This window comes from Streptomyces sp. AHA2 (assembly GCF_036857595.1).
Taxonomy (GTDB): domain Bacteria; phylum Actinomycetota; class Actinomycetes; order Streptomycetales; family Streptomycetaceae; genus Streptomyces.
This window is the reverse complement of sequence record NZ_JAUQWJ010000002.1, coordinates 115,344-228,696: the sequence shown is the minus strand read 5'-3', so window position 1 is coordinate 228,696 and position 113,353 is coordinate 115,344. Positions and strand designations below refer to the sequence as shown.

General features: G+C 73.2%; 100 protein-coding genes, 3 tRNA genes and 2 pseudogenes (1 of these 105 running past the window's edge). 63 read left to right on the top strand and 42 right to left on the bottom strand.

All coding sequences use genetic code 11. The features are described 5' to 3' along the window. Positions 1 to 785, bottom strand: the 5' portion of a protein-coding gene (locus Q5694_RS04865) for an NADP-dependent oxidoreductase (protein WP_333930760.1). 238 nt of this gene lie to the left of the window's left edge; only the first 785 of its 1,023 coding nucleotides appear in the window; it begins with the start codon at positions 783 to 785; its stop codon lies off the left edge, out of view. 102 nt (positions 786 to 887) lie between these two features. Between Q5694_RS04865 and Q5694_RS04860 the strand changes: the two genes are divergently transcribed. Further along, positions 888 to 1,337 carry a MarR family winged helix-turn-helix transcriptional regulator gene (locus tag Q5694_RS04860; RefSeq protein ID WP_333930759.1) on the top strand — a complete coding sequence of 150 codons (450 nt, stop codon included), beginning with the start codon at positions 888 to 890 and terminating at the stop codon, positions 1,335 to 1,337. Positions 1,338 to 1,879: 542 nt separating this feature from the next. On the opposite strand, the gene Q5694_RS04855 is transcribed toward Q5694_RS04860, so the two are convergent. Beyond that, complete coding sequence (locus Q5694_RS04855) at positions 1,880 to 2,854, bottom strand: SCO2400 family protein (RefSeq protein WP_443040816.1); 975 nt, start codon at positions 2,852 to 2,854, stop codon at positions 1,880 to 1,882. Positions 2,855 to 3,100: 246 nt separating this feature from the next. On the opposite strand from Q5694_RS04855, the gene Q5694_RS04850 reads away from it, so the two are divergent. The 11 genes from Q5694_RS04850 (at position 3,101) to Q5694_RS04800 (ending at position 16,564) form a co-directional block, all read left to right on the top strand. Beyond that, the gene (locus tag Q5694_RS04850; protein WP_333930757.1) at positions 3,101 to 4,264 is read left to right on the top strand and encodes a mandelate racemase/muconate lactonizing enzyme family protein; all 1,164 of its coding nucleotides are present in this window, start codon (positions 3,101 to 3,103) and stop codon (positions 4,262 to 4,264) included. A 61-nt stretch (positions 4,265 to 4,325) separates the two neighbouring features. Further along, the gene (locus tag Q5694_RS04845; RefSeq protein WP_333930756.1) at positions 4,326 to 5,330 is read left to right on the top strand and encodes a zinc-dependent alcohol dehydrogenase; all 1,005 of its coding nucleotides are present in this window, start codon (positions 4,326 to 4,328) and stop codon (positions 5,328 to 5,330) included. A 165-nt stretch (positions 5,331 to 5,495) separates the two neighbouring features. Continuing rightward, a complete protein-coding gene (locus tag Q5694_RS04840; protein ID WP_333930755.1) occupies positions 5,496 to 6,464 on the top strand; it encodes a hypothetical protein in 969 nt (322 codons plus the stop codon). Positions 6,465 to 6,604: 140 nt separating this feature from the next. Next, complete coding sequence (gene chvE, locus Q5694_RS04835) at positions 6,605 to 7,717, top strand: multiple monosaccharide ABC transporter substrate-binding protein (protein ID WP_443040815.1); 1,113 nt, start codon at positions 6,605 to 6,607, stop codon at positions 7,715 to 7,717. A gap of 46 nt (positions 7,718 to 7,763) precedes the next feature. Continuing rightward, entirely contained in the window at positions 7,764 to 9,314 is a 1,551-nt protein-coding gene (mmsA, locus tag Q5694_RS04830) for a multiple monosaccharide ABC transporter ATP-binding protein (RefSeq protein WP_333930753.1), read from the top strand. After that, a complete protein-coding gene (gene mmsB / locus Q5694_RS04825) occupies positions 9,311 to 10,552 on the top strand; it encodes a multiple monosaccharide ABC transporter permease (protein WP_333930752.1) in 1,242 nt (413 codons plus the stop codon). Before mmsA ends, mmsB begins: the two co-directional genes overlap by 4 nt. Positions 10,553 to 10,607: 55 nt before the next feature. Continuing rightward, positions 10,608 to 11,756 (top strand): aldose epimerase family protein, encoded by a 1,149-nt coding sequence (locus Q5694_RS04820; RefSeq protein ID WP_333930751.1) that lies wholly within the window; start codon positions 10,608 to 10,610, stop codon positions 11,754 to 11,756. Between the two features lie 197 nt (positions 11,757 to 11,953). Further along, on the top strand, positions 11,954 to 13,777 hold the full coding sequence (locus tag Q5694_RS04815; RefSeq protein WP_333930750.1) for a pyridoxal phosphate-dependent aminotransferase: 1,824 nt from the start codon (positions 11,954 to 11,956) through the stop codon (positions 13,775 to 13,777). Positions 13,778 to 14,126: 349 nt separating this feature from the next. Further along, positions 14,127 to 14,798: a DUF4097 family beta strand repeat-containing protein gene (locus tag Q5694_RS04810; RefSeq protein WP_333930749.1), complete on the top strand. Its 672-nt coding sequence runs from the start codon at positions 14,127 to 14,129 to the stop codon at positions 14,796 to 14,798. Positions 14,799 to 14,810: 12 nt separating this feature from the next. Beyond that, positions 14,811 to 15,776, top strand: a complete 966-nt coding sequence (locus Q5694_RS04805; protein WP_333930748.1) for an ATP-binding cassette domain-containing protein — start codon at positions 14,811 to 14,813, stop codon at positions 15,774 to 15,776. Next, entirely contained in the window at positions 15,773 to 16,564 is a 792-nt protein-coding gene (locus Q5694_RS04800) for an ABC transporter permease (RefSeq protein WP_333930747.1), read from the top strand. The genes Q5694_RS04805 and Q5694_RS04800 overlap by 4 nt, the downstream gene beginning before the upstream one ends. Positions 16,565 to 16,737: 173 nt before the next feature. Here the strand turns inward: Q5694_RS04800 and Q5694_RS04795 are convergent, their stop codons facing one another. Continuing rightward, on the bottom strand, positions 16,738 to 17,394 hold the full coding sequence (locus tag Q5694_RS04795) for a DUF4360 domain-containing protein (protein ID WP_333930746.1): 657 nt from the start codon (positions 17,392 to 17,394) through the stop codon (positions 16,738 to 16,740). A 414-nt stretch (positions 17,395 to 17,808) separates the two neighbouring features. Then, a complete protein-coding gene (locus Q5694_RS04790) occupies positions 17,809 to 18,267 on the bottom strand; it encodes an RrF2 family transcriptional regulator (protein ID WP_333930745.1) in 459 nt (152 codons plus the stop codon). A 127-nt stretch (positions 18,268 to 18,394) separates the two neighbouring features. Between Q5694_RS04790 and Q5694_RS04785 the strand changes: the two genes are divergently transcribed. Beyond that, positions 18,395 to 21,280: a glycoside hydrolase family 35 protein gene (locus tag Q5694_RS04785; protein WP_333930744.1), complete on the top strand. Its 2,886-nt coding sequence runs from the start codon at positions 18,395 to 18,397 to the stop codon at positions 21,278 to 21,280. A gap of 39 nt (positions 21,281 to 21,319) precedes the next feature. Here Q5694_RS04785 and arfA read toward each other — a convergent pair whose 3' ends face one another. After that, positions 21,320 to 22,834, bottom strand: a complete 1,515-nt coding sequence (gene arfA, locus Q5694_RS04780; RefSeq protein WP_333930743.1) for an arabinosylfuranosidase ArfA — start codon at positions 22,832 to 22,834, stop codon at positions 21,320 to 21,322. 295 nt (positions 22,835 to 23,129) lie between these two features. Between arfA and Q5694_RS04775 the strand changes: the two genes are divergently transcribed. The 3 genes from Q5694_RS04775 (at position 23,130) to Q5694_RS04765 (ending at position 26,622) form a co-directional block, all read left to right on the top strand. Beyond that, positions 23,130 to 23,741 carry a toxin-antitoxin system, toxin component family protein gene (locus Q5694_RS04775; RefSeq protein WP_333930741.1) on the top strand — a complete coding sequence of 204 codons (612 nt, stop codon included), beginning with the start codon at positions 23,130 to 23,132 and terminating at the stop codon, positions 23,739 to 23,741. Beyond that, the gene (locus tag Q5694_RS04770) at positions 23,738 to 24,967 is read left to right on the top strand and encodes an MAB_1171c family putative transporter (RefSeq protein ID WP_333930739.1); all 1,230 of its coding nucleotides are present in this window, start codon (positions 23,738 to 23,740) and stop codon (positions 24,965 to 24,967) included. Before Q5694_RS04775 ends, Q5694_RS04770 begins: the two co-directional genes overlap by 4 nt. Positions 24,968 to 25,221: 254 nt before the next feature. After that, positions 25,222 to 26,622 carry an FAD-dependent monooxygenase gene (locus Q5694_RS04765; RefSeq protein ID WP_333930738.1) on the top strand — a complete coding sequence of 467 codons (1,401 nt, stop codon included), beginning with the start codon at positions 25,222 to 25,224 and terminating at the stop codon, positions 26,620 to 26,622. Positions 26,623 to 26,688: 66 nt separating this feature from the next. On the opposite strand, the gene Q5694_RS04760 is transcribed toward Q5694_RS04765, so the two are convergent. The 4 genes from Q5694_RS04760 to Q5694_RS04745 form a co-directional block, all read right to left on the bottom strand. Then, complete coding sequence (locus Q5694_RS04760) at positions 26,689 to 27,552, bottom strand: SMP-30/gluconolactonase/LRE family protein (RefSeq protein WP_333930737.1); 864 nt, start codon at positions 27,550 to 27,552, stop codon at positions 26,689 to 26,691. Next, positions 27,549 to 28,322: an IclR family transcriptional regulator gene (locus Q5694_RS04755; RefSeq protein ID WP_333930736.1), complete on the bottom strand. Its 774-nt coding sequence runs from the start codon at positions 28,320 to 28,322 to the stop codon at positions 27,549 to 27,551. Before Q5694_RS04755 ends, Q5694_RS04760 begins: the two co-directional genes overlap by 4 nt. Positions 28,323 to 28,477: 155 nt before the next feature. Beyond that, positions 28,478 to 29,722 carry a helix-turn-helix domain-containing protein gene (locus tag Q5694_RS04750; protein WP_333930735.1) on the bottom strand — a complete coding sequence of 415 codons (1,245 nt, stop codon included), beginning with the start codon at positions 29,720 to 29,722 and terminating at the stop codon, positions 28,478 to 28,480. Between the two features lie 3 nt (positions 29,723 to 29,725). Further along, a complete protein-coding gene (locus Q5694_RS04745; RefSeq protein ID WP_298572590.1) occupies positions 29,726 to 29,878 on the bottom strand; it encodes a hypothetical protein in 153 nt (50 codons plus the stop codon). Positions 29,879 to 30,091: 213 nt separating this feature from the next. On the opposite strand from Q5694_RS04745, the gene Q5694_RS04740 reads away from it, so the two are divergent. From Q5694_RS04740 to Q5694_RS04695, 10 genes are all read left to right on the top strand, one after another. Beyond that, positions 30,092 to 31,087: a DUF3068 domain-containing protein gene (locus Q5694_RS04740; RefSeq protein WP_333930734.1), complete on the top strand. Its 996-nt coding sequence runs from the start codon at positions 30,092 to 30,094 to the stop codon at positions 31,085 to 31,087. 239 nt (positions 31,088 to 31,326) lie between these two features. Then, positions 31,327 to 32,478, top strand: coding sequence for a glycosyltransferase family 4 protein (locus tag Q5694_RS04735; RefSeq protein WP_333930733.1), 1,152 nt, complete (start codon positions 31,327 to 31,329; stop codon positions 32,476 to 32,478). A gap of 155 nt (positions 32,479 to 32,633) precedes the next feature. Beyond that, positions 32,634 to 33,344: a class I SAM-dependent methyltransferase gene (locus tag Q5694_RS04730; RefSeq protein WP_333931292.1), complete on the top strand. Its 711-nt coding sequence runs from the start codon at positions 32,634 to 32,636 to the stop codon at positions 33,342 to 33,344. Next, the gene (locus Q5694_RS04725) at positions 33,341 to 37,513 is read left to right on the top strand and encodes an alpha-(1->3)-arabinofuranosyltransferase (protein ID WP_333930732.1); all 4,173 of its coding nucleotides are present in this window, start codon (positions 33,341 to 33,343) and stop codon (positions 37,511 to 37,513) included. The genes Q5694_RS04730 and Q5694_RS04725 overlap by 4 nt, the downstream gene beginning before the upstream one ends. Next, positions 37,510 to 38,757, top strand: coding sequence for a condensation protein (locus Q5694_RS04720; RefSeq protein WP_333930731.1), 1,248 nt, complete (start codon positions 37,510 to 37,512; stop codon positions 38,755 to 38,757). The genes Q5694_RS04725 and Q5694_RS04720 overlap by 4 nt, the downstream gene beginning before the upstream one ends. After that, positions 38,754 to 39,494 (top strand): class I SAM-dependent methyltransferase, encoded by a 741-nt coding sequence (locus tag Q5694_RS04715; protein WP_333930730.1) that lies wholly within the window; start codon positions 38,754 to 38,756, stop codon positions 39,492 to 39,494. Before Q5694_RS04720 ends, Q5694_RS04715 begins: the two co-directional genes overlap by 4 nt. 15 nt (positions 39,495 to 39,509) lie before the next feature. Continuing rightward, on the top strand, positions 39,510 to 40,415 hold the full coding sequence (locus Q5694_RS04710; RefSeq protein WP_333931291.1) for a hypothetical protein: 906 nt from the start codon (positions 39,510 to 39,512) through the stop codon (positions 40,413 to 40,415). Next, the gene (locus tag Q5694_RS04705; RefSeq protein ID WP_333930729.1) at positions 40,412 to 40,633 is read left to right on the top strand and encodes a Trm112 family protein; all 222 of its coding nucleotides are present in this window, start codon (positions 40,412 to 40,414) and stop codon (positions 40,631 to 40,633) included. The genes Q5694_RS04710 and Q5694_RS04705 overlap by 4 nt, the downstream gene beginning before the upstream one ends. After that, positions 40,630 to 41,457, top strand: a complete 828-nt coding sequence (locus Q5694_RS04700) for an FkbM family methyltransferase (protein ID WP_333930728.1) — start codon at positions 40,630 to 40,632, stop codon at positions 41,455 to 41,457. The genes Q5694_RS04705 and Q5694_RS04700 overlap by 4 nt, the downstream gene beginning before the upstream one ends. Further along, the gene (locus Q5694_RS04695; protein WP_333930727.1) at positions 41,423 to 42,031 is read left to right on the top strand and encodes a hypothetical protein; all 609 of its coding nucleotides are present in this window, start codon (positions 41,423 to 41,425) and stop codon (positions 42,029 to 42,031) included. Before Q5694_RS04700 ends, Q5694_RS04695 begins: the two co-directional genes overlap by 35 nt. A gap of 74 nt (positions 42,032 to 42,105) precedes the next feature. Here the strand turns inward: Q5694_RS04695 and Q5694_RS04690 are convergent, their stop codons facing one another. Continuing rightward, positions 42,106 to 42,996, bottom strand: a complete 891-nt coding sequence (locus Q5694_RS04690) for an ATP-grasp domain-containing protein (protein ID WP_333930726.1) — start codon at positions 42,994 to 42,996, stop codon at positions 42,106 to 42,108. Between the two features lie 276 nt (positions 42,997 to 43,272). Here Q5694_RS04690 and Q5694_RS04685 point away from each other — a divergent pair, with 276 nt between their 5' ends. From Q5694_RS04685 to uppS, 9 genes are all read left to right on the top strand, one after another. Further along, positions 43,273 to 44,718: an acyl-CoA synthetase gene (locus tag Q5694_RS04685; RefSeq protein ID WP_333930725.1), complete on the top strand. Its 1,446-nt coding sequence runs from the start codon at positions 43,273 to 43,275 to the stop codon at positions 44,716 to 44,718. Then, positions 44,711 to 46,051, top strand: coding sequence for a carboxyl transferase domain-containing protein (locus Q5694_RS04680; RefSeq protein ID WP_333930724.1), 1,341 nt, complete (start codon positions 44,711 to 44,713; stop codon positions 46,049 to 46,051). Before Q5694_RS04685 ends, Q5694_RS04680 begins: the two co-directional genes overlap by 8 nt. A 298-nt stretch (positions 46,052 to 46,349) precedes the next feature. Beyond that, complete coding sequence (locus Q5694_RS04675) at positions 46,350 to 47,387, top strand: rod shape-determining protein (protein ID WP_333930723.1); 1,038 nt, start codon at positions 46,350 to 46,352, stop codon at positions 47,385 to 47,387. Positions 47,388 to 47,658: 271 nt separating this feature from the next. After that, positions 47,659 to 48,354, top strand: coding sequence for an ANTAR domain-containing protein (locus Q5694_RS04670; RefSeq protein WP_333930722.1), 696 nt, complete (start codon positions 47,659 to 47,661; stop codon positions 48,352 to 48,354). Positions 48,355 to 48,454: 100 nt separating this feature from the next. Continuing rightward, entirely contained in the window at positions 48,455 to 49,657 is a 1,203-nt protein-coding gene (locus Q5694_RS04665; RefSeq protein ID WP_333930721.1) for a hypothetical protein, read from the top strand. A gap of 1 nt (position 49,658) precedes the next feature. Next, positions 49,659 to 50,228 carry a hemerythrin domain-containing protein gene (locus Q5694_RS04660; RefSeq protein WP_333930720.1) on the top strand — a complete coding sequence of 190 codons (570 nt, stop codon included), beginning with the start codon at positions 49,659 to 49,661 and terminating at the stop codon, positions 50,226 to 50,228. 211 nt (positions 50,229 to 50,439) lie between these two features. Next, positions 50,440 to 51,204: a cytochrome c oxidase assembly protein gene (locus Q5694_RS04655; RefSeq protein WP_333930719.1), complete on the top strand. Its 765-nt coding sequence runs from the start codon at positions 50,440 to 50,442 to the stop codon at positions 51,202 to 51,204. A gap of 10 nt (positions 51,205 to 51,214) precedes the next feature. Further along, the gene (locus Q5694_RS04650) at positions 51,215 to 51,352 is read left to right on the top strand and encodes a hypothetical protein (RefSeq protein ID WP_333930718.1); all 138 of its coding nucleotides are present in this window, start codon (positions 51,215 to 51,217) and stop codon (positions 51,350 to 51,352) included. Positions 51,353 to 51,514: 162 nt separating this feature from the next. Then, the gene (uppS, locus tag Q5694_RS04645; protein WP_333930717.1) at positions 51,515 to 53,275 is read left to right on the top strand and encodes a polyprenyl diphosphate synthase; all 1,761 of its coding nucleotides are present in this window, start codon (positions 51,515 to 51,517) and stop codon (positions 53,273 to 53,275) included. A gap of 94 nt (positions 53,276 to 53,369) precedes the next feature. Here the strand turns inward: uppS and Q5694_RS04640 are convergent. The 3 genes from Q5694_RS04640 to Q5694_RS04630 all read right to left on the bottom strand — a co-directional run bounded on the left by Q5694_RS04640 (position 53,370) and on the right by Q5694_RS04630 (position 53,786). Further along, positions 53,370 to 53,446 (bottom strand) — tRNA-Ile (locus Q5694_RS04640). A gap of 189 nt (positions 53,447 to 53,635) precedes the next feature. Next, positions 53,636 to 53,708: transfer RNA gene (locus Q5694_RS04635), tRNA-Asn, on the bottom strand. A gap of 5 nt (positions 53,709 to 53,713) precedes the next feature. Beyond that, positions 53,714 to 53,786 (bottom strand) — tRNA-Asn (locus Q5694_RS04630). Between the two features lie 159 nt (positions 53,787 to 53,945). Here Q5694_RS04630 and Q5694_RS04625 point away from each other — a divergent pair. The 4 genes from Q5694_RS04625 (at position 53,946) to Q5694_RS04610 (ending at position 59,658) form a co-directional block, all read left to right on the top strand. Beyond that, positions 53,946 to 54,251: a YtxH domain-containing protein gene (locus Q5694_RS04625; protein ID WP_333930716.1), complete on the top strand. Its 306-nt coding sequence runs from the start codon at positions 53,946 to 53,948 to the stop codon at positions 54,249 to 54,251. Between the two features lie 146 nt (positions 54,252 to 54,397). Next, a complete protein-coding gene (locus Q5694_RS04620) occupies positions 54,398 to 55,852 on the top strand; it encodes a xylulokinase (RefSeq protein WP_333930715.1) in 1,455 nt (484 codons plus the stop codon). A gap of 144 nt (positions 55,853 to 55,996) precedes the next feature. Next, positions 55,997 to 57,730, top strand: coding sequence for an ABC transporter ATP-binding protein (locus Q5694_RS04615; protein WP_333930714.1), 1,734 nt, complete (start codon positions 55,997 to 55,999; stop codon positions 57,728 to 57,730). Further along, on the top strand, positions 57,730 to 59,658 hold the full coding sequence (locus tag Q5694_RS04610; protein WP_333930713.1) for an ABC transporter ATP-binding protein: 1,929 nt from the start codon (positions 57,730 to 57,732) through the stop codon (positions 59,656 to 59,658). Before Q5694_RS04615 ends, Q5694_RS04610 begins: the two co-directional genes overlap by 1 nt. 70 nt (positions 59,659 to 59,728) lie before the next feature. Here the strand turns inward: Q5694_RS04610 and Q5694_RS04605 are convergent, their stop codons facing one another. The 5 genes from Q5694_RS04605 to Q5694_RS04585 form a co-directional block, all read right to left on the bottom strand. After that, entirely contained in the window at positions 59,729 to 61,036 is a 1,308-nt protein-coding gene (locus Q5694_RS04605) for an RNA polymerase sigma factor (protein WP_333930712.1), read from the bottom strand. Positions 61,037 to 61,205: 169 nt separating this feature from the next. Continuing rightward, positions 61,206 to 63,119 carry a DNA primase gene (gene dnaG / locus Q5694_RS04600; protein ID WP_333930711.1) on the bottom strand — a complete coding sequence of 638 codons (1,914 nt, stop codon included), beginning with the start codon at positions 63,117 to 63,119 and terminating at the stop codon, positions 61,206 to 61,208. 29 nt (positions 63,120 to 63,148) lie between these two features. Then, positions 63,149 to 64,414, bottom strand: a complete 1,266-nt coding sequence (locus tag Q5694_RS04595; protein WP_333930710.1) for an NAD(P)/FAD-dependent oxidoreductase — start codon at positions 64,412 to 64,414, stop codon at positions 63,149 to 63,151. Between the two features lie 134 nt (positions 64,415 to 64,548). Beyond that, positions 64,549 to 65,826 carry a deoxyguanosinetriphosphate triphosphohydrolase gene (locus Q5694_RS04590; RefSeq protein ID WP_333930709.1) on the bottom strand — a complete coding sequence of 426 codons (1,278 nt, stop codon included), beginning with the start codon at positions 65,824 to 65,826 and terminating at the stop codon, positions 64,549 to 64,551. Between the two features lie 141 nt (positions 65,827 to 65,967). Next, positions 65,968 to 66,732 (bottom strand): sirohydrochlorin chelatase, encoded by a 765-nt coding sequence (locus Q5694_RS04585; RefSeq protein ID WP_333930708.1) that lies wholly within the window; start codon positions 66,730 to 66,732, stop codon positions 65,968 to 65,970. A 216-nt stretch (positions 66,733 to 66,948) separates the two neighbouring features. On the opposite strand from Q5694_RS04585, the gene Q5694_RS04580 reads away from it, so the two are divergent. From Q5694_RS04580 to Q5694_RS04570, 3 genes are all read left to right on the top strand, one after another. After that, complete coding sequence (locus Q5694_RS04580; RefSeq protein WP_333930707.1) at positions 66,949 to 67,671, top strand: SanA/YdcF family protein; 723 nt, start codon at positions 66,949 to 66,951, stop codon at positions 67,669 to 67,671. A 106-nt stretch (positions 67,672 to 67,777) separates the two neighbouring features. After that, the gene (locus Q5694_RS04575; RefSeq protein WP_333930706.1) at positions 67,778 to 69,934 is read left to right on the top strand and encodes a molybdopterin oxidoreductase family protein; all 2,157 of its coding nucleotides are present in this window, start codon (positions 67,778 to 67,780) and stop codon (positions 69,932 to 69,934) included. Positions 69,935 to 69,987: 53 nt separating this feature from the next. Next, positions 69,988 to 70,404, top strand: a complete 417-nt coding sequence (locus tag Q5694_RS04570; protein ID WP_333930705.1) for a gamma-glutamylcyclotransferase family protein — start codon at positions 69,988 to 69,990, stop codon at positions 70,402 to 70,404. A gap of 280 nt (positions 70,405 to 70,684) precedes the next feature. Here the strand turns inward: Q5694_RS04570 and Q5694_RS04565 are convergent, their stop codons facing one another. Next, on the bottom strand, positions 70,685 to 71,299 hold the full coding sequence (locus Q5694_RS04565; protein ID WP_333930703.1) for an NADPH-dependent FMN reductase: 615 nt from the start codon (positions 71,297 to 71,299) through the stop codon (positions 70,685 to 70,687). Between the two features lie 269 nt (positions 71,300 to 71,568). Between Q5694_RS04565 and Q5694_RS04560 the strand changes: the two genes are divergently transcribed. Further along, a complete protein-coding gene (locus Q5694_RS04560; RefSeq protein WP_333930702.1) occupies positions 71,569 to 72,090 on the top strand; it encodes a hypothetical protein in 522 nt (173 codons plus the stop codon). A 127-nt stretch (positions 72,091 to 72,217) separates the two neighbouring features. After that, complete coding sequence (locus Q5694_RS04555) at positions 72,218 to 72,874, top strand: class F sortase (RefSeq protein WP_333930701.1); 657 nt, start codon at positions 72,218 to 72,220, stop codon at positions 72,872 to 72,874. Here Q5694_RS04555 and Q5694_RS04550 read toward each other — a convergent pair. Next, positions 72,812 to 73,204, bottom strand: coding sequence for a winged helix-turn-helix transcriptional regulator (locus Q5694_RS04550; RefSeq protein WP_333930700.1), 393 nt, complete (start codon positions 73,202 to 73,204; stop codon positions 72,812 to 72,814). The genes Q5694_RS04555 and Q5694_RS04550 overlap by 63 nt on opposite strands. 105 nt (positions 73,205 to 73,309) lie before the next feature. On the opposite strand from Q5694_RS04550, the gene Q5694_RS04545 reads away from it, so the two are divergent. Beyond that, complete coding sequence (locus Q5694_RS04545; RefSeq protein WP_333930699.1) at positions 73,310 to 74,209, top strand: NAD(P)-dependent oxidoreductase; 900 nt, start codon at positions 73,310 to 73,312, stop codon at positions 74,207 to 74,209. On the opposite strand, the gene Q5694_RS04540 is transcribed toward Q5694_RS04545, so the two are convergent. Further along, positions 74,206 to 74,988: a sulfite exporter TauE/SafE family protein gene (locus Q5694_RS04540; protein ID WP_333930697.1), complete on the bottom strand. Its 783-nt coding sequence runs from the start codon at positions 74,986 to 74,988 to the stop codon at positions 74,206 to 74,208. The genes Q5694_RS04545 and Q5694_RS04540 overlap by 4 nt on opposite strands. Before the next feature lie 159 nt (positions 74,989 to 75,147). On the opposite strand from Q5694_RS04540, the gene Q5694_RS04535 reads away from it, so the two are divergent. The 6 genes from Q5694_RS04535 (at position 75,148) to Q5694_RS04510 (ending at position 81,705) form a co-directional block, all read left to right on the top strand. Then, complete coding sequence (locus tag Q5694_RS04535; protein WP_333930696.1) at positions 75,148 to 76,365, top strand: NAD(P)/FAD-dependent oxidoreductase; 1,218 nt, start codon at positions 75,148 to 75,150, stop codon at positions 76,363 to 76,365. Next, positions 76,365 to 78,971, top strand: a complete 2,607-nt coding sequence (nirB, locus tag Q5694_RS04530) for a nitrite reductase large subunit NirB (protein WP_333930695.1) — start codon at positions 76,365 to 76,367, stop codon at positions 78,969 to 78,971. The genes Q5694_RS04535 and nirB overlap by 1 nt, the downstream gene beginning before the upstream one ends. Continuing rightward, positions 78,968 to 79,318 (top strand): nitrite reductase small subunit NirD, encoded by a 351-nt coding sequence (gene nirD / locus Q5694_RS04525; protein ID WP_333930694.1) that lies wholly within the window; start codon positions 78,968 to 78,970, stop codon positions 79,316 to 79,318. The genes nirB and nirD overlap by 4 nt, the downstream gene beginning before the upstream one ends. Positions 79,319 to 79,507: 189 nt before the next feature. Further along, on the top strand, positions 79,508 to 80,665 hold the full coding sequence (locus Q5694_RS04520) for an alkaline phosphatase PhoX (protein ID WP_333930693.1): 1,158 nt from the start codon (positions 79,508 to 79,510) through the stop codon (positions 80,663 to 80,665). 108 nt (positions 80,666 to 80,773) lie between these two features. Next, entirely contained in the window at positions 80,774 to 81,112 is a 339-nt protein-coding gene (locus Q5694_RS04515; RefSeq protein ID WP_333930692.1) for a hypothetical protein, read from the top strand. A 74-nt stretch (positions 81,113 to 81,186) separates the two neighbouring features. Then, positions 81,187 to 81,705, top strand: coding sequence for an NUDIX hydrolase (locus tag Q5694_RS04510; protein ID WP_333930691.1), 519 nt, complete (start codon positions 81,187 to 81,189; stop codon positions 81,703 to 81,705). Between the two features lie 203 nt (positions 81,706 to 81,908). On the opposite strand, the gene ppdK is transcribed toward Q5694_RS04510, so the two are convergent. Next, the gene (gene ppdK, locus Q5694_RS04505) at positions 81,909 to 84,656 is read right to left on the bottom strand and encodes a pyruvate, phosphate dikinase (RefSeq protein ID WP_443040814.1); all 2,748 of its coding nucleotides are present in this window, start codon (positions 84,654 to 84,656) and stop codon (positions 81,909 to 81,911) included. Positions 84,657 to 85,063: 407 nt separating this feature from the next. Then, positions 85,064 to 85,451: pseudogene (locus Q5694_RS04500) on the bottom strand (sugar kinase); the annotation flags it as partial. 338 nt (positions 85,452 to 85,789) lie between these two features. Between Q5694_RS04500 and Q5694_RS04495 the strand changes: the two are divergent. Next, the gene (locus Q5694_RS04495; protein WP_333930688.1) at positions 85,790 to 87,643 is read left to right on the top strand and encodes a CDP-alcohol phosphatidyltransferase; all 1,854 of its coding nucleotides are present in this window, start codon (positions 85,790 to 85,792) and stop codon (positions 87,641 to 87,643) included. Here the strand turns inward: Q5694_RS04495 and dusB are convergent, their stop codons facing one another. After that, the gene (gene dusB / locus Q5694_RS04490; RefSeq protein ID WP_333930687.1) at positions 87,644 to 88,777 is read right to left on the bottom strand and encodes a tRNA dihydrouridine synthase DusB; all 1,134 of its coding nucleotides are present in this window, start codon (positions 88,775 to 88,777) and stop codon (positions 87,644 to 87,646) included. A gap of 78 nt (positions 88,778 to 88,855) precedes the next feature. Here dusB and Q5694_RS04485 point away from each other — a divergent pair, with 78 nt between their 5' ends. Further along, entirely contained in the window at positions 88,856 to 90,307 is a 1,452-nt protein-coding gene (locus Q5694_RS04485) for an MFS transporter (RefSeq protein ID WP_333930686.1), read from the top strand. Between the two features lie 162 nt (positions 90,308 to 90,469). Continuing rightward, on the top strand, positions 90,470 to 90,676 hold the full coding sequence (locus Q5694_RS04480) for a hypothetical protein (RefSeq protein WP_333930685.1): 207 nt from the start codon (positions 90,470 to 90,472) through the stop codon (positions 90,674 to 90,676). A 21-nt stretch (positions 90,677 to 90,697) separates the two neighbouring features. Here the strand turns inward: Q5694_RS04480 and Q5694_RS04475 are convergent, their stop codons facing one another. From Q5694_RS04475 to Q5694_RS04455, 5 genes are all read right to left on the bottom strand, one after another. Beyond that, a complete protein-coding gene (locus Q5694_RS04475; RefSeq protein ID WP_333930684.1) occupies positions 90,698 to 91,564 on the bottom strand; it encodes a GNAT family N-acetyltransferase in 867 nt (288 codons plus the stop codon). Positions 91,565 to 91,651: 87 nt separating this feature from the next. Next, positions 91,652 to 92,239 carry a TetR/AcrR family transcriptional regulator gene (locus Q5694_RS04470; RefSeq protein WP_333930683.1) on the bottom strand — a complete coding sequence of 196 codons (588 nt, stop codon included), beginning with the start codon at positions 92,237 to 92,239 and terminating at the stop codon, positions 91,652 to 91,654. Positions 92,240 to 92,265: 26 nt separating this feature from the next. Next, positions 92,266 to 93,270 (bottom strand): aldo/keto reductase, encoded by a 1,005-nt coding sequence (locus Q5694_RS04465; RefSeq protein ID WP_333930682.1) that lies wholly within the window; start codon positions 93,268 to 93,270, stop codon positions 92,266 to 92,268. 60 nt (positions 93,271 to 93,330) lie between these two features. After that, positions 93,331 to 93,945 carry a LysE family translocator gene (locus Q5694_RS04460; RefSeq protein WP_333930681.1) on the bottom strand — a complete coding sequence of 205 codons (615 nt, stop codon included), beginning with the start codon at positions 93,943 to 93,945 and terminating at the stop codon, positions 93,331 to 93,333. A gap of 135 nt (positions 93,946 to 94,080) precedes the next feature. Beyond that, a complete protein-coding gene (locus Q5694_RS04455; RefSeq protein ID WP_333930680.1) occupies positions 94,081 to 95,463 on the bottom strand; it encodes a glycine--tRNA ligase in 1,383 nt (460 codons plus the stop codon). Between the two features lie 171 nt (positions 95,464 to 95,634). Between Q5694_RS04455 and Q5694_RS04450 the strand changes: the two genes are divergently transcribed. The 4 genes from Q5694_RS04450 to Q5694_RS04435 are packed head-to-tail and all read left to right on the top strand — an operon-like array spanning position 95,635 to position 98,780. Continuing rightward, on the top strand, positions 95,635 to 96,615 hold the full coding sequence (locus Q5694_RS04450; RefSeq protein WP_333930679.1) for a metal ABC transporter substrate-binding protein: 981 nt from the start codon (positions 95,635 to 95,637) through the stop codon (positions 96,613 to 96,615). A 20-nt stretch (positions 96,616 to 96,635) separates the two neighbouring features. Beyond that, entirely contained in the window at positions 96,636 to 97,403 is a 768-nt protein-coding gene (locus tag Q5694_RS04445) for a metal ABC transporter ATP-binding protein (RefSeq protein WP_333930678.1), read from the top strand. Then, entirely contained in the window at positions 97,403 to 98,305 is a 903-nt protein-coding gene (locus Q5694_RS04440) for a metal ABC transporter permease (protein ID WP_333930677.1), read from the top strand. The genes Q5694_RS04445 and Q5694_RS04440 overlap by 1 nt, the downstream gene beginning before the upstream one ends. A 58-nt stretch (positions 98,306 to 98,363) precedes the next feature. After that, positions 98,364 to 98,780, top strand: coding sequence for a Fur family transcriptional regulator (locus Q5694_RS04435; RefSeq protein ID WP_333930676.1), 417 nt, complete (start codon positions 98,364 to 98,366; stop codon positions 98,778 to 98,780). Positions 98,781 to 98,948: 168 nt separating this feature from the next. Here the strand turns inward: Q5694_RS04435 and Q5694_RS04430 are convergent, their stop codons facing one another. The 4 genes from Q5694_RS04430 to Q5694_RS04415 form a co-directional block, all read right to left on the bottom strand. Beyond that, complete coding sequence (locus tag Q5694_RS04430) at positions 98,949 to 99,779, bottom strand: isoprenyl transferase (protein ID WP_333930675.1); 831 nt, start codon at positions 99,777 to 99,779, stop codon at positions 98,949 to 98,951. A 31-nt stretch (positions 99,780 to 99,810) separates the two neighbouring features. Beyond that, positions 99,811 to 100,557, bottom strand: coding sequence for a DNA repair protein RecO (gene recO, locus Q5694_RS04425; protein ID WP_333930674.1), 747 nt, complete (start codon positions 100,555 to 100,557; stop codon positions 99,811 to 99,813). A 46-nt stretch (positions 100,558 to 100,603) separates the two neighbouring features. Beyond that, a complete protein-coding gene (locus Q5694_RS04420; protein WP_333930673.1) occupies positions 100,604 to 100,819 on the bottom strand; it encodes a hypothetical protein in 216 nt (71 codons plus the stop codon). A 343-nt stretch (positions 100,820 to 101,162) separates the two neighbouring features. Further along, positions 101,163 to 101,609 carry a phosphatase domain-containing protein gene (locus Q5694_RS04415; protein ID WP_333930672.1) on the bottom strand — a complete coding sequence of 149 codons (447 nt, stop codon included), beginning with the start codon at positions 101,607 to 101,609 and terminating at the stop codon, positions 101,163 to 101,165. Between the two features lie 325 nt (positions 101,610 to 101,934). Here Q5694_RS04415 and Q5694_RS04410 point away from each other — a divergent pair, with 325 nt between their 5' ends. Beyond that, the gene (locus Q5694_RS04410) at positions 101,935 to 102,867 is read left to right on the top strand and encodes a dihydrodipicolinate synthase family protein (RefSeq protein ID WP_333930671.1); all 933 of its coding nucleotides are present in this window, start codon (positions 101,935 to 101,937) and stop codon (positions 102,865 to 102,867) included. Between the two features lie 82 nt (positions 102,868 to 102,949). Here the strand turns inward: Q5694_RS04410 and Q5694_RS04405 are convergent. From Q5694_RS04405 to leuA, 4 genes and pseudogenes are all read right to left on the bottom strand, one after another. Beyond that, positions 102,950 to 103,069: pseudogene (locus Q5694_RS04405) on the bottom strand (DNA-binding response regulator); the annotation flags it as partial. Positions 103,070 to 103,113: 44 nt separating this feature from the next. Then, positions 103,114 to 103,383: a hypothetical protein gene (locus Q5694_RS04400; protein ID WP_443040826.1), complete on the bottom strand. Its 270-nt coding sequence runs from the start codon at positions 103,381 to 103,383 to the stop codon at positions 103,114 to 103,116. A gap of 77 nt (positions 103,384 to 103,460) precedes the next feature. Then, a complete protein-coding gene (locus Q5694_RS04395; RefSeq protein WP_333930670.1) occupies positions 103,461 to 104,159 on the bottom strand; it encodes a tellurite resistance TerB family protein in 699 nt (232 codons plus the stop codon). Positions 104,160 to 104,345: 186 nt separating this feature from the next. Then, positions 104,346 to 106,067, bottom strand: a complete 1,722-nt coding sequence (gene leuA / locus Q5694_RS04390) for a 2-isopropylmalate synthase (RefSeq protein ID WP_333930669.1) — start codon at positions 106,065 to 106,067, stop codon at positions 104,346 to 104,348. Positions 106,068 to 106,388: 321 nt separating this feature from the next. Here leuA and Q5694_RS04385 point away from each other — a divergent pair, with 321 nt between their 5' ends. The 4 genes from Q5694_RS04385 (at position 106,389) to Q5694_RS04370 (ending at position 109,734) form a co-directional block, all read left to right on the top strand. Beyond that, positions 106,389 to 107,450, top strand: coding sequence for a M4 family metallopeptidase (locus Q5694_RS04385; protein ID WP_333930668.1), 1,062 nt, complete (start codon positions 106,389 to 106,391; stop codon positions 107,448 to 107,450). 20 nt (positions 107,451 to 107,470) lie between these two features. Beyond that, complete coding sequence (locus tag Q5694_RS04380) at positions 107,471 to 107,737, top strand: protealysin inhibitor emfourin (protein ID WP_333930667.1); 267 nt, start codon at positions 107,471 to 107,473, stop codon at positions 107,735 to 107,737. A 58-nt stretch (positions 107,738 to 107,795) separates the two neighbouring features. Further along, a complete protein-coding gene (locus Q5694_RS04375) occupies positions 107,796 to 109,118 on the top strand; it encodes a GH1 family beta-glucosidase (protein ID WP_333930666.1) in 1,323 nt (440 codons plus the stop codon). Positions 109,119 to 109,272: 154 nt separating this feature from the next. Beyond that, positions 109,273 to 109,734, top strand: coding sequence for an ATP-binding protein (locus tag Q5694_RS04370; RefSeq protein WP_333930665.1), 462 nt, complete (start codon positions 109,273 to 109,275; stop codon positions 109,732 to 109,734). Between the two features lie 9 nt (positions 109,735 to 109,743). On the opposite strand, the gene era is transcribed toward Q5694_RS04370, so the two are convergent. The 5 genes from era to Q5694_RS04345 all read right to left on the bottom strand — a co-directional run bounded on the left by era (position 109,744) and on the right by Q5694_RS04345 (position 113,347). Beyond that, positions 109,744 to 110,697, bottom strand: a complete 954-nt coding sequence (gene era, locus Q5694_RS04365) for a GTPase Era (protein ID WP_333930664.1) — start codon at positions 110,695 to 110,697, stop codon at positions 109,744 to 109,746. Between the two features lie 96 nt (positions 110,698 to 110,793). Continuing rightward, positions 110,794 to 111,270: a hypothetical protein gene (locus tag Q5694_RS04360; protein ID WP_333930663.1), complete on the bottom strand. Its 477-nt coding sequence runs from the start codon at positions 111,268 to 111,270 to the stop codon at positions 110,794 to 110,796. 42 nt (positions 111,271 to 111,312) lie between these two features. Continuing rightward, positions 111,313 to 111,666, bottom strand: a complete 354-nt coding sequence (locus tag Q5694_RS04355; RefSeq protein WP_333930662.1) for a cytidine deaminase — start codon at positions 111,664 to 111,666, stop codon at positions 111,313 to 111,315. Positions 111,667 to 111,686: 20 nt separating this feature from the next. Continuing rightward, a complete protein-coding gene (locus tag Q5694_RS04350) occupies positions 111,687 to 112,046 on the bottom strand; it encodes an MmcQ/YjbR family DNA-binding protein (protein ID WP_333930661.1) in 360 nt (119 codons plus the stop codon). After that, entirely contained in the window at positions 112,043 to 113,347 is a 1,305-nt protein-coding gene (locus Q5694_RS04345; protein ID WP_333930660.1) for a hemolysin family protein, read from the bottom strand. The genes Q5694_RS04350 and Q5694_RS04345 overlap by 4 nt, the downstream gene beginning before the upstream one ends. Positions 113,348 to 113,353 lie beyond the last annotated feature (6 nt).

Below are 113,353 nucleotides of genomic sequence, written 5' to 3'. Positions count from 1 at the left end.
GGCTCGGTGTCGTTGTAGACGGAGATCATGCCGCAGACGGCGATCCGGCCGCCCTGGTTGAGCGAGCCGATCGCGGCCTCCAGGTGGTCGCCGCCGACGTTGTCGAAGTAGACGTCGATCCCGTCGGGGGCGGCGGCGCGCAGCTGCTCGCCCACCGGCCCGTCCTTGTAGTTGAAGGCGGCGTCGAAGCCGTACTCCTCGACCAGCAGCTTCACCTTCTCGGCGGACCCGGCGGAGCCGATGACCCGCGAGGCGCCCTTCAGCTTGGCGATCTGCCCGACCTGGCCGCCCACGGCCCCGGCGGCGCCGGAGACGAAGACGGCGTCGCCCTCCTTGAAGGCGGCCGTGCGCAGCAGACCCGCGTAGGCGGTGAGGCCGGTCATGCCCAGGACGCCCAGGTACGTCGACAGCGGCGCGGCGTCGGCGTCCACCTTCACGGCGTTCTTGGCGGCCACCACGGCGTACTCGCGCCAGCCGAAGAAGTGCAGCACGTGGTCGCCGACGGACAGGCCCTCGGCGTTCGAGGCCACGACCTCGCCCACCGCGCCGCCCTGCATGACCTTGCCCAGCTCGAACGGGGCGACGTACGACTTCGCGGCGCTCATCCGGCCGCGCATGTACGGGTCCACGGAGAGGTACGTGTTCCGGACGAGGACCTGGCCCTCACCGGGCTGCGGGACCTCCGCCTCGACCAGGGCGAAGTCCTCCGGCTTCGGCCAGCCGACGGGACGGCTCAGCAGGTGCCACTCGCGGCTGACGGCGGGGAGGGTGGGGGTGTCGGTCATGGTGCGCCTGTCCTCACGTGCGGGAAGCGAACGTTTCAGTACCTGAAACAACCATGCTCCTGAATATTTCAGCTTGTCAAACAAACGGGTACCCTGAGCGGCATGGCCTCCCCCACGTCGACCACCAGGAATCCCGCCGGCCGGCCCGACCCGCTCACCCTCGAGGTCGTCGAGCTGATCGGCGAGGTGGTGGCGCGCTTCCACGAGGACTACGAGTCGGCGGCGGCGGAGCACGCCCTGACGGGCGCGCAGGCGAGGTTGCTGAGCCTGCTGTGTCTGGAGCCGCTGCCGATGCGGCGGCTGGCGCGGCGACTGAAGTGCGAGCCGTCCAACGTCACCGGCATCGTGGACCGGCTGGAGGCGCGGGGCCTGGTGGAGCGGCGGCCGGATCCGTCGGACCGCCGGGTGAAGGTCGCGGCCGCGACGCCGGAGGGTCGGCGGGTGGCCAGGAGCCTGCGCGAGTCCCTGCGGTTCGCCCGTGAGCCCCTGGCGGGACTCTCCGAGGACGAGCGGGTCGCGTTGCGGAACGCGCTGCGGAGCATGCTGGGCTGAGCCCGGGCGGTCCCGCCGCGGCCCGCACCGGCGCGCCAGGAGGGCCTGGCGGGGAACCCGGACGCACCCGGGAGCCGGGGCCGGACGGCGGGAGTGCGAGCGCGCTGCGGGAGCCGGGGCGGAATTCGGGGCGGACGGCAGGCGGGCGCGTTCGGAGCCGGCCGGGCGGTGGGGAAGGCGCGCTCAGGAGCCGAGGCGGACAGCGGGGAGACAGGCCCGCCCAGGAGCCGGGTCGGCCAGCGCGGGGACGTGGGTCCGCCGGTTCCGACGCGGGCAGCGGAGGCGCGGGTCCCCCTCGGAACCGGCGCGGCGGCGGCGCGTGTGGGCGCGTGCGGGGGATGGGTCGGGCGACGGAAACGCGAGTCCGCCCGAGAGCCGGTCGGGCGGCGGGGGCGTGGGTCCGCCCGAGAGCCGGTCGGGCGGCGGGGGTGTGTGGCGCGTTCGGGGATACGTCGGGCAGCGGGGACGTGAGTCCGGCCGAGAGGCAGGGCGGGCGGCGGGGGTGTGTGACGCGTTCGGGGGGGTGGGGCGGGCGGTGGGTTCTACGTGCACCACCACAGGAACCGCTTGCACGGCCGTGACGGGGACGGTTCCGGCTTCGGAGCCTCGGTGGTCGGGTCCGACGACGGGGTCGGTGCCGGGGCGGGCGGGGCAGCCGTGTCGCCGGACGCCGGGCTGCCGGGGGCAGTACTGCCCGCCGGCCCCGTCTGGGCCTCCTTCGACGGCTCGCCGCCCGGGGACTTCGACGCCTCGTCCTTCGCGGACGGCGAGGGCGACGCCGAGCCCGACGGATCCACGGAAGGGGAGGCCGACGCGGCCGCGGCACCGGACGTGGCGTCCGGACCGCCCGTCTCCGCGCCCGCCCGCCCGACCTCCGCCGACGCGCCGCCGTCCGCCGACGCCCCGCCTGCGGCCGCCGGTCTCGGTGCCGAGTCCGGGGCGTCCATGCCCAGTTCGGCGAGGCTCAGCCCGCCCGCCGCGAGCACGAACCCGGCGACGACGAACAGGGTCCGGCGCCGCCGTCGCCGGTGCGCCGCGGCCTTCCGGTCCCGGCGGCTCGCACCGCCCGGGCCGTCCGCGCCGGATCCCGCTCCGCGCCCGCGCCGCCGGGCGGCCCGCCCGGAGGGACCTTGGGAGCCCTCGTCACCGCCCTGACCACCATGACCGCCGTCGCCGCCGTCCTCGTCGTACGCGTCACCGCCGTCCTCGTCGTACGCGCTGTCCCGGCCGTCGTCGTACCCGTCGGCGTGCTCCTCCACGTGGCCGTCGTACCGTCCGGCGGGCCCGCCGTCGTGCTCGCCGCCGCTCCCGGTGCGGACGCGGCCGTCGGCCGACATGCCCCGGGGAACGGGACGTCGGCCGTGAGACCCGTGCGCGCCTTCCCCGTGGGACGGAGTGAGGGCGTACGCCGTCCCGGGCCGCGGGTCGTGCCGCGGCAGCGCTTGGGCCGGGGCGCCGCATCCCGGGCAGGCCAGCGCGCCGTTGAGGTGCCGTCGGCACGGGTCGCAGTAGTCCATGACGCGGGAAGGTTAGATTCCGCGTGGGTCGTGTTCCTGGAAGCAGCCGTGAAGGTTCTGTGCGGACAGTCCCTCCCCGGGGTTTCGAATCTGTCGAAACCGTTATGCGCGCGACCCATTGACACCCCTGCCGGACCGTCCTTACTGTCACGCCAGCATTTCGAACGCGTGCCGAAATATCGAACACCACGGCACGCGGGGGAAACTGACGGAAACCGAGCCGACGAAGCAGCGAGGACAACCGCCGTGCGCATCACCGGAATCAGCACACACGTGGTCGGGACGCCGTGGCGCAACCTGACGTACGTCCAGGTGCACACCGACGAGGGGATCACCGGAGTCGGCGAGACCCGGATGCTGGGTCACACCGACGCCCTCCTCGGCTACCTGAGGGAGGCGGAGGCCAACCACATCCTCGGCTCGGACCCGTTCGCGGTCGAGGACCTCGTCAAGCGCATGAAGTACGGCGACTACGGCCGCGCGGGCGAGATCGTGATGTCCGGCATCGCGGTGATCGAGATGGCCTGCTGGGACATCAAGGGCAAGGCGCTGGGCGTCCCCGTCTGGCAGTTGCTGGGCGGCAGGGTCACCGACAAGGTCAAGGCGTACGCCAACGGCTGGTACACCACCGAGCGGACCCCGGAGGCGTACCACAAGGCCGCCCAGGGCGTGATGGAGCGCGGCTACCGGGCGCTCAAGATCGACCCTTTCGGCACCGGCCACTTCGAGCTGGACCACAAGGACACCCTGTACGCGGTCTCCCTGATCGAGGCGGTCCGGGACGCCATCGGCCCGGAGGCCGAGCTGATGCTGGAGATGCACGGCCGCTTCTCCCCGGCCACGGCCGTGCGCCTGGCCCGGGAGCTGGCGCCGTTCAACCCGGCGTGGCTGGAGGAGCCGGTGCCGCCGGAGAACCTCAAGGCGCTGGAGAAGGTCGCCGCCAAGGTCGACATGCCGGTCGCCACCGGTGAGCGCATCCACGACCGGATCGAGTTCCGTGAGCTGTTCGAGAGCCAGGCCGTCGACATCATCCAGCCGGACGTCGGCCACATCGGCGGGATCTGGGAGACCCGGAAGCTGGCCGCGACGGCGGAGACCCACTACATGCTGGTCGCCCCGCACAACGTGGGCGGCTCGGTGCTGACCGCCGCCTCCCTCCAGGTCGGCTTCACCTCCCCGAACTTCAAGATCCTGGAGCACTTCAACGACTTCGCGGACGCGGAGATCAAGAAGGTGGTCAAGGGCGCCCCGCAGGTGAACCCGGAGGACGGCTGCTTCCACCTCTCCCACGCCCCGGGTCTGGGCGTGGAGCTGGACGTGGACGCCGCCGCCGAGTTCCCGCAGCAGCAGGCCCGTTTCGACCTCTGGGCGGAGGGCTGGGAACAGCGCAAGCCGAAGGGCACCCTGTGACCGTCCCGCTCCCGGCGCCCCGGTGCCGGCCCCGGAGACCTGCGACGACCGGAGGAGCCACGTGAGCACCGCGGTAGTGATCGACGCCCCGGGCGAGCACCGCCTGGTCCCGCACGAGCCCCGGCGGCCCGCGGCCGGTGAGGCGCTGGTGCGGGTCCACGCCTGCGGGATCTGCGGCAGCGACCGCGAGGTCCACCAGGGCAACCGCCCCGAGGGTTATGTGCGCTATCCGCTCACCCCGGGCCACGAGTGGTCCGGGACGGTGGAGGCCGTGGGCGCGGACGTCCCCGCCTCCCTGGTCGGCCGCAAGGTGGTCGGGGAGGGCTTCCGCAACTGCCAGGTCTGCGACCGCTGCCACGCCGGGGAGACGACCCTGTGCTCGGCCGGGTACGAGGAGACCGGGTTCACGCAGCCGGGCGCGATGGCGGCGACCCTGACCCTCCCGGCGCGCCTGCTGCACGTGCTGCCGGACGACTGCGACCTCACGGCGGCGGCCCTGCTGGAGCCGGCGGCGTGCGTCGCGGCGGCCGCGCTCAAGGCCGGTGCCCGGCCCGGCGAGCGCGTGGCGGTGGTCGGCACCGGCACGCTCGGGATGTTCGCCGTGCAGTTCCTGGCGGCGACCTCGCCCGGGGAGCTGCTGGTGGTGGGCACCCGCCGGGACCGGGAGGCGCTGTCGCGGCAGTACGGGGCGACGGACTTCCGCGCCAAGGACCAGGACCTGCCGGACGACGTCGACGTGGTGATCGAGACGGCCGGGTCCGCGGACGCCGCCCGGATCTCCGCCGGCCTGCTGCGGCGCGGCGGCCGGCTGGTCCTGACCGGCATCCCGGCGTCCGGGGCCGACGGCCTGGACCCGACCGACCTCGTCGTACGGCAGCTGGAGGTGCACACCGTCTTCGGTGCGCCGCCGGACGCCTGGGCGCACACGGTGCGGGTGTTCGCAGCGGGGTTGCTCGACCCGCTGCCGCTGGTGACGCACGAGTTGCCGCTCGCCGAGTTCCCGCAGGCCATCGAGCTGGTCGGGGCCGGCGACCCGAAGGTGGGCAAGGTGCTGCTCCGCCCCTAGCCGTACGCCGGTACGGGGGCGACCTGACGGCCTCCGTACCGGCGTACACCAGCCGCGCGGCCGGGACCCGCCCGCCCTCGGCCCGGGGTCGCCGCATCCGGCGCCGGCGTGCCGTACCCAGAGCCGCGAACCTCGTCCGACATATCGAACACGAAGGACTCTCCTGTGACCGACGCTTCCGCCCCGGCCGCCCGCAGGCCCGGTGAGCAGGCGCTCACCGCACTGGGCCTGAACGCGCCCGCCCCCGACCCCGCCGACGCCTCGCCGCACACCTTCCCCGGCGGCGGCCGGTGGCGCACCGAGATCCCCTCGTGCGAGGGCCCGGAGGCGCTCGCGGTGGTACTGAAGGAGGCCTCCCGGCTGGACGTGCCGATCCACCGGATCAGCCAGGGCAGCGGCGTGTGGATGCTGACCGACGCCGAGATCACCGAGATGGTGGAGGCGACGGCCGAACGCGACATCGAACTCTGCCTGTTCACCGGCCCGCGCGGCACCTGGGACATCGGCGGGTCCACCCGCACCGACTCGCGCGGCGCCGGGCTGCGCGCCCGCGGCCACGACGCCGTGGCCGGCTGTGTCGAGGACGCGGTGCGGGCCACGGAGCTGGGCGTGAAGTGCCTGCTGGTCGCCGACGAGGGCGTGCTGTGGACGCTGCACCGGGCGCGGGTCGCCGGGATCCTCCCCGCCGACACCACGCTGAAGGTGAGCGCGCTCATCGGCCCCGTCAACCCGGCGGCGTACGCGGTCCACGAGCGGCTCGGAGCCGACTCGGTCAACGTGCCGAGCGATCTGACGCTGGATCACCTCACGGAGATCCGGCGGGTGTCGGCGGCCCCGATGGACATGTACATCGAGGCCCCCGACGACCTCGGCGGCTACGTCCGCATGTACGAGGTCGCCGAACTCATCAGGCGGGGCGCCCCGCTGTATCTGAAGTTCGGCCTGTCCAAGGCCCCCGGCATCTACCCGTACGGGCACCACATGCGGGAGCTGACGCTGGCCACGGCGAAGGAACGCGTGCGGCGCGGCCGGCTCGCCCTGGACCTCCTGGCCCGGCACGGCGCCGACGGCGACATGGCGCCCCTCGGCTCCCGACTGCCCGGCGCACTGCAACGGTTCGAAATCTCGTCATAACGTTCCGGAAACTGGCCTTACAAAAGACGACACAGCCGACCACAATCCCACACAAGTTTTCTCGGTCTTTCCGGCACGACCACCCCGGAGCGACTTCGCGCCCCAGACCGAGCCCTGCACACAGATCAAGGATGATGATCATGCGTAACCGCAGAGCCGCTCTCGCCGCCACAGCCGCAGCCGCGTCCCTCGCCCTGACCCTGTCCGCCTGCGGTCAGGACAGCGAGGGCGGCAGCGAGGAGAGCGGAGGGGACGCCAAGGGCGCCACCATCGGCATCGCGATGCCGACCAAGTCCTCCGAGCGCTGGATCGCCGACGGCAACAACGTCGTCAAGGACCTGGAGTCCAGGGGCTACAAGACCAAGCTGGTCTTCGGCGAGGACGACCCCGACCAGCAGGTCTCCCAGGTCGAGAACCTGATCACGCAGGGCGTCAAGGCGCTGATCATCGCGGCCATCGACAACAAGTCGATGAACAACGTGCTGCAGCAGGCCAAGGACGCGAACATCCCGGTCATCTCCTACGACCGCCTCATCCTCGGCACGAAGAACGTCGACTACTACGCCTCCTTCGACAACGAGAAGGTCGGCGAGCTGCAGGGCAGCTACATCGTGGAGAAGCTCGGCCTGAAGGACGGCTCGAAGAAGGGCCCCTTCAACATCGAGCTGTTCGCCGGCTCCAACGACGACAACAACACCCGCTACTTCTTCCAGGGCGCGATGAAGGTCCTGCAGCCCTACATAGACAAGAAGCAGCTCGTCGTCCGCTCCGGCCAGACCAAGCTCAACCAGGTCACCACCCTGCGCTGGGACGGCGGCACCGCCCAGAAGCGCATGGACGACATCCTCACCTCGGCCTACAAGAGCGAGCGCGTCGACGCCGTCCTGTCCCCCTACGACGGCATCTCCATCGGCATCCTGTCCGCCCTGAAGTCGGACGACTACGGCTCCAAGAGCAAGCCGCTGCCGGTCGTCACGGGCCAGGACGCCGAGGTCGCCTCGGTGAAGTCGATCATCGCCGACCAGCAGTCGATGACCGTCTACAAGGACACCCGCGAGCTGGCCAAGGTGTCCTCGAACATGGTCGACGCGCTGCTGAACGACAAGAAGCCCGAGGTCAACGACACCAAGACCTACGACAACGGCGCCAAGGTCGTCCCGGCCTACCTGCTGGAGCCGGTCGCCGTCGACAAGGGCAACTACCGGAAGGAGGTCGTCGACTCCGGCTACATCAAGGAGAGCGACCTCAAGTAGTCCCCGCCACCCACCGACGATTCACCACTGATTGGAAGGCACGACCATGGCGGGACCCGTCCTGGAAATGCGCTCGATCGTCAAGACCTTTCCCGGCGTCAAGGCGCTGTCGGACGTCACGCTGACCGTCCGGCAGGGCGAGGTCCACGCCATCTGCGGGGAGAACGGCGCCGGCAAGTCGACCCTGATGAAGGTCCTCTCCGGCGTCCATCCGCACGGCACCTACGAGGGCGACATCCTCTTCGAGGGAGAGGTCTGCCGGTTCAAGGACATCCGGGCCAGCGAGGAACGCGGCATCGTCATCATCCACCAGGAACTGGCCCTGGTGCCCTACCTCTCCCTCGCGGAGAACATCTTCCTCGGCAACGAGCACGCCACCCGCGGGATCATCAGCTGGACCGAGACCCTGCGGCACGCCACCGAACTGCTGCGCAGGGTGGGCCTGTCGGACCACCCGGACACCCGGGTCGCCGACATCGGCGTGGGCAAGCAGCAGCTCGTGGAGATCGCCAAGGCCCTGTCCAAGAAGGTGAAGCTGCTCATCCTGGACGAGCCGACCGCCGCCCTGAACGACGAGGACAGCGGCAAACTCCTCGACCTCATCCTGGAGTTGAAGAAGCAGGGCATCACCTCGATCATCATCTCCCACAAGCTCAACGAGATCCGCAAGGTCGCCGACTCGGTGACGATCCTGCGTGACGGCCGGACCATCGAGACGCTCGACGTGAAGGCGCCGGAGACCACCGAGGACCGGATCATCAGCGGCATGGTCGGCCGTGACCTGGAGCACCGCTTCCCGGAGCGGTCGCCGCACGAACCCGAGGAGGGCGCGGCACCGGCCCTGGAGATCCGGGGCTGGACCGTGCACCACCCGATCGACCAGCAGCGCAAGGTGTGCGACGACGTGTCGCTGCACGTGCGGCGCGGGGAGATCGTCGGGATCGCCGGCCTCATGGGCGCCGGGCGCACCGAACTCGCCATGAGCGTCTTCGGGCGGACCTACGGCCGCTACGCGGGCGGCACCGTCCTCAAGGACGGCGAGGAGATCCGCACCAAGACCGTCCCCGAGGCGGTCAGGCACGGCATCGCCTACGTCACCGAGGACCGCAAGCACTACGGCCTGAACCTCATCGACACCATCAACCGCAACATCTCGCTGAGCGCCCTGGGCAAGGTCGCCAGGCGCGGTGTGGTCGACGAGCACGAGGAGCGGCAGGTCGCCGAGGGCTTCCGCAAGTCCATGAACATCAAGGCGCCGACCGTCTTCGAGCCGGTCGGCAAGCTGTCCGGCGGCAACCAGCAGAAGGTCGTCCTCAGCAAGTGGATCTTCTCGGGTCCGGACGTGCTGATCCTGGACGAGCCGACGCGCGGTATCGACGTCGGGGCCAAGTACGAGATCTACACGGTCATCGACCAGCTGGCCGCCCAGGGCAAGGCGGTCGTCTTCATCTCCTCCGAGCTGCCCGAACTGCTCGGCATGTGCGACCGCATCTACACGATGGCCGCGGGGCGGCTGACGGGTGAGTTCTCGCGGGCCGAGGCCTCCCAGGAATCGCTGATGCGTCAGATGACGAAGGACAAAGAGGTATCCCGATGAGCACGGACGTGACCGCCAAGAGCCCGGCCCCCGCGCCGCCGGGCCGCGAAGGGGCCGCGGGCGACGGCCTGTTGCAGCTGGTGCTGGACGGCATGCGCCGCAACATGCGGCAGTACGGCATGCTGATCGCACTCGGCCTGATCGTGGTGCTGTTCGCCGTATGGACCGACGGCGACCTGCTGCTGCCGCGCAACGTCTCCAACCTGGTGCTGCAGAACAGCTACATCCTGATCCTGGCCATCGGCATGATGCTGGTGATCATCGCGGGCCACATCGACCTGTCCGTCGGCTCGCTGACGGCGTTCGTCGGCTCGATGGCCGCCGTCTTCATGGTCAAGCAGGACATGCCGTGGCCGCTCGCCGTGGTGCTGTGCCTGGCCGTGGGCGCGGTCGCGGGCGCCGTGCAGGGCTTCTTCATCGCATACGGCGGCATACCGTCGTTCATCGTGACCCTGGCGGGCATGCTGATCTTCCGCGGCCTCACGGAGATCTTCCTGGAGGGCCAGACGCTCGGCCCGTTCCCGGACGGGCTGCAGAAGGTCGCCAACGGCTTCCTGCCGGAGGTCGGCCCGGACACCAACTACCACAACCTCACGCTGCTGCTGGGCCTCGCGATGATCGCCTTCGTGATCTTCCAGGAGGTCCGCGACCGCAAGCGGCAGCAGGAGTTCGCCCTGGACGTCCCGCCGGCCAAGCTGTTCCTGCTGAAGCTGGCCGCGATCGGCGCCGCCATCCTCACCCTGACGATGCTGCTGGCCAGCTACAAGGGCGCCCCGATCGTGCTGCTGATCCTCGGCGTGCTGCTGGTCGGCTTCGGCTACGTCATGCGCAACGCGATCATCGGCCGCCACATCTACGCCATCGGCGGCAACCTCCCGGCGGCCAAGCTGTCGGGCGTGAAGGACAAGAAGGTCACCTTCCTGGTCTTCCTGAACATGGGCATGCTCGCGGCCCTGGCGGGTCTGGTCTTCGCCGCCCGCTTCAACGCGGCCTCTCCCAAGGCCGGCCTCAACTTCGAGCTGGAGGCGATCGCCGCCTCGTTCATCGGCGGCGCGTCGATGAGCGGCGGTGTCGGCACCGTCCTCGGCGCGATCATCGGCGGCCTGGTCCTGGGCGTGCTGAACAACGGCATGAATCTCGTCGGCATCGGCACCGACTGGCAGCAGGTCATCAAGGGCCTGGTGCTCCTCGCCGCCGTCGGGTTCGACGTGTGGAACAAGCGCAAGGTCGGTTCGTAAGTCAGATCGGGGCCCCGCCGCACGGCGGGGCCCTCTCCTCATACGGGAGCCGCACATGGAACTGAACAGACGCACGGTCGTCGCGGGAGCCGCGGCGGCGGGCATCACCGCCACCGCGCTCGGCGGCACGGCACACGCCACGGGAGGCAGGAAGCCGGTGAAGACGCTCTTCGGCAAGCTCGCCGACGGCACGAAGGTCCACCTCTGGTCGCTGGAGAACGGCGGCACCCGCCTGAAGGTCCTCTCCTACGGCGGCATCGTGCAGTCCCTGGAGATCCCCGACCGCCGCGGCCGGTACGCCAACGTCAGCGCCGGCTTCGACGACCTCGAGGACTACGTCGCCAAGAGCCCCTACTTCGGCGCCCTGATCGGCCGGTACGGCAACCGCATCGGACAGGGCAAGTTCACGCTCGACGGCAAGAACTACCAGCTCTCCGTCAACGACGGCGAGCAGAGCCTGCACGGCGGCGCCAAGGGCTTCGACAAGCGCGTCTGGGACGTCGAGCCGTTCGTGAAGGGCTCCGACGTCGGCCTGCACCTGTACTACACCTCCGTCGACGGCGAGATGGGCTACCCCGGCACGCTCAAGGCGAAGGTGACCTACACCCTCACCCGGCACGGCGACTGGCGCATCGACTACGAGGCCACCACTGACAAGGCCACGGTGGTCAACCTCACCAGCCACGTCTACTGGAACCTGGCCGGCGCGGGCAGCGGCACCATCGAGGACCACGAGCTGCGCATCGCCGCCTCCCGCTACACGCCCACCGACGCCGGACTGATCCCCACCGGCGAGCTGGCCGAGGTCGCGGGCACCCCCTTCGACTTCCGCACGGCCAAGCCGATCGGCCGGGACATCCGCACCGCGCACCCCCAGCTGATCACCGCCAAGGGCTTCGACCACAACTGGGTCCTCGACAAGGGCATCACCGCCCGGCCGGAGCACGTGGCCACCCTGCGCGACCCGTCCTCAGGGCGCACGCTGAGGATCGCCACGAACGAGCCGGGACTGCAGTTCTACTCCGGCAACTTCCTCGACGGCACGCTGACCGGCCCGAGGGGCCGCACCTACCGGCAGGGCGACGCGCTGTGCCTGGAGACGCAGCACTTCCCGGACTCGCCGAACAAGCCGAAGTTCCCCTCGACGGTCCTGCGCCCCGGCCAGGTCTACCGCACGACGACGGTCCACACCTTCGGCCGGTGAGGGGCGGGCAGCCTACCGGAACCTCCGGGGCGTCGGCGCCCGTTCACCACAGCCGCACCGATCCCGACCGGTTCCCGGACGTTTGAACGGCGTCCGTGCGGTCTCCGTATGAGAAGGCGGCCCGTGCTCCCCGCGCGGGCCGCCCTCGCACGCCGGGTCCGGCCGCCCCCGACGGACCCGCCTCACACGGAGGTTCCATGGCCGACAAGGTCACGTCGCTGTTCCGCAGCACCGCGGCGCACAGCCCCTCGATGGCGGCGCTGACACGCGAGGGCGGCGACGGAGCCGGGCCGGTGGACTTCTGCATCCCCTGCAACCCGTACTTCCCCACCCCGGCCATGTTCGAGGACATGGCCGCCAGGCTGCGCGACATCGTCACGTACTACCCGAGCAGCGCGGACACCATCACCGCCGAGCTGTGCAGCCTGCTGCAACTGCCGCCGCAGTGCGTGGCGATGGGCAACGGCTCGACCGAGCTGATCACCTGGCTCGACCACCTGCTGGTGCGCGAGTCCCTCGCCGTCCCCGTCCCCACGTTCGGCCGCTGGACCGACCAGCCCATGGAGACCGGCAAGCGGGTCGACATGTTCCCGCTCCAGGAGTCCGGCGGCTTCGCCCTCGACCTCGCCCAGTACGCCGAGTTCATCCGCGCCCGCGGCACCCGGGTCGCCGTCGTCTGCAACCCCAACAACCCCGACGGCGGCTTCCTGCACAAGCACTCCGTGGTGCAGTTCATGGACGCCATGGCCGACCTCGACCTGATCGTCGTCGACGAGTCGTTCCTGGAGTTCGCCGACGCAGAGGCCGAGCCGTCCGTCGTCCAGGAGGCGATGCTGCGGCCCAACGTGGTCGTCCTGCGCAGTCTCGGCAAGAACTTCGGCCTGCACGGCATCCGCTTCGGCTACCTCGTCGCCAATCCGGCGCTGGCCGGCCGGGTCCGCTCCATGCTGCCCAAGTGGAACCTCAACTCCTTCGCCGAGCACGTGGTGTTCATGCTGAAGGAGCACGGTGCCGAGTACGCGCAGAGCCTGCAGCAGGTGCGCCGGGACCGGCTGGACATGGCGTCCCAGCTCTCGTCGCTGCCGGGGCTGACCGTCTACCCCTCGCAGGGCAACTTCCTCTTCGTGCGCCTGCCCGTGGGCGCCGAGGGCACCGTGGTGCGCGACCGGATGCTCACCGAGCACCGGATCCTGGTCCGCGAGTGCGGCAACAAGATCGGTTCGTCCAGCCGCTTCCTGCGTCTCGTGGTGCGCCCCCAGGTGGACGTGCGTCGCCTGGTGTCCGGCCTGGAACAGGTGCTCTACGGGACGTCCAGGAGGGGAGCCGCCGTACCCGAGCCGGGCAACGGGACCGGCTACAGCTCGGGTACGGCGGCCGTGGACCGGCTGATGAGCGAGACGAACGGCTCCGGGATGCGGGGGCTCGCGGCCCAGGTCGCGGCAGCCGGGCCCGGCGCGCCGAGCGCGGCCGGCACCGGTGTGCCGCTCCCCGCCGCGGCGTCCGCCCTGCCGGCGGGCCACGACGGCGGAGCACCGGTGCCGGCCGCGCCCCAGCCGGTGGCCGCCCCCCAGCCCGTCCCCCTGCCGCAGCCCTCCCCCGTCCCCGTGCCGCAGCCCTCCCCCGTCCCCGTGCCGCAGCCCTCCCCCGTGTCCGTGCCGCAGCCCGCTCCTCTGCCCGCGCCGCAGCCCGTCCCCCAGCCGGTGCCGCAGCCCGCGGTGCAGCCGCAGCCCGGGCTGGTGCAGCCGCCCGCCCCCGCTGCCCCGCCGTTCCCCGCCCAGCCGCTCGTCCCGGCCCAACCCCTGGTCCCCGCACAGCCGTTGGCCCCGGCGGCGCAGGTTCCGGCCCCCGCGCCCGCGCCGATGCCCATGGCGACCGGCCCCACCCCGCCCGGCGTACCGGCCCGTGGTGGTCTCACCGCCGCCCAGGTCCGGGGCACGAACGGCCTGACGCCGGCCCCGGCCACCGGCTGGCCGGCGGCGCAGAACTGGCCCGACGCGGCCGGCATGGGCCAGGCCGGCTAGCCGCCCGCCCACTCCGCCGGCGGGCCGCGTGCCCGCCGGCCGGCTTCTCCTGTTCCCCCGCCCTCCCTCCGTCGTCCGGCGAGCCTCGCCCCGCCTCGGGGACGGACGCGGGGCCGCCCGCACGCACGGGCTCCTGCGCATGTTTCCGCCGCACCGGCCGCAGTAGCGTTCATCGTCACTCATTGCAACGAACCATGGCCGGGCGTTGCATTACTTTTCACAGCCGTTGCAACGATTTATACGTGCTGACCAGCCGTGATGACTGACGTATGCAACAAGCACGTTGCCACTCACGTGAATGCAACGTAGCGTTTCTCATGCCGGAAAGAGCGGTCGAAGGAGAGACGTCATGCAGCAGTTCCCCACCCCCAAGCCCGTCACCGCCGTCCTGGACGTCCCCGCCGGCCGCATCCGGTTCATCGCCGCCGACCGGGCCGACACCACCGTCGAGGTCCTGCCGGCCGACGCCTCCAAGAGCCGCGACGTGAAGGCCGCGGAGCAGATCGCCGTCTCCTACGCCGACGGCGTCCTGCGCGTCACGGCCCCCGCGCCGAAGAACCGGCTCCTCGGTTCCTCCGGGGCCGTCGAGGTGACCGTCCAGCTCCCCAGCGGTTCCCGCGTCGAGGCCAGGACGGCCGCCGGCGAACTGCGGGGCGTAGGGCGGCTCGGCGACGTGACCTTCGAGGGCTCCCTCGGACCGGTCAAGCTCGACGAGACCGCGGCCGCCCGGATCGGTGTCCAGGCCGGTGACATCTCGGTCGGACGCCTCGGCGGCCCCGCCGAGGTCAGCGTCCAGAAGGGCGACATCCGGATCGCCGAGGCCGTGCGGGGCGCGTTCACGCTGCGCACCCAGCACGGCGACATCTCGGTCGGCGCCGCCCCGGGCGTCTCGGCCTCCCTGGACGCCGGCACCACCTACGGCCGGATCCGCAACTCGCTGAAGAACGCCGACGGCGCCGCCGCCGGACTGACCATCCACGCCACCACCGCCTACGGCGACGTCACCGCCCGCAGCCTGTAGAGGAGACCACCCATGACCAACCCGGCGATCGCGGCGAACGGGCTGCGCAAGTCCTACGGCGACAAGACCGTGCTGGACGGCGTCGACTTCACCGTCCCCGAGGGGACGATCTTCTCCCTGCTCGGCCCGAACGGGGCCGGCAAGACCACCGCCGTCAAGATCCTCTCCACGCTCATCCGGGCCGACGGCGGCCAGGCCCGGGTCGCGGGCCACGACCTCGCCGGCGAGCCGCAGGCCGTCCGGGCCGCGATCGGCGTCACCGGCCAGTTCTCGGCCGTCGACGGTCTGATCACCGGCGAGGAGAACATGCTCCTCATGGCCGACCTGCACCACCTGCCCAAGGCCGAGGGGCGGCGGGTGGTGGCCGAGTTGCTGGAGCGCTTCGACCTCACCGAGGCCGCCCGCAAGCCGGCCTCCACCTACTCCGGCGGCATGAAGCGCCGCCTCGACATCGCGATGACCCTGGTCGGCTCACCGCGCGTGATCTTCCTCGACGAACCCACCACGGGCCTCGACCCCCGCTCCCGGCACACCATGTGGCAGATCATCCGGGAGCTGGTGTCCGGCGGCGTCACCGTCTTCCTCACCACCCAGTACCTGGAGGAGGCCGACGAACTGGCCGACCGCATCGCGGTCCTGCACGACGGCCGCATCGCGGCCGAGGGCACCGCCGAGGAGCTGAAGCGGATCGTCCCGGGCGGACACGTCCGCCTCCGCTTCACCCACCCGGGCACCTACCGGTCCGCCGCGGCGGCCCTGGGCGGGGCCGTCCAGGACGACGAGGCCCTGGCCCTGCAGATCCCCAGCGACGGCAGCCAGCGCGCGCTGCGCCTGATCCTCGACCGGCTCGACGCCGCCGGCGTCGAGGCCGACGAACTGACCGTGCACACCCCCGACCTCGACGACGTGTTCTTCGCCCTGACCGGCGACGCCCGCGTCCCGCACCAGACGAACCAGCCCGAGGAGGCTGCCCGATGAGTCCGCTCGCCCTCGCCGTCCGCGACTCCACCACGATGCTGCGCCGCAACCTCCTGCACGTACGGCGCTACCCCTCGCTCACGCTGAACCTGCTCCTGACGCCGATCATGCTCCTGCTGCTGTTCGTCTACATCTTCGGCGACACCATGAGCGCGGGCATCGGCGACGGGGGCCCGGACCGGTCCGTGTACATCGCCTACATCGTGCCCGGGGTGCTGCTGATGACCATCGGCAGCACCACGATCGGCACCGCCGTCTCCGTCTCCAACGACATGTCCGAGGGCATCATCGCCCGGTTCCGCACGATGGCCATCCACCGCGGCTCGGTGCTCGTCGGGCACGTCGTCGGCAGCGTGATCCAGGCGGTCGCCAGCGTGGTCCTCGTGGGCGCCGTGGGCGTGGCCATCGGCTTCCGCTCCACCGACGCCACGGTCCTGGAGTGGCTCGCGGCGTTCGGGCTGCTCGTGCTCTTCGCCCTGGCGTTCACCTGGATCGCGGTCGGCATGGGTCTGGTCAGTCCCAACGCCGAGGCCGCCAGCAACAACGCGATGCCGTTGATCCTGCTGCCGCTGCTGTCCAGCGCGTTCGTCCCGCTCGACTCGATGCCCGGCTGGTTCCGGCCGTTCGCCGAGTACCAGCCGTTCACCCCGGCCATCGAGACCCTGCGCGGGCTGCTGCTCGGCAGCGAGATCGGGAACAACGGCTGGCTCGCCGTCGGCTGGTGCGTGGCGCTGGCCGTCCTGGGTTACTTCTGGGCCGCGGCCAAGTTCGGCAACGACCCGAAGTAGCGGGCGCGACGACGCCAGGCACCGCACCCCCGCGAGGGCGGCGCGCACCGGCAACGGCCGGTGCGCGCCGCCCTCTGTGGCGTTCCTGACCTCCCCCGGGCGCACCCGGGCGCGCGGGGGCAGTTGATTCCGCGCGCCCGGTGTCCGGCGGAGTGCGCCGGCCCTTCAGACGGTCAGGACTTCTTCTCCGGGCACTCCTTCCACGCCATGTGGTAGACGGTGCTGATGTCCCCGTCGGTCGAGTCCATGGTCATGAAGCTGACCTTGTCGGCCGACTGCGTACCGGCGTTGACGCGGATCTCGGTGTTGATGTTGAAGTTGCGCTGCACCCCGCAGGGGGCCCAGACCAGTTGCGCCCAGTCCGTCTCGTCGGTGGCCTGCCAGTTGTCGTTGTAGGGGCCGTTGAAGGGGTGGTTGCGGTAGGCGGTGCTCGGCGAGCCCTGGAAGTAGTACGACGCCCGCTGGGTCGCGCTCGCGCCGCGCTGGAGTGCGGCGAAACCGCGGTAGTCCGCGCTGGCGATGGCGTACGTGAAGCCCGAGGGGACGTGGACGAGCAGGTTGAGCTGGCAGTTCTTGCGGAAGGCGGTCGGGTCGGAATCGCCTCCGGCCTGCGCGAGGTAGTCGCTGTAGGTCACCGTGAACGCCGTGTTGTCCTCGGAGACGGCCACCGCGGCGGTGCCCTGCGGGCAGCCGGAGCCGTTCACCGTGGCGACCTTGATGACGATCTTGTCCGGGGGCGGGTCGACGAACCCGGAGGAGGGCGGTTGCGCGGGAAGTGCGCTGGTGAGCAGCGCGGCGATCGCGCCGCTCAGGAGCAGGCCACCGGCCATGGTTCTCCCATCCGTTCGTGGGGGGTGGAATCGTGACGTGCGACTGGCTAAACATGCGCATGACAAACAGCGCTAGGCGCATGCGCCCCCGGTTGTGACCGTTCCGTGGAGGAGTCGTGAAGGCCGGGAGCGGTCGCATCGTACGCAGAGCCACGGGCACCGGCCAGGACGCCGTCCGGCCATTCACACTGGCGGAAAGGCCACCGGCCCGAGTGAGGCCCGGCGGCCGGCCACCGGGCGGAGGGCGGTCCCTTCGCCCGGCCCCGGCACGGACCGTGCCCGGGGGCGCATAAGGTGCGTTGCACACGTGCGTCGGAGTGTGCGGACCGCACACCGGCGCTGACGCCGTCGGAGCGAGGACATCCCGGGGACGGAATGAGGCTCACGCATCGCGCAGCGTACGGCCGCCGCCCCTCAGGGGTTCTCCCAGGCCGCCGGCTCCGCCGCCAGCCGCTGCACCGGCTCGGGCAGGGCCCCGGCCGCCAGGTCGGCGATCGTCACGCCCTCCAGGATCCGGCGCACGTTGGCCCGCAGGGCGATCCACAGCGGCAGCAGCGGCTCGGCGGTGCCCGAGTAGGCGAGGCCGGTCGGCCGTTCCCCGCGGACCGAGACGATCGGTCCGTCCACCGCCCGGATCACGTCCGCCACGCTGATCCGGTCCGCCTCGCGGGCCAGCCGGTAACCGCCGCCCCCGCCCCGGCGGCTGTCGACGACACCGCCGCGCCGCAGGTCTCCGAGGATCCCCTCGAGGAACTTGTGGGGAATGTCCTGCGCGGTGGCCACGGCCTCCGCCTTGACCGGCCCCTCATCCTGCCGGGCGGCCAGTTCCACGACCGCTCGTACCGCGTAGTCCGCACGTGCCGAGATCCTCATAGGACCATTGTCGCGGTCACCCTGTAGACATGGACGCACCACCGGCACCCGGGCCGCCGCCGGCGGCCCCGCGGCAGCCGCCCGACATCGGCACCACGCAAGGCACGGCACACCAGGAGGCGCTCCCTTGGAGCTCAGCAGGCGCACCTTTCACGCTCTCGCCGGCACGGCGGCGCTCGGCTTCGCGCTGACCGGCAGCGGGTCGCCGAGCTCCGCGCACCCCGGCCGGCCCGTGCGCACCGGCCCGCCGCCACCGGTGCCGGGCGCCGACGGCCGGCCGCACGACATCCGCTTCGACCGGCACTCGCTGGTGGTCGACGGCCGGCGACTGGTGCTCTGGGCGGGCGAGATGCACCCCTTCCGGCTGCCGAGCCCCTCCCTGTGGCGGGACGTGCTGCAGAAGATGCGCGCCCACGGCTACAACGCCGTCACCGCGTGCGTCGCCTGGAACGTCCACTCCCCCGCGCCCGGACGGTACGACTTCTCGGGCGTGCGCGACCTGGACCTGTTCCTGCGCACGGCCGCCGAGACCGGCCTGTACGTCGTGCTGCGGCCCGGCCCTCACATCGGCGCCGACGTCGACGCGGGCGGCTTCCCGGGCTGGCTGACCGCCACCGAGGGCCGGGCCCGGACCTCCGACCCCGCCTTCCTCCGGTACGCCGACGAATGGCTGACGGCCGTCAACGGCGTGGTCGCCGGGCACCTGTTCACGCGGGGCACGGGCACGGTCCTGCTGTACCGGCTCGAACAGGCCCCCGCGGCCGCCGACGACCCGTCCCGGCGCGCCTACCTGTCCCACCTGTACGAGAAGGTCCGCGCCGACGGCATCGACGTACCGCTGTTCCACACCACCGAGGAGGGCCGGCCGGCCGAGCCGGACGAAGTCGCTCCCGTCCGGGGGCACTTCGCGGGCGGCGGGGCCACGTCCCCCGGCCGCACCCCCAGGTTCCTGCCCGACGTCGGCGGGGGCCGTCCCGACGTGTGGGGCGGCTCCGCCCTCGGCGGCAAGGGATACGCCGAGGCCCGCCGGACCCGCGACGCGGCCTGGGAACGGCGCACCTACCTGTCCCACCTCGCCGACGGCGTCACTCTGCACAACGTCCGCATGACGTACGGCGGAACCTCCTGGGGCTGGCTGCCCGCACCGGCCGTGTACACCTCCTACGACTACGGCGCCGCCTTCGACGAGGCCCGCAACGCCACCCCCAAGCTCGCCTCGATGCACCAGATCGGGCAGTTGCTGCGGTCCGTGCCCGACCTCGCCCGGCTGGACCCGGGCCGGGAGGTCCGCGCCGCCGACGAGCGGATCGAGGTCCGCCACCTGACCAACCCGGACACCGGCGCCCACGTCTACGTCCTGCGCAACGACACCGACGAGCCGGTCACCTCCACGCTCCCGGACGCCGGGATCGACGTGCCGGTCACCGTCCCGGCCCGGGACGCCAAGCTCATCGCCGCCGGACTGCGGCTCGGCAGGCGGACGATGGTGCACTGCTCCGTGCAGCCCATGCTGAGCATGACCGCGGGGCGGCAGGACATCGCCGTGTTCGCCGGCCGCCGCGGCGACCTGGCACAGGTCGTGCTGGACTGCGCGGACGAGCCGACGCCCATGCGGCTGGACGCCGAGCCGGCCTGGGCGTACAACCTCGGCAAGCTGAACGTCTCCGCCCCGCTGGGCGCCGGCGGACTGAGCCGGGTGCGGGTCGAGGGTGACGGCGTCGACACCCCGATGCTGCTGCTCTTCGCGGACGACGCCACCGCCCTGCGGCTGTGGCCCCACGAGACACCGTCCGGCCCGCTGCTCGTCTACGGCCCGGCCCTGCTGCGTTCGGCCGTCCTGCGCGACTCCACGGTCCACCTCACCGGCGACACCATCGGCGCGACCGGCCTGGAGGTCTGGGGGCCGCGCGGCATCACCCACGTCACCTGGAACGGGCGGCCGGTGCCCACCCGCCTCTCCGCCTCCGGCAGCCTGCTCGCGCTGCGCCCGCTGCCGGGTGTGACCCGCCCGGTCCTGCCCGCCCTGACGGGCTGGCGGCGGCGCGCCGAGAACCCGGAGGCCGAACCCGGCTTCGACGACGCGGCCTGGGCGAAGGCCGACCGCACGACGTCCTTCAGCACCACGCCCGTACCCGACGGACAGCCCGTGCTGTTCGCCGACGACTACGGCTTCCACTACGGCGACGTCTGGTACCGGGGCGAGTGGACGGGCGGCGGCACCGCCGAGTCCGTGTCCCTGTCCTACAGCACCGGCACCCAGGGCCTGCTGATGGCCTGGCTGGACGGGGAGCCGCTGGGCACGCACCGCATGCCCGTGCCGGACGAGGGGCGCACCGGACAGGGCACGTGGACGGCGAAGGCCGTCTTCGCCCTGCCGGAGGACGTGCGCGAGCGGCTGCGCGACGAACCCCGGGCGCGGCACGTGCTGTCCGTGCTCGTGCGGCCGATGCAGCACGACACGGACGAGGGAGCGCGCGATACGCACAAGGCCGCGCGCGGGCTCACGGCCGTGACCTTCCGGGGCGCCTCCCCGGAGGTGACCTGGCGCATCCAGGGCGCCACCGTGCCCGACCCGGTGCGGGGCGCGGTGAACAACGGCGGCCTGTACGGGGAGCGGGAGGGCTGGCACCTGCCGGACCACGACGACCGGGACTGGGAGCGGGCCGGACCGCCGCGCGCGGACCGGCGGCAGGGCGTCACCTGGTACCGCACCCGCTTCCGGCTGGACGTCGACCCGGGCGTGGACGCCTCGGTCGGCCTGGTCCTCGACGACGACCCGGAACGGGCCTACCGCGTGCAGGTCTTCCTCAACGGCTGGAACCTGGGCCAGTACCTCAACGACGTGGGGCCGCAGCACACCTTCGTGCTGCCGAACGGGATTCTGCGCACACGTGGTGCCAACACGCTGGCGCTGGCGGTGCTGTCCGACGGGACCACTGCGTCCGGCCCGGGCCAGGTGCGGCTGACCCTGCTGGGCGCGGCGGCCGGAGGAGTGCCCGTCAAGCCGGTGTGACCGGCCCGCGCGCCGGGCACGGGCCGGGGCCGGCGGCCGTCACGCCAGCCGGATCACGTTCCAGGACAGCGGCTCCAGGACGGCGCCGAGCGTGCCGTCGCGCAACACCGTGCCGTCGACCGGGTGCGGGGCGACCCGCTCCGGGTCGTGGAGGGTGTTGCGCGCGTCGGGGTCCGCGTCGGCGAGGGCGCTGTGCTCGACCACCGACGACAGGCCGAGGGCACCCAGGGTGACCTCCAGCGGCAACGCCTCGGTCCGGCAGCGGTTGACGGCGAACACGGTGACCGACCCGTCCTCGCCGCGTACGGCCGTGGCGTGCAGCAGGTCGGTCTCGCCGTACTTGGCCGTCTCGTGGGTGGGTGAGTCCACCCGGACGTCGAGGACCTCGCCGCGGCCGTACCGCGACGCCTGGGCGAACGGGAAGAAGGTGGTCTGCCGCCAGGCCGGGCCGCCCGGCTCGGTCATGATCGGGGCGATGACGTTGACGAGCTGGGCGAGGCAGGCGACGGTGACGCGGTCCGCGTGCCGGAGCAGGGCGATGAGCAGCGAGCCGAACACGACCGCGTCCGTCACGCTGTAGTTGTCCTCCAGCAGACGCGGCGCCTCGGGCCAGTCGTCCTGCGCGAAGGCTTCGGCGCGCGCCTGCCACTCGGGCAGGTACCAGACGTTCCACTCGTCGAAGGAGAGGTTGATCCTCTTCTTCGACTTCAGCCGCGCGCCCACGTGGTCGGCGGTCGCGACCACGTTGTCGATGAAGGACTCCATGTCGACGGCGGAGGCGAGGAAGGAGTCGAGGTCGCCGTCCTCGGGCCAGTAGTAGGCGTGCAGGGACACGTGGTCGACGAGGTCGTACGTCTCCTCCAGGACCGTGGCCTCCCACGCGGCGAAGGTCGGCATGGACTGGTGGGAGGAACCGCAGGCCACCAGCTCGATGCCGGGGTCCTGCTGCCGCATGGCCCGGGCGGTCTCGGCGGCCAGGCGGCCGTACTCCCGGGCCGTCTTGTGGCCGGTCTGCCAGGGCCCGTCCATCTCGTTGCCCAGGCACCACAGGCGGATGCCGAAGGGGTCCTCGTCGCCGTGGGAGACGCGCAGGTCGGACAGGGCGGTGCCGCCGGCGTGGTTGGCGTACTCCTGCAGTTCCAGGGCCTCGGCGACACCGCGGGTGCCGAGGTTGACGGCCAGCATCGGCTCGGCCTGCGGGCCGATCTTGCGCAGGAAGTCGATGTACTCGGACAGGCCGAAGCGGTTGGTCTCGGTGGAGTGCCAGGCCAGGTCGAGGCGGCGGGGCCGGTCTCCGGCCGGGCCGACCGAGTCCTCCCACCGGTAGCCGGAGACGAAGTTGCCGCCCGGGTAGCGGACGGCGGTGACGCCGAGTTCGCGGACGAGGCCCAGGACGTCCCGGCGCAGGCCCTTGTCGTCGGCGGTGGGATGGCCGGGTTCGAAGACGCCGGTGTAGACGCAGCGGCCGAGGTGCTCCACGAAGGAGCCGAAGAGGCGGGGGTTCACTTCGCCGACGGTGAATGCGGGGTCCAGGGTGAAGCGGGCGGCTCGCATGGTCGCCTTTCGGGTCGGTGGGGTGACGCGGTCCGAGTCGGTGACGGGTACCGGTGTTCGAGATGTCGATCGGTGGTCGCTTTTCCGAACGGGACCGTAGGTTCGAAGCCCGTGCGCGTCAATGGGCCCCGCACGGCGCCGGCCGTCCTGCGGGCGCCCGCGACCGGGCCGCAGCGGGCGGGAACGGTCGCCGCCCGGTGCGCTTCGGGCGCCCGATCGCATGACGCGCACACTTTCGGGCGCGTAGTCTCGGACGGGCTGCCCAGCCGTCGGCCGGGGGTGAGAAGGGGGAGCGATGGACATCGCGGGCGCGCGGACGTTGGCCGCCCGAGTCACCGCCGCACTCGGGCGTTCCCGCAGGGGCTCCGCCATGCGCGGTCTGGCCGCCGAGCTCACCGCCGCGGTCCGGAGGAGACCTCAAGCCTCCACCGGCGTACGGGAGTTGTGCCGGGCGCTGTGCGAGGAGACGAGTGCGCGACGGGGCGGACGTCCCGTGCAACTGCGGTTCGAGCGTTTCCCGGACGAGATCGAAGTCACCGGTCTGTGGGTCGAGTTCCAGGACTTCGACCTGATCATCGTCGAGGAGCGGGCCGAGGCCGTGCAGCAACTGGTCATACTGGGCCACGAGTTGTGGCACCTGCACGCCGGGCACCGCCACCACCACGGGGTGGGCACGGCGGCCGCCCACGCGTTCGCCGACCGGCCCGGCTGGCAGGACGTCGCCCTGGCGGTGGCGGCCCGCAACGGCTCCCGGGAGCGGGACGAGGCGGAGGCCGACGTGTTCGGCCACCGGCTGGCGGCGGGGTGCCGGGCGCTGCTGCCCGGCGGGCGCGCCCCGGACGTGCCCCTCGAACCCGTGCAGCGGTCGCTGGGCTACCGGGGACCGCGGGGAGGTACGGCACGGTGACGACGGTGGCGCTGACGCCGGTCGAGTTCGTCAACCAGTTCTACCCGAACTTCTGGTGGATCCCCGCCGGGATCCTGGCCGCCGCCCTGGCCATCAAGCTGCCCAGCATCATCCGGCTCTGGAAGGACCCGCTGCTGCGCGCGGTCGGCGGGCTGCTGCTGCTCGCCTGCGCGGTGTTCGTGTTCGTGGCGCCGTCGACCATCGCCCGGGTCAACCGGCTGACCGGCGTGGCGAACTTCTCCGGCCCGTGGGTCTACTCGCTGCTCACCGCGTTCTGCGCCTTCTGCCTGCTGCTGATCATCACCTGGCGCAACGGCCTGGCCGACCGCTCCGACCGCACCCGGCGCGCGATGCGCGGGGTCGTGGTCGTGTACTCGTGCGTGATCGTCGCGATGTGGGTGCTGTTCGCCCTCGCGGACGTCCCGGAGGAGCGGCTGCGCGATCTCGACACGTACTACGCCAACACCCCGTACATGCGCGAGATGATCGTGCTCTACCTGCTCGCGCACACCGTGGCGGCGGTGGTGACCAACGGGCTGATCTGGAACTGGATCCGCACCGACGGGCTGGACTCGCTGCTGCGCTGGGGGCTGAAGTTCCTCGGTGTGGGCTACGCGGCGCAGTTGTTCTTCGACGCCGCCAAGATGACGGCCGTGGCGGCCCGTTGGACCGGGCGCGACCTGGACTGGCTGAGCACGGCCGTCGCCCCGCCGCTCGCCTGCCTGTCCGCCGTGCTGATAGCGGTCGGCTTCATCATCCCGCACGCCGGACAGTACCTCCACGGCCGCTGGCACGTCCGGCTCGCCCACCACGAACTGCGGCCGCTGTACCAGTTGATGAAGACGGTCGACGGTGACGGTGTCCCGTTCCTGCTGCGCGCCACACCGGAGTTGCGGCTGGTGCGCAGGGAGACGTTCATCCGCGACTGTCTGCTGCCGCTCGCCCGGTACATCGACGAGGACCGGCGCGAGAGGTACCACGAGGCCGCCCTCGCCCTCGGACACCCGCCGGACCGGGCCAAGGCGCTGGCCGCGACCGCGGCGATCCTGGACGCCGTCGACGCCAGGAGCCGGACCCAGGAGGACGACGGCGCCGGCGCGCGTGACACCACGGACCTGCTGCGCGAGATCGGCGCCGTGTCCCGGGCCCTGCGGCGCACGGAGGACCTCCGGGCGATCCGTGCCCGGGTGCCCGACCCCGCGGACGGCAGGTCGCTCACGGGCTGACGGCGTTCGGCGGGCCGGTGTCCGCCCCGCGCGCGGCCGGGACGGGCCGTGCGCGGCCGGATCGTCCGGCGGGACCTGCACCGGGGGATCGCGGATCCGATACGTGAAGGTACGGTGAGAGCCGTCCGGAACAGGAGCCTGCATGGCTCGAAACCGTTGCCTGCGACCGGCGTTGCGCGTCGCGCGGCTGTGGCCGGGCGCCGGGGAAGGCCCTCGGGGCGGGGGAGCCGTCATGGCTGAGTGCGAGGAGTCGCATGTCGCGTAGAGCTGTCGTCATCGGTGCGGGACTGGCCGGCATGCTGGCCGCGGCGGCCCTGTCCGCCGTCGCGGACGAGGTGGTCGTCCTCGACCGCGACGACCTGCCCGACGGGCCGGAGCACCGCAGGGGCCTGCCGCAGGGACGTCACGCGCACCTCCTCCTGGCGGGCGGCCTCGCCTCGATGGAGGACCTGGTGCCGGGCGTGAGCATGCGCAAGCACCTGCTCGCCGCGGGCGCGCACGAGATACCCCTCGGCTCGGGCATGGTCGTCCTCACCCCCGAGGGCTGGTTCCGCCGCTGGCGCCACCCCGGGCCGCGGATGCTGACCTGCACCCGGGCGCTGATCGACTGGGCGGTGCGAGCCGCGGTGCTGGACAACACGGGGGTGGTGATCCGCAAGGCACAGGTGCTGGAGCTGACCGGAACGCGGCAGCGGGTCACGGGGGTGCGCCTCTCCACCGCCGCCGGACAGGAGCGACTCCCGGCCGACTTCGTGGTCGACGCCGGCGGGCGGGGCTCACGGATCGTGACCTGGCTGGCGCGGCTGGGCATCGACGACGTGCGCGAGAAGACGGTGGACGCCGGTCTGGTCAACGCCACCCGCCTCTACCGCACGCCCGAGGGCGCCGAGCGGTTCCCGCTGACCATGGTGCAGGCCGATCCCTACCGGGGGCGGCCCGGCCGCAGCGGCATGGTGCTGCCGATCGAGGGCGGCCGCTGGATGGTGAGCCTCGCCGGGACACGCGGCGGCGGCGAACCGCCCTCCGACCCGGACGAGTTCCTCCGGTACACGCTGGACCTGCCCGATCCGGTCGTGGGCCGGCTGATCTCCGGCGCGGAGCCGCTCACCGACGTCCACGTCAGCCGCAGCACCAGCAACCACCGCCGGTACCTGGAGCAGGTCGGCTCCTGGCCCGAACGCCTCGTCGTCCTCGGCGACGCGCTGGCCACGTTCAACCCGGCTTACGGACAGGGCATGTCGGTGGCCGCGCTCGAAGCCCGGGAGCTGGAGCGGGAGCTGCGGCGGGCGGGCCTGGCGAGCCCCGGGCTCGCGCGGCGGGTGCAGCGGCGGGCGGCCCGGCCGGTCCAGGCCGCGTGGACGATGGCGGTGAGCCAGGACGTCTGGTTCCCCGGGACGCGAGGGGGTTCACCCGGCCTCGCCGACCGCCTGGTCACGGCGTACACCCGCCGCATGATCCGCACGGCGACCGGTTCGTACACCGCGGCGTCGGCGGTCTGGGACGTGATGAGCATGACGACCGGGCCGGAGCGGCTGCTGCGGCCCTCGACCGTCCTGGCGACGCTCAGCGGGCCGCCCCTGCCACCGGCGGCGGGCGCGCCCCTGACGGAGGAGGAACGGGCGATCCTGCGCCGGCTGGACCGGACGGGACGCTGAGCCCAGGGCGGGGAGGAACGTTACGGCGGCCCGGCCGCCGCCCCCCCGGTCCCGCCCGCCCCCCTCTCAGCCGGCGAACACCGGCTGCGGCAGGCCCCGGCCCGCGCCGGGCACCACGAACAGCGACCCCGCCAGGGCGGGCGGATCGGTGAGGCCGGTGCGCGCGGTCGTGACGTACAGGTCGCTCAGCGCGGCCCCGCCGAACGCGCAGGCGGTGACCAGCGGCACCGGCAGTTCGACCACCCGGTCCAGCCGCCCGTCCGGGGTGTAGCGCCGGACCGCCGAGCCCTGCCACAGCGCGACCCACACGCATCCGTCGGCGTCCACGGTCAGTCCGTCGGGGAAGCCGGCGCCCTCCTCGATCTCGGCGAGCGTCCGGCGTGCGGACACCCGCCCGTCCGCGTGGTCGAAGACGTCGACGCGCCGGGTGGGTGTGTCGATGTAGTACATGAGCCGCCCGTCGGGGCTCCACCCGGTGCCGTTGCTGACGGTGACGTCGTCCAGGACGGTCTCGGCCGAGCCGTCGCCGGTGACGCGGGACAGCGTCCCGCCACCCGGCGCCTCGTCGTAGCGCATGGTGCCGGCCCACAGGGAGCCGTCGGGCGCCACGGCGGCGTCGTTGGCCCGGCGGCCGGGGACGGGTTCGCGGCGCAGCCACCGGAAGCCGCCGTCGGTGTCGCCGTCCCCGGGGCCGAGGAGGCCGATCCCGTCACGCAGGTTCAGCACCAGCCCGCCGCCGGCGCGCGGCTTGACCGCGCCCACGTGCTGTTCGGTGCGGCGGGTCGTACGCCGCCCGGTGGCCGGGTCGTAGGTGTGCACGCGGCAGCCGAGGATGTCGATCCACAGCAGCCGGCCGGCCGCCGCGTCCCAGGTCGGGCCCTCGCCCAGCTCGGCCTCGGCGCGCACGGCGACCTCGTACGGAGTGCTCATGCCACGCTCCGGTGCCCGAGGTGCTCGGACAGCTCGGCGGCGCCCTTGGCTGCCAGCTGCTCCAGCTCGGTCCGGCGCTCCTCGCTCCAGCGGATCATCGGCACGGAGATCGACAGCGCGGCGACGACCTGCCCGGTGCGGTCGCGCACCGGCGCGGCCACGCAGGAGACGTCCGGGTTGGACTCGCGGCTCTCCACGGCGATGCCCCGCTCCCGGATCCCGGCCAGGGCCTCGCGCAGCGCCGCGGGGTCGGTGATGCTGTTGGGCGTCATCGCGACCAGCTCGGCGCCGTCGGGGATGCGCGCGGCGAGCTCCGCCTCGGGGAGGGAGGCCAGCAGCATCTTGCCGACGGACGTGCAGTGCGCGGGCAGGCGGCGGCCGGCCGCCGACACCATCCGCACGGCGTGCGTGGAGTCGACCTTGGCGATGTAGATGACGTCGGTGTCCTCGAGGATCGCCACGTGCACTGTCTCGTCGCAGGTCTCGGCGACGGACCGGGCGACCTGCTGTCCCTCGGCGGCCAGGTCGAGCTGTTCGGCGTAGCGGGCGCCGAGCTGGTACGGGCGCACGCCGAGCCGGTAGCGTCCCGGCTGGCCGGGCACGGGGACGATGTACTTGCGCGCGGCGAGCGTGGTCACCAGCTCGTGCACGGTGGTGCGCGGCAGCTGCAGCCTGCGCACGATGTCGGGGGCGGAGAGCGTCCCGTCCCCGTCGAGGAAGAGCTCCAGAATGTCGAGAGCCCGGGTCACTGCTGGTACGAGGCGTCCCACGACCGGCCCCCTCCCTGTTCATCAGCGCCCGCGTTCGAGATTTCAACAGGCGATCGGCATGACGAACACAGGCTAGCCATAGAGATGGGGCCGGGCAATGCCGGCCGACCGGGAGCGGATACATCAGCGGTCCGGGCGGCCGGCCCGGCCCCGTTTCACCGCCGTCCCCGGAAGGCGCCCAGTTCTCCTCTCAGGCGTTGGGCGCGCAGGACCAGTTCCAGTTCGAAGCGGCGGTCCGGGTCGTCTATCTCGTCGCCCCACAGCTCGCGGATCTGGCGCAGGCGGTAGCGGACCGTCTGGGGGTGGACGCCCAGGCGGGCCGCGACCTCGGGGGCGCCGCCGCGGGTCTCCAGCCAGGCCAGGAGCGTCTCGGCGAGGCGGCGGCCGTGGGTGGGGCCGCAGTGGGCCAGGGGGGCCAGGCAGCGCAGGGCCAGGTCGTCGATCAGCTCCTCCGGCTGGAGCAGGACCAGGGCCTCGGTGTGCTCCGTGCAGTGGAGGACCTCCCCGGAGGGGAGCAGGTCGCGTTCCATCAGGCGGACCGCCGCCTCCGCCCAGCGCAGCGACTTCGCGGCGTCGGCCAGCGGGACCGGCGGGCCGATCGCGCCGGACCAGCCGGCCAGGGCCCGCTGCAGCAGTTCATGCCGGCCGGCCGCGTCCGGCTCGGGGACGACCATGCGGGGCTGCTCGTACTCCATGTCGAGCAGGACGCCCTGGCCCACGGCGGGGGCCATCGCCTCCCGGGCCGGACGCAGCAGCACGCCCACCGAGACCTTCTCCGGCACGGGCCAGCCGATGCGGGCGGCCCGCTCGGTGAAGGCCTCGCTGGGATCGCCCCGGTGGTGCTCGGCCAGCAGGAGTTCCATGAGGCGGCGCTGCAGCCGCAGTCGTTCACCGGCCTGGCGGGCCGCCGCCTCGGCGTAACCGCGCACCGACTGGTCGACCAGGCCGTCGAGGTACTCGTAGCCGGCGTCGACGAGTTCGTACATCGCCGGGGGCGGGATCTGCACGCGCTGGCCGATGTCGGCGAAGCGGCGCCAGGCCATGCGGACGCCCATGCGGTAGATGGCCTGGAGGGAGTCCAGGGAGCGGCCGTTGAGGCCCTCGCCGCGGCCGAAGTCCTGGAAGACGCCGGGCGGGACGGTCGGGCGGCCCTCGGAGTGCTCCAGGTGCTGCACGAAGGCCTCGATGGCGCGGCGGATGCCGACCAGGGCCATCGGCTCGCCGGAGTCGTCGAGGACGACCGGCAGGTGCGGGTACTCGCGCTGGATCTCGCGGAGGATCTCCTCGGCGAGCCCGGGCGCCTCGGCCATGACGGTCGCGGCGAACCGGCGCACCTGGAGACGCGGTACGTCGTGCCAGGCCGAGCGGGTCGTGACGGTTCCGGTGCGGGCGGCCGTCATCGGTCAACTCCCCTGCCCGGCCCGCTCGTACGTGATCAGGGGCGTGTTCGGCTGGTCGGGGGTGGCTTCGAGCAGCGCGACCACGCCCAGCGCGGCCCCCACGGCGAGGGCGGCGGCGAGCGCCACGGTCAGCGCGGCAGCGAGCAGTCTGGACATCGCAGGGTCAGCCTCTCTGTCCCGGATTCGCCCGGACATCGTCCGGAGGTCGCCCACCCCGGCGCCCCGTCCCTGCTGTCGCGCCCAGTCTCGACAAGCATTGACACCCCGTCAAGAGCCGCCTACGGTTCCCGGCCCAGCCGCACGTGCGCTTCCCGCCGCCGTGCCGGTCCTCTCGTACGTCGAGCCGTCCCAAGCCACTGGAGTGCCCGGATGCGCCGTACAACCTCCCCGTTTTCCCTGGTCCTACTGGGTCTCGGCACGTTCCTGCTGGTGCTGGCGCCCTTGCTCGCCTGGTACGTGCAGCCGCGTGCCGCGGTCAACCCGATCGACATCGACACCACCGCCGTCTACACCGGCCGGGGCAGCGTCTTCGACACCGACCGGATCGAGACCGTTCCCGACCGGCGGATCACCGTGACCCAGCGGGTCCGGGGCGACGTCGAGGACAGCGAGCGCAGCGGCAACGCCGTGTGGGACGTGACGACCACCGTCGACACCGACAAGTCGCTGCCGGCCGCGGACCCGCACGACGCGCTGGACTTCGTGCCGCACCGCTGGGTGATGGACCGCAGGACCACCCGGCCCGTGCACTGCTGCGGGGAGAAGCCCCACATCGAGGGCGAGGCCTACCTGAAGTTCCCCTTCGACGTGCAGAAACGCTCCTACCAGTGGTGGGACAACACCCTCGGGGACACGGTCGTGCTGCGCTACCGCGGCACCGAGAAGGTGCAGGGCTACACGGGCTACAGGTTCACCGGCTCCGTGCCGCCGACCAGGACCGGCACCCGCATGGTGCCCGGCAGCCTCGTCGACCAGCCGCAGCGCCCCCAGGTGCTGGCGGAGGAGTGGTACTCCAACCACGGGTTCGTGCTGGTCGTCGACCAGGCCACCGGACGCGTGCTGTACGCGCAGACCGGGCCGCGCCGCACTCTGCGGGCGCCGGGCGGGACGAAGGACGCGGCGGTGCTGCTGGACAGCGAGAAGGTCGCCTTCACCCCCGCCACGCAGCGGGAGGCCGTACGGCAGGCGAAGCGCGACAGCGGGCAGCTCCGGCTCGTGGGGACCACCCTGCCGATCGGCGCCGGGATCGCCGGTCTGCTGCTCGCGGTGACGGGCGGTGTTCTGGTGGCGCGTGGGCGGAAGGAGCCGGAGCAGCCCGTTCCGTCCGATACGCCCCCTTCACCCCACCCCTCCCTCACAAAGTGATGTGACGTCAGCGTCGACAAGGGCGGAAATTGTCACGCCGGTGAGTAGCCGTGGCGAACGTCCGGGCGAAAACTGTCCAACCCCACCCCGAGCACAGACCGTCCACACTCCCCTCCTGAAAAGCGCTCAGGCCCCTCACAGGCCGACCCGACGTGACCCGCCCACCCCACCGACCCCACCACCATCCCCCACGTCTTCCCCACGCTGCGTTCCGCACCCCGAGACGAGTTGGAGCGTCCATGCCCCAGCACGTACCGTCCCAGCTGCGCACCGCGCCCTCCGGCGCGCCGCAGCCCCTTCCGGCGCTCCCCCCACAACCCCGCCGGATCGTCTTCCTCGCCCACCGCGACCTGGACAACCCCTCGGCCGGCGGCTCCGAGCTGCTGGTCGACCGGCTCGCGGACGGCCTGACCCGCCTGGGCCACCAGGTGACCCTGCTGTGCGGCGGCCCCGCCTCCTTCCGTGACTACCGGGTCGTGTCGGCGGGTGGTCCCTACGGCCACTACCTGCGCGCCCGTTCGGCCTTCGCCCGCCAGGTCGGTGCCTGCGACCTGCTGGTCGAGGTCTGCAACGGCATGCCGTACCTGGCCCCGCTGTGGCACCGCGGGCCGACGCTGACCCTGGTCAACCACGTCCACACCGACCTGTGGGCGATGCGCTTCGGCGGGCCGCTGGCCCCGGCGGCGCGCCTGGGCCGAAGACTCGAGCACTGGGCGCTGGCCGGGGCGCGGCAGCGCAACCTGCTGGTGGCGGTGTCGTCCTCCACGGCGCACGCCCTGCGGGCGATCGGGGTCGCGCGCGAGCGGATCCGGGTCGTGCACAACGGCGTCGAGGAGCCGGGGCCGGGGGCCGGGCGTTCGCCGGAGCCGCTGTTCGTCGCCGTCGGGCGCCTGGTCGAGTACAAGCGGATCGATCTGCTGCTGCGCCTGTGGGAACGGGTGCGGCCGGTGACCGGCGGCCGGCTGGTGATCGTGGGCGACGGTCCGGAGCGGGAGCGGCTCCAGCGGCTCGCCGGACCCGGTGTGGAGTTCACCGGGTACGTCTCCGAGGCCGAGAAGCACCGGCTGCTGTGCGCGGCCTGGCTGCTGCTGCACCCGTCCGCCGTGGAGGGCTGGGGTCTGGTGGTGACGGAGGCGGCGGCCCGGCAGACGCCGAGCGTGGCCTTCGACGTACCCGGCCTGAAGGACTCCGTGGTCGACGGCGAGACCGGCGTCCTCGCCCGGGGCGAGTCGTCGTTCGCCGCGGCCTGGTGTGCGCTGGCGCTGTCGGCGGAGCGGCGGGAACTGATGGGCAAGGCCGCCCGGGAGCGGGCCGCGCAGTTCCGGTGGGACCGGACGGTACGGCAGTTCCGGGTGGTGGCCGCGGAGGCGGTGCGGAGCTGGGCCCCGTGACGTCACCCCTGCGCCGCGTCGGTGACGTGGTGTCACGTGTGCGCGCCGGGCACGCCCGGCCGCGTCTGCGCGGCCCGGCCGCGCCGGACGCGGCCGGGCGCCCCACGGAGGCGACTGCGGGTCCGCCGGGCGCGGTCCCGTGGAAGGACCCCTCGCTGCGCCGCTCCCTCGCCCTCTTCCGCGCCTTCCTGCACGAGCAGGACGACCCGGCGGCCTGCTACTCGCTGCTCGCCCGGGACGCCGCCGACCAGGTCGAGGCGTACGACGGGCCCGTCGCCGGGCGGACCGTCGTCGACGTCGGCGGGGGCAGCGGCTACTTCACCGAGGAGTTCCGGCGGCGCGGGGCGCACGCGTTCCTCTTCGAGCCGGACGCGGCCGAACTGGGCGCGGAGCCGCCCGGCCCGGCCGTCGTCGCCGACGGGTACCTGCTGCCGCTGCGCGACGGCGTCGCGGACGTCACCTTCTCCTCCAACGTGCTGGAGCACGTCGCCGACCCGGGGACGTTCCTCAGCGAGCTGGCCCGGGTGACCCGGCCCGGCGGGCTGATCTACGTGTCGTTCACCAACTGGCTGTCGCCGTGGGGCGGGCACGAGTGGGCCCCCTGGCACTACCTGGGTGCCGAGCGGGCCCGGGCCCGCTACCTGCGCACGACCGGCAGGCCCGCCAAGCACACGCTCGGCGAGAACCTCTTCGCGGTGCACATCGGCTCCACCCTGCGGCAGGTGCGGGGCCGCGACGACGTCACGGTCGTCTCGGCGCGCTCCCGTTACTGGCCCTTCCTCGCGGAGGCCGTCGTCAAGGCGCCCGGGATCCGCGAGTTCGCCACCTGGAACCTCCTTCTCATTCTGCGGCGGTGTCCTACATGACGACCACGGTCCAGGCTCCTCCCCCGGCAGCCGTCCCCCGCACCGCGGCCGCGGCCGGCCCCCCGGAGGGCCCCCGGTCGCGGCGCTGGCTGCTGGGCTTCTGGGCCGTGGCGTTCGTGCTGTTCCTGGTGGTGCGGCCCGGCCGGCAGACCTTCGACACCAAGCTCGGGGTGACCACCGACCCGGGCCGGTTCTTCGGCGACCTCGGGCAGCTGTGGCACGACCGGGCCGGGTTCGGCGGCATCCAGGACCAGTACGTCGGCTACCTGTGGCCGATGCTGCCGTTCCACTGGCTGTGCGACCTGGTGCGGCTGCCGGTGTGGCTGGCCGAGCGGCTGTGGATGTCGCTGATCGTCTCGGTGGCGTTCTGGGGGGCGCTGCGGCTGGCCGAGCGGCTGCGGGTGGGCAGCGGGGCGTCCCGGCTGCTCGGGGCGGCCGCGTACGCGCTGTGGCCGGTGTTCACGACCGTCATCGGCTCGACGTCGGCCGCCGCGCTGCCCGGGGCGTTCCTGCCGTGGGTGCTGCTGCCGCTGGCGGACGAGCGGTACACGGCCCGGGTCGCGGCCCTGCGCTCGGCGCTGCTCGTGCCGTTCATGGGCGGGGTGAACGCGTCGGCGACGCTGGCCTCGCTGCTGCCCGCCGGGCTGTACCTGCTGTCCCGGCCGCCGGGGCCGCGCCGGCGCAGGCTGATCGCCTGGTGGGCCCCGGCGGTGATCGTGGTGACGGCCTGGTGGTGGGTGCCGCTGCTGCTGCTGGGCGTCTACGGCGAGAACTTCCTCCCCTACATAGAGACCGCGCGGACGACGACGGACACCATGTCGGCCACCGAGGCCCTGCGCGGGGCCGGCAACTGGGTGGCCTACCTGCACCTCGGTGAGGCCTGGCTGCCGGCCGGCTGGACCGTGGCCTCCTCCGTGCCGGTGATCCTGTGCTCGGCCCTGGCCGCCGGGCTCGGCCTGGCGGGACTCGCCCGGCGCGACATGCCCGAGCGGCGCTGGCTGGTGCTGACGGTGCTCGTGACGGCGCTGGTGCTGCTCGCCGGGTACGGCGGCGCGTTCGGGGCACCGTTCCACGGCGTGGCGCAGGACTGGCTGGACGGGTGGCTGTCGCCCTTCCGGAACATCTACAAGTTCCAGACCGGCCTGGCCCTGGCGCTCGTGCTGGGCCTGGCCCATCTGGTGGGGGTGGCCGCCGGGCAGCGCGGGGCCCGGCCCGTGCGCGGCCGGCGCCTGGCCCCGCTGGCCGCGGCCGTGCTGGTCCTGCCGGGGCTGCTGTGGCCGTACCTCAACGGCTCGATCCTCAACCCGGGTTCGTTCCCGAAGCTCCCCGCCTACTGGCAGGCCACGGCCGACTGGCTGGAGAAGTACTCCCCCGACTCGCGGGCCCTCGTGGTCCCGGCGACCGCCCACGGCGTGTACACGTGGGGCTCGCCCATCGACCAGCCGCTCGACGTCCTCGCCGAGTCGCGGTGGGCGCAGCGCGACTACGTCCCGTTCGGCACGCCGGGCAACCGGCGTGCGATGGACGCCGTCGAGCAGGCGCTGACGACCGGCGCCCAAGTGCCGGGCCTGGCCGACTACCTGACCCGGGCCGGGCTGTACTACGTCGTCGTGCGCAACGACCTCGACCCCGACCAGATCGGCTACGTGCCGACCGCGACCGTCAAACGCACCCTGGAACAGTCCGGGTACGAGCGGGTGACGGGGCTCGGCCCGGTCATGACCGGCGGCCGGATCGCGCGGGACGCGCCGCTCCAGGTCGAAGGGCTGTATCCGAGGCAGCGGGCCGTGGAGATCTACCGCCCGGCCGGCCCGGACGTGGTCCGGCCCGGGCAGGCCGGGCTCGCCCCGGTCGCCGGCACGGCCGTGGTGTCGGGCGGGCCGGAGGCGCTGCTGCCGCTGGCGCAGCGGCTGCGGGGGCGGGCCGCGGTCCTCACCGGCGACGGACACCCCGGGCTCGGGACCCCGGCCGTGCAGGTGGTGGGCGACGGGATGCGGCGGGCCGACACCCGCTTCGGGCTGGTCGGCGCGAACACCTCGTACACGTACACCCGCGACGAGCGCAACGCCCCCGGCGCCCTGCAGGACGCGGGCGAGGAGCCGCGCCAGATCCTGCCCGCCGAGGGCCTGCGGCACCAGACGGTGGCCGAACTGCGCGGTGCCCGCTCGGTGTCGGCGTCCTCGTACGGCAACTGGCTGTTCCACCTGCCGCAGTACGACCCGGTCAACGCCTTCGACGGTGACCCGGACACCGCGTGGGCGGAGGGCGCTCCGGACACCCCGGACGGGCAGTGGCTGCGCATCGGGTTCACCGGCCCCTACGCCATGCCGTCCTCCTTCCAGGTCACGCCGCTGCCGCAGGACAGCGTGCGGGCGGCGGCCACGAAGGTGCGGGTGGAGACCGCCAGGGGCGAGCGGACCAGCTTCCTGCGGCCGAACGGCGAGCCGCAGCGGATCAAGGCGCCCCGGGGCACGACGACGTGGATGAAGCTGACGATCGTGGACGCGGTGGAGCGCCGGCCCGGCCTGACCGGCGCGGGCTTCTCCGAGATCACGCTGCCGGACGTGCGGGTGACCCGGCTGCTGCGGCTGCCGGCCGACGCGGACCGGGCCCGCGCGGACGCCACCGTCGTCTCCCTGCACCGCGCCTCCGACCCGACGGGCCTGTCCCCCACCGGTACCGAGACGGGACTGCACCGCCGCTTCACCACCGCTCAGGCCGGCACGTACGAGGTCCGGGCGAGCGCGGTGCCCGTGCCGGGCGCGGCGCTGGACGAGCTGCTGTACGAGGTGGCGCCGGAGCAGCGGGCCCGGATCGTCGCCACCGCCGACTCCACGGCCCGTCTGGGCGCGGGGCTCGCGGCCCGCAACCTCACCGACGGGGATCTGACGACGGCGTGGATCGCGGGCGACCGGCCGACGATCCATCTGCGCTGGCCGGGCAAGCAGCCGGTCGGCGAGCTGGTCCTGGCCCCCGCGGGCGGCCTGTCCAGTCGCGCGTCGAAGGTGGAGATCAGCTCTCCCGACGGCGCAGCGATCGCCGGCGTCGACGAGAACGGCTGGGTCCGCTTCCCGGCCATCACCACCGACCGGCTGGACATCACGGTCACCGAGACGGCCCCGCTGACCCTGCACAACCCCGTCGCCGACGAGAAGCTGCGCCTGCCGGTGGGCCTCACCGAGGCGTACGTGCCGTCCCTCGACCAGTACCGCACCCCGCAGCCCGACGGCACCCGGGCCTTCTCCCTGCCGTGCGGCAAGGGCCCGGAGGTGGCGCTGGACGACGAGCTGTACCCGACCAGCGTCAAGGGCACCGTGCGGGACCTGGTGCAGCGGCGCGGGGTCCAGGTGACCCTCTGCCAGGAGGGACGCAGCCAGGCGGAGGTTCGGCTGGCGGCCGGCGAGCACCGGCTGGAGGGCGGCGCCGCCGGCCCGCTCGCGCTGACGGACGTGACCCTGACCCGAGGCACGGTCGACGAACCGGTATCCGCCGGGCGTGACCTGCGCGTCCGGGACTGGCTGGGCGACCGGCGCGAGGTGGCGGTCGGTTCCGGCGCGGCCTCGTACCTGACCACGTACGAGAACGCCAACGAGGGCTGGCGGGCCACGCTGAACGGCGAGGAACTGACCCCGGTCCGGCTGGACGGCTGGCAGCAGGGCTGGCGCGTCCCGGCCGGGGCGGGCGGCACGGTCGAGCTGTCCTACGAGCCGGCCACGACCTACGACATCGGGCTGATCGGCAGCGGCGTGGGCATCGCGGCCCTGCTGGGCCTGGCCCTGTGGCGCCGCCGCGAGCCCGCCCCCGACGCGCCCCGGCCCGCCGCGCCACCGCCCGGCCTGTGGCTCGGCACGGTGGCCCTGACGCTGGTCGGCGTGGTGATCGCCGGGTGGCTCGCGCTGCTGGTACCGGCCCTGGCGCTGCTCGCGGCGCGACGGCACGCGCTGCTGGTGCCGATCGCCTTCGCCGCCCTGGCGGGGGCGGGGGTCGCCGCGGCCTTCGGGGCCGGGGAACCGGTCGGCTCGGGCGCGGGGGCCTTCGGGCACCTGGCCCAACTGCTCGCTCTCATCGGCCTGTTCGCCGGTCTGGTGAGCGTGCGCGAGCGGCCGCCCGCCGAGGCGCCGACCCGGCCGCTGCCGAGGACGGGCCCGGAGGAGGGCGGAACCGCATGACGGCACCGGTGCGCATCCCGTTCCCGGTGGTGGACGAGATCTCCCGGCACTGCCTGCAGCAGGAGGAGCCGGAGACCGTCCACATCGAGGTCCACCTGCCGGGCCCTCTGGACGGGCCACGCCTGCGCAAGGCGTTCCTGGAGGCCCTGCACCGCCACCCCCGCGTCCTGATGCGGGAGGCACGCGGACCGTGGTACCGGGGCCGCTACGAGTGGGAGCTGACGCGCGAACCGGACACGGAGACGGTGACCTTCACCGCGCCCGGGCCGCACGCGCTGCGGGACGCACGGGCCCGGGCGCTGTCCGGGGCACCGCCGCTGTCACTGTCCCCGCCCGTCCGGCTCGAGGTGGTCGGCTCGGTACTGCTGCTGACCGTCAACCACACCGCCCTGGACGGCCCGGCCTGCCTGCGCGTGCTCGCGACGGCCGCGGAACTCTACGGCGGCAGGGACAACGCCCCCGCCGCGCCCCCGGTCCGCCCCGCCGAACCCCCGCGGGCCGTCCCCGCCACCCCGACCGGCCTCGCACCCCCGGCCCGGGTGGCCCCGGGCACACCCGACCCGTCCCCCGGCAACGGCCTGCTCGTGGCCGAACTGCCGCTGCCCCGACGCCCCAAGGGCTCGCCCTGGACCGTCAACGACCAGCTCATGGTCGCCACCGCCCTGACCGTCACCCACTGGAACCGGGAGCACGGGGCCCGGCCGCGCCCGCTGCGCATCACCATGCCCGTGGACGACCGCCCCCGCGACACCTCCATGCCGATCGGCAACGGCACCCGCCTGGTCGACGTGCCCTTCGCCCCGGGGGAAGCGGACGTCACCGCCATGCCGGCCCTGCTGCGGCGCACCGCGGAGCGCACCCGGGCCCTGAAGGCGCAGCCGCGCCCCCAGCTGGGTCACGGGGCCGCCCTGCTCACCGCCCCCTGGGCCCCGGTGGCCGCCCGGGCCGCCCTCACCCGGGCCCTGCGCCGGGCCGCCGCACCCTGGACGTCGACGACCCTGCTCAGCAACATCGGCCGCATCCCCTACCCCCTGGACTTCGGCGAGGACGCGGGCCGCGCCCACGCCGTCTGGTTCTCCGCGCCCGCCCGCATGCCCCGCGGCCTGACCGTGACCACCGCCTCCACGGCGGGCCGTCTCCACCTGGCGCTGCGCTGGTCGAGGGCGCTGCTCGGGGACGGCGACGGCGACCGGCTGCGCGAGCTGTTCGCGCACTACCTGCACACCACGGAGGTGACCGAGTGACGACGACCACCGGACCCCCGCCGCGCGAGCTGCGCGACTTCTACGAGAACCCCGCCGTCCCCGTGGCCTCCGGCACCCCGCGCAGCCTCCGCCAGGCGCGCATGCTGGCCAGGGCACTCGGCCCGGCCGCCACCCGGGGCGCGCGGACCGTGCTGGACATCGGCTGCGGCGACGGCACCGCCGCAGCCACCGCCGTCCCGCTCCTGCCCGGCCACCGCGTCATCGGCGTGGACTGGTCCCAGGACGCCCTGCGGCGCGCCCGCACCCGCATCCCGTACGCCGTGCGCGGGGAACTGACCGGCGGGGGGCTGCCGTTCGCGTCGGAGTCGGCGGACGCCGTGCTGTTCAGCGAGGTCGTCGAGCACCTCGTCGACCCGGACGCGGCGCTGGACGAGATCCGCCGGATCCTGCGCCCCGGCGGCCATCTGATGCTGTCCACCCCGAATCTGGCCGCCTGGTACAACCGGGCCCTGCTGCTGGCCGGGGTGCAGCCCGTCTTCTCGGAGGTCAGCCTGCGCCGCATCCACGGCCGCCCGGGCACGGAGGTCGTGGGACACCTGCGGCTGTACACCCCGCGTGCCCTGCGGGAGTTCGTGGCGGCCGGCGGGTTCGACGTCGTCCGGCTGGAGGGCGCCCCCTTCCACGGCGTGCCGCGCCCGCTGCGCCCGCTGGACCGGCTGGCGTGCCTGCGGCCGCAGCTCGCGTCGATCCTGCTGCTGCACGCGCGAAGGACGTAGCCCGTGTGGTGGGGAGTGGCCGCGGCCCTGCTGGCGAACACCCTGTACAGCCTGGGCTTCGTGCTGGAGAAGCGGGCGCTGACCTCGCTGCCGGAGGTGAGCATCCGCCGTCCGGCGCGGCTGCTGCGCCTGGTCCTCGGCAGCCCCCTGTGGATCGGCGGCTCCCTCGCGCTGGCCGCCGGGTTCGCCGCCCAGCTCGTCGTCTACCGCACCCTGCCGATCGCCGCCGCCCAGGGCATCTTCGTCTCGGGTCTGGTGCTGCTGGTGCTGCTGTCATCCCGGCTGCTCGGGGAGGAGACGAGCGGCCGGGAACGGTACGCGCTGGGCGGGATCCTGCTCGCGCTGCTGATGGTGGTGCTGTCGCTGCGGCAGGACACGGACACCGTCGGCCAGGACGCCCCCTACCCGCTGATCCTGCTGGTGTGCGTGCCGTCGCTGGCGGCCGGTGTGTGGCTGTACGGCTCCGCCGAGCGGCGCGCCCGCAACCGGCACCGGCGCCCCACCACCGGCGTCGAGTACGGCGTGGCCGTGGGTCTGCTCTACGGTGTCAGCTCCCTGGCCATCAAGGGGGTCTCCGGCCGGCTGACGGCGGACGGGGCCGGCGGCGCGGTCCTCGGTCTGCTCGGCTCCCCCTACCCGTATCTCCTGCTGTTCACCGGCGCGTTCGGCCTGGTGATGTCGCAGGCGGCGCTCCAGCGCTGCCGTGCCTCCCTGATCGTGCCGGTGTGCACCACCGTGACCAGCCTGTTCACGGCCGTGCTCGGCACCCTGTCGTTCGGTGAGGCCCTGCCGCACGAGCCGTTCCGGCTCGCCCTGCGCGTGGCCGGCACGGCCCTGGCGGTGGGCGTGCTGCTGACCATGCCGAAGCACGACTCCGCTCCCCGATCCCCAGAACCGGCCAAGGAGTTGGCATCACCGTGAAGCCCGACGACCCGCTGCTGAAGATCCTGGCCTGCCCGCTCGACAAGGGCCCGCTGCACCTGCTGCCCGCCCGGGCCGGGCAGCAGGAGGCGCTGTACAACCCGCGCCTGCACCGCCGCTACCCGGTCGTGGACGGCATCCCGCAGCTGCTGCCGTCCTCCGGCGAGCAGGTGCCGGACGACGAGCACGAGGTGCTGGTGAAGAGGATGGCGCCGTGACCGGCGTCGCGGCCCGGCTGGCGCCCTTGCTGCCCCCGCGCCTGGTGGCCGCGACGGCCCGGGCGCTGTACCCCCGGTTCGAACCGGAGCTGGCCCGGCTGGCGGACCTGTGCCCGCCGGGCTGCCGCACGGCGGTGGACGTCGGCGGCTGGTACGGGCCGTGGACGCACCGGCTGTCCGCCCGCGCCGAGCACGTCGTGACGATCGAGCCGGTGCCGCGGCTGGCCCGCCTGCTGACCGCCGCGGCCCCGCCGAACGTCCGCGTGATCCGGGCCGCGGCCTCCGACCGGCCGGGCATCGCCCGCCTGTGGCTGCCCGCGGACGACGCGGGCGACCGGGGGGTGTCCTCGCTGGTCCGGCGGGACATCCACGGCCGGGCCCTGGACGTGCCCTGCGTGACGCTGGACGAACTGGGCCTGCGGGACGTCGGATTCATCAAGATCGATGTGGACGGCAACGAGCCGGCGGTGCTGCGCGGGGCGACGGGCCTGCTGGCCCGCGACCGCCCGGCCCTGTTCGTGGAGCTGGAGGCGCGCATCCAGCCGATCGCGCCGGTGGTGACGTACCTGAACCTGCTGGGCTACGACGGCTGGGTGCTGCCCGGCGACACCTGGGTGCCGCTGGCCGCGTTCCCGCTGGAGGAGCACCAGGAGGCCGCCTCCTACGTGGTCTCCCACGGTCTGCTCCGCCGGGTCCTGCCCTCGTCCCTGCTGCGGGGGCCGCGGTACGTCAACTCCGTGCTGTTCCTGCCCGACGGCCGCCGCCCGGGTCCGGCCCCGGTGGGCGACGATGGGTCCCATGCCCTCCGGAACACACCCCGCTAGCCCCTTCACTCCGCTCGACTTCCAGCTGGTGCTGCTGCGCCGCATGGCCGACCACAATCCGGGCCTGGTGGAGGACGCCCGCCACGAGCTGGGCGTCTCCGTCGCGGACATGCGCGAGGCCAACAGGCGCTGGCAGGCGATGGTCCGCTCCCCGCGCTCCCGCGCGCACCTGTCCCTCGTCCGCCGGGTGCTGGGCGAGCCGGAGTCCCGGGCCGCCCGCCGGATCGGCGACCTCGACTGCGAGGCCCACCTGTGGCCCGTGCCGCTGTGGCCGTCCCTGCGCTTCGAGGTGCTGACCGCCCCGAACGGCGCGGTGTGGAACGAGTGGCTGGTCCGCGCCCCGGGCACGCCGGGGCCCGAACTGCGCACCCTCGACGATCTGACGCCCTGGTCGTGCACGGTCGACGAGGCGGCCCGGGCCTTCGCCCCGGCCCGTCCTTCGGAGGGCACGGCACCGACCCGCTGGGGCCTGGCGTTCACCGCCCCGGACGCCGGGGGCGTCCCGCGGCGGGTGGTCGCCGAGTTCACCTGGGGACTGCTCCAGCGGGTGGCCGTCGAGGGCACCCGGCCCTGAGGGGCACCGTCGCGGGGCGCGCACCACCGGGCCACCGGGAGCCGCGTCGGGCAGCGAACCGCGCGCCTCGGCGCTCACCCGGCGGCGGCGAGGACCGCCTCGACGACCCGGGGCACGGACTGCGGGTGCAGATCGAGGAACAGGTTCGGCTCGATCAGCTCCAGCTCCATCACGCACGGCTCCCCGTCCGGGCCGGTGACCAGGTCCACGCGCGCGTACAGCAGCTCGGCGCCGCCGGGCACGACGGCCAGGGCCCGCTCGGCGACGTCCAGTTCGGCGTCCGTCGGCCGCCAGGGCCGCAGATCGGGGTGGGCCACCTTGTCGGCGTCGTACGGTGTGCCCGGCGCGAGGACGGCGCCCTTGACGCTGGCGTGCAGCAGCCGGCCGCCGAAGAACTGCAGGGCCCGCTCGCCCTCGGCGTCGATGCCGGCCAGATACGGCTGCACCATCACGGTGAACCCCTCGGCGTGCATCCGCTCCACCTGCCGCAGGGCGGCGTCCCGCTCCCCGGCCGGGTAGCGGCCGGCGTACCGGGCGCCGGCCCCCGAGGAGGGCTTCACGACGAACTCGTGCCCGGTGGGCAGCTCGGCGGGGACTCCGGGCGCGAAGTACCGGGTGGGCACGGCGGGCACCCCCGCCTCGGCGAGCTGCCCGAGGTAGCGCTTGTCGGCGTTCCACCGCACGACCGCGGCCGGGTTGAGCAGCCGCGTCGCCTCCGCGCAGGCCTCCGCCCAGGCGGTGAACTCCGCGGCACGCCAGCTGTAGTCCCAGGTGGAGCGGATGAGGGCGAGGTCGAACCCCGCCCAGTCGGCCGACGGGTCGTCCCAGGCGACCGCCCGGGCCTCGGCCCCGCCCTCCCGCAGCGCCGCCACGAGCACCGGCAGGTCCCGGTCCTTGTGCTCCTCACCGCCGGGGTCGTAGGTGACGAGCGCGATGCGCGGGCTGCCGGCCACGGGCGACTCCATCCTCGTACGGGTGATCGATCCGCTTCCCGCCGCAGGCTAACAACCCCCGCCGCGCCCCGGCACCGCACGTGACCTTCCCGTCGGCGAAGCCCCGGCACCGGTGGTGGAACGCGGACTGCGGGGCCGCGGGTGTTTCCCCGGGCGGCCGTTGGTGTACGGAGGGATCGTGGGGATCGTCCTCCCGGCGGCGGGCCCGGTGGTGGGCCTGCGGGCCGGGGCGGGCCTCGCGAGCCCCGTCGCGACCGGCGGGCAACCGACAGCAAGGAGACGCCCAGCGTGACCCCTCTCTTCCCGGCCCTCACCCACGATCCGGCCGACCGGCCCGCCCTCCGGTTCGGCGAGCGGTCCCTGACCTACGCCCAGCTCGCCGCCGCGGCCGGAGCGCTGGCGGGCCGCATCGGCGGGGCCTCGCGGGTCGCCGTCCGGGCGACGCCGACGCTGGAGACGGCGGTCGCCGTCGTCGCCGCGCTGGTGGCCGGCGTACCGGCCGTGCCGCTCAACCCGAAGTCCGGCGACGGGGAGCTGGCGCACATCCTGTCCGACAGCACGCCCGGCCTGCTGCTCACGGCCCCGGACGACCGGCTTCCCACGCCCCTGCGGGAACTCACCCGCGTGGACGTCGACGTGCACGCCGCCGGCCCCGTCCCCGCCGACGACCACGACGGGGAGGACCCGGCCCTGATCGTCTACACCTCCGGCACGACCGGGCCGCCCAAGGGCGCCGTCCTGCCCCGCCGGGCGATCGCCGCCAGCCTGGACGCGCTCGCCGACGCCTGGCGGTGGACCGGCGAGGACGTCCTGGTGCACGCCCTGCCGCTGTTCCACGTGCACGGCCTGGTCCTGGGCGTCCTCGGCCCGCTGCGGCGCGGCGGCTCGGTGCGGCACCTGGGCCGGTTCAGCACGCAGGGCGTGACCCGGGAACTGAACGCGGGCGCCACCATGCTGTTCGGCGTGCCGACGATGTACCACCGCATCGCCGAGGCCGTGACCGGCGACCCGGAGCTGGTGAAGGCGCTGACCGGGGCGCGGTTGCTGGTCTCCGGGTCCGCCGCGCTGCCCGTGCACGACCACGGCCGGATCGCGACGGCGACCGGCCGCCGGGTGATCGAGCGGTACGGCATGACGGAGACGCTGATGAACACCGGCGCCCGCGCCGACGGCGAGGCCCGCCCGGGCACGGTCGGCGTGCCGCTGCCGGGCGTGGAGCTGCGACTGGTGGAGGAGGACGGCACGGAGATCACCGCGTACGACGGGCAGACCGTCGGCGAGATCCAGGTGCGCGGCCCGAACCTGTTCTCCGGGTACCTCAACCGCCCCGACGCGACCGCCGCCGCGTTCACCGCCGACGGCTTCTTCCGCACCGGCGACATGGCCGTGCGCGATCCCGACGGCTGTGTCCGGATCGTCGGCCGCAAGGCCACCGACCTGATCAAGAGCGGCGGTCACAAGATCGGAGCCGGTGAGATCGAGAACGCGCTCCTGGAACACCCGGGGGTGCGCGAGGCGGCCGTCACCGGGGAGCCCGACGCCGACCTCGGTGAGCGGATCGTGGCCTGGATCGTGCCGGCGGACCCCCAGTCACCGCCGTCCCTGGAGGAGTTGGCCGGCCACGTGGCCGAACGCCTGGCGCCGCACAAGCGGCCCCGGGTCGTCCGCCACCTCGACGCCCTGCCCCGCAACGACATGGGGAAGATCATGAAACGGGCCCTGACCGATGGCTGAGCGCCTGTCCGCCCGCGGTGTCCTGGCCGCCCTCGCCGACGACTCCACCTTCGACGAACTCCCCTCCCCGACCCGGCCGTTCCGGCCCGACGGCCCGCTCGGCTGGCCGGGCTACGACGCCTTGCGCGCACGTGCCGCCGGACGCACCGGCGAGGACGAGTCCGTGGTGTGCGGCACCGCCCGCGTGGGCGGCACCCGGGCCGTGCTGATCGCGTTCGAGTTCGGCTTCCTCGGCGGCTCCCTGGGCGAGCGCACCGGCGACCTGCTGGAGGCGGCGTACGCCTGCGCCCGCGAGCGGCGGCTGCCGGTCGTGCCGCTGGTCGCCACCGGCGGCAGCCGGATGCAGGAGGGCATGCTCGCGCTGACCCAGCTCCAGCGCGTGGCGCGCCAGTCGGCCCTCACCCGGGAGGCCGGCCTCGCGCAGGTCGCGGTGGTGCGCGACCCGACCACCGGGGGCGGCTGGGCCACTCTGGGCGCGGGCGCCGACGTGGTGCTCGCGCTGCCCGGCGCCCAGGTCGGCTTCGCCGGGTCCCGGGTGCGCCCGGCGGACGCGGACCCCTCGGCGTACACGGCCGAGGCGCAGCTGGCGGCCGGCACGGTGGACGCCGTGGTCCGGCCGCGAGAGCTGCGCGGGACGCTCGCGCGGTGGCTGCGGCTGCTGACGTGCCCGTCCCGGGTGCCCGCCCCGCCGCCCGGCGCGCTGGGCGAGACGGCCGGGCTGCCCGCCACGGGCTGGGACGCCGTCCGGCGCGCCCGCTCCCCCCGGCGCCCGCGGGCCGCCGCCTACCTGGACGCCTACTTCACGCACCGGGTCGCGATCAGCGGCGACCGCTGCGGCGGCACGGACCCGGACGGCATGCTGTGCGGCTTCGGCGAGCACGAGGGCCGCACCGTCGCCTACGCCGCGCAGACCGGGACCGCGACCCGCCCCGCCGGGTACCGCACGGCGGCCCGGCTGATCCGGCTGGCGGACCGGCTCGGCATCCCGGTGCTGACCCTCGTCGACACGCCGGGCGCGGCCAACGACGCCGAGGCGGAGCGGCAGGGCGCGGGCCCGGCGATCGCGGAGCTGTTCGGCGCGGTGACCGCCGCCCGCACCCCCGTGACCACGCTGGTCGTCGGCGAGGGCGGCTCCGGCGGCGCCCTCGCCCTGGCCGCGCCCGGCAACACCTGGGCCACGCCCGACAGCTACTTCTCGGTGATCGCCCCGGAACTCGCGGCGGCGATCCTGAAGCTCCCGCCGCGCGAGGTGGAGCCGACGGCGGACCGGCTCCGCATCCGCCCGCAGGACCTGGTGGAACTCGGGGTGATCCGCGGAACGGTCGGACCCTGAGCGGTCGGCAGGGCGAGCCCGGCGGGTGGGTCGGCGGCGGCCGGAGGTGACGGCGCGGCGCCACGGGAGCGGCGCGAGACCGCTCTGGCCTCCCTCGCTTCCCCGCTCAAGGCCGTCAGGTCACTGCGGCGGGGCCCGATACCCCCGTTCGGCGGCGCCCCGCCCGGCCCCCTCCGGAAGGCGCGCCGGTGCCCTCACCCGCACGATGCGAAAGAGGGACGCCGCTTGGCGGCCCGAAGTCCGGCGAGGCCCGCCACCTGGCGGCCCCCCACGGTCTGTGCTCTCGGGAGGACCTGCCATGACCGCCAGTCTGGAGCAGTTGCGACGCTGCCACTTCGCCGTCGACCTGGGAGCGGCCCGGACCCGCGTCTACGTCAAGGGCGCCGGTCTCGTCGTCGACCAGCCGTCCGCCGCCGCCGTGAACACGCGCACCGGGGCCCTGATCGCGGTCGGTGAGCTCGCTGAGCAGATGACGGGGCGCACCCCGCACTACATCCGGGTGGTCCGGCCCGTCTCCGGCGGCACCGTCGTCGACATCGAGATGGCCCAGCGCATGCTGCGCCACCTGCTCGGCGACAAGATGCGCCGCGCGCTGCGCCGCAAGCCGATCCTGCGGGCCGCGGCGTGCACCCCGCACGACGCCGACCCGCTCGCCCAGCGCGCCGCGATCGAGACGCTCGTCGGACTCGGCGCCCGCCGCGTGGAACTCGTCGACACGCTGATCGCCGCCGCCGTCGGCTGCGGACTGCCCGTGGAGCAGCCCGAGGCCACCATGATCATGGTGTGCGGGGCGGCGGCCACCCAGGTGGCGGTGCTGTCCCTCGGCGCGATCGTCACCGCCGAACGCATCCCGGTGGGCGGCGACGCCGTCGACAACGCGATCGTGCAGCACCTGCGCCACCGGCACGAGCTGATGCTGCCGAGCCAGTCGGTCCGGCCGCTGCAGCTGGCCCTGTCCGGCAACGGCCTGACCCCGCAGGGCCCGGCGTCCACGGAGATCCACGGCCGGGACGTCGCCACCGGTCTGGCCCGTTCGGTCCAGGTGGACACCGCCGCCGTGCGGGAGGCCATCCAGACGCCGCTCACCGCGATCCTCGACGGCATCGGGAAGGTCCTGCGGGCCTGCCCGCCCGACCTGGTCGCCGACCTGGCCGACCGGGGCATCATGATGGTCGGCGGCAGCGCCCTGCTGCCCGGCCTGGACCAGATGCTGCGGCAGGCGACCGGCATGCCGGTGCACATCGCGGAGCGGCCCGACGTCTGCGCCGTGCAGGGCCTCGGCGCGATGCTGGAGGGCCGGATCGAGCCGTTGGCCCTGGACCCGCTGGGCACCTGAGCCGAACCGCCCCGGCGCGCCTACCGGGCCCGCGACCGGGCCGCCCCGCGGCGCCCGCGTCCACCCCGCACCCCGCCGTGATCGCGGCGGGGTGCGCCGGCGCGCGCACCGACCGAGCCCGTACCCGCCCGGGCCGAGGTCATTCCCGGGGCCGTGTGTACACCGCCGCACGGCGGGCAGGCGCACCTGACATGGACGTCCACGGGGGCGAGTGACGTCGTGCAGTCCGGCCGGGACGGCCACGACCGACGAGGACCGACAAGGCGGTGACATGACCTCAGCGGCATCATCACACCTCACAGGAGGACTGAGCACCCTGGTCATCAGTGGCCGTGTGGACGCGGACCACGCCGTCCTGGCCCCCCGTGGCGAACTGGTCCACGGCTGCGCCGAAACGCTCGCGAAGGTCCTGGCCGACCTGCCGGCCGGTGTCACACGCGTCGACCTGGACATGGGGGACGTGCACTTCATGGACACCGCCGGGCTGCAGTTCCTGGAGGTGCTGAGGGAGTGCGCCGGGCAGCGGGCGCTGACCGTCACGGCCACGAACTGGAACGGCCAGCCGAGGCGGATCCTGGAGCTGGCGGGCCTGGACACCACCGACCCGGTGTCCGGCCGGACCGCCGCCCCCGCTGTCCCCGCTCCACCGCCCGTCCCCGCGGCCTCGGCGGTCGCCCTGGAGCGCGCCGAGCGCCTGCGGGTGCTCCAGACCGAGGTCGAGCAGCTCCGCCGGGCCATCGCCTCCCGCCCGGTCATCGACCAGGCGCGCGGCGTCCTGATGGCGACGCACGGCTGCACGTCCGACGAGGCGTGGCACGTCCTGCGCGAGACCTCCCAGCTGTCGAACACCAAGCTCCGCGACGTGGCGGCGGCGGTGACGGCGAGCGCGGACGGGGACGGCCCGCCGCCACCGCCCGGGCTCCGCACGGCCCTGCAGCGGGCCCTCGCGAGGCGCCGCCGGGACTGAGGCGGCGGCGCCCGACTCTCCCCCCGCCATGCCGGTTTCACGCCGGTGGGGCTCGGGTACCCGGCGGCGGCCCGCTCCGCCCTCCGGCGAGGAGAACCCCATGGGTTTCAACCCCCTCGAGCACCAAGGCATCCCTCTCGACCGCCAGCTGCGCAGCTGGCGCGAGCTGGACGTCGAACCGATCGACCCCGACCACGCCGATCCGTACACGCGCTGCCGGATCATCACGATGAACGGCATCGAGGTCGAGGCGATCCTCTTCAGTCACCAGTTCGCCCGCCGCTGTCCCGACCCCGAGGTCAAACGGCAGCTGGCGCAGGTCCGTTACATCGAGGCCCAGCAGCAGAAGGCCGTCAACTGGCTTCTGCCGGGCCTGTCGTCGGTCCTGGAGACGACCATCGCCTACGAGCAGGTGGCCGTCGACCTGACCGGCTGGGTGGCCCGCCACGAACCCGACCCGTACCTGAAGCAGGCCTACGAGTTCGGTGTCCTGGAGGACTTCGACCACCTGTACCGGTACGCCAACCTCTACGAGATGATCGAGCACCGCAAGGCGGAGTCGATCGTCGACGGGCTGACCGAGGTCATGCCGGGACGGCCCACGAAGTACCACCACCGCAACCCGGTCGACAACGTCCGTGAGCCGTACGACCGTTCCACCACCAACCCGCTGTCGAAGCTGCACGCGCTGACGATCATGTCGGCGGAGCAGCAGACCATGAACTTCTACATGAACGTCGGCCCCCAGTACATGGAGCCGATCGCCCGTCAGCTCTACCAGGAGATCGGCCTGATCGAGGAGGAGCACGTCACCCACTACGAGTCCCTGGTCGACCCGGGTGAGACGTGGTGGGAGCAGCTGGTCAACCACGAGTACAACGAGTGCTACCTCTACCACTCCTTCATGGAGCAGGAACCGGACCCGAAGGTGCGGGCCATCTGGGAGCTGCACCTGAACATGGAGCTGGAGCACCTGCGCATCGCCTGCGACCTGATGCGCCGTCACGACGGCCGGGAACCGGCGGAGATCCTCGCCCCCGAGCTGCCCAACGTCCTCACCTTCGAGGAGAACAAGACGTTCGTGCGCAACCTGCTCGACACGCAGATCGATCTGACCACGCTCGGCACCGGCTACGTCCGCGACGCCCACGAGCGGTTCGAGAAGCTGCAGGAGGGGATCCACGGCGGTGAGGAGCCGCCGAGCGAGCGGGTGATGGCCCAGCACGAGGAGATGTTCGGCCGGGAGTACCGCATGGAGACCGACGGCGAGCACCCCGACCCCGCGCTCCGGGAAGGCAGCTGACATGGCAGGGATCGCAGCGAGCGACGCCGACGTCGTGGCGATGCTGATGCGCCAGCACGGCGACATCCGCAACCTCTTCGACGAGGTGGAGCGGACCACCGGTGACGAGCGCCGTGCCGCGTTCCGCAACCTGGTCCAGCTCCTGGCCGTGCACGAGACGGCCGAGGAGGAGGTGGTGCACCCCTTCACCCGCTCGACCGGACCGGACGGCGAGAAGGTGGTGGAGGACCGGCTGCGGGAGGAACGGGAGGCCAAGGAACTGCTGTCCCGGCTGGACGGCATGGACACCGACGACCCGAAGTTCCTCACGGAACTCCTCACCCTGCGGCTGGACGTGATGGCCCACGCCCGTGCCGAGGAGCGCTACGAGTTCATCCACATCCGCCGCCGCGCCGACCCGGAGCGGCTGGCCTCCATGGCCTCGGCCGTGAAGGCCGCCGAGGCGATGGCCCCGACCCGCCCCCACCCCGGCACGGAGTCCGCGGCGAAGAACATGGCCCTCGGCCCCCTCGCGGCCGTGGTCGACCGCACGCGGGACGCCGTCCGCAAGGCCCTGGGCAAGGACGGGTGACCCACCCCCGCTCCCCCGCCGGTGGGGTGCCGCCGGGAGCCGGCCCCGTCGCCGCGTGCGCCGACGGGGCCGGCTCCCCCCGGCCGCCCCACCGGCACCGTCCGCACGACGGCTCCCCCGGCGGCACCCCCCTCCGGCCGTACGGCCGGAGCGGTGGCACCGGCCCGCCGCCCGGGTGCCGGGCCCGGCGTCCGGAACCCGGGGCCGTGCCATGACGACGCCGGCGCCGCTGCCCGTGTTCGTCGTGCTGTGCTGCGTGCTCTACACGGCGTGCGCGGCGCGGCTGCGCCGTCGCGGCGACCGCTGGCCGGTACGCCGTGACGCCGGTTTCTGGCTGGGCGGCGGGCTGCTGGTGGCGGCGTTCGCCGTGCCCTGGGGGGTGTGGCTGGCGCCGTTCACCGCACACATGGCCGCCCATCTGACCGCCGGCATGGTGGCGCCCGTCCCTCTGGTCCTCGCCCGGCCGGTCACCCTGGCCCTGCGCACCCTCCCGCCCCCGGGGCGGCGCGCCCTGGTCCGGTTCACCCGCTCCCGCCCCGTCGCCGCGCTGGTCCTCCCGCCGGTGGCCGCGGCCGTCGACATCGGCGGTCTGTGGCTCCTGTACCGGGCGCCCGTTCCCTCCGCCTGGCACCACAGCCCCCTGCTCACCCTGCACCTCTTCGCCGCGGGGGTCCTCTTCACGTTCGCGCTGCTCGCCGTGGACCCGATCCGCCACCGGCCGGGCCTCGCCGTGCGCGGCGGCACGCTGCTGGCGGCCGCCGCGGGCCACGCGGTCCTGGCCAAGAGCCTGTGGACGACGGGCCCGCCCGGCACCGCCCACACCCCGGCCGACCTGCACTCCGCCGCGCAGCTCATGTACTACGGCGGCGATGCCGTGGAGATCGTCCTGGCCCTGGTGCTGGCGTCCCAGTGGTACCGCGCACAGGGCCGATCGTTCCGGGCCCACCGGGGTACCCGGCAGGCCGCTACAGCGTAAGGAGTGACACATGAGCGAGCAGACCCCGTCCCAGGCCGAGGGCGACCGCGACGACGAGCAGGACACCACCTCGCCCCCCACCCCCACCCCGTCCCAGGCCGAGGGCGACCGGGACGAGCCGGGCACGGACGACGACAGCACCTCGTAGCAGACCATCGGGCGCACACGTGGAAGGGGACGACGAGATGGGTGAGCGCGCCGGGCGGCCGGTCCGTGAGCACGGGCCGGCCGCCGGCAGGGCGGGCCGCGGCGACGCGGCCCCGGCCCACCTGCACGGAACGCCGCACGGCGGGGACGTAGTGTCCTGGTTGTGAGCGATCTGCCTGCCGACCCGGCCCTGCGGGCGGCCTACCGACTGTGCCGACGCCGGACGAGGGACCAGGACCCGGCGGAGCACGCCCTGATCCAGCTGGCTCCCGCCCTCCTGCGCCCGTCCCTGTACGCCCTGTGGGCCGCCGCCAACGCGCTCGACGACCTGGGTGACGACCGCACCGCCCCCGCGGCGGAGCGGGCCACCCGGGTCGCGGCCTGGATCACCGCCCTGCACCGCGAACTGCCGACGGGCACCAGCGCGGACCCGATCCGCCGCGCCCTGGTCGACACCGCGCGGCGCTGGCGCCTGGACCTGACGGAGCTGCACGCCGCCATGACCCAGGTGCAGGACGACACCGGCGGCCGCCGGTTCGCCGACTGGGCCGAGTGGCGCACCTGGGGGCGGGACAACCTGCTGCCGTGGTTCGGCCAGGTGCGCACGATCTTCGACCGCGCGGGCGTGCCCGTCGCCCTCCGCCTGGACTCCCGGGAGGCCTACGAGGAGTTCCTCGACGGCGTCCGGCTCACCGACATCCTCACCGACCTGTCGGCCGACCTGGCCCAGGGCGATCTGCTGCTGCCCGACGAGGCACTCGACCGCCACCCCGGCTCGGCACAGGACCTGCGACGCCGCCGCTGGAGCCCCGCCGTCGCCGCCCTGGTGGCGGACCTCACCGCACTGGCCCGCCGCTGGGTGACGCAACCCGGTCTCACGCGCGGCATGCACCCCGGGCCGGCCACGGTCCTGGACACCATGGCGGCGCTGCTGCGCGCCCAGCTGGACGCCGTCGACGCGGCGGGCGCGTCGGTCCTGCGCACACCGCCGGGGCCGTCCCTGCGCACCCGGGTCCGCATCCTCGCCCCCGCCCGCACCCGGGCGGCGCTGGCCTGGACCCTGACCCCGCTCACGGCCCCGTCCCCGCACCGGCCCGACGATCATGGATCCGTCACACCCGCGCAGGCACCGCCCTCGACGGCCTTCCGCCGTCCGCCGCCGCACCCCACCGGCGAGCAGCCGCCGACCGTCCCGGCCGCGCACCTGCCGGCCCACGTGGCGGTGATCATGGACGGCAACGGCCGCTGGGCCCAGCAGCGCGGCCTGCCCCGGCACGAGGGCCACCGCGCGGGCGCCGCGGCCGTGCGGGAGATGGTCCACGGGGCGCTGGAGATCGGCGTGCGCCACCTGACGCTCTACACCTTCTCCACCGAGAACTGGAGCCGGGACCCGGAGGAGGTCGGGGCGATCCTCGGCCTGCTGCACGACGAGGTGGCCGACGACCCGTTCCGGGACCTGGACGTCCGGCTGCGCTGGCACGGCCGCGCCGGCCGCCTCCCTCCCGACCTGGTCGACCTGCTCCACCTGAGGGAGCGCACCACCCGCTCGCGCACCGGCCTGACCGTGACGATGTGCATCGACTACGGCGGCCGCGACGAGATCACCCGTACCGCCGCCGCCCTGGCCCGCCGGGCCAAGGCCGGTCATCTGGACCCGGACCTGATCTCCGAGGACGTGTTCGCCCGGCACCTGCCCCAGCCGGACATGCCGGACGTGGACCTGCTCTGGCGCACCGGCAGCGAGCAGCGCACCTCCAACTTCCTGCCCTGGCACGCGGCGTACGCCGAGCTGCACTTCACGCCGGAGCTGTGGCCCGACACCGACCGCCGCGACCTCTGGCAGGCCGTCGCCGCCTACACGCGTCGCCAGCGCCGTCTGGGGGCGACCCCGGCCGCGACGGGCCCGGCGGGGCACGCCGGCTGACGGGTCGTCGCGGGAACGACGAAGGGCGCCGCGTCGAAGCGGCGCCCTTTTTCGATCAGCTCCGGGGAAGAAACGGTTCTGCGCGGGTGGCGCGTGGTGGGGCGGGTGGGACTCGAACCCACGGCCGACGGATTATGAGTCCGCTGCTCTAACCGGCTGAGCTACCGCCCCATAGCGGCGTGTCGCGTACACGTGTGCGCGCCGTCTGCCGCAGCATAGCCGCTCATACGATCTCCTGCTTCGGATGGTCGGCTCCGCCACGGCCCTCGTGACCATGAGGACTGCACCGGGTGCCGCGCGGTTCCCGAAGATCGCAACGGACATGAAAAAGGACCCCTGCGAGGGGTCCTCGTCCATCTGCTCCCCCGACTGGACTCGAACCAGTAACCTGCCGGTTAACAGCCGGCTGCTCTGCCAATTGAGCTACGGAGGACCGAGCTCCCCGGACTGGACTCGAACCAGTAACCTGCCGGTTAACAGCCGGCTGCTCTGCCAATTGAGCTACCGAGGAAGGTCTCGTCTGCATCGAACGTACCTACCTGGGTATTCGCCAGGGGGCGCGCGCTCGCTGCGACACATACATTAGCGCAAGCAGGGGGGTGCTCCGCCAATCGGTACTCCCCGGCGTCCGCGCCGCACCGGAGAACCTCTGCAAAGAAGGGTGGCAGCCATGCGTTACCGGCTCACGTTCGTCGCCGGAGTCGTTCTGGGTTACGTGCTGGGCACGAGGGCCGGACGCGAGCGCTACGAACAGCTCAAGAAGTCGGCCCGGCAGTTCGCGCAGAACCCGGCCGTGCGGAACACCGCGGAGACGGCGGCCCACCAGGGCCGTGAGTTCGCGGGCAAGGCGTACCAGGCGGTCAGCGACAAGGTCGGCGACCGCGTGCCCGAGTCGGTGGCCGACCGGGTCCGCCACCTGCGCGACCGCGCCACCCACAACGGCGGCCAGGACGACTGGGGCACCAGCAACACCTGACCCCTCGATGCGGGGCGGGTCTGCGCCCCGAGAGGGGCGCGGGGAACTGCGCGAGCGACCACCGCGAAGCCCGCGCTCGAAACCCGGCGGCATCCCCACGGCGCCCACGGCCCGACCCCAGCGGAGCGTGCGGCAGAATTTCGGACATGGGGATAGTCGCCGGGTTGGACAGTTCGCCCGATTTCACTCGTATCGTCGTCTGTGACGCGGATACCGGAGCCGTGCTCAGGCAGGGATATGCACCGCATCCGGTGGAGAGCCCCGAGAGCGGCGGCCGGCCGTCCGACGTCGACCCGCAGGCCTGGCTGCTGTCGCTGGGCGAGGCCGCGGGCGGCGGGCTGCTGGAGGGCGTGCAGGCGATCGGCGTCTCGGCCCAGCAGAACGCCGTCGTGCCGCTGGACGCGCAGGGCAACACCGTGCGCCCGGCCCTGGTCGGGGGCGACAAGCGGACGCAGGTCGCCGCGGCCGACCTGGTCGACGCGCTCGGCGGGCGCGAGGCGTGGGCACAGGCGGTGGGCTGTGTGCCGCAGGCCGCGCAGCCGGTGACGAAGCTGCGCTGGCTGGCCCGGACCGAACCGGAGAACGCGCGGCGCACGGCCGTCCTGCTGCAGGCGCACGACTGGCTGGTGTGGCAGTTGCTGGGCCGGCCGGTCCGCAGGACCACCGACCGGGGCGGGGCGTCCGGCACCGGCTACTGGTCGGCGGCCACCGGTGCCTACCGGCCCGACCTCGTCGAGCTGGCGCTCGGGCACCAGGCGATGCTGCCGGAGGTGATCGGCCCGGCGGACGCCGCCGGGACGACGCCGGAGGGTCTGCTGATCTCCGTGGGGACCGGCGAGACGATGGCGGCGGCGTTCGGCCTCGGCATCGGTCTGGGGGACGCGGTCGTGTCGCTGGGCGCGTCCGGGTCCGTCATGGCCGTCCACCCCGAGGCGCTGGTCGACGGCTCCGGGATGATCACCGCGCTGGCGGACGCCACCGGCATGCACCTGCCGGTCGTCACCACCCTCAACGCCGTCCGGACGCTGCGCGGGACCGCCGAACTGCTCGGCCTGCCCGATCTGGAGAGCCTGTCCGACCTGGCGATGAAGTCGACGCCAGGCTCGCACGGGCTGGTGCTGCTGCCGTATCTGGAGGGCGAGCGGACGCCCAGCCTGCCGCACGTCGCGGGCACCCTGGCCGGGCTCAGGCGGGAGTCGATGAAGGCGGAGCACCTGGCGCGGGCCGCGTTCGAGGGCATGCTGTGCGGGCTCGCGGACGCGCTGGACGTGCTGCGGGCCCGGGGCGTGGAGGTGCGGCGGGTGTTCCTGCTCGGGCCGGCCGCGGAACTGCCCGCCGTGCAGGCCGCCGCGCCGATGCTGTTCGGGACGCAGGTCGTGGTGCCGCAGCCGGCGGACTACGCGGCGATCGGCGCCGCCCGCCAGGCGGCCTGGGCGCTCGGGGCGTCGCAGGGCACGCTCGACGTGCGCACCCCGCCGGCCTGGCAGGGCGCGGTCGCACAGGTGCTGGAACCCGGGGAGGAACTGGCCGTGGGGCAGGCGGTGCGGCAGCAGTTCGTCGCGGTGCGGGAGCAGACGCATCCGGGGGCGATGCGGCTGTAGCGGCCGAAGGTGAGAAGTCGGTGAGGGCGCGGCGTTCCGGACCGCTCGTCGGGCTAATTCGGTTGAGGTAACGCCCGGGGAGTGCCCGACGATAGGGGCCAGGGGCAACCACCCGCCCCCGTCGACCACTCCGAGAGAAGCAGCGTGCTCATACGACTCCTGCGGACCTGCCTCAGGCCCTACAAGAGACCCATCGCCCTGCTGGTGCTCCTGCAGTTCCTGCAGACCTGCGCCACGCTCTACCTGCCCACGCTGAACGCGGACATCATCGACCGGGGCGTCGTCCAGGGCGACACCGGCTACATCACGGCCTACGGCGCGCTGATGATCGGCATCTCCCTGGTCCAGGTCGTGTGCAACATCGGGGCCGTGTACTACGGCGCCCGTACCGCCTCCGCGCTGGGACGGGACGTGCGCGGGGCCGTCTTCGACCGGGTGCAGTCGTTCTCCGCGCGTGAGGTGGGTCACTTCGGGGCGCCGTCGCTGATCACCCGGACGACGAACGACGTCCAGCAGGTGCAGATGCTGGCACTGATGACGTTCACGCTGATGGTGTCGGCCCCGATCATGTGCGTCGGCGCCATCGTGCTGGCGCTCGGACTGGACGTGCCGCTGTCCGGGGTGCTGGTGGCGGTCGTGCCGGTGCTGGGCGTCTGCGTGACGCTGATCGTGCGGCGGCTGCGGCCGCTGTTCCGCGCCATGCAGGAGCGGCTGGACACCGTCAACCGGGTGCTGCGCGAGCAGATCGGCGGCAACCGCGTGATCCGGGCCTTCGTCCGCGACGAGTACGAGCAGCAGCGCTTCCGCGAGGCCAACACCGAACTCACCCGGTTCGCGCTGGGCACCGGCAACCTGCTCGCGCTGATGTTCCCGATCGTCATGACGGTGGTGAACCTGTCGTCGATCGCCGTGGTGTGGTTCGGCGCGCACCGCATCGACAGCGGCGGCATGCAGATCGGCGACCTGACCGCGTTCCTCGCCTATCTGATGCAGATCGTCATGTCGGTGATGATGGCCACCTTCATGTTCATGATGGTGCCGCGCGCGGAGGTGTGCGCCGAGCGCATCCAGGAGGTGCTCGACACCTCCTCCAGCGTGGTGCCGCCGTCGGCGCCGGTGCGCGAGCTGCGTCGGCACGGGCACCTGGAGATCCGCGGGGCCGGTTTCCGCTATCCGGGTGCCGAGGAGCCGGTGCTGCGTGGGGTCGACCTGGTGGCCCGGCCGGGTGAGACGACCGCCGTCATCGGCTCGACCGGCAGCGGCAAGTCGACGCTGCTCGGACTGGTCCCGCGGCTGTTCGACGCGACGGAGGGTCAGGTCCTCGTCGACGGGGTGGAGGTCGCGGAGATCGATCCGCAGCTGCTCGCGCGCACGGTCGGGCTGGTGCCGCAGAAGCCGTACCTGTTCGCGGGCACGGTGGCGACCAACCTGCGCTACGGGAACCCCGACGCCACCGACGAGGAGCTGTGGCACGCGCTGGAGGTGGCGCAGGGCAAGGAGTTCGTCGAGCGGCTGGAGGGCGGGCTCGACGCGCCGATCGCGCAGGGCGGCACGAACGTCTCCGGCGGGCAGCGGCAGCGGCTCGCCATCGCCCGCACGCTGGTGCAGCGGCCCGAGATCTACCTGTTCGACGACTCCTTCTCCGCGCTCGACTACGCCACGGACGCCGCTCTGCGGGCCGCGCTCGCGCGGGAGACCGCCGAGGCGACCGTGGTGATCGTCGCCCAGCGGGTGGCGACCATCCGGGACGCCGACCGGATCGTCGTGCTGGACGAGGGGCGGGTGGTCGGCACCGGCCGGCACCACGAGCTGATGGCGGACAACGAGACCTACCGGGAGATCGTGCTCTCCCAGCTGACGGAAGCGGAGGCGGCCTGATGGCGGGGCCCATGGGGCGGATGACGGCCGGGGGCGGCCCCGACCAGCGCTCGCTGGACTTCAGGGGATCGGGCAAACGGCTCGTCGCCCGGTTCCGGCCCGAGCGCGCGACCCTCTGCGTGCTGCTGGCCTGCGTGGTGCTCAGCGTCGGCCTCAACGTCGTCGGGCCGAAGATCCTCGGCAGGGCCACCGACCTGGTCTTCGCGGGCATCGTCGGGCGGGACATGCCCGAGGGGGCGAGCAGGGAACAGGTTCTGGAGCAGATGCGGCAGCGCGGGGACGGCGACGAGGCCGACATGCTGCGCGGCACCGACTTCACGCCGGGCGAGGGCATCGACTTCACGGCCGTCGGGCACGTCCTGCTGCTCGCGCTGGGCGTGTTCGCGGTGGCCGGGCTGCTGATGGCGGTGGCGACCCGGCTGGTGAACCGGGCCGTCAACCGCACGATGTTCCGGCTGCGCGAGGACGTGCAGACGAAGCTGTCACGGCTGCCGCTGTCGTACTTCGACAAGCGCCAGCGCGGTGAGGTCCTGTCCCGGGCGACGAACGACATCGACAACGTCGGGCAGACGCTGCAGCAGTCGATGGGCCAGCTCATCAACTCGGTGCTGACCGTCATCGGCGTGCTGGCGATGATGTTCTACGTCTCGTGGATCCTCGCGCTGGTCGCCCTGGTGACCGTACCGCTGTCGTTCGTCGTCGCCACGCGCGTGGGCAAGCGCTCCCAGCCGCACTTCGTGCAGCAGTGGCGCTCCACCGGCAAACTGAACGCCCACATCGAGGAGATGTACACCGGGCACACCCTGGTGAAGGTGTTCGGGCGGCAGGAGGAGTCGGCGCGGCAGTTCGCCGAGCAGAACGAGGCGCTGTACGAGGCCGGGTTCCGGGCGCAGTTCAACAGCGGGGTCATGCAGCCGCTGATGATGTTCGTGTCGAACCTCAACTACGTGCTGGTCGCGGTCGTCGGCGGGCTGCGGGTCGCCTCCGGCTCGCTGTCCATCGGTGACGTGCAGGCGTTCATCCAGTACTCGCGGCAGTTCTCCATGCCGCTGACGCAGGTGGCGTCGATGGCCAACCTGGTGCAGTCGGGGGTCGCCTCCGCGGAGCGGGTCTTCGAACTCCTCGACGCCGAGGAGCAGGCCGCCGACCCGGTGCCGGGCGTGCGGCCGGAGGAGCTGCGCGGGCGGGTGGCGCTGGAGCACGTGTCGTTCCGCTACGACCCCGACAAGCCGCTCATCGAGGACCTGTCGCTGACGGTCGAGCCCGGGCAGACGGTGGCCATCGTCGGCCCGACCGGCGCGGGCAAGACGACCCTGGTGAACCTGCTGATGCGGTTCTACGACGTCACCGGCGGCCGGATCACCCTCGACGGCGTGGACATCGCGCGGATGTCCCGGGACGAACTGCGGGCCGGCATCGGCATGGTGCTGCAGGACACCTGGCTGTTCGGCGGGACGATCGCGGAGAACATCGCCTACGGGGCGTCCCGGAAGGTGACCCGCGGCGAGATCGAGGAGGCGGCCCGGGCCGCGCACGCGGACCGGTTCGTCCGGACGCTGCCGGACGGGTACGACACCGTGATCGACGACGAGGGCTCGGGCGTCAGCGCGGGCGAGAAGCAGCTCATCACCATCGCGCGGGCGTTCCTGTCCGACCCGGTGATCCTGGTGCTCGACGAGGCGACGAGCTCGGTCGACACCCGGACCGAGGTGCTGATCCAGAAGGCCATGGCCAAACTGGCGCACGGGCGCACCTCGTTCGTCATCGCGCACCGGCTGTCGACGATCCGGGACGCGGACACGATCCTCGTCATGGAGAACGGCTCGATCGTGGAGCAGGGCGCGCACGGCGAGCTGCTGGCGGCCGGTGGAGCCTACGCGCGGTTGTACGAGGCGCAGTTCGCGCAGGCGGTGGCAGAGGTGGACTGAGTCGCGGTGCGGGGGCCGCGTGGGGTCGTGGGGGTGGCTGCGCCCGCCCCCACCGGCCCCGCGGGCGGCGTCAGTCCAGATAGCCCCTCAGCTGATCCGCGAACGCGTGATCCCGCAGCTTGTTCAGGGTCTTGGACTCGATCTGCCGTATCCGCTCCCTGGTCACGCCGAAGATGCGGCCGATCTCCTCCAGCGTGCGCGGGCGGCCGTCGGCCAGGCCGTACCGGAGCTGGACGACCTTGCGCTCCCGCTCCCCCAGGGTCGACAGGACGGCCTCCAGGTGCTCCTTGAGCAGCAGGAACGCCGCCGACTCCACCGGCGAGGCCGCGTCGCCGTCCTCGATGAGGTCGCCGAGGGCGACGTCGTCCTCCTCCCCCACGGGCGCGTGCAGCGACACCGGCTCCTGGGCCAGGCGCAGCACCTCGCCGACCCGCTCGGGCGGCAGCTCCAGCTGGGCCGCGACCTCCTCGGGCGTCGGCTCGTAGCCGCGCTCCTGGAGCAGGCGGCGCTGCACCCGCACGACCCGGTTGATGAGCTCCACGACGTGGACGGGGACGCGTATCGTGCGGGCCTGGTCGGCCAGGGCGCGGGACATGGCCTGGCGGATCCACCAGGTGGCGTACGTGGAGAACTTGTAGCCGCGGGCGTAGTCGAACTTCTCCACCGCGCGGATGAGGCCGAGGTTGCCCTCCTGGACGAGGTCCAGCATGGTCAGGCCGCGGCCGACGTAGCGCTTGGCGACGGAGACGACCAGGCGCAGATTGGCCTCGATGAGGCGGCGTTTGGCGACCCGGCCCATCACGACGAGCCGGTCGAGGTCCATGGCCAGCCGGCTGTCCAGGTCGGGGGTGAGCCGCAGCTTCTCCTCGGCGAACAGGCCGGCCTCGACGCGGCGGGCGAGTTCCACCTCCTCTGCGGCGGTCAGCAGGGGGACCCGGCCGATCTCCCGCAGGTACTGGCGGAACAGGTCCGACGAGGGGCCGCCGGTCTCCGTGCGCACGGGCGGCGGTTCCACGGCCTCGCTGGCCTCGGCCGTCTCGACGGCCTCCGCGGGCGGCTCCCCGGGCCCCGGCTCCGGTTCCGGTTCCGTCTCCGGGTGCTGTGCGGCACGGCTCTGCGCCGGGACCCCGGACAAGGCGGCCTCCGCGTCGGGCGCCGATGCGCGGGTGCGGCGGGCTGAGGCGGCGTCGGTCTGGGTGAGGGTCTGGGTCTGCACGCGGGCGACCTCCAGGATGATCGCTGCCAGGGGCTGCGGCAGCGGTACGTCGGGAGCGGAGTCGGCGGCCTCGCCGCTTTCCGTCCCGTACGCGATGGGCGGAACCGCGGGGGTCCACAACCCGTCGGTGACGGATCGGCCGCGCTCCGGGGACTCGGGCACCGCACCCCAGTGTGGGGTACGACACATCACCGCCACGAGGGGCGTGCGGTGACTTTTTGCTTCCGTTCCGTGACCGGGCGATCGCCCCCGGTGGGAAACCCGGGTGTCCCGCGCGTCCCGTGCGCGCGGGTGGCGGCGGTCCTCGGTTCCGGCCGGGGCCGGTGCCGCGTCAGAGGGCGGCGGCGCCGTGGGCTCGCAGGGTCTGGTCGTACTGCTGAAGGACCCACAGTTCGTTCTGCACGGCGGCCAGTTCGGCCGGGTCGCCGTGGGTGCCGAGGCGGGTGAGGCGGCCGGTGATGTCGCGGATGCGGCGCTCCACGGCGCGGCGGCGGACGGTGACCAGCTGGGCCCCGGCGTACGTCTCGTCGACGCCCTTCACGCCCCGGTGCAGCATGATCGCCTCGACGGCCAGCTCGGTGACCATCGCGCGGACCGCGTCGTCGGGGGCGGCCTCGCGGACCCTGACCAGGTAGCCCTGGGGGTCGGCGACGCCCGCTTCGGCGCCGCCCGCGTCCAGGATGGCCTGGCGCACGGCGGCGTAGGGCGGGGCGGTGAACTCGTCGACGCCGTAGGCGTCGAAGGCAGGGGAGACCAGCTCGGGCCGCTGCAGGGCGAGTTTGAGCAGTTCGCGCTCGGTGGCGTAGACGGGGTTGCGGAGGTTGAGCGCCGGGCCGCGGGGGGCGGCGGGCGCCTCGGCGGCGTACTGCTGGGATGCGTGCCGGTCGGGGGCGGGGCCCTTGCCGCCGCGCTCCCGGGCCCAGCGGGCCAGCTGCGCCACGCGCTTGACGACGAACTGGGTGTCGAGGATGCCGAGCATGCCGGCGAGCTGCACGGCGACCTCGTGCTGGGCACCGCTGTTCTTGATGCGGGCGACGATCGGGGCCGCCTCGTCGAGGGCGGCGGCGCGGCCGGCCGGGGTGTCGAGGTCGTAGCGGGCCACGATCTGGCGCAGGGCGAACTCGAAGAGGGGGGTGCGGGGTTCGACCAGGTCGGCGACGGCCTCGTCACCCTTGGCCAGGCGCAGGTCACAGGGGTCCATGCCGTCGGGGGCGATGGCGATGTAGGTCTCGGCGGCGAACTTCTGGTCGTCCTCGAAGGCGCGCAGGGCGGCCTTCTGTCCGGCGGCGTCGCCGTCGAAGGTGAAGATGACCCGCGCCGAGCCGTTGTCCATCAGCAGGCGGCGCAGGATCTTGATGTGGTCGCCGCCGAAGGCGGTGCCGCAGGTGGCGATGGCCGTGGTGACCCCGGCGAGGTGGCAGGCCATGACGTCCGTGTAGCCCTCGACGACGACCGCGCGGGAGGCCTTGGCGATGTCCTTCTTCGCGAGGTCGATGCCGTAGAGGACCTGGGACTTCTTGTAGATCGCCGTGTCGGGCGTGTTGAGGTACTTGGGGCCGTTGTCCGCCTCGTAGAGCTTGCGGGCGCCGAAGCCGACCACGTCGCCGCCGATGTCGCGGATGGGCCACATCAGCCGGCCGCGGAAGCGGTCGATGGGGCCGCGGCGGCCCTCCTGGGAGAGGCCGGAGAGCAGCAGCTCCTTGTCGGTGAACCCCTTGCCGCGCAGGTAACGCGTGAGGTGGTCCCAGCCCTGCGGGCTGTAGCCGACGCCGAAGTGGACGGCGGCGGCCTGGTCGAAGCCGCGCTCGGCGAGGAAGACCCGGCCGGTCTCGGCCTCGGGCGAGACGGCGAGCTGTTCCGCGTACCACTCGGCGGCGATCTTGTGCGCCTCGACCAGGCGGATCCGCTCGCCGCGCTGGTGGGAGGGGTTGTAGCCGCCCTCCTCGTAGCGCAGGGTGATGCCCGCCTGGCCGGCCAGGCGCTCGACCGCCTCCGAGAAGGAGAGGTGGTCGATCTTCATCACGAAGGTGATGGTGTCGCCGCCCTCCTGGCAGCCGAAGCAGTGGAACAGCCCCTTGGACGGGCTGACCTGGAAGGAGGGCGACTTCTCGTCGTGGAACGGGCACAGCCCCTTGAGGTTGCCGCCGCCCGCGTTGCGCAGCTGGAGGTACTCGGACACCACGGCGTCGATCGGGACCGCGTCCCGTACCGCCTTCACGTCCTCGTCGTTGATCCGTCCTGCCACGCGTGAATTCTACGGGGGCGCAGTGACACTCACGGTGCGAGGCTTTCGAGCGGAACGTGCGGATCCGCCAGATTGTCCGTGTTCACCTGGGCCCCGCTGCGGACCAGGCGCTGGATCTTGTCGGTGACGTTCCACACGTTCACGTTCATCCCGGCCAGCACCCGGCCGTCCTTCACCCAGAACGCGATGAACTCGCGCTTGCCGGCGTCGCCCCGCACGACCACCTGGTCGTAGCTGCCCGGCGGTGCCCAGCCGGAGTACTCCATGCCCAGGTCGTACTGGTCGGAGAAGAAGTAGGGCACCCGGTCGTACGTCACCTCCCGGCCCAGCATGGAGCGCGCGGCGGCCGGGCCGCCGTTGAGGGCGTTGGCCCAGTGCTCCACGCGCAGGCGCGTGTCGAACAGGGCGTGCGGGAAGGAGACCACGTCGCCGGCCGCGTACACGTCCGGGTCGGAGGTGCGCAGGCGCTCGTCGACGACGATGCCGCCGCCGAGGGCGGGGTCGGCGACCTCCAGGCCGGCCGCCTCCGCGAGGTGGGTGCGCGGGGCCGCGCCGATGGCCGCCAGGACGTCGTGCGCCGGGTGCTCCTCGCCGTCGTCGGTGCGGGCCGCGAGGACCATGCCGTCCTGGCCGGTGATCTCGGTCAGGCGGGCGCCGAAGTGGAAGCGGACGCCGCGGTCGCGGTGCAGCTCGGCGAAGAGCCCGCCCAGTTCCGGGCCGAGCACGCCGTGCAGGGGGGTCGGCCCGTGCTCGACGACGGTGACCTCCGCGCCGTACTCGCGGGCCGCCGCCGCGACCTCCAGGCCGATCCAGCCGGCCCCGGCGATCACGAGGTGGCCGTTGTCGCGGCCGAGGTTGGCCAGGACGTGCTTGAGGCGTTCGGCGTGGGCGAGGCGCCGCAGGTGGTGCACGCCCGCCAGGTCCGTGCCCGGGATGTCGAGGCGGCGGGGCTCCGCGCCGGTCGCCAGGAGCAGTTTGTCGTAGCGCACCGCTGTGCCGTCGTCGCCGAAGCGGACCGTCTTCGCCGTGCGGTCGATCGCGTCGACGGTCTGGCCGAGGTGCAGCTCGACGTCGTTCGCCGCGTACCAGGCCGGCTCGTGGACGAAGACGCTGTCGCGTTCCTCCTTGCCGAGGAGGTAGCCCTTGGACAGGGCCGGGCGCTCGTAGGGGTGGTCGCGTTCGTCGCAGATCAGTATCACGCGGCCGGTGAAGCCCTCCGCGCGGAGCGTCTCGGCCGCCTTCGCGCCGGCCAGTCCGCCTCCGACGATGACGAATGTCTGATCCGCGTCGACCACTTGATGCCTCCTCGTCAGGGTGTAGCCACTTGCGAGCGTCCCGCACGCAGCGTGATGCGGGAAGGGGGTGTGACCCGATCAGGCCACGCAGGGTCACCTTCGGCGGTGCTCGGGCCCCGTCCGTCGCGTCCGTCTCACGCGCGTCCCGTCAGCCGGGCGTGCAACGACCGGGCCGAGGTGTCGGTGAGGGAGGCGATCTGGTCGACGACGGCCCGCTTGCGGGCGCGGTCGTCGGGCGCCTGGTCGAACAGGGCCCGGAACTGCGGGTCCAGGCCGTCCGGTGCCCGCGCGGTGAGCGCCTCGGCGAGTTCGGCGACGACGATCCGCTGGTCGGCGCGCAGGCGTTCCTGCTCGGCGCGCTGCATCACGTAGAGGTCGGCGACGGCCTTGAGCACCGCGCACTCCATGCGCGTCCCGCGCGGGACGACGAGTTCGGCGGCGTACCGGGTGAGCCGTCCCGGTCCGTACCGGGCCCGGGTCGCGGCCTCGGCTGCGAGGCAGAAACGGCCGATGAGCTGGCTGGTGGCGTCCTTGAGGCGGGCCTGGGCGACGGCGGTGCCGTCGTAGCCGTGCGGCCACCACTCCTGGGCGAGGAGCCGGTCGAGGGCCTCGGCGAGTTCGGCCGGGTCGGTCCCCGGGGGCACGTAGCGGCCCAGGGCGACCCGGAAGACCTCGTGGCGTTCGGGGTCCGCCTGCAGGCAGTTGGGGTCGATGTGGCCGGCGTGCAGGCCGTCCTCGACGTCGTGCACCGAGTAGGCCACGTCGTCGGACCAGTCCATGACCTGCGCCTCGAAGCAGGTGCGGGTGCCGGGGGCGTCCTTGCGGAACCAGTCGAAGACGGGGCGGTCGTCCTCGTAGACGCCGAACTTGGGCGAGTGCGGGTCGGTGGGGTGGCCGCCGCGGGGCCAGGGGTACTTGGTGGCGGCGTCCAGGGCGGCCCGGGTGAGGTTGAGGCCGACGGATCCCTCCGGGGTGAACCGCTTGGGCTCGATGCGGGTGAGGAGCCTGAGGGACTGGGCGTTGCCCTCGAAGCCGCCGCAGTCCGCGGCGAATTCGTTCAGGGCCTGTTCGCCGTTGTGACCGAAGGGCGGGTGGCCGAGGTCGTGGGAGAGGCAGGCCGCTTCGACGAGGTCGGGGTCGCAGCCGAGGGCCGCGCCCAGCTCACGGCCGACCTGGGCGCACTCCAGGGAGTGGGTGAGGCGGGTGCGGGGGCTGGCGTCCCAGGCGGGTCCGAGCGTGCCGGGCGTGACCACCTGGGTCTTGCCGGCGAGGCGGCGCAGGGCGGCGGAGTGGAGGACCCGGGCGCGGTCGCGCTGGAAGGCCGTGCGGCCGGGGCGTTTGTCCGGTTCGGGAGCCCAGCGGTCGGCCGACGCCGGGTCGTAGGCCGGGGAGTTCTGTGTGGTGCCTGCCATGGGTCGACAGTACGGGCACGGGTGTGCCGTGCGCCGTCCCGTGTGACGAGTTCGGTGGTGTGGCGTGGGCGGGCCCGCCGTGGTGTGGCGTGCCCCGGCGGGGCAGCAGCGTGCCGGTGGCGTCCCGTCCCCCTCGGGGCGTCAGGCCGAGACCGGTTCGCGTGCCGCCGCCGGCCTCGCCAGGGTCTCGTCGTAGCGGTGGAGGAGGAGCCGGGCCATGGCGGGGTGGGCGCCCAGGGGGGCGGCCGCTATCCACGGTGCCTTCCCGGCGCACTCGGTGGCGAAGCGGCCCGGGGCCGTGAAACAGGAGGCGAGGGCGATGTGGCGGCGGCCCCCGGCCAGGAGGGTGCGGACGGCGTCCGGGACGGTGGGGGCCGCGGCCGAGGCGTAGGCCGGGACGACGGGCACGCCGAGGCGGGCCGCCAGGAGGTGGGCCGTGCGGGCGGTGTCCGCTTGCGCGTCCGGGTCGCGGGAGCCCGCCGCGGCGAGGACGACCGCGCTGGTGCGGCGGGGCGTCCCGCCCCAGCCGGCCTCCGTCAGGCGGTCCTGGAGGACGTCCGCCAGGAGGGGGTGGGGGCCCAGGGGCGGCGCGAGGCGGGTGCGGGCCCGGGAGGCGGCGGCCGCCGCGGGGATGTCGTGCTTGACGTGGTGTCCGCGGGCCAGGAGCAGCGGGACGACGACCGCCTCCCGGTCGCCGAGCGCGGCGAGCGTCCCGGGGAGCAGGGGGGCGTTCAGCTCGATGTGCCCGAGGTGCACCGGCACGTCGGGGCGCAGCGCCCGGACCCGGTCCAGGAGCGCGCTCACCGTGCGCAGCGCGCGGGGGTCGCGGCTGCCGTGGGCCACGGCCACGAGGGCGGGCGGGGCCGACCGGGCGGGCTGCGGGAGGGGGCTGGGCCTGCTGGACATGTCCCCATGGTCGCCGGGGCGTGTGTCCGTCCCGTTGCGCGGGGGTCACGGGGGTTTTCCGCCGTCTCACGCCCCGGGGCAGGGGCGCTGTGAGCCGCTGTCACCGGCGCTCTCGGACGGCGGCGTGAAGCTCGTCACGGCGGTGCGGGTGAACCGCGCGGTCCGGCGGGGCGTCCCTCAGGGTCGAGGGGCCGACATGGGGAGGGGGACCGTCCGATGCGTGCGGTGACGTTGCGCGGACCGCGGCTGCCGCGCACCCGGCGGGGGCGGCGGCAACTGGTGCAGGCCGTGATGGGAGGGTGCGTGCTCGCGCTGCTGCCCGCGACCTGGATGCACCTGGTGGCGGACGGACGGCTGCGGTCGGCGGCCGACGTCCCGCGCACCGATGTGGCCGTGGTGTTCGGGGCCGGGCTGTGGGACGGGGAGCCCTCCCCCTACCTCGCCCACCGGCTGGACGCGGCGGCCGGGCTGTACCGGGAGGGGCGGGTGCGGGTGGTGCTCGTCACCGGGGACAACAGCCGCGAGGACTACGACGAGCCGGACGCCATGCGCGCCTACCTGACCCGGCACGGCGTGCCCGACGGGCGGATCGTCAGCGACTACGCGGGCTTCGACACCTGGGACTCCTGCGTGCGCGCGAAGAGGATCTTCGGGGTGGACGAGGCGGTGCTGATCAGCCAGGGCTTCCACATCCGGCGCGCCGTGGCGCTGTGCCGCGCCGCGGGGGTGGAGTCCTACGGGGTCGGGGTGGACGCGGTGCACGACGCGACCTGGTACTACGGGGGCGCCCGGGAGATCCTCGCGGCCGGGAAGGCGGCCGTGGACGCGGCGTTCCGGCCGGACCCGCGCTTCCTTGGGCCCCGCGAGCCGGGAGTGGACCGGGCACTGGCCGCGGGCGACCCGCCGCGCGCCTCGGCACCGCGGGCGGGCGGGCGGTAGCGGGCCCGCGCCTCACGCGGGCCGGGCGGCGGCGGGGAGGTCGCCGTCCCGGCCGCGTAACAGGGACCCGTCCCGGGCGTAACACGGCCACGACACCCTGGTCGGCATGCAGAACACCGTGACGCCCACGCACTGCCCGTACTGCGCCCTGCAGTGCGGGATGAACCTCACGCCCGCGCCGGACGGAAGCGTCGAGGTGAGCGAGCGGACGGACTTCCCGGTGAACCGGGGCGCGCTGTGCGGCAAGGGCCGTACCGCGCCCGCGGTGCTCGCGCGGGACGTCCGGCTGACCTCGCCGCTGGTGCGCGGCGGCGACGGCACGCTGGTGCCGGCCTCGTGGGACGAGGCCCTGGACCGGATCGCGGCGGGCCTGCGCCGCACGCGGGCCGCGTACGGGCCGGACGCGGTCGGGGTGTTCGGCGGTGGCGGACTGACGAACGAGAAGGCGTACAGCCTCGGCAAGTTCGCACGGGTGGTGCTCGGCACCTCGCAGATCGACTACAACGGACGGTTCTGCATGTCGTCGGCGGCGGCGGCCGGCATCAGGGCGTTCGGGCTGGACCGCGGGCTGCCGTTCCCGCTGGAGGACATCCCGGAGGCGGGGTGCGTGATCCTCGTCGGGTCGAACCCGGCGGAGACCATGCCGCCCTCATTGCGGTACTTCACCGAGCTGAGGGAGAACGGCGGCACGCTGATCGTCGTCGACCCGCGGCGGACCAGGACGGCCGAGCAGGCGGATCTGCACCTGGCGCCGCGTCCGGGCACCGACCTCGCCCTCGCCCTGGGGCTGCTGCACCTGGTGATCGCCGAGGGCCGGGTCGACGAGGGGTACGTCGCCGGGCGGACCACGGGCTGGGAGGAGGCCCGGGCCGCCGCCATGGCGCACTGGCCCGAGTACGTGGAGCGGATCACGGGGGTGCCCGTCCCTCTACTGCGGGAGACCGTACGGCTGTTCTGCGAGCCGGAGTCGGCGATGGTGCTCACCGCCCGCGGGCCCGAGCAGCAGTCCAAGGGCACGGACACCGTGGGCGCCTGGATCAACCTGTGCCTGGCGACCGGCCGGCCGGGGCGCCCCCGGTCCGGCTACGGCTGTCTGACGGGGCAGGGCAACGGCCAGGGCGGGCGCGAACACGGGCAGAAGGCCGACCAGCTCCCGGGCTACCGCAAGCTGGACGATCCGGCGGCCCGGGCCCATGTCGCCGGGGTGTGGGGCGTGGACCCGGACAGCCTGCCGGGGCCGGGGCGCAGCGCCTACGAGCTGCTGGACGCGCTGGGCACCGACATCAGGTCGCTGCTGCTGATGGCGTCCAACCCGGTGGTGTCGGCGCCGCGGGCCGCACACGTGGAGGAGCGGATCCGGTCGCTGGACTTCCTGGCGGTCTGCGACGTGGTGCTGTCGGAGACGGCGGCGCTCGCGGACGTGGTGCTGCCGGTCACACAGTGGGCGGAGGAGACGGGCACGACGACCAACCTGGAGGGCCGGGTGCTGTTGCGCCGCCGGGCCGTCACCCCGCCGGAGGGCGTTCGCAGCGACCTGGAGGTCCTCGGCGAACTGGCCGCGCGGCTGGGCGTGGAGAAGGGATTCCCGGCGGATCCCGAGGAGGTCTTCGAGGAGCTGCGGCGGGCGAGCGCGGGCGGGCCCGCGGACTACTCGGGGATCACGTACCGCAGGCTGGCCGAGGAGAACGGGGTGTTCTGGCCCTGCCCGGCCGGACCGCCGGCACCGGACGAGGGCGACACGGTTGTGCTCGACGCGCCGCCACCGCCCGCCGTCCTTGCCGGGCAAGCGCCGGGCGTACACCCCGGCACTCCCCGGCTGTTCCTCGACCGCTTCGCCACCGCCGACGGCCGTGCCCGGTTCGTGCCCGTCTCGCACCGGGCGATCGCCGAGGAGCCCGACGAGGAGTACCCGCTGCTGCTCACCACCGGTCGGGTCGTGGCGCAGTACCAGTCCGGGGCGCAGACCCGGCGGGTGGCGGAGCTGAACGCCGCCGCGCCCGGGCCGTTCGTGGAGCTGCACCCGCGGGTGGCGGCGCGGCTCGGGGCGGCCGAGGGCGATCCGGTGGCGGTGGTGTCGCGGCGGGGCCGGGCGGTGGCGCCGGCGAGGATCACCGGCGCCATCCGCCCCGACACCGTCTTCATGCCCTTCCACTGGCCGGGCGAGGGCCGGGCGAACACCCTCACCAACCCCGCGCTCGATCCGACGTCGCGGATGCCGGAGTTCAAGGCGTGCGCGGTACGGCTGGAGACGGTCCGGCCCTAAGATCTGTCGGCCACCGCGGTCCGTGAAGGGGGCGAGGGTGCAGAATCGCGCCTGTGACCTTGCCCTTCTTCGTCTACGGCACCCTCCGCCCCGGGGAGGCCAACCACCGCCTCTTCCTGCACGGCCGCACCCGTTCCGAGGAGCCGGCCCGGCTGGAGGACACCGTGCTGTACGAAGGCCCGGGATATCCGTACGCGGTCGAGGAGCCGGGTGGCGGTGGGGTGCGCGGGGAGCTGGTGACCGCGCGCCCGGAGGCGTACGGGGCGCTGCTCGCGGAGCTGGACCGGCTGGAGGAGTACGTGCCGGGTGATCCGCGGAGCCTGTACGTGCGCGTGGAGCGGAAGGTCCTGCGCGACGCGGACGGGGCGGGCGTCCGGGCCTGGGTCTATGTGGCGGGGCAGGGGGTGGCCGCGAGGCTGCGGGCCGCCGGGCGGAGGGTCGAGGGCGGGGAGTGGCGAGGGCGGGGATAGGGGCGGAGGCGGGAGAAGGAGCGCGGGTGCAGGCCGTGGCAGCAGCAGGAGGAGCGCGCGCGAACTGCGGTGGCCGCAGGAGGAAGAGGAGTGCGCGCGAAAGGCGGTGGCCGCAGGAGGAGGAGGAGCACGCGCGAGATGCGGTGACCGCGGGAGGAGGAGCACGCGCGAGATGCGGTGACCGCGGGAGGAGGGCGCAGGGTGCCGGGTGCGGCTGCGGGCCGGTCGTGGCCGCTCGCGCGGTTTCCCCGCGCCCCCTGGCGGGGTGTTGCCGTACCGGTCAGGCCGCGTAGGGGCGTTGCGCTCTGGCCTCGCGCAACGCCAGTCCCCACCACACCAGTTGGTCCAGCATGGTCTTCGCCGCGGCGTCCGGGCCGGCGGGGTCGCGCAGGGCGCCCCGGTCGTCGAAGGACGCGCCGGCGTTGTGGAAGGACACGGTGTCGCGGACCGTCACGGCGTGCAGTTCGGCGAAGACCTGACGCAGGTGCTCCGCGGCACGCAGGCCCCCGGCCAGGCCGCCGTAGGAGACGAGGGCGACGGGTTTGGCCCGCCACTCGCCGTAGTGCCAGTCGACGAGGTTCTTCAGGCCCGCCGGGAAGGAGTGGTTGTACTCGGGGGTGAGGACCACGAAGGCCTCCGCCCGGGCCAGCTTCGGGGTGATGCCGGACAGGGCGGCCTGCGCCCCGGGGGTCGGTTCGAGGGACGTCGGCAGGGCGGCCTCGGCGACGTCGACGACCTCGGCGACCAGGTCGTCGCGGTCCCTCAGCCGGCCGAGGAGCCAGTCGGCGACCACGGGGCCGAAGCGGCCGTGGCGGTTGCTGCCGACGACGAGGGTCACCCGCAGCGGCTCGGTGGCGGCCGGACGGACGGCTGTGTGCACGGTGGTCGGGTTCATGCGCCACAGCCTGATACCTCAACCTTCGTCGAGGTCAAGCCCGGCGCCACCACGGCGGGTCACCCGTTCACCCCCGCACCGGGGGCATTTCCGCCTCCCGCCCGCCGAACGGGCTTGACCAGCCGAAACGCGCCTGACGGGCCGCCGGAGACAGGTGTACAGGACACCCGTTCACCCCAATTCTGACGCCCTCTCAGAAAGCGGGGTCGCCGGGCACGCCGTTACCTCGGAAGGGCAGGCGCCCGACCGAACCGCTCGAAGGAGCACCGATGCGACGTACCGCCCGTCCGCTGACCGGTACCGCGCTGGCCGTCGCCGCCGCGGCTCTGGCCGCCGCCCCCGCGTACGGCGCGCAGTCCGGTGAGCTGGAACTGTCGCCGGCGTCGGTGGTACCCGGCGGGCAGGTCACCGTGCGGACGGCGGCCTGCGGCGCGGGAGGCACGGCCACGGGTGACGCCGGCGCGGTCGGCGCCGGGGCCCTGCACCTGGCGGCGGGGCGGCACGGGCAGGACGCGACCGGGCGGTTCCGGGTGCCGCCGGGCGCGCAGCCCGGCACCTACGAGATCGTCGCGACGTGCGCCGGGAGCGGACGGCGGATCACCGGTGACCTGGTGGTCACGCTGACGCCAGCGCGCGAGCAGGTGCATCCGCGAGGAAGTGTCAAGACGGGGGTCGGTGGCGCTCTGGGCCCCGATCCCGTGCAGACCGCGGCCGGGGTGACGGCTCTCGCCGTCGCCGCCGCGGGCGGTACCTGGCTCCTGCATCGCCGGGCGAGAGGCGACGGGATCTGACGGACATCCTCCGCTGTCCGTCGCCGGTACCGCATGTCCCTCCCCCTCCGGGTCCGACGCCCCTCGCGGCCCGGAGGGGGCACGGGGCCGACTCCCCCGCCGCGCGGGGACCGAGGAAGGGGTGGGTATGCGCGGGTTCCCCCGGCCCGGCGGCCCCGTGAACGCCGTCCTGACGGCCGTGACGCTGTTCGCCCTGTGCTCCGGAGCCTGGCTGCTGCGCGAGGGCACCGCGCCGCAGGGCCCTCCCCAGCCCTCCGCGGCGCAGGCCGGGGCCGGGCGGGACCGCGGGGGCGGCCGGGAGGACCCGCGTACGGCCGTGCCGGCGCTGCCGCCCTCGCCGCCGAGGCGCATCCGCGTCCCGGCGATCGGGGTGGACGCCCCGCTGACCGGGCTCGCTCTGACGAGGACCGGCAGTCTCGACGTACCGCCCGCGACCCGCCCGGACCTCGCCGGCTGGTACGAGGCCGGCACCACGCCCGGGGAACGGGGCACCGCGATCGTGGCCGGCCACGTCGACAACGCCGACGGCCCCGCCGTCTTCTACCGCCTCGGCGCCCTGGCCAGGGGCAGCACGATCGAGGTGGACCGCCGGGACGGACGGGTGGCGGTGTTCACCGTGGACGCCGTCGAGGTGTACGACGCGCGGGACTTCCCCGACGAGAAGGTCTACGGCCCCGCCCGCCGCCCCGAACTGCGGGTCATCACCTGCGGCGGCGGCTGGTCACGCGGCACCGGGTACCGGGGGAACGTCGTCGTCTTCGCGCACCTCACCGGCAGCCGGTGAGCCGCCGAGGACGTGGGTCTTCCCCCACGCGCCCAGCGGCTCCAGGGCCGCGTTCAGGGAGAGACCCCGGGGGGTCAGCGAGTACTCCACGCGGGGCGGCACCTCGTCGTACGCCTCGCGGTGCACCAGTCCGTCGGCCTCCATCTCCCTGAGATGCGAGGCCAGCACCTTCTCGGTGATGCCCGGCAGTGCGCGGCGCAACTCCCCGAAGCGGCGGGGCCGTTCGTTCAGCGCCCAGAGGACCAGCACCTTCCACTTGCCGCCGATCACGTCCATCGCCGCGTCGATCCCGCACACGTACGCCCCCGGCCTGCGCCCCGCCGTCCCCATGCCCGATCCCTCCGCCCGCGCTGCCTGGACTCTTCCCCGGGAGTAACCACCCACTTCCAAGTGCGTACTTGAGCGGCCGCTCCCCTGACGACCAGGCTAAACGCCATGACCGATCACGCAGCCGACTCCCGTACCCCTCTCACCCTGCTGGGCACCGGCGCCATGGGCACCGCCCTGGGCCGCGCCTGGCTCGCCGCCGGGCATCCGGTGACCGTCTGGAACCGCACCCCCGCCCGGGCCGAGGCCCTGGCCGCCGAGGGCGCGGTGCTCGCGCCGAGCGCCGCCGCGGCGGTCGCGGCCGGCCGCCTGGTGATCGTCTGCCTGCTGGACGACGCCTCCGTCGGCGAGGCCCTGGACGGGGCCGACCTCACCGGGCGGGACCTGGTGAACCTCACCACCGGCACCCCTGGCGAGGCCCGTGCGCGCAGTGCCTGGGCCGGGGCGCGCGGCGCCCGGTTCCTGGACGGCGGGATCATGGCCGTGCCGCCGATGATCGGGGCGCCCCGGTCCGCCGCCTACGTCTTCTACAGCGGCTCCCCCGAGCTGTTCGAGGAGCACCGCGACACCCTGGCCGTCCCGGCCGGGACCCGCTACGTGGGAGCCGACCCGGGCTTCGCCGCGCTGCACGACGTGGCACTGCTGAGCGCGATGACGGGCATGTTCGCGGGCATCACCCACGCGTTCGCCCTGATCCGCCCCGAGGACGTGGCACCACGGGAGTTCGCGCCGCTGCTCGCGGACTGGCTGACCGCGATGGCCCCGGCCGTGCACCAGACGGCCGAGCAGCTGGAGAGCGGCGACTACACCAAGGGCGTGGTCTCCAACCTCGCCATGCAGGTCGCGGGCAACGCCACCCTGCTGCGCACGGCCGGGGAGCAGCGGGTCAGCCCGGAGCTGCTGACGCCGTTCATGGCGCTGATGGAACGGCGGCTGGCCCAGGGCCACGGCGACGAGGACGGCACGGGGACGATCGAGCTGCTGGACCTGCGGGGCGGTTCCGCCTAGGCGAGCCACTGCTCGTAGGCGAGGTTCGCCACCAGGGCGAAGACCACCGTCAGCAGGACGATGCGGACGAAGCCGCTGCCCTTCTTCAGGGCGGTGCGGGCGCCGAGGGTGCCGCCGGCCAGGTTGAACACGGCCATCAGGGCGGCCAGCTGCCACAGGACCGTGCCCTGCCAGGCGAAGGTGGCGAGGGCTCCGGCGTTGGTGCAGCAGTTGACGATCTTGGCCGTGGCGGAGGCGGTGACGAGGTCGAGGTGGAGGACCGCGGTGAGGGCCAGCACCAGGAAGGTGCCGGTGCCGGGGCCGATGAGTCCGTCGTAGAAGCCGATGCCCAGGCCCGCGAGGCCGATCGCCGCGAGGATGCGGCGGGGGCCGGCCGGGCGGGGCGCGGGGGCCGTGCCGAAGGCGGGCCGCAGGATCACGAAGGCGGCCACCCCGAGCAGCACCACCATGATCACCGGCTTGAGCACCTCGGTGCTCATCCCGGCCGCGAAGAAGGCCCCGGCGGAGGATCCGGCCAGGGCGGCCAGCCCGATGCGGATCGCCGTCCCGACGTCCACCGGGGCCCTGCGGGCGTAGGTGACCGCCGCGCCGGTGGTGCCCACGATGGCGACCGCCTTGTTGGTGCCCAGCGCGTACGCGGCGGGCGTGTGCGCCGGCAGTCCCAGCAGCAGTGCCGGAAGCAGCAGCAGGCCGCCCCCGCCGACCACGGCGTCGATCCACCCGGCGGCGAGGGCCGCGACGCAGAGCAGGACGACCATGGTCAGCGATATGTCGGGCACGACCGCGACCCTATGCGACGCCCCCGCGGCGCCTCACATCGACCGTCCCCGCACGTCAGGAACCCTCACACGCGCCGGGCGCCGCCGCTGAGGGCAGCGTTCCCGGGGGGAAACAGCGGGGATGCGGCCGGGTAACACCGGCACCGCACGCTCAGGGACATGACCTCGAACGAGCGTGTGGTGGTGATCGGCACCGGTCTCGCGGGCGTACGGCTCGCCCGGCGGCTCGGTGAGCTGGGCACGCCCGCACTGCTGATCGGCGAGGAGGAGCACCGGCCCTACAACCGGGTCCTGCTCGCGGAGGTGCTGGCCGGACGGTACGGCCCGGAGGTCATCGCCCTGCCGGCGCCCGGGGGCGTCCGGCGCGCCCGGGTCACCGGGATCGACCGCGGCCGGCGGACCGTCGTCTGCGCGGACGGGTCGGAGATCACCTACGGCCGGCTGGTGCTCGCCACCGGCTCCAACCCCGTCCTGCCGGCCCTGCGGGGACTGTTCACCGGCCGGGGCGACCTGCCCGAGGGCGTCCACGCGTTCCGGACCATGGACGACTGCCTGGGCCTGTCCAAGGCGGTCCGGCCCGGCGTGCGGGCGGTCGTCGTCGGCGGGGGCCTGCTGGGGGTCTCCGCGGCCCGGGCCCTGGCCCTGCGCGGTGCCCAGGTGGTACTCGCCCAGCAGTCCGAGCGGCTGATGGAGCGGCAGCTCGACCCGGCCGCATCCGCGCTGGTCCGGCGGCACCTGACCGGTCTCGGCGTCGAGGTCCACACCGAGTGCCGCGTGCGGGATGTGCGCTGTGTCGCCGGCGCGGTCCGCTCGGTGGAACTGGCCGACGGATACGCGCTCGACGCCGACCTGGTCGTCGTCGCCTGCGGTGTCCGCCCCCGGGTCGGTCTCGCACAGGCCGCCGGGCTCGACGTGCGGGAGGGCGTCGTCGTGGACGACGAACTGCGCACCTCCGACCCGTACATCCACGCGATCGGCGACTGCGCCCGGCACGACGGCGTCCTGTACGGGCTCGCCGCCCCGGCGCTCGAACAGGCCGACGTCCTGGCCGAGTCGCTGGCCGGCGACCGGGCCGCCCGCTACACCGGCACACGGTCCCTGACCCGGCTCACGCTGACCGGCCGGGGCGGCCCCTTCGACCTCGCCGCGTTCGGCGAGACCGACGCGCTCCCGGGCGACGACGTCGTCCAGCTCACCGACGCCACCCGCGGCACCTACCGCAAGGTCGTCGTCCGCGACGACCGCCTGGTCGGCGGGGTCCTCGTCGGCGAACTCGGCACCGTCGGCGCGCTCGCCCGCGCCTGGGAGGGAGCAGAGCCGCTCCCTGCCGACGGCGGCCCGCTGCTCCACCTGCTCACCAACGATGGAGGCTCCTGATGACGGCCACCCCGGGGGCGACCCCCACGATCGTGCTCGTCGGCCACGGCATGGTCGGCCAGCGCTTCCTCGAAGCGCTCGCCGAGCGCGGCCTGACCGCCACGCACCGCGTGGTGGTGCTCTGCGAGGAGCCCCGCCCGGCCTACGACCGCGTCCAGCTCACCTCGTACTTCTCCGGCCGCACGCCCGAGGAACTGTCCCTGACGGACGCGCGGTTCCTCGCCGATCACGGCATCGAGCTGCGCGTCGGCGACCCGGCGGTCTCCGTGGACCGCGAGGCCCGCACGGTCACCGCCCGGTCCGGTGCGGTCGTCGGCTACGACGTCCTCGTCCTGGCCACCGGCTCCTACCCGTTCGTGCCACCGGTCCCGGGCAGGGACGCCGAGGGCTGCTTCGTCTACCGCACGATCGAGGACCTGCTCGCGATCGAGGAGTACGCGAAGACCGCCACCACCGGTGCCGTGGTCGGCGGCGGCCTGCTCGGGCTGGAGGCCGCGGGTGCGCTGAAGGGCCTCGGACTGACCTCGCACATCGTGGAGTTCGCGCCGCGGCTGATGCCCGTCCAGGTCGACGAGGGCGGGGGCGCCGCGCTGCTGCGCACCATCGAGGGAATGGGCCTGAGCGTCCACACGGGCGTCGGCACACAGGAGATCGTCGTCGGCGAGGACGGCGCCGTGACCGGCATGAGGCTGTCCGACGGCTCGGAACTCGCCACCGATCTGGTGGTGTTCTCCGCCGGTGTCCGCCCCCGCGACCAGTTGGCCCGCGACTGCGGCCTGACGGTCGGCGAACGCGGCGGCATCACGGTGGACGAGCAGTGCCGTACGGTCCGCGACCCGCGCGTGTTCGCGATCGGCGAGTGCGCGCTGGCGGCGGACGGCCGGGTCTACGGGCTGGTGGCACCCGGCTACGAGCAGGCCGAGACGGCTGCGGCCACGATCGCCTCCGACGATGCCTCCTTCACCGGCGCGGACCTGTCCACCAAGCTGAAGCTGCTCGGGGTGGACGTGGCGTCCTTCGGCGACGCGCACGGCACCGCCGAGGACTGCCTGGACGTGGTGTACTCCGACTCCCGGGCGGGCCTGTACAAGAAGCTGGTGATCGGCCGCGACGGCACGCTGCTCGGCGGCATCCTGGTCGGCGACGCGGAGGCGTACGGCACGCTGAAGGCGTTCACCGGGTCCGTGCCGCCGGTCTCGCCGGAGTCGCTGGTGCTGCCCGCCGGGGCCGGGCGGTCCACCGCGCTCGGTCCGTCGGCGCTGCCGGACGAGGCGATCGTCTGCTCCTGCCACAACGTCTCCAAGGGCGCGATCCGCGGCGCGGTCACCGACCACCGCTGCACGACCGTGCCCGAGGTGAAGAAGTGCACCCGGGCCGGCACCGGCTGCGGCTCCTGCGTGAAGGTCCTCGGGCAGCTCGTCGACGCCGAGCTGGAGGCGAACGGCGTCGAGGTCGACAAGGGCCTGTGCGGCTGCTTCGCGCAGACCCGCGAAGAGCTGTACGAGATCGTCCTGGCCCTGCGGATCACCACCTACCGGGACCTGCTGGACCGCCACGGCCGCGAGGAGGCCCGGGGCGGCGACGGCTGCGAGGTCTGCAAACCGGCCGTCGCCTCGATCATCGCCTCCCTCGCCCCGGCGATCGGCGCGAGCGGCTACGTCCTGGACGGCGAGCAGGCCGCCCTGCAGGACACCAACGACCACTTCCTGGCCAACCTGCAGAAGAACGGCTCGTACTCCGTCGTGCCCCGCATCCCCGGCGGCGAGATCGCCCCGGAGAAGCTGATCGTCATCGGCGAGATCGCCCGCGACTTCGGGCTCTACACGAAGATCACCGGCGGCCAGCGCATCGACATGTTCGGCGCCCGCGTCGAGCAGCTCCCGCTGATCTGGGCCCGCCTGGTCGACGCCGGTTTCGAGTCCGGCCACGCCTACGGCAAGTCGCTGCGCACGGTGAAGTCCTGCGTGGGGCGGACCTGGTGCCGCTACGGCGTCCAGGACTCCGTGAGGATGGCGATCGACCTGGAGCTGCGCTACCGGGGACTGCGCTCCCCGCACAAGCTGAAGTCGGCCGTGTCGGGCTGCCAGCGCGAGTGCGCAGAGGCCCAGTCCAAGGACTTCGGCGTCATCGCCACGGCCAACGGCTGGAACCTCTACGTCGGCGGCAACGGCGGTGCCACGCCCCGCCACGCGGACCTGCTCGCACAGGACCTGTCGGACGCCGAACTGGTCCGCCTGATCGACCGGTTCCTGATGTTCTACATCCGCACGGCCGACCGGCTGGAGCGCACCTCGACCTGGCTGGAGCGGATCCCGGGCGGACTGGACCACGTGCGGGACGTCGTCGTGCACGACGCGCTCGGCATCTGCGGGGAGCTGGAGGAGCTGATGCGGGCGCATGTCGCGCACTACCGCGACGAGTGGGCCGAGACCGTCAACGACCCGGACAAGCTCGCCCGGTTCGTGTCCTTCGTCAACGCCCCGGACACCCCCGACCCCGTCGTCGCCTTCGTCCCGGAGCGCGACCAGATGAAGCCCGACCTGCCGCTGCTGTCCCTCGGCGTGCGCCCCGCCGACGACGTACTGGAAGGAAGCGCCCAGCGATGACCCTGGCACCCGAGACCACCGACCTGAAGGTCGAACTGGCCCTGGACGGCGACTGGTTCGCGGTCTGCGAGCTGAGCGCGCTGCTCCCGGGCCGCGGGGTGGCCGCCCTGCTGCCCGGCGGGCGCCAGGCCGCGCTGTTCCGCGACCGCTCCGGCGCGCTCTTCGCCATCGACAACCGCGACCCCTTCACGGGCGCGGCCGTCCTCTCCCGCGGCCTGACGGGCACCCACCGGGGCCGCCCGTTCGTGGCCTCGCCGCTGCTGAAGCAGCGCTTCGACCTGGTGTCGGGCCAGTGCCTGGACGACGAGACGGTCCGGGTGACGGCGTACGAGGTGCGCACCGCCTGACCCGCCGCCACCGGCACGCACGACACGGCGAACGGCCCGCGGCCGGGGGGCGATCCGCCTCCCGGCCGCCACGCGTTGTCCATGCTCCGTCAATCCGGCGCCCCTAGCGTTCCTCCCGCCCTCCCCTGCTCCCAGCACGACCCCGCCGTCGACCGGCGGCGGGGCGGTACGGCACTTGATGGAGTGAGAGTGGAACGTCGCAGTCTCCTGCGTGCGGCCGTCCTCGGCGGTACCTCGGCCGCGCTGGGCGGAACCCTGTGGCGCGGCGCCGCGCACGCCGCCCCCGCCCAGCCCGGCGCGGGCCCCTACGGCCCGCTCGGTTCCCCCGACGCCAACGGCATCAGGCTCCCGGCCGGCTTCACCAGCCGGGTCGTGGCCCGCTCCGGACAGCGGGTCGGCGGCACGTCCTACACCTGGCACAACGCCCCGGACGGCGGCGCCTGTTACGCCGACGGCACGGGCTGGATCTACGTCTCCAACTCCGAGATCAACCCCTCGGGCGGCGCGAGCGCGGTGGTGTTCTCCGCCACGGGCGCGATCACCGGCGCGTACCGGATCCTGTCCGGCACGCGGCAGAACTGCGCGGGCGGCAAAACTCCCTGGAACACCTGGCTGTCCTGCGAGGAGGTGGACCGGGGCTACGTCTACGAGACCGACCCGTGGGGTGTGAAACCGGCGGTGCGGCGGGACGCGATGGGCCGGTTCAAGCACGAGGCGGCGGCGGCCGACCCGGTCCGGCGGGTCGTCTACCTGACGGAGGACGTCACCGACGGCTGCTTCTACCGCTTCCGCCCGACGACGTGGGGGGACCTGTCCTCCGGCACGCTGGAGGTGCTGGTGGCGGGCAGCGGCACCAGCGGCCCCGTCGGCTGGGCCCGCGTGCCCGACCCGTCCGGCGCCACCGCCACCCGCAACCAGGTCTCCGGCGCCAAGCGCTTCAACGGCGGCGAGGGCTGCTACTACGCGAACGACACGTGCTGGTTCACCACCAAGGGCGACAACCGCGTCTGGCAGTACGACGCGGCCGCGCAGACCATCGAACTCGCCTACGACGACTCGCTGGTGACCGGCGGCACCGCCCCCCTGACGGGCGTCGACAACGTCACCGGCTCCGCCTCCGGCGACCTCTTCGTCGCCGAGGACGGCGGCACGATGGACATCTGCGTCATCACCCCGGCCGACGTGGTCGCCCCGTTCCTGCGCGTGGAGGGCCAGTCCGGCTCGGAGATCACGGGCCCGGCCTTCTCCCCCGACGGCACCCGCCTGTACTTCTCCAGCCAGCGCGGCACCACGGGCAGCTCCTCGGGCGGCATCACCTACGAGGTCCGGGGGCCGTTCCGGGTGTAGCCCCGGCACCCACCCTCACGCGACCATGACAAAACGGTCGCCTCGGCCCCAGCCGCGACCGCCCGGTCCCACGGTCGTCCCCTCCCGTCGCCCGCCCGGGGGACGACCGTGGCAGATCCGTACACCGGCCCGCACAACGGGCCGCACCCCGCACCGCCCGCACCGCAGCGGGGCGGACGTCCGCCGCGCTGGGCCCGTGGGCGCTATGTGCTGCCCGCCCTCGCCCTGGCCCTCTTCGTCGGCGTCGGCACAGGCGGGGGCGGCGCGGAGAGCGGCACCGACGCGGAGCCCGTGTCCGCGAAGCCGCGGCCGACCGTCACCGTCACGACGCCGGCGACCGCCACCGTCACCGCCCGCCCGGCGGCCGGCGGGGGCTCCGGCGGTGGTGACGAGGGCGACGGGACGGCTACGGGATCGCCCGCGACACCCGAGCCGGCCCGCCGGTGACCTTCGGCGGGTCCGGGCGTTCCTCCGTTCGGGCAGCTCGTCCGGGCTGCCGTGCCGACGGAAGGGACATCACCGTGGACACGACCGTGCCCGCCTCCGACGTACCGCTCGTCCTGCCGCGTGCGGAGTGGGTCAGGACGCTGCCGCAGAGCATCGTCGCCTCCTGCGTGCTGCTGCTCGACGCGCAGGACCGGATGCTGCTGCTGCGCTATGCCGCGGGCCAGCCGGGGGCGGGGATGTGGGGGCTGCCGGGCGGGATGCTGGACCCCGGCGAGGATCCCGTCACCGCGGCCTGCCGCGAGGTGCGCGAGGAGACCGGCCTCGCACTGGACGCGCCGCTCCGGCTGCTCGGCTACGACCACCGGTGCGACGTACTGGACACCGGCCCGGTGATCGACTTCTTCTTCTACGGCGGCCGGCTGCCGTCGCCGCTGTCCGTCCGCCGCAGTGCGGAGCACGACGACGACGGCCTGTTCGCTCCGGGCGACCTCGCCGGCGCGACCCTGTCGCCCGGACTTCCCGCCCTGACGGCCCTGCACACGGCGGCCCTGACCGGCACGGTGGTGTGCCTGCGGGAGAGCCGGCCCGTCTGACCGGCGCGGGGAGCGTGTGCCTGCCGCACACACTCCCCCGGACATGCCGGAAGAGCGGGGGCCGCACCTCCGCACAAAAGGTGCCGCCCCCGCTCCTCCCCGTGGTCCGGAGCCGCCGCGATCGGTGAGGGTCGGGGACCGTCGGCGACTCCGGGTCGGTGGTCGCCGGCCGGCGCTGGCCGCCGCCCTGGGACGGGACCCGGCTAGCGGTGGTCGCTGCCCTGGGACTGGACCGCGGCCCGGCCCGCCTCCAGGCGGGCGACCGGGATGCGGAACGGGGAGCAGGAGACGTAGTCCAGTCCGACCTCGTGGAAGAAGTGGACCGACTCCGGGTCGCCGCCGTGCTCGCCGCAGACGCCGAGCTTGAGGTCGGGCCGCGTCTCGCGGCCGGCCTTGGCGGCCAGCTTCACCAGCGAGCCGACGCCGTCCTTGTCGATCGTCTCGAACGGGGAGACGCCGAAGATGCCCTTCTCCAGGTACGCGGTGAAGAAGCTCGCCTCCACGTCGTCCCGGGAGAAGCCCCACACCGTCTGGGTCAGGTCGTTCGTGCCGAAGGAGAAGAACTCCGCGGCCTCGGCGATCTGACCGGCGGTCAGGGCGGCACGCGGCAGCTCGATCATCGTGCCGATGGACAGCTTCAGCTCGGCGCCGGAGGCCGCCTCGACCTCGGCGATGACCTTGTCGGCCTCCTCGCGCACGATCTCCAGCTCCTGCACCGTGCCCACGAGCGGGATCATGATCTCGGCGCGCGGGTCGCCCTTGGCGGCCTTGCGCTCGGCCGCCGCCTCGGCGATCGCCCGGACCTGCATGGTGAACAGGCCGGGGATGACCAGGCCGAGCCGGACACCGCGCAGACCCAGCATCGGGTTCTGCTCGTGCAGCCGGTGCACGGCCTGGAGCAGGCGCAGCTCGTTCTCGTGCGGCTCCTGGCGGGACTCCGCCAGGGCCACGCGGACCGACAGCTCCGTGATGTCGGGCAGGAACTCGTGCAGCGGCGGGTCGAGCAGGCGGACGGTGACCGGCAGGCCGTCCATCGACTCGAAGAGCTGCACGAAGTCCTGCTTCTGCAGCGGCAGCAGCTGCTTGAGGGACTCCTCGCGCTCGGCGTCGGTGTCGGCCAGGATCAGCCGCTCCACCAGCTCGCGCCGGTCGCCGAGGAACATGTGCTCGGTGCGGCACAGGCCGATGCCCTGGGCGCCGAAGCGGCGGGCGCGCAGCGCGTCCTCGGCGTTGTCGGCGTTGGCCCGCACGCGCAGCCGGCGCTTGCGGTCGGCGAAGGCCATCATGCGGTGGACGGCCTCGACCAGCTCGTCGGCGTCGTCGGCGCCCGGGTGCATCCGGCCCTCGAAGTACTCCACGACCGGCGACGGCACGACCGGCACCTCGCCGAGGTAGACCTTGCCCGTGGAGCCGTCGATGGAGACGACGTCGCCCTCCTCGACGACGTGCCCGCCCGGCACGGTCATCCGGCGGCGCTTGGTGTCGACCTCCAGCTCCTCGGCGCCGCAGACACAGGTCTTGCCCATGCCGCGGGCGACGACGGCCGCGTGGGAGGTCTTGCCGCCGCGCGAGGTGAGGATGCCCTCGGCGGCGATCATGCCGTCCAGGTCGTCGGGGTTGGTCTCGCGGCGGATCAGGATGACCTTCTCGCCGGAGCGGGACCACTTGACGGCCGTGTAGGAGTCGAAGACGGCCTTGCCGACCGCCGCGCCCGGGGAGGCCGCGATGCCGCGCCCGACCTGCTCGACCCTGGCGCTCTCGTCGAAGCGCGGGAACATCAGCTGCGCGAGCTGGGCGCCGTTGACGCGGGTGAGCGCCTCGGCCTCGTCGATCAGGCCCTGGTCCACCAGCTGGGTCGCGATGCGGAAGGCCGCGCCCGCGGTGCGCTTGCCGACGCGGGTCTGGAGCATCCACAGCACCCCGCGCTCGATGGTGAACTCGATGTCGCAGAGATCCTTGTAGTGGTTCTCCAGGGTCTCCATGATCTGCATGAGCTGGTCGTACGACTTCTTGTCGATCTTCTCCAGCTCCGCCAGCGGGACGGTGTTGCGGATGCCCGCCACCACGTCCTCGCCCTGCGCGTTCTGCAGGTAGTCGCCGTAGACGCCCTGGTGGCCGGAGGCGGGGTCGCGGGTGAAGGCGACGCCGGTGCCGGAGTCGGGGCCGAGGTTGCCGAAGACCATGGAGCAGACGTTGACGGCCGTGCCCAGGTCGTGCGGGATGCGCTCCTGGCGGCGGTAGAGCTTGGCCCGGTCGCCGTTCCAGGAGTCGAAGACCGCCTTGATGGCGAGGTCCATCTGCTCGCGCGGGTCCTGCGGGAAGTCCCGGCCGGCCTCGCTCTTGACGATCTTCTTGAACTTGGTGACGAGCTTCTTGAGGTCGGCGGCCTCCAGCTCGGTGTCGTCCGTGACCTTCTTGGCCGCCTTCGCCGCCTCCAGCGCGTCCTCGAACAGCTCGCCGTCGACACCCAGGACGGTCTTGCCGAACATCTGGATGAGGCGGCGGTAGGAGTCCCACGCGAAGCGCTCGTCGCCGGCCTGCCGCGCCAGGCCCTGCACGGACTTGTCGGACAGGCCGATGTTGAGGACGGTGTCCATCATGCCGGGCATGGAGAACTTGGCGCCCGAGCGCACCGACACCAGCAGCGGGTCGTCGGCCTGCCCGAGCTTCTTGCCCATGCGGGCCTCGAGGGCGTCGAGGTGGGCACTGACCTCGTCACGCAGTGCCGCGGGCTCCTCGCCGCTCTCCAGGTAGGTCTTGCAGGCCTCGGTGGTGATCGTGAAGCCGGGGGGAACCGGCAGTCCGAGGTTGGTCATCTCGGCGAGGTTCGCGCCCTTGCCACCGAGGAGGTCCTTGAGGTCCTTGTTGCCCTCGGTGAAGTCGTAAACGAACTTCACGCCCTCAACGCTGTTGCCCGGCTGAGCTACGTGGGGATCTTTGTTTTCCGACACGGGTCTCGACTCCTCGAGGACGCGGTGGCTGCCCTGACGGCGAGGAACATACCCAGATCAAAGGCGTCTGGGGAGGTCCACTCGCGCGTCATGCGCCTGTAACCACTCGTCCGCCAGCGGATCGAAAGTCAAGGCCGGGCAAGCGATGACAGCCGCATGTTTTCACTTCTTGAACGCAAGACTCTCCTCGAAGCCTCCCTAGTGCTCATCTGAGCGAAGTTTCCGCACATGTGATTTCGCTCGATGAACGATCAAAGGGTGGCACTGAGTGCCACCCTTTGAGGAAGTGCAGTCGCCCATGATTCGCTCATCTGAGCGCGGCCCTTATCAAGGGTGGCGAGAATCACGCTGCCACAGCCGACCGGATTTCACCATGCGGACGCGTCCCGGGCCCCGGAACGGGGTGGTCACACCCCCCGCGCGCGCAGCAGCTCCTCGACCCGCTCGGGTGGCAGCGGTGCTCCACGACCATCGCACCCGCTCCGACCAGCCCGGCCCGCTCCCCCAGCCGCGCGGTGACCACGTCGGGGTGAGCGGTGGAGCGGGGCGGCGCGCGCTGGTGGCGCAGCTCGCGCACGCCGGTGAGGAAGGGAGTTCCGGCCAGATCTCCGGCGATCATCAGAACTCCGGGGTCCGGCAGGGTCGCGGCGGTCGCCAGGACGTCCCGACCCGGCGCCCCGCCTCCCGGGGTTGCCCCACCGCCTCGGGGTGCCCGGACGCCGGCAGTCCGCGGATGTCCGCGGCGCAGGAGGCCGGCACCCCGGCCTCGGTCGGCCGCCGTGCGACCGCGCCGCCGGGGACGCCTCCTTCGCCGGGGCCCGGTCACGCGGCGGGCGCGACGGGCCACCGGCTGCCGGGTGCCGCGGGGTACGGCCGCGACACCCGCCCGGAGCCGGTGCCGTGCCCGCACGCTAGCGGGCGCGGAGCACGGTCGGCGGCGGCACCGCCGGCGCTGCTCACGGCGGTCGGCGGCGCCTGGCCCCGCGGTGTCGCCGGAGGTTCGCCGGGTGTTCGCCGAACAGCGGCCCGGCGGGCTGAACGCACCCGGCGGGCGCCCCGTACGCAACGGTGGCGGACCCGTTCCCCCACGCGGGTCCGCCACCTCGCCGCGTTCCGCACGGAAGGACCTCCGGGTGCCTGTCTTCACACGCTTCCACAAGCCGCCGCAGCCGGGCGACGGCCCTCCCGGGGACACGACCGGGACGGAGGACGAGGGCACGGACCGGGGCGAGCGGGAACCGGCCGGGGGGACGGCTGCACGCCGGACGGCGAAGCCACCGGTGTGCGGCGCCCCCTCCCGGTCCCTCCCCGGGCGGGTGCTCACCCGCCTGCGCACCTGGCGCACCCGGTGTCCCCGGACCGCCCGTGCCGTGCGCCCGGCCGCCACCGTCCTGGCCGCCGCCCTGGTCCTCGGGGCGCTGCTGCTGCCGAACACGCTCCCGGCCCTGCACGCGGGCAGCTTCCTGAAGATTCCGGCGGAGGCGGTCGTGGGAGCCGTCCTCGTGCTGGTGCTGCCGCCGCGGCCCCGGCTGGCCGCCGCGGTGCTGTACGGCCTGGGCCTGACGGTGCTGACCACCGTCAACCTGCTCGACCTGGGCTTCAACGAGTACCTCGGGCGGGGCTTCAACGCCGCGCTCGACTGGGACCTGCTGCCGGACGCCCGGTCGTACGTCCGGGACACCCTCGGCGGGGGCGTCGCCACCGCGGCCGCCGTCGGGGCGGTCGTGCTCGTGCTGCTCGTGGCCGCCGTCCTGGTCGCGGCGTCGGTCCGGCTGTCCGGCGTGCTGGCCCGTCACCGGGCGCGCTCCACCAAGGGGGTGCTGATCGCCGGCACCGCGTGGGTCACCTGTTCCGCCTTCGGCCTGACGCTGTCCGGCGGGCCGATCGCCTCCGAGCGCGGCGCCGGGGCCCTGCGGGTGCACGCCCAGCGCACGGTGGACTCCCTGCGCGACGAGGCCGCGTTCGCGAAGGAGGCCCGCGCCGACACCTTCGGCGACACCCCGCCCGGCGAGCTGCTGCCCGACCTGCGCGGCAAGGACGTGGTGTTCGCCTTCGTCGAGAGCTACGGCCGCAGCGCCGTCGAGGACCCGGCCATCGCCCCGGGCGTCGACCGGGCCCTGGACGCGAGCACCGAGGCGCTGGGCAAGGCCGGCTTCGCCGCGCGCAGCGGCTGGCTGACCTCGGCGACGTACGGCGGCAGCAGCTGGCTCGGCCACTCGACGACCATGTCCGGCCTGTGGATCGACAACCAGCGCCGCTACCGCACGGTCACCGCGGGCGACCACCTGACCCTCACCAAGGCGTTCCAGCGGACCGGCGCCTGGGACACGGTCGGCGTGATGCCGGGTGTGCAGAAGGGCTGGCCGGAGGAGAAGTGGTACGGCCTGGACAAGGTCTACGACGCGTTCGACCTGGGGTACAGGGGGCCGAAGTTCAGCTGGTCGACCATGCCCGACCAGTACGCCCTGGAGGCGTTCCAGCGCCGGGTGCACGGCAAGAAGCGGGACCGGCCGCTGATGTCCTTCGTCATCCTGACCTCCAGCCACCAGCCCTGGGCGCCGCTCCCGAAGCTGGTCGGCTGGGACGAACTCGGCGACGGGTCGGTCTTCGACGCGATCCGGAAGGCCGGCAACAAGGCCTCGGACGTCATCACCGACACCACCGAGTCCCGCGAGGAGTACGGGAGGTCGATCCAGTACTCGGTCACCAGCCTCACCCAGTGGCTGGAGCGCTACGGCACCGCCGACACCGTCCTGGTCTTCCTCGGCGACCACCAGCCCATCGCCCGGGTCAGCGGCCCGCGCGCCTCCCGTGACGTGCCGGTCTCGATCGTCGCCAAGGACCCCGAGGTCCTGGAGAGGATCGGCGGCTGGAACTGGACGGAGGGCCTCAAGCCCGCCCCCGACGCGCCGGTGTGGCGGATGGACTCCTTCCGCGACCGCTTCCTGACGGCGTACGGCTCGACACCGCACCCCTCGAAGGGCTGATCAGCCGCCGGAGGTGTCGAGTTCGGCGTCCTCGCCGACCCCGGCGCAGTCGTAGGGGTCCTTGAGCCAGCCGTCCGGCAGCACCACCCGGTTGTTGCCGGACGTGCGGCCGCGGGGCCCGTCGGCGCCGGCCGGCCAGGGCTGGTCGAGGTCCAGCTCGTCCAGGCCGGACCGCAGCTCCTCCAGGGACGAGGTGATCGCCAGGCGCTTGCGCATCTCGGAGCCGACCGCGAAGCCCTTGAGGTACCAGGCGACGTGCTTGCGGAAGTCGATCACACCCCGGGACTCGTCGCCGATCCACTCGCCGAGCAGGGTGGCGTGCCGGACCATGACGTCGGCGACCTCGCGCAGGGTGGGCCGGGCGATGTCCTCGGTGCGGCCCTCGAAGGCGGCGACCAGGTCGGCGAACAGCCACGGCCGCCCCAGGCAGCCGCGCCCGACCACGACTCCGTCGCAGCCGGTCTCGCGCACCATCCGCAGGGCGTCCTCGGCCGACCAGATGTCGCCGTTGCCGAGCACCGGGATCTCCGGGACGTGCTCCTTCAGCCGGGCGATGGCCTCCCAGTCGGCGGTGCCGCCGTAGTGCTGGGCGGCGGTGCGGCCGTGCAGGGCGATGGCGGTGACGCCCTCCTCGACGGCGATCCGGCCGGCGTCCAGGAAGGTGATGTGGTCGTCGTCGATGCCCTTGCGCATCTTCATGGTCACCGGCAGGTCGCCCGCGCCGCCGACGGCCTCGCGCAGGATGGCGCGCAGCAGGTTCCGCTTGTACGGCAGCGCCGAGCCGCCGCCCTTGCGGGTGACCTTCGGCACGGGGCAGCCGAAGTTGAGGTCGATGTGGTCGGCGAGATCCTCCTCCGCGATCATGCGGACGGCCTTGCCGACGGTCGCCGGGTCCACGCCGTAGAGCTGGATGGACCGGGGCCGCTCGCTCGCGTCGAAGTGGACGAGCTGCATGGTCTTCTCGTTGCGCTCGACCAGCGCCCGGGTGGTGATCATCTCGCTCACGAACAGGCCCTTGCCTCCGCTGAACTCCCGGCACAGGGTGCGGAAGGGCGCGTTGGTGATCCCGGCCATGGGGGCCAGGACGACGGGCGGCTGGACGGTGTGCGGACCGATCTGCAGGGGCGTGGACATTCCTCCATTGTGCCGTGCAATGAACGGGTAAAGTTCTTTAGTTAGGCACACTATCGAAATCGGCGTATCATGGAGCCCATGCCCGAGCTCAGTCCCCGCCGCCGCATGCTGGTGCTCGCGATCTGCTGCATGAGCCTGCTGATCGTGAGCCTCGACGCCACGGTCCTCAACGTGGCCCTGCCGTCCATGCAACGGGACCTGCACGCGAGCACCTCGGGCCTGCAGTGGACGATCGACGCGTACACCCTGGTCCTGGCCTCGCTGCTGATGCTGGCCGGTTCCACCGCCGACCGGATCGGCCGCAAGCGGGTCTTCCTGGCGGGCCTGGTGGTCTTCACCCTCGGCTCGGTCCTGTGCTCCCTCGCGCCGGACCTCCACGCGCTGGTCGCGTTCCGGATGGTGCAGGCCGTGGGCGGCTCGATGCTCAACCCGGTCGCCATGTCGATCATCACCAACACGTTCACGGACCCGCGGGAGCGGGCCCGGGCCATCGGCGTCTGGGGAGCCGTGGTCGGCATCTCGATGGCCGCCGGGCCCCTCGTCGGCGGGGTACTGGTGGACTCGGTGGGCTGGCGCTCGATCTTCTGGATCAACCTGCCGGTCGGACTGGCCGCCCTGCTGCTCACCCTGCGCTTCGTCCCCGAGTCCCGCGCCCCCCGGGCCCGCCGCCCCGACCCGGTCGGCCAGGTGCTGGTGATCGCGTTGTTCGGCTCCCTGACGTACGCGATCATCGAGGCGCCCAGCACGCCCTTCGCCTCGATCGCGCCGTTCGCCGCGGTGGCCCTGGCCGCGCTGACCGGCCTGCTCCTGTACGAGCCGCGCCGCGAGGAACCGCTGATCGACCTGCGGTTCTTCCGCTCGGCGCCGTTCAGCGGGGCGACGGTCGTCGCGATCAGCGCGTTCGCCGCGCTCGGTGGCTTCCTGTTCCTGTCGACCCTGTACCTGCAGAGCGTGCGCGGCCTGACGGCGCTCGAAGCCGGCCTGTGGATGCTGCCGATGGCGGTGCCCACGTTCCTGTGCGCGCCGCTGTCGGGCCGGCTGGTCGGCGCGCGCGGTCCTCGTCCGCCGCTGCTGATCGCGGGGGTGGCGATGACGGTGAGCGGGGTGCTGTTCGCCGCGTTCGAGGCGGAGACGTCGAACACCACGCTCTTCCTCGGCTACGTCCTGTTCGGTGTCGGCTTCGGCTTCGTCAACGCGCCCATCACCAACACGGCCGTGTCCGGCATGCCCCGCGCCCAGGCGGGTGTCGCGGCGGCCGTCGCGTCCACCAGCCGCCAGCTCGGGCAGACGCTGGGCGTGGCCGTGGTGGGCGCGGTGCTCGCCGCGGGCGTGGGCGCCTCCTCGTACCGCGCCCAGTTCGTCTCCGCCGCCCGGCCCGGCTGGTGGATCCTCGCGGCGTGCGGCTTCGCCGTGCTGGTGCTGGGCGCGCTGACGACCGGCCGGTGGGCCCGGCGCACCGCCGAACGGACCGCGCGGCGGCTGCAGTCGGTGGAGGTACGGGACGGCGTGGTGACGGCGGAGCGGGCCTGACGCCCCGTCGGCTCATGCCGGTGCCCACGCCCGGACCGACGCGTTCCCTCCCCGGTCGCCCGCCCGCGGCGCGCACCGCGTGGCCTGAGGACGCGTCCCGGGGGTAGCTGTGTCGGTGCCGCGGGTGGACCGCGAGGGGCCGAGTCCAAAGAGGGGGGCGTCATGACGCAGACCGACACGGGCAGCGTCTGCCGGTGGGACCAGCACGGGCGGCGGCACGTGGTGCGCGTGCGGCGCACCGGCACGCAGCGCACCATCAGGTGCGACACCTGCGGCTGGCGCACCGCCGCCCAGTTCCTGCCCGGTCTGAAGGCGGAGGAGCACCTCCTGCTGGCCCACCAGGCGACGGTGGACCCGACGGCGGCGTGAGCACCCCGGGCGGGGCAGGCCCTAGTAGAGGATCGAGGGCAGGTAGGCCCCGTCCGGCGGCTGGTAGAGGCCGACGGTCATCAGGCTCAGCAGCTGCACGACCCTGAGGCCGTGGGACAGGCACCACCGCAGCAGCAGGTGGTCGCTCACGGGGACCAGGATGCCCGGGCCGCCGAACTGCGGGGCCGCCGCGATCAGTGCCTGGAGGTCCGGGGTGGTCTCGCCCACGGCGTGCGCGAAGAAGGCCAGGTCGGTGGCATAGCCGGTGACGCGTCCCGCGCGCTCCACGACCCTGGCCGTGCCCTGTCTCAGCGCGTCGGCCACTTCGCCGCCACGGTCGACGCCGTGGACCTGCCGGCACACCTCGTTGCAGGCGCCCAGATCCGCGTCCACGGCCTCTCGCACCGTGTACCCGGGCAGCGCCTGCCGCAGCGCCGGCCCCTGCACACACGCCACGGTGGCGCGGTGGACGAAGCCGAGGCGCACGTACAGGGAGAACGACCGGTTGTGGTAGCCGCTCTGCAGCAGACGGATGCCGGGTGCCCCGCGCTCGTCCGCCCGCTCCAGCACGTCCCGCATCAGACGGCGGCCCACACCCGCGTTCTGCACGGCCGGGTCGACGGTGACGGGTCCGACCCCGACGACGGCCGAGCGTTCGTCGAGGAAGTTGCTGCCGACGATCCGCCCGTCGAGCTCGGCGACGACACCGTAGAACCCCGGGTGCGTCAGGGCACCCTCGATCAGTGCGACACCGACCTCGGGGCTCGGGATGTCGGGAGGGAACGCGTGCTCCCCGGCGATCCCGGCGAAGGCCTCGTAGCAGATCCGGCCGCACTCCGCGGCGTCGTCCGGGGTGCCCGGGCGGAGTATGAGATCCACGGTCGCCATCCCCTTCGCGCAGTGCCCGCGGCGGCCCGCCCCTCGTCTTCCATCCTGGCCCCCACGAGGCCCGGGCGCACCCGGCACGCCCTCGGCTCAGGCCCGCAACCCACGCACCAGCAGGTCGACGACGGCCGTGAAGTCGGCCTCGGCGCCCGGCTCCGTCCACTCCCGGGCGTGACCGGGGTCGTGGAAGCGGCCGGTGGCGTGGAAGACCGCGCGGGCGGCGGCCTCCGGGTCGGCCGCGGTGAAGGTCCCGCTGCCCACCCCGTCCCGCACGATCGAGGTCAACTGGGCCGTCAGATCCGCGATGTGGTCGCCGACCGCCGTGCCGGCCTCGTCCGTGAGGACCGTGTACGTGGCGAACAGCTCCGGATCGTCGCCCGCCTTGCGGCGCTTGGCGGCGAACAGCGCGCCGAGCCAGTCCCGCAGCCGGGCCTCCGGGTCGCGGTCCGCGGCGGCGATGCCGGACAGCTCGCGGGAGGTGCGGTCCAGCCAGCGCTTGGTGACCGCCTCGCGCAGCGCCGCCTTGGTGCGGAAGTGCCGGTAGACACTGCCGTGGCTGACGCCGAGCGCGCGGGCCACGTCCACCACGGTGGCCTTGGCCGGTCCGTGGCGGCGCAGCACCTCCTCGGTCGCTTCGAGGATGCGCTCGGCGGTCAGGGTCTCGCTGGTCGGTGCCATGCCCCCGACCGTACCCAAAGCCCGGTTCAGCTCTCGAGGTGCGCCATCTGGGCCGCCGGGTAGCGCTCGCCGGCGGCCGCCCCGGCCGGTACGGCCTCCTCGATCGCGGCGAGGTCGGCCTCGTCGAGGGCGACGTCCAGGGCGCCCAGCGCCTCGTCGAGCCGGTCGCGGCGGCGTGCGCCGACCAGCGGCACGATGTCCTCGCCACGGGAGAGCACCCAGGCGATCGCGATCTGCGCGACGCTGACGCCCTTCCGCCCGGCGATCTCGCGCAACGCCTCCACGAGGCGCAGGTTGTGCTTGAGGTTGTCCCCCTGGAAGCGGGGCGACATCGCGCGGAAGTCGCCCGGGCCCAACTGCCGGTCGGCCGTGAAGTGACCGGAGATCAGCCCGCGGGAGAGCACCCCGTACGCGGTGACGCCGATGCCCAGTTCGCGGGTGGTGGGCAGGATCTCGGGCTCGATGCCGCGGGAGATCAGGGAGTACTCGATCTGCAGGTCGGAGATCGGCGCGGTGGCGGCGGCCCGGCGGACGGTGGCGGCGCCGACCTCGCTGAGGCCGATGTGCCGTACGTATCCCGCCTCGACCAGTTCCGCGATCGCCCCGACCGTCTCCTCGACCGGCACGTCGGGGTCGAGCCGGGCGATGCGGTAGACGTCGATGTGGTCGACGCCGAGCCGCTGCAGGGAGTACGCGGCGAAGTTCTTCACCGCGGCGGGCCGGCCGTCGTAGCCCGCCCAGCTGCCGTCCGGGCCGCGCAGGGCGCCGAACTTGACGCTCACCAGGGCTTGTTCGCGCCGGGCGGAGGGGGCGGCGCGCAGGGCCTCGCCGATCAGCATCTCGTTGTGGCCCATGCCGTAGAAGTCGCCGGTGTCGAGGAGGGTGACGCCCGCTTCGAGCGCCGCGTGGATCGTCGCGACGGACTCGGCCCGGTCCGCCTCGCCGTACAGGGCGGACATGCCCATGCAGCCGAGACCGAGGGCGGAGACCCGGGGGCCGGTGGTTCCGAGGGAGCGCGTTCGCATCGTCATGCCCTCCACGATGACATGACAGATGACAGATTTCAATATCTGTCATTCGACACTTGTCAGCTACCGGGTCGTCGCCGCCAGCTTCGCGCCCAGCGCCACGAACGACGCCGCGAATCCCCGGCGCAGCCAGGCCATGACCCGCGGCCGGCCCAGCACGCGGCCGCGCACCGCCCCGGCCGGCAGCCCGTACGCGGCGAACACCAGGAAGGTGGTCAGCATGAACATCCCGCCGAGCCCGGCCATCCGCACCAGCGCGTGGGGCTCGCCGGCACTCACGAACTGCGGCAGGAACGCGAAGAAGAAGACCGTCAGCTTCGGGTTGAGGATGTTGATGAGCACGCCCCGCACGATCACCTGCCGCACGGACGGGGGCGCGGCCTCGCGCTCCCCCGTCACGAGGGCGTCCTTGTCGCGCAGGGTGGTCCACGCCATGTGGAGCAGGTAGGCGACTCCGGCGCACTTCAGCACCTGGAAGGCGGTCGCACCGGCGTGCAGCAGTGCGGCCGCGCCGGTGACGGTGGCCAGCAGGTGGGGCACGATGCCGAGGGTGCAGCCCACGGCCGCCACGACACCGGCGCGGGGACCCCGGGTGAGCGCCGCGGCGAGGGTGTAGAGGGTGCCGGTGCCCGGCGTGGCGACGACGATCAGGGTGGTCAGCAGGAAGGCGAGGCTCATGGCCCCACCCTCGCGCCGCCGGCCCCGGAGGCAACAGGACCAATCGCCACCGCCGTTGGAGGACCGATTGCCGCAACGCGACGGTGCCGGGCCCCTCCTGGGAGGGACCCGGCACCGTGATGCGCAGAAGAGGCGTCAGCAGCCGATCAGGCGGGCCGCCAGGTAGCCCTCGATCTGGTCGAGGGAGACGCGCTCCTGCTTCATCGAGTCGCGCTCGCGGACGGTCACCGCGTCGTCCTCGAGCGTGTCGAAGTCGACGGTCACGCAGAACGGCGTACCGATCTCGTCCTGGCGCCGGTAACGGCGGCCGATGGCGCCTGCGTCGTCGAACTCGATGTTCCAGTTCTGCCGGAGCGCCTGGGCCAGACCCTTGGCCTTCGGGGACAGCTCGGGGTTGCGCGACAGCGGCAGGACCGCGACCTTCACCGGGGCGAGGCGGTGGTCCAGGCGCAGCACGGTGCGCTTCTCCAGCTTGCCCTTGGCGTTGGGCGCCTCGTCCTCGACGTAGGCGTCCAGCAGGAAGGCCAGCATGGCGCGGCCGACACCCGCGGCGGGCTCGATGACGTAGGGGGTCCAGCGCTCGCCGGCCTCCTGGTCGAAGTACGTCAGGTCCTGGCCGGAGGCCTTGGAGTGGGCGCCGAGGTCGTAGTCGGTGCGGTTGGCCACACCCTCCAGCTCACCCCACTCGCTGCCGCCGAACTGGAAGCGGTACTCGATGTCGGCGGTGCGCTTGGAGTAGTGGGAGAGCTTCTCCTTCGGGTGCTCGTACCACCGCATGTTCTCCTCGCGCAGGCCCAGGCCGGTGTACCAGTTCCAGCGCTGCTCCATCCAGTACTCCTGCCACTTCTCGTCCTCGCCCGGCTTGACGAAGAACTCCATCTCCATCTGCTCGAACTCGCGGGTGCGGAAGATGAAGTTGCCGGGCGTGATCTCGTTGCGGAAGGACTTGCCCATCTGGGCGATGCCGAACGGCGGCTTGCGGCGCGAGGTGGTCTGCACCTGCGAGAAGTTGGTGAAGATGCCCTGCGCGGTCTCGGGACGCAGGTAGGCGACGGAGCCGGAGTCCTGGGTCGGGCCGAGGTGCGTGGACAGCAGGCCCGAGAACTGCTTGGGCTCGGTGAACTGGCCCTTGTTGCCGCAGTTGGGGCAGTTGACGTCGGCCAGCCCGTTCTCCGGCAGGCGCTTGTGCTTGGCCTCGTAGGCCTCCTCCAGGTGGTCCGCGCGGAACCGCTTGTGGCAGGAGGTGCACTCGGTCAGCGGGTCCGTGAAGGTGGCGACGTGGCCGGAGGCGACCCAGACCTCGGGGGCCAGGATCACGGACGAGTCGATACCCACGACGTCCTCGCGGGACGTCACCATGTAGCGCCACCACTGGCGCTTGAGGTTCTCCTTGAGCTCGACACCGAGGGGGCCGTAGTCCCAAGCGGCGCGCTGACCGCCGTAGATCTCACTACAGGGGAATACGAAGCCACGGCGCTTGCTCAGGCTGACGATGGTGTCGATCTTGTCGGCGGCCACGGTGCTCTCTTCATTACGACGACGGGCGACGAAGCGAGTTGCTTCCAGCGAATGATTCAGGTTACCGGCGGGGGCGCCCCCTCAATCAAATCGCTCCCCCTCCCCGGCCCTCAAGGCCCTGGTGAGGCGGTTTGTTGACAACGGTTTCCATATTTGTTGAAAATGAGTGTCATGAACGTACGACGACGCCTCATACCCGCCGCCCTGGCCTCCGCTCTCGGTCTCGGCGCCCTCACCGCCTGCTCCAGCGACAGCGCGGCGACGGGCAACACGGACAAGTTCGACGTCGTCGCCTCCTTCTACCCGATGGCGTTCCTCGCCGAGCAGATCGGCGGCGACCACGTGAACGTCTCCAGCCTGACCGAGCCGGGCCAGGAACCGCACGACCTGGAGATCAGCACCAAGCAGCGGGCGCAGTTGGAGGAGGCCGACGCGGCCCTCTTCCTCAAGGGCCTGCAGCCGGCCGTGGACGAGGCCGTCGCCCAGACCGGCATCAAGACGAAGATCGACGCGGCCGCGCTCACCACGCTCGAGGACCACGGCACCGGCGGCCACAGCCACGAGGGCGAGGAGGGCCACGCCGAGGGGGGCCACGCCGAGGAGGAAGGCCACGCCGAGGAGGAGGAGCACGCCCGCGACCCGCACGTCTGGCTGGACCCGGTGAAGTACGCCGAGGTCGCCGAGGGCGTGGGCAAGGCCTTCGAGAAGGCCGACCCGGACCACGCGGCCGACTACAAGAAGAACACCGCGGCCCTGGTCGAGAAGCTGAACGGCCTGAACTCCGACTTCGACAACGGCCTGAAGAACACCAAGACCAAGGTCTTCTTCACCAACCACGCCGCCTTCGGCTACCTCGCCGAGCGCTACGGCCTCACCCAGGAGGCCATCTCCGGCCTCGACCCCGAGAGCGAGCCCAGCGGCGCCCGGGTCAGGGAGCTCCAGGAGGAGGCCAAGGCCGACGGCGTCACCACCGTCTTCTACGAGACACTGGTCTCCGACAAGACCGCGAAGACCCTCGCTCGCGACGCGAACCTCAAGACGGACGTCCTCGATCCCCTGGAGGGCATCACCGACAGGTCCCGCGGCGACGACTACTTCCAGGTCATGGAAGCCAACCTCAAGGCCCTGCAGAAGGCCCTGGGAGCCAAGTGATCGACCCATCGGAGGACGGCATGACCGAGCCCGTCGTATCCCTGCGCGGAGTCCGCGCGGACCTGGGCTCGCGCCCCGTGCTGCGCGGCATCGACCTCACCGTGCGCCGCGGTGAGGTCGTCGCGCTGCTCGGCGCGAACGGCTCGGGCAAGTCCACGGCCGTGCGCAGCATCATCGGCCAGGTGCAGACCGGCGCCGGCGAGATCCGGCTGTTCGGCACCGACCGCGCGCGCTTCCGCGACTGGCACCGGGTGGGTTACGTCCCGCAGCGCACCACGGCCGCCGGCGGCGTGCCCGCCACGGTGACCGAGGTGGTCTGCGCCGGCCGCCTGTCCCGGGCCCGCTTCGGCGTCCTGCGCAAGGCCGACCACGCGGCCGTACGGCGTGCGCTGGAGCTCGTCGGGATGGCCGACCGGGCCAAGGACCCGGTCGACGCCCTGTCCGGCGGCCAGCACCAGCGCGTCCTGATCGCCCGCGCCCTGGCCTCCGAGCCCGAACTGCTGATCATGGACGAGCCGATGGCCGGCGTCGACCTGGCCAGCCAGGAAGTCCTCGCGCACACTCTCACCGAGCAGGTCTCCCGGGGCACCACCGTGCTGCTCGTGCTGCACGAACTCGGCCCGCTGGAGCCCTTGATCGACCGGGCGGTCGTCCTGCGCGACGGCTGCGTCGTGCACGACGGGCCGCCCCCGAAGGCCGTCGGGCAGCACGCCCTGCCCGGCCACGACCACGTGCACCCGCACGCACCCGCGGGCGCCGAACCGATCCGCACGGGACTGCTGAGCTGATGGACTTCCTCGACTACGCCTTCATGCAGCGGGCCCTGCTCGCCGCCGTCCTGGTCGGCATCACCGCCCCCGCGGTCGGCATCTACCTGGTCCAGCGCCGCCAGGCCCTGATGGGCGACGGCATCGGCCACGTCGCGATGACCGGCGTCGGCCTGGGCTTCCTGTTGACCTGGTCCCCGGTGTGGATGGCGACCCTCGTCTCCGTCCTCGGCGCGGTCCTCATGGAGCTGATCCGCTGGTACGGCAAGACCCGCGGCGACATCGCCCTCGCGATGCTCTTCTACGGCGGCATGGCCGGCGGTGTGATGTTCATCAACCTCGCGCCGACGGGCTCCAACGCCAACCTGACCTCGTACCTGTTCGGCTCCCTGTCGACGGTGTCCGAGTCGGACGTCACGGCGATCTGCGTGCTGGCCGCCTTCGTCGTCCTGGTCACCCTGGGCCTGCGCCGGCAGCTCTTCGCGGTCAGCCAGGACGAGGAGTTCGCCCGCGTGACCGGCCTGCCGGTGCGCGCGCTGAACCTGCTGACCGCGGTCACCGCGGCCGTCACCGTCACGGTGGCGATGCGCGTGGTCGGCCTGCTGCTGGTGAGCGCGCTCATGGTGGTGCCCGTCGCGGCCGCCCAGCAGATCGCCCGCAGTTTCGCCGCGACCTTCGTGATCGCCGTGGCCATCGGCGTGAGCGTGACGATCGGCGGCACCGTCACCTCGTACTACCAGGACGTGCCGCCCGGGGCGACCATCGTGCTGCTCACCATCGGCGCGTTCGTCGTGCTGACGGCGCTCGCCACCCCGCTGGCGCGCCGCCGTGCCCGGGCCAGGGCGGCCGCGCTCGGCGCGGCCGATCCCGCCGAGTGCGCGATCCCGGGCAGCCGTCAGGCGACCGACGAGGTCGGCGTCTGACCGCCCCCGCACCGGGCTGGCACAATGGCCCGGGCAAGGCAGACGTGAGGAGGCAACGGTGACGACCGCTGGACCGTCCGTGAAGGGCCGCGCCACCAAGCAGCGCGCCGCCGTGGCGGCGGCCCTGCAGGAGGTCGACGAGTTCCGCAGCGCGCAGGAACTGCACGACATGCTCAAGCACAAGGGCGACTCGGTCGGGCTCACCACGGTCTACCGCACCCTGCAGTCCCTCGCCGACGCCGGTGAGGTCGACGTCCTGCGCACGGCCGACGGCGAGTCCGTCTACCGCCGCTGCTCCACCGACGACCATCACCACCACCTCGTCTGCCGCGGCTGCGGCAAGGCCGTCGAGGTGGAGGGCCCGGCCGTGGAGACGTGGGCCGAGGCCATCGCCGCCGAGCACGGCTTCGTCAACGTGGCCCACACGGTGGAGATCTTCGGCACGTGCGCGGAGTGCGCGGCGGCCGCGAAGTAGGCGCCGGACGCGTCGGCGGCGGCCGTCCGGCCGGCTCCGGCCGCGTGGGCGGAGCCGGAGCGCGGGCCCGGTGGCCCGCGGTGCGCCGACGGCCGTCGTGCCCGTGCCACCAGGACACCGCCGTCCCGGCCCGGCTGCCACCGAAGGGGAGCGCCGGGCCGGGCAGGACTACGGCTGCCTGCCCTCCATGGCCAGCAGTTCCTCGTTCGGGATGGCCCCGCCGAACCGCCGGTCCCGGGAGGCGAACTCCAGGCACGCCCGCCACAGGTCGCGCCGGTCGAAGTCCGGCCACAGCACGTCCTGGAAGACCATCTCGGCGTACGCGCTCTGCCAGAGCAGGTAGTTGGAGGTGCGCTGCTCGCCGCTGGGGCGCAGGAACAGGTCCACGTCCGGCATGTCCGGGTAGTACAGGTACTTGGCGAAGGTCTTCTCGGTGACCTTGGACGGGTCGAGCCTGCCGCTCCTGACGTCCTCGGCGAGCGCCTTGGCCGCGTCGGCGATCTCGGCCCGGCCGCCGTAGTTCATGCAGAAGTACAGGGTCAGGCGGTCGTTGTCCTTGGTCTGCTCCTGGGCGACCTGGAGTTCCTTGGCGACCGAGCGCCACAGCTTGGGCATCCGGCCGACCCAGCGCACGCGGATGCCGAGTTCGTCGAGCTGGTCGCGGGTCTTGCGGATGAAGTCCCGGTTGAAGTTCATCAGGAAGCGCACCTCGTCGGGCGAGCGCTTCCAGTTCTCGGTGGAGAAGGCGTACAGGGAGATGGCGCCCACGCCCATCTCGATGGCGCCCTGGAGCACGTCCAGCACGCGCTCGGCACCCACCTTGTGCCCTTCGGTGCGGGGCAGGCCGCGGTCCTTGGCCCAGCGTCCGTTGCCGTCCATGACGATGGCCACATGCTGCGGCACGAGCTCCCCGAGCTTCGGGGGCCGCGCGCCGGACGGGTGCGGCTCCGGCGTCCTGTACTCGCGGCGCTGGCGCCCCAGGATCCCGCGTACGGCCATGTGTGTCTCGTCTCCTCGGCTTGCTTGCTTGTTACTTCTCGACGTAGCGCAGCGAGCGCAGGCCGCGCTCCATGTGCCAGTGCAGATAGGCGGACACCAGCCCGCTGCCCTCCCGGACGTAGCGCGCCTCGCAGGCGTCCGCGGTGCCCCAGTCTCCCGTAAGCAGTGCGCCGAGGAGTTCCAGGGCCTGGGGCGAGGGTACGACGCTGCCGGGCACCCGGCAGTCCGCGCAGACGGATCCGCCCGAGGCGACCGAGAAGAAGCGGTTGGGGCCGGGCATCCCGCACTTCGCGCAGTCGCCGAAGGTCGGGGCGTACCCGTTCACGGCGAGGGAGCGCAGCAGGAAGGCGTCGAGGACGAGGTGCGGGGCGTGCTCGCCCCGGGCGAGGGTGCGCAGCGCCCCGACGAGCAGCAGGTACTGCTGCACGGCCGGCTCGCCCTCGTGGTCGGTGAACCGCTCGGCGGTCTCCAGCATGGCGGTGCCGGCGGTGTACCGGGCGTAGTCGGTGACGATCCCGCCGCCGTAGGGCGCGATGGTCTCGCTCTGGGTGCACAGGGGCAGCCCCCGGCCGACCAGCTCGCTGCCCTTGGCGAAGAACTGCACGTCTACGTGGGAGAAGGGTTCGAGACGCGCGCCGAACTTGGACTTGGTCCGGCGCACGCCCCGGGCCACGGCCCGTACGCGTCCGTGGCCGCGGGTGAGCAGCGTGATGATCCGGTCCGCCTCACCCAGCTTCTGGGTGCGCAGCACGATGCCGTCGTCGCGGAACAGACTCATGCGCCCATTCTCGCCTACGCGCGCACCCCCCGGGCCGTGAGATGGGTCAAGGGACTTCGCCCCTGCTGCGCGCGTTGGCGTACGCGGTCGCCGCGCTCAGCCGCTCGGCCGGGGTGGCGTGCCGTACGGCGCCGGGGTCGGCGTCCCACTCCCGGCCGCCCCCGTACGGCCTCAGCTGCACGTAGGGCCCCTCGTGCCCCATGACGATGCCGATGCGCCCGCTGCGGGTGTCGACGACGTAGGCGCCGACCGGCGGCCTCATCGCGGCACCGCCGCGAGCCGGCGGGCGCCGCGTGCGAAGGAACGGCCGGCCTCCGGTCGCCGTCCCATGAGCGGACGAAGCGCTCTCCGCGCGAAACCCGCCGGGTCGGGTCCGCATGGCGGCCGGTTGTTTCCGGCCCCGGCGAGTGCTGCCCGCAATTCCTTCACCGCATCCTCCGCTTCTATAGCGCTCAGCGCCGCTGACCTGCTCTTACCGTGCTCCCCTCCCTTTCGCACTTTCACTCTTCGCGCTTCTTCGGTGACGCTGCGCGTCTACACTCGGAGCGGGTCTGTGCCGTGCGACCGCACAGCGGCACGGGGGGCGGGCATCGCGGGCGGAGCGCTCAGTCCTCGCCGAAGCGGCGTACGTAGCGGCGCTGCCAGGGCGTCTCCACCGCGTGCCGGTCGTAGTGGCGGCGGACGTACGCCACCGCCTCCGGGCCGGGGACGCCGTCCAGGACGGCGACGCAGGCCAGGGCCGTGCCCGTACGCCCCCGGCCGCCGCCGCAGGCGATCTCCACGCGTTCGCCCGCGGACCGTTCCCACGCCCGGGTCAGCGCGGTGCGGGCGGCCGCCCGGTCCGCCGGGAGGCGGAAGTCGGGCCAGCGGATCCAGTCCGCCTCCCAGGGCACCTCGGGCGGCGGTCCGCCCAGCAGGTACAGGCCGTAGGCGGGAGCGGGGGCGGCCGGATCGAGCGGCCGGCGAAGGCCCCGGCCGCGGATCAGGCGGCCGGAGGGCAGGCGCAGGACGCCGGCGCCGCCCTCGTCCCACAGGTCGTCCGTCACGTCCATGCCGTCCGTTCCTCCCCCTCGCCCCTCACCGGCCCCCGCGGTCCCATCCCAGTCCTGCCGCCCGGCACCGGCAACCCGGTTCACCGACAGCCGAAGGGGCGGCGGACGGCCGGAGTGCCGGAGTGCGAGCGGGCGCGGGGGACGCCGGGGGCGCGCGGGACGCGGGGACGCCCGCCGCCGGTCCCGATCACGGCGGAGGCGAGATCCTGATCATCGGCGACCCGGCCGCCGCGCAGGCGCGCGCACCGCTCGCGCTGCCACCATCGTGTCGGTGAGGACGGGCCGGCCCGCGGCCCGTCCACCGCCACGACCCGATGGAGGCTCCATGCCGAACGCCCCGTGGACCGGTGTCATCCCGCCCGTCTGCACGCCCCTGACGCCGGACCGCGAGGTGGACGTCCCCTCGTTGCTCCGGCTCGTGGACCACCTGGTGACCGGCGGGGTGCACGGGCTGTTCGTGCTCGGTTCGACCTCCGAGGCCGCGTACCTGACGGACGCCCAGCGGCGGCTGGTCGTCGAGGCGGTCGCCGCGCACGTGGGCGGTCAACTGCCCCTGCTGGCCGGGGCGATCGACATGACGACGCCCCGGGTCCTGGACCAGGTCACCGCGGTGACGGCGGCGGGCGCGCAGGCCGTCGTCGTGACGGCCCCGTTTTACGCCCGCACCCACCCGGCGGAGATCGCCCGCCACTACCGCGCGGTCGCGGCGGCCAGCCCGGTGCCCGTCCTCGCCTACGACATCCCCGTCGCCGTCCGCACGAAGCTGCCGGCGGAGGTGGTCCTGGACCTGGCCGCCGACGGTGTGCTCGCCGGGCTGAAGGACTCCAGCGGCGACCTGGCCGGCTTCCGCCAGGTCGTCACCGGGGCCCGGGACCGTCGGGCCGACTCCGGATTCAGCGTGCTGACCGGCTCCGAGCTCCTGGTCGACGCGGCTCTGGCGATGGGCGCCGACGGGACCGTGCCCGGCCTGGGCAACGTCGACCCGGCCGGCTACGTGCGCCTGGACCGGCTGTACCGCGCCGGTGACCTCCAGGGAGCCCGTGCCGAACAGGAGCGGCTGTGCGCCCTGTTCGGCCTGGTGTCGGCGGGTGACCCGGCCCGCATGGGCCCCAACTCCTCGGCCGTCGGCGCCTTCAAGGCCGCGCTGCACCTGCGGGGCGTCATCGACTGCCCGGTGACGGCCGAGCCGCAGGTGCCGCTGTCGCCGGACGAGGTGGAGCGGGTCGCCCGGCACCTGACCGCGGCCGGACTGCTCTGAGACACCCGTCCGGCGAGGGGCACGCGCGCAGGGCCTCGCGGGGCCGGAACCGGGCGCGGGGCGACCGCCGTGCGCGCCCGGTTCAGCCGGCCCCGGGCCGGACGATCCCCGACTCGTGGGCGACGACGACGAGTTGGGCCCGGTCCCTGGCCTTCAGTTCGCCCATGATGCGGCTGACGTGGGTCTTGGCGGTCAGCGGGGCCCAGCGCGTACCGTCCTTCGAGGGGACGCCCCGCGGCTCGCCGGTCAGTCGCGGGCGGCGCGCAGCCGGTCGATCTGCCGGGCGGCCGCCTGGCGGTCGGCGTCGGTGAGGCCGCCGTCGCGGTGGTGGACGAGCACCAGGTCGGTCGACTCCCCGCCGGGCAACTCGTCCTGGATGCGGGCCACCCGGGTGGAGTCGGCGCTGCCGGGCAGGTGGTCGACCGCGCGGTTCTGCTGGATGCCGGAGAACGTCCCGGCGAACGGGCCGAGCAGCACCAGCGCGGCCACCCACAGTCCGACCACCGCCCAGGGCACGGCCCGGCGAGCCGGGCGCTACCGCCGGGGGCGGTACGGGCCGCGGACTACTTCCCCGGGGAGTAGCGGGGCGGGTCTCAGGAGGGCGTACGCGCCGCGGCGGCCAGCAGGCGGGTGACGTCGTCGGTGCAGAGGGTCAGTGCCGCTCCGACGGTGGCGAGGACGTCCCGCTCGGCGGGGGTGTAGGGGCCGTCGGCCAGGGCGATGCGGGCGCCCTGCAGCAGGATCGACTCGCGTCCGACGGTGGCCAGGTGCGGGGCGAGCGGGTCCAGGGCCTCGTGGAGCTCTATGGCCAGTCCCGCAGCGCACGGTTCGCCGGTGATGCGGCCGGTGTCCGCCTCCAGCGCCTCGACGAGCGCGGCCAGCTGCTCCTCCGTGCAGTCGTCGAAGCCGGCCGCGCGCACGGCGAGCACCGCGGCCTCCAGGGCCGTACGGGATCCGGCGCCGCCCGCGGCCAGCACCGCCAGGGCGACGGTGTGCACGGCGTCGCGGAGCATCGCGGAGAAGCGGGTGGTGGTCGGGTGGTCGAGGACGTCGGTGCCGAAGTGACGGCGGCAGGCGGCGCACTCCACGACCGGGCCGGTCTCGCCGCGCGGCAGCACCGGCACACCGCACACGGCGAAGCGCCGTTGCCCGGTCAGCCGCTGGTAGTTGCGGTCACCGCCGCAGCCGGGGCAGAAGAACTCCCCGTCACCGGCGGCCGTCCACGCGGTGCGGGTGCCCAGGATGCGGGCAAGCCCGGCGGCACGGCCGTTTCGTCCCCGTCCTGGCAGCACGTCGCACCTCCGTCACGCCGCACGGCAACGTCGCCGCGCTTGCGTGATGTTAGCCACATCCGGGACGAGGAGTCAGCACCCCGGAGGAGACGTTTCCGTGACCCACACAGCAATTGGCCGGTATACGACGGGGCTCCGCCCGCCGGGCGACGGCGGACGGAGCCCTCGAATCGCCTCCAGGGCTGGTCAGCGCGTCGTGCGGTTGACGGCCGAGACGACGGCCTTCAGCGAGGCCCGCGTGGTGTTCGCGTCGATTCCGATGCCCCACAGGACCTTGTCGCCGATCGCGCACTCGATGTAGGAGGCGGCCTGCGCGGAGGCGCCCTCGCTCATCGTGTGCTCCTGGTAGTCCAGCAGGCGTACGTCGATGCCGATGGACTGCAGCGCGTCGAAGAAGGCCGAGATCGGGCCGTTGCCGGTGCCGGTCAGCACGGTGTCGCGGCCGTCGACGGTGGCCTCGACGGTGAGCGTGTCGACGCCGTCGCGGTCGGTGGTGGACTGCCCGTTCTTGACCTGGATCCGGCCCCAGGGGTTCTGCGGGTTGGGCAGGTACTCGTCCTGGAACACGGCCCAGATGTCCTTCGGCGTGACCTCGCCGCCCTCGGCGTCGGTCTTCGCCTGGATGATCTTCGAGAACTCGATCTGCATCCGGCGCGGCAGTTCCAGCTTGTGGTCGTTCTTCAGGACGTAGGCGATACCGCCCTTGCCCGACTGCGAGTTGACCCGGATGACCGCCTCGTAGGAGCGGCCGACGTCCTTGGGGTCGATGGGCAGGTAGGGCACGGCCCACTCGATGTCGTCGACGGTGACGCCCTTGGCCTTCGCGTCGGCCTCCATGGCGTCGAAGCCCTTCTTGATGGCGTCCTGGTGGGAGCCGGAGAAGGACGTGTAGACCAGGTCGCCCACGTACGGGTGGCGCGGGTGGACCTCCATCTGGTTGCAGTACTCCCACGTGCGGCGGATCTCGTCGATGTCGGAGAAGTCGATCTGCGGGTCGACGCCCTGGGAGAACAGGTTCATGCCCAGGGTGACCAGGTCGACGTTGCCGGTGCGCTCGCCCTGGCCGAACAGGCAGCCCTCGACGCGGTCGGCACCGGCCATCAGCGCCAGCTCGGCGGCGGCGACGGCGGTGCCGCGGTCGTTGTGCGGGTGGACCGACAGGCAGACGTACTCGCGGCGGGAGAGGTTGCGGCCCATCCACTCGAAGCGGTCGGCGTGCGTGGAGGGCGTGGAGCGCTCGACGGTGGCGGGCAGGTTCAGGATGATCTCGCGGCCCGGGCCGGGCTGGTAGACGTCCATCACCGCCTCGCAGACCTCCAGCGCGAAGTCCAGTTCGGTGTCGGTGAAGATCTCGGGGCTGTACTGGTAGCCGAACTCGGTCTCGGGCCCCAGCAGCTTCTCGGCGTACTCCATGACCAGGCGCGTGCCGTCGACGGCGATCTGCTTGATGTCGTCCCTGGAGCCGCGGAAGACGACCCGGCGGAAGACCGGCGCGGTGGCGTTGTACAGGTGGACGGTGGCGCGCTTGGCGCCCTTCAGCGACTCCACCGTGCGCTCGATCAGGTCCTCGCGGGCCTGGGTCAGGACCGAGATGGTGACGTCGTCGGGGATGGCGCCGGGCTCCTCGACGATGGAGCGCACGAAGTCGAAGTCGGTCTGGCCGGACGCCGGGAAGCCGACCTCGATCTCCTTGTAGCCCATCTTCACCAGCAGGTCGAACATGGCGCGCTTGCGGGCCGGCGACATGGGGTCGATCAGGGCCTGGTTGCCGTCACGCAGGTCGGTGGAGAGCCAGCGGGGGGCGGTGGTGACGCGCTGCTCCGGCCAGGTGCGGTCCGGGATGTCGACCTGCTCGTAGCGGCCGTACTTGTGGATCGGCATGGAACTGGGCTGCTGGCGGTTGGCCATGATGCGGTGGCTCCTCAGGGGGTGTCCGGAAGGACGGCCGACGACGCAGCACCAAGCTCCGCGGGGAGGGAGTCGGCCTCGACTACAGGCCCTCGCCGCGGCAGCTAAGGAGAAGCAGCCCGAAACGCATGATGCGCAGCATGCTAGCCGAGCCTCCTACGGCGCGCGGGGTCGTATCAGTATGCGGGACCGGACGCCCATACGGGACAAAAAGTGCGTCATACCACTCCGCTACGCGGCGTCAACAACGATGTCCGGGCATTTCACCAATCATGGTGGCGAGCGGTGACAGCGCGGTCACTCAGTGCAAGGGTTCCGGGCATGACGACCCACGGGGGCTTCGAGCCCGTCTTCTGCACCATCGTCCCGCCCCACGTCCTCGACCGGCTGGCCCGGGCCGAGGATCCCGCACTCGCCGGTCCCGCACGCCGCACGCTGCAGCGCGACGCCTTCGAGCGCACCCGGCGCCGTCTCACCACGGTCCTCGGCGCCGCGGCCGTCCCCTCCGCCGCCGAGGGCCGGCCGCGGCGCACGATCCACGACGCCCGGCACGGCACCGACCTGCCCGGCCACCCCGTCCGCGGCGAGGGCGACGAGCCGGGCCGGGACGCCACCGTCAACCGCGCCTACGCCGGCCTCGGCGCCACCTTCGAGTTGTTCCTGCACGCCTACCGCCGCGACTCCATCGACGGCGACGGGCTGCCGCTGAACGCGACCGTGCACTACGACCGCGACTACAACAACGCCTTCTGGAACGGCGAGCAGATGGTCTTCGGCGACGGGGACGGGGAGATCTTCCTCGACTTCACCATCCCGGTCGACGTGATCGGCCACGAACTCGCGCACGGCGTCACGCAGTACACCGCCAACCTCACCTACTTCGGGCAGCCGGGCGCGCTCAACGAGTCCCTTTCGGACGTCTTCGGCGCGCTGATCAAGCAGTACACGCTCGGCCAGACCGCCGCCGAGGCCGACTGGCTGATCGGCGCGGGCCTGCTCGCCCCGCGGGTGACGGGCACGGCCCTGCGCTCCATGAAGGCACCGGGCACCGCCTACGACGACGACGTGCTGGGCACGGATCCCCAGCCCGCGACGATGGACGGCTTCGTGCGCACGGGACGGGACAACGGTGGCGTCCACATCAACTCGGGCATCCCCAACCACGCCTTCTACCTCGCGGCCACGGCCCTGGGCGGCCACGCCTGGGAACGGGCGGGGCAGATCTGGTACGACGTGCTGACCGGCGGCGAGCTGACGCAGCAGGCGCTGTTCACGGACTTCGCCGCACTCACCGTCGAGGCCGCCCGGGCGCGGTTCGGGGACGGGGAGGAACTGGACGCCGTGTCGAAGGCGTGGGAGCGGGTCGGGGTGCGGACCCCGTAGTTCCGTACTAGACAGGTGCCATGCGGATTCAGGTGAGGCGCACGGGCGGGTTCGCGGGCATCGAGCGGTACGCCGAGGTCGACACCTCGGGCCGTTCCGACGCCACGGAATGGCACGCCCTGGCCGAACAGGCCGTCGCCGCGGGCCGGAGCACACCGCCCGTCGGTGTCCCGGACGGGTTCAGCTACCAGATCTCCGTCGATGGCAGGACGGTGTACGCGGCCGACCCGCGGCTGACGGACGAGCAGCGCAGACTGATCTCGCGCGTCCTGAAGGAAGGGGCGTGACGGCCCGTTCCCGCGCGGCCGTTGACTTCCGTTACCGACGGTACGGATGATCCGGCGCATGGCGACTGACGCAGGCAAGGCGATCCCCCGCTTCCCGGCCGGCTTCCTCTGGGGCGTGTCGACCTCGGCACACCAGATCGAGGGCGCGGCGGGGCTGCGCGAACCCTCCGTGTGGGACGCCTTCACGGCCGAACCCGGACGGATCAAGGACGGTTCGACGGCCGAGGTGGCCTGCGACCACGTCCACCGCCACCGCGAGGACGTGGCGCTCCTGGCGGATCTGGGCGTGAACGCGTACCGCTTCTCGGTGTCCTGGCCGCGGGTGCGCGCGGACCAGGGGCTCGACTTCTACGACCGGCTGGTGGACGAGTTGTGCGCGGCGGGTGTCCGCCCGGTGCCCACGCTGTTCCACTGGGACCTGCCCGCGGACCTGGACTGGCTGGAGCGGGACACGGCCGCCCGCTTCGCCGAGTACGTGGACGTGGTGGCCGGGCGGCTCGGTGACCGCGTGACCAAGTGGATCACCCTGAACGAGCCCGCGGAGCACACCCTCCTGGGCCACGCCCTCGGCGTGCACGCCCCGGGCAAGCGGCTGCTGTTCGACGCGCTGCCCGTCGCGCACCACCAGCTGCTGGCCCACGGGCTCGGCGTACGGGCCCTGCGGGCCGCGGGCGCGAGCGACATCGGGATCGCCAACTCGCACGGTCCGACCTGGCCGGCCTCGGACGGGACGGCGGACCGGGAGGCCGCCGACTTCTACGACCTGCTGCTGAACCGCCTGTTCGCGGACCCGCTGCTGCTGGGCCGCTACCCGGACGGCATCGGCGAACTGATGCCCGGTGACGTCGCCGCCGACCTGGAGGTGATCGCCGAGCCCCTCGACTGGTACGGCGTCAACTACTACGCCCCGACCAGGGTGGGCGCCCCGCAGGGCGCGGAGATCGAGTTCGGCGGGGTCACCATGCCCGCCGAACTGCCGTTCTCCGTGCGGCGGATCGAGGGCCGGCCCGTCACCGACTTCGGCTGGCCGGTGGTGCCCGAGGGCCTCACCGAGGTGCTCACCACGTTCCGCGACCGCTACGGCGACCGCCTCCCGCCGGTCGTCATCACCGAGAACGGCTGCTCCTACCCGGGCCTCGACGACCAGGACCGCATCGTCTACCTGGACGGCCACGTGCGGGCGCTGCACGAGGCGGTGGAGGCGGGCGTCGACGTGCGCGGCTACTTCGTGTGGTCCCTGCTCGACAACTTCGAGTGGGCGGAGGGCTACGCGCGCCGCTTCGGCCTGGTCCACGTCGACTTCGCCACCCGGGAACGCACGCCCAAGTCCTCGTTCCGCTGGTACCGGGACATGCTGAAATCCCAGGCGGTGAAGGACTGATGCGTATCGCGGAGATGGTTGCAGTGTGAACTGCACTGCGAGCATAGTTGACCGGGTGATCCGCAGCCGGATCCCCGAACTGCCCGCCCGGCCGGATCGCCGACCACTCGCGCCGCCCTCGCCTGTTCTTCCACCCCCCACGGAAGGCGACCCCGTGTCCCCCCACACGACGACCACCCCACGGTTCCTCGAGGCGGTCCGCCCCGGCCGCGCCGACTGGCTGGAGCTGCCGCCGCTGCGGACCAGCGCCGGTCTGGCCCGGCGCGCCCTGCGCGACCGGCTCGCCGCGTGGCAGGTGCCCGACACGATGTGCGCCGACGCCGTGCTGCTGGTGTCCGAACTGGTCACCAATGCCGTGCTGCACACGTTCAGCGAACGGATCCTGTGCGGGGTGCAGCTAATGGCGGACGCCCGTCTGCGGATGGAGGTCCACGACGGCGACCGCACCGGCCGCGGCATCCCCGAGTGCTGCCCGGGCCCGGACGACGAGGGCGGGCGCGGCCTGCTGCTCGTCCGGGAGGTGGCGGACGCCTGGGGTGTCCTCCGCTCGCCGCTGACCGGCGGCAACGCCGTGTGGGCGAGCTTCCCGACGGCGCCGCAGCGCCCCGGGGTCTGAGCCCCGGGGTCAGAAGCCCAGGCGCCGCAGCTGCTTGGGGTCGCGCTGCCAGTCCTTGGCGACCTTCACGTGCAGGTCGAGGAAGACGGGCGTGCCCAGCAGGGCCTCGATCTGCTTGCGGGACTTGATGCCGACCTCCTTCAGGCGCTTGCCCTTGGGGCCGATGACGATGCCCTTCTGGCTGGAGCGCTCGATGAAGAGGTTGGCGTGGATGTCGAGCAGGGGCTTGTCCGCGGGGCGGTCCTCCCGGGGCAGCATCTCCTCGACCACGACGGCGATGGAGTGCGGCAGCTCGTCGCGGACCCCTTCCAGGGCCGCCTCGCGGATCAGCTCCGCGACCATGACCTGCTCGGGCTCGTCGGTCAGGTCGCCCTCGGGGTAGAGCGCGGGACCCTCGGGCAGCAGCGGGATCAACAGGTCCGCCAGCAGCTCGACCTGCTGGTCGCCGACCGCCGAGACCGGGACGATCTCGGCCCACTCGATGCCCAGTTCCTTGCCCAGCTGGTCGACGGCGATCAGCTGCTCGGCGAGGGTCTTGCCGTCCACGAGGTCCGTCTTGGTGACGATCGCGACCTTCGGCGACTTCTTGATCCCCGCCAGCTCCTTGGCGATGAAGCGGTCGCCGGGACCGATCTTCTCGTTCGCCGGCAGGCAGAAGCCGATCACGTCGACCTCGGCCCAGGTGGTGCGCACCACGTCGTTCAGCCGCTCGCCGAGCAGTGTGCGCGGTTTGTGCAGGCCGGGGGTGTCCACCAGGATCAGCTGCGCGTCCTCGCGGTGCACGATGCCCCGGACGGTGTGCCGGGTCGTCTGGGGCCGGTTGGAGGTGATCGCCACCTTCTGCCCGACCAGAGCGTTCGTCAGGGTGGACTTGCCCGCGTTGGGGCGGCCGACGAAGCAGGCGAAGCCGGCACGGTGGGCGGTCTCGCCGGACTTCTCGGATGACTCTGCGCGAACACTCATGCCGCCCATTCTCCCTGATCCTCGGGGCCGCTCCGCACAGCGGTCCGTCCGCCCCGGGAGCCGTGGCCTCCCCGGACCCGGGCGACGCGTTCCGGTTCAGTCGAACACGAACGGTCCGGGTGACTGCGGGCCGGTCGCCGTGCAGGTGGCGGTGAGGCCGAAGGCGGTCAGCCGCAGCGAGCCGCCGCGGGCCTCCAGGCGGTCGCCGGGGGCGACGGTGCCGCGCAGGGGGCCGACCTCGACGGGGGCGCCGGCCGCCATGGCCGGGTTCGCCTTGCCGGTGAAGGCGACGGTGCCGCCGCCGGCCTTCACCAGGGTGAGGGTGGACGTGACCGTGTCCTTGCCGAGGGAGATCGGGGCGGTGATCGCGGAGGACGTGACCGTGAAGGTGACGGCGGTGCCGCTCTGCGTGGCGGTGAGCGTGCCCCGGCCGCTGCCGAAGCTGCCGCAGTCCGCACTGATCGTCGCGGTCGGCGGGGTGACGGCGTGGGCCGCCGGGGCGAGGGCGAGCGCCCCGGCCGCCAGGGCCCCGGCCGCCAGGGCCGTGCCCGCCGTGATGCTGTCGCGTCTCATGGGATGCCGGTTCTCATTTCTCCCCCCCGGTCGCAGGGAAGTTCAGCCGGCGGTCAGGGTGGCCCGGACCGTCCCGTCGGGCCCGGCCACGAGCACCGGCGTCCGCGCGCTGCCGAGGTCGCGGACGGCTGCCCGGTCCTCGTCGGGGACCGACTCCGCGTCGGTGACGACCGCGGCCGCCTCAAGGGAGCGCGCGCCGGAGGCCACGGCCATCGCCACCGCCGTCCGCAGGGCGCTGAGCTTCAGCGAGTCGAGGGCCACGGTGCCGGCGACGTAGGTCCGCCCGGTCTCGTCCCGCACGGCGGCCCCCTCGGGCACACCGTTGCGGGCCCGCGCGGAACGGGCCAGGGTGACGATCTTGCGGTCCTCGGGGTCGAGCGCGCTGCTGTCGGTCATGATCCGAGCATACGGAAGGGTCAGGACCGGTCCAGGCGGAGGCGGTCCGCCCGGGGGAGGCCGGCGACGACCAGGTCGTAGGAGTCCTCGACGAGCTCGCGGACCAGCCGGTCGGGGAGGTCCCCGTCGGCCGTGACGGTGTTCCAGTGGCGCTTGTTCATGTGCCAGCCGGGCACGACGAGCCCCTCGTACTGCCGGCGGAGGCGGACGGCCTCGTCCGGGTCGCACTTGAGGTTGACCTTCAGGGGGCGCGCGTCCAGGAACGACAGGGCGAACAGCTTCCCGCACACCCTGAAGACCGAGATCTCCGGGCCGAACGGGAAGTCCTCCCCGGCCGCCTCGAAGGACAGGCAGAACGCACGCAGCTCCTGGGGGGTCACTCCGCCGTCTCCTCCCGCGGCGGGTCCTGCGGCTCCACCGGTTCAGCCAGGACGGTCACGATCTTGTTCCGGCGGCCGGCCGCGGCCTCCGCGGTCAGCCTGAGCTCCCGCCCGTCGGGCAGGGCCACCACGGACGACGCCCCGGCGATGGGGACCCGGCCCAGTTGCTTGGCGAGCAGACCGCCGACCGTCTCGACGTCCTCGTCGTCGAACTCCTCCAGGCCGTACAGCTCGCCCAGGTCGCCGATGTCGAGGCGGGCGGTGACCCGGAAGCGGTCCTTGCCGAGGTCCTCCACCGGGGGCAGCTCCCGGTCGTACTCGTCGGTGATCTCGCCGACGATCTCCTCGAGGATGTCCTCGATGGTGACGATGCCGGCCGTGCCGCCGTACTCGTCGATGACGACGGCGACGTGGTTGCGTTCCTTCTGCATCTCGCGCAGCAGGTCACCGGCGTTCTTGGTGTCGGGCACGAAGAAGGCGGGCCGCATCGCCGTCGACACCTGCTCGGTCTCGGCGTCCCGGCTGATGTGCGTCCTGCGGACCAGGTCCTTCAGGTACACGATCCCGACGATGTCGTCCTCGCTCTCACCGGTGACGGGGATGCGGGAGAAGCCGGAGCGCAGGGCGAGGGTCAGGGCCTGGCGGATGGTCTTGAAGCGTTCGATGACCACCAGGTCCGTGCGGGGCACCATGACCTCGCGGACGAGGGTGTCGCCCAGCTCGAAGACCGAGTGCACCATGCGGCGCTCCTCGTCCTCGATCAGCGACTCCTTCTCGGCGAGGTCGACCAGCGCCCGCAGCTCCGCCTCGGAGGCGAACGGGCCGCGCCGGAAGCCCTTGCCGGGGGTGAGGGCGTTGCCGATGAGGATGAGCAGCGAGGGGATCGGGCCCATGATCCGCGCCAGCGGCACCAGGACGTACGCCGAGACCGTCGCGGTGCTGAGCGGGTGCTGGCGGCCGATGGTGCGTGGCGAGACGCCGACGGCGACGTAGGACACGAGCACCATGACCGCGATGGCGACCAGCAGCGCCTCGGTCGTGCCGTCGAACTCCTTGAGGCACCCGTAGGTGATCAGCGCGGCGGCGGCCATCTCGCAGGCGACGCGGACCAGCAGCGCCACGTTCAGGTAGCGGGTCGGGTCGGCGGCGACCTGGGACAGTTTGGCGCTGCCGCGGCGGCCGGAGCGCACGGCCTCCTCGGCACGGAAGCTGGAGACACGGGCGAGGCCCGCCTCCGCGCAGGCGGCGAGCCACGCCACGACGACCAGGGCGACGGCGCCCAGTGCGAGTTGAGGACTCATCGGCGG

Bases quoted from the DNA above. Each gene is read 5' to 3' on its own strand.
- era (WP_333930664.1), bottom strand. From the start codon at position 110,697: ATGAGTGTTCGCGCAGAGTCATCCGAGAAGTCCGGCGAGACCGCCCAC.
- Q5694_RS04820 (WP_333930751.1), top strand. From the start codon at position 10,608: ATGGAACTGAACAGACGCACGGTCGTCGCGGGAGCCGCGGCGGCGGGC.
- arfA (WP_333930743.1), bottom strand. From the start codon at position 22,834: ATGCGAGCCGCCCGCTTCACCCTGGACCCCGCATTCACCGTCGGCGAA.
- Q5694_RS04800 (WP_333930747.1), top strand. From the start codon at position 15,773: ATGAGTCCGCTCGCCCTCGCCGTCCGCGACTCCACCACGATGCTGCGC.
- Q5694_RS04750 (WP_333930735.1), bottom strand. From the start codon at position 29,722: ATGACGGCCGCCCGCACCGGAACCGTCACGACCCGCTCGGCCTGGCAC.
- chvE (WP_443040815.1), top strand. From the start codon at position 6,605: ATGCGTAACCGCAGAGCCGCTCTCGCCGCCACAGCCGCAGCCGCGTCC.
- Q5694_RS04740 (WP_333930734.1), top strand. From the start codon at position 30,092: ATGCGCCGTACAACCTCCCCGTTTTCCCTGGTCCTACTGGGTCTCGGC.
- Q5694_RS04720 (WP_333930731.1), top strand. From the start codon at position 37,510: ATGACGGCACCGGTGCGCATCCCGTTCCCGGTGGTGGACGAGATCTCC.
- Q5694_RS04475 (WP_333930684.1), bottom strand. From the start codon at position 91,564: ATGGCGACCGTGGATCTCATACTCCGCCCGGGCACCCCGGACGACGCC.
- Q5694_RS04460 (WP_333930681.1), bottom strand. From the start codon at position 93,945: ATGAGCCTCGCCTTCCTGCTGACCACCCTGATCGTCGTCGCCACGCCG.
- leuA (WP_333930669.1), bottom strand. From the start codon at position 106,067: ATGGCCAACCGCCAGCAGCCCAGTTCCATGCCGATCCACAAGTACGGC.
- Q5694_RS04440 (WP_333930677.1), top strand. From the start codon at position 97,403: ATGGACTTCCTCGACTACGCCTTCATGCAGCGGGCCCTGCTCGCCGCC.
- Q5694_RS04620 (WP_333930715.1), top strand. From the start codon at position 54,398: ATGGGGATAGTCGCCGGGTTGGACAGTTCGCCCGATTTCACTCGTATC.
- Q5694_RS04745 (WP_298572590.1), bottom strand. From the start codon at position 29,878: ATGTCCAGACTGCTCGCTGCCGCGCTGACCGTGGCGCTCGCCGCCGCC.
- Q5694_RS04795 (WP_333930746.1), bottom strand. From the start codon at position 17,394: ATGGCCGGTGGCCTGCTCCTGAGCGGCGCGATCGCCGCGCTGCTCACC.
- Q5694_RS04355 (WP_333930662.1), bottom strand. From the start codon at position 111,666: ATGACCGACAGCAGCGCGCTCGACCCCGAGGACCGCAAGATCGTCACC.
- mmsB (WP_333930752.1), top strand. From the start codon at position 9,311: ATGAGCACGGACGTGACCGCCAAGAGCCCGGCCCCCGCGCCGCCGGGC.
- Q5694_RS04690 (WP_333930726.1), bottom strand. From the start codon at position 42,996: ATGGAGTCGCCCGTGGCCGGCAGCCCGCGCATCGCGCTCGTCACCTAC.
- Q5694_RS04450 (WP_333930679.1), top strand. From the start codon at position 95,635: ATGAACGTACGACGACGCCTCATACCCGCCGCCCTGGCCTCCGCTCTC.
- nirD (WP_333930694.1), top strand. From the start codon at position 78,968: ATGACCCTGGCACCCGAGACCACCGACCTGAAGGTCGAACTGGCCCTG.
- Q5694_RS04650 (WP_333930718.1), top strand. From the start codon at position 51,215: ATGAGCGAGCAGACCCCGTCCCAGGCCGAGGGCGACCGCGACGACGAG.
- Q5694_RS04765 (WP_333930738.1), top strand. From the start codon at position 25,222: ATGTCGCGTAGAGCTGTCGTCATCGGTGCGGGACTGGCCGGCATGCTG.
- Q5694_RS04655 (WP_333930719.1), top strand. From the start codon at position 50,440: ATGACGACGCCGGCGCCGCTGCCCGTGTTCGTCGTGCTGTGCTGCGTG.
- Q5694_RS04345 (WP_333930660.1), bottom strand. From the start codon at position 113,347: ATGAGTCCTCAACTCGCACTGGGCGCCGTCGCCCTGGTCGTCGTGGCG.
- Q5694_RS04470 (WP_333930683.1), bottom strand. From the start codon at position 92,239: ATGGCACCGACCAGCGAGACCCTGACCGCCGAGCGCATCCTCGAAGCG.
- Q5694_RS04485 (WP_333930686.1), top strand. From the start codon at position 88,856: ATGCCCGAGCTCAGTCCCCGCCGCCGCATGCTGGTGCTCGCGATCTGC.
- Q5694_RS04625 (WP_333930716.1), top strand. From the start codon at position 53,946: ATGCGTTACCGGCTCACGTTCGTCGCCGGAGTCGTTCTGGGTTACGTG.
- recO (WP_333930674.1), bottom strand. From the start codon at position 100,557: ATGAGTCTGTTCCGCGACGACGGCATCGTGCTGCGCACCCAGAAGCTG.
- nirB (WP_333930695.1), top strand. From the start codon at position 76,365: ATGACGGCCACCCCGGGGGCGACCCCCACGATCGTGCTCGTCGGCCAC.
- Q5694_RS04575 (WP_333930706.1), top strand. From the start codon at position 67,778: ATGCAGAACACCGTGACGCCCACGCACTGCCCGTACTGCGCCCTGCAG.
- Q5694_RS04560 (WP_333930702.1), top strand. From the start codon at position 71,569: ATGCGACGTACCGCCCGTCCGCTGACCGGTACCGCGCTGGCCGTCGCC.
- Q5694_RS04610 (WP_333930713.1), top strand. From the start codon at position 57,730: ATGGCGGGGCCCATGGGGCGGATGACGGCCGGGGGCGGCCCCGACCAG.
- Q5694_RS04670 (WP_333930722.1), top strand. From the start codon at position 47,659: ATGACCTCAGCGGCATCATCACACCTCACAGGAGGACTGAGCACCCTG.
- Q5694_RS04430 (WP_333930675.1), bottom strand. From the start codon at position 99,779: ATGGCCGTACGCGGGATCCTGGGGCGCCAGCGCCGCGAGTACAGGACG.
- Q5694_RS04805 (WP_333930748.1), top strand. From the start codon at position 14,811: ATGACCAACCCGGCGATCGCGGCGAACGGGCTGCGCAAGTCCTACGGC.
- Q5694_RS04360 (WP_333930663.1), bottom strand. From the start codon at position 111,270: ATGAGACGCGACAGCATCACGGCGGGCACGGCCCTGGCGGCCGGGGCC.
- Q5694_RS04550 (WP_333930700.1), bottom strand. From the start codon at position 73,204: ATGGGGACGGCGGGGCGCAGGCCGGGGGCGTACGTGTGCGGGATCGAC.
- Q5694_RS04815 (WP_333930750.1), top strand. From the start codon at position 11,954: ATGGCCGACAAGGTCACGTCGCTGTTCCGCAGCACCGCGGCGCACAGC.
- Q5694_RS04465 (WP_333930682.1), bottom strand. From the start codon at position 93,270: ATGACGATGCGAACGCGCTCCCTCGGAACCACCGGCCCCCGGGTCTCC.
- Q5694_RS04775 (WP_333930741.1), top strand. From the start codon at position 23,130: ATGGACATCGCGGGCGCGCGGACGTTGGCCGCCCGAGTCACCGCCGCA.
- dusB (WP_333930687.1), bottom strand. From the start codon at position 88,777: ATGTCCACGCCCCTGCAGATCGGTCCGCACACCGTCCAGCCGCCCGTC.
- Q5694_RS04545 (WP_333930699.1), top strand. From the start codon at position 73,310: ATGACCGATCACGCAGCCGACTCCCGTACCCCTCTCACCCTGCTGGGC.
- Q5694_RS04585 (WP_333930708.1), bottom strand. From the start codon at position 66,732: ATGTCCAGCAGGCCCAGCCCCCTCCCGCAGCCCGCCCGGTCGGCCCCG.
- Q5694_RS04420 (WP_333930673.1), bottom strand. From the start codon at position 100,819: ATGAGGCCGCCGGTCGGCGCCTACGTCGTCGACACCCGCAGCGGGCGC.
- Q5694_RS04695 (WP_333930727.1), top strand. From the start codon at position 41,423: ATGGGTCCCATGCCCTCCGGAACACACCCCGCTAGCCCCTTCACTCCG.
- Q5694_RS04725 (WP_333930732.1), top strand. From the start codon at position 33,341: ATGACGACCACGGTCCAGGCTCCTCCCCCGGCAGCCGTCCCCCGCACC.
- Q5694_RS04675 (WP_333930723.1), top strand. From the start codon at position 46,350: ATGACCGCCAGTCTGGAGCAGTTGCGACGCTGCCACTTCGCCGTCGAC.
- Q5694_RS04760 (WP_333930737.1), bottom strand. From the start codon at position 27,552: ATGAGCACTCCGTACGAGGTCGCCGTGCGCGCCGAGGCCGAGCTGGGC.
- Q5694_RS04580 (WP_333930707.1), top strand. From the start codon at position 66,949: ATGCGTGCGGTGACGTTGCGCGGACCGCGGCTGCCGCGCACCCGGCGG.
- Q5694_RS04375 (WP_333930666.1), top strand. From the start codon at position 107,796: ATGGCGACTGACGCAGGCAAGGCGATCCCCCGCTTCCCGGCCGGCTTC.
- Q5694_RS04735 (WP_333930733.1), top strand. From the start codon at position 31,327: ATGCCCCAGCACGTACCGTCCCAGCTGCGCACCGCGCCCTCCGGCGCG.
- Q5694_RS04565 (WP_333930703.1), bottom strand. From the start codon at position 71,299: ATGAACCCGACCACCGTGCACACAGCCGTCCGTCCGGCCGCCACCGAG.
- Q5694_RS04680 (WP_333930724.1), top strand. From the start codon at position 44,711: ATGGCTGAGCGCCTGTCCGCCCGCGGTGTCCTGGCCGCCCTCGCCGAC.
- Q5694_RS04415 (WP_333930672.1), bottom strand. From the start codon at position 101,609: ATGGACGTGACGGACGACCTGTGGGACGAGGGCGGCGCCGGCGTCCTG.
- Q5694_RS04660 (WP_333930720.1), top strand. From the start codon at position 49,659: ATGGCAGGGATCGCAGCGAGCGACGCCGACGTCGTGGCGATGCTGATG.
- Q5694_RS04590 (WP_333930709.1), bottom strand. From the start codon at position 65,826: ATGGCAGGCACCACACAGAACTCCCCGGCCTACGACCCGGCGTCGGCC.
- Q5694_RS04790 (WP_333930745.1), bottom strand. From the start codon at position 18,267: ATGAGGATCTCGGCACGTGCGGACTACGCGGTACGAGCGGTCGTGGAA.
- Q5694_RS04665 (WP_333930721.1), top strand. From the start codon at position 48,455: ATGGGTTTCAACCCCCTCGAGCACCAAGGCATCCCTCTCGACCGCCAG.
- Q5694_RS04380 (WP_333930667.1), top strand. From the start codon at position 107,471: ATGCGGATTCAGGTGAGGCGCACGGGCGGGTTCGCGGGCATCGAGCGG.
- Q5694_RS04855 (WP_443040816.1), bottom strand. From the start codon at position 2,854: ATGGACTACTGCGACCCGTGCCGACGGCACCTCAACGGCGCGCTGGCC.
- mmsA (WP_333930753.1), top strand. From the start codon at position 7,764: ATGGCGGGACCCGTCCTGGAAATGCGCTCGATCGTCAAGACCTTTCCC.
- Q5694_RS04860 (WP_333930759.1), top strand. From the start codon at position 888: ATGGCCTCCCCCACGTCGACCACCAGGAATCCCGCCGGCCGGCCCGAC.
- Q5694_RS04810 (WP_333930749.1), top strand. From the start codon at position 14,127: ATGCAGCAGTTCCCCACCCCCAAGCCCGTCACCGCCGTCCTGGACGTC.
- Q5694_RS04555 (WP_333930701.1), top strand. From the start codon at position 72,218: ATGCGCGGGTTCCCCCGGCCCGGCGGCCCCGTGAACGCCGTCCTGACG.
- Q5694_RS04410 (WP_333930671.1), top strand. From the start codon at position 101,935: ATGCCGAACGCCCCGTGGACCGGTGTCATCCCGCCCGTCTGCACGCCC.
- Q5694_RS04385 (WP_333930668.1), top strand. From the start codon at position 106,389: ATGACGACCCACGGGGGCTTCGAGCCCGTCTTCTGCACCATCGTCCCG.
- Q5694_RS04445 (WP_333930678.1), top strand. From the start codon at position 96,636: ATGACCGAGCCCGTCGTATCCCTGCGCGGAGTCCGCGCGGACCTGGGC.
- Q5694_RS04535 (WP_333930696.1), top strand. From the start codon at position 75,148: ATGACCTCGAACGAGCGTGTGGTGGTGATCGGCACCGGTCTCGCGGGC.
- Q5694_RS04480 (WP_333930685.1), top strand. From the start codon at position 90,470: ATGACGCAGACCGACACGGGCAGCGTCTGCCGGTGGGACCAGCACGGG.